Genomic DNA, 82,154 nt, shown 5'->3' on the forward strand with positions numbered 1-82,154 from the left:
CGGGCGACCGCGCCGGCCACGCTGCGGGCCGTGGTGGACGAGGAGTTGCCGCCGCCTCGCCGGGCCGGGCCGCTGGAGCCCGTACTGGAGGGGCTGCTGCGCAAGGACCCGGCCGAGCGGCTGTCCGCGACGGAGGCCACCCGGATGCTGCGGGTGGTGGGCGCGGGCGGGACCGTACGGGCCTCGGGCGGGCCGGTGTCCGGGCCGGACTCGCCGACGGCCGCCGCGCATCATCATCACCACCGGCAGGAGTCGCAGCGGTCGCCGTACGGGGAACCCACGCCGCCGGTACCGGGGCCTGCGTCGGAGCGGGTCCGGGAGCCGGGGCCCGGCGCGGCGCCCCGCCAGGGCCGGGCCGGGGCGGTGCTCACGGCCGGGATCGTGGTGCTGCTGCTGGCGCTGGTCGCGCTGGGGTGGCTGCTGCTGAAGGACCGTGAGGGCGACGACCGCGGAGGCGCCGACCCGGTCGGCCCGGCGACCACCGCCCAGGCCGTCACCACTGCCGCCTCCGCCGCCCCGTCCGCCTCGGCGTCGCCCTCGGCCCCGGCTTCGGCGTCGGCGTCCGCCTCCCCCGCCCAGCACGTGTCGGTGTACGTCGACACCGTGCGCGCCTCCTACAGCGGCGGCTGCCCGCCGCCCCCGGAGCGCGCGCCCTCCTTCACCGCCACCGTCGAGGTGGAGCGCACCCCCGTCGAGCTGGAGTACCGCTGGGCCACGCGGAGCGGGAAGACCTCCGGCCCCGGCTGGCGGTCCGTCACGTACGAGGAGGGCGGGCCGAGGAGCCGGCGGCTGGAGCACACCGAGCTCACGCACGTGCCGGACGCGGTGTTCGAGGACGCGGTCCGGCTGGAGGTGCGGGGGCCCGCGGAGGTGGCCACCCAGTGGGTGGGGACCTCCGTGACCTGCGAGAAGGAGACCCCGACGAGCGGGGCCCCCTCGCCTGGCGCGAGTACGTCGACGACCCCGTCGGCAGAGCTGCCGACGGAGCCTTCCGTCAGTTCGCCGGCCGCTCAGGCGGCGTTGGTGAAGACCGGCAGGTAGCCGCCGGACTGTCCGGCCGCGGTCGGGTGGTACGACTCGCCGATGTTGAGCCAGTTGACGCTGTGCAGCCACGCGTCGCCGGAGCAGATCTCGTGGCCCGTGAAGGCTCCCGCGACCGAGGCGAAGGTGAAGCCGTGGTCGGCGGCGCGCTTGGCGATGGCGGCGTTGAGGTAGTCGGCGGCCCCGTTGATGGCGGAGCGTTCGCCTTCGGTCAGGCCGGTGGCGCAGGTGCCGTTCAGCTTGTAGAAGCGGGGATAGCCGAGTACGACCACGTGCGCGTTCGGCGACCGGCTGTCGATGGCGTTGTAGACCTGGTCGAGCTGGCCGGGGAGGGTGGAGTCCACGTACGCCTTGGCCTGGTTGACGCGGTTGACACAGGTGGATTCGGACTGGAGCACACAGGTCGTCATGACGTCGGAGAATCCGGCGTCGTTGCCGCCGATGGTGATGCTGACCAGGTCGGTGCCGGAGTTCAGCGGGCCGAGCTGGCCGGAGAGGACGTCACCCGTACGGGCGCCCGAGCACGCGGCGAAGGAGAAGGTCTGCGGGGCATGAGCGGCGGCCCACAGGGCCGGATATGCACGGGTGGTGCGCTTGCAGGCGCCACTGGCGCCGTCGTAGTTGCCGGCGCCGACGCCGGAGGAGTACGAGTCGCCGAGGGCGACGTAGCCGAAGTCGGCCTGGGCTGCTGCGGCCGCCTGGCCTGCGCCGAACAGGGCGGCGCCCGCGGCGAGTAACAGGGATGAGGCGAGCGCGGCGAAGCGCGGGATTCTCATGCTCATGTGTGCGGCTCCTTGTGGGGGTTACTCCTGAGTCCGTGGTACAAGGAGCCGAGCGTGGCTGGAAGTGTCCATGCCAAGAATATTCGGGGCAGAGTTGCGGCCCGAATCTTCACTCCCGACGCGTTTGAAGAGGGAACTCGGCCACCCGATCCGGCGAAACACGGGTGCACGAGGCCAACTCGTGCCGGATCATGGGCGCCATGCCAGCCAACCCGCATGACGCGCTGCCGATCCGGCTCAACGTCGACGACAGCGACTCGCCGTCGGATGTCGTCGACGCGCTGTTCCTCGGCCGGTTCGCGTCAGGCGAGCAGCCGTTCTCGCACAGCGTGTCGATCGACCGGGTCCGGCCGGGAGCCACCCTGCTGCCGCCCGGGGCCAGCGTGTTGCGCTCGGCGCGCGACAGCGACCGCAGCGCCACCCTCGCCGAGGGCGAGGGCTGGACCATGCTCGTCTCCCGCTGGAGCCGGGGCGCGGACGTCACCGTGACGGCGGTCAGCGACGAACTCGCCGCCGATGTGCTCGGCGAGGCCACGGAAGGGGCACAGGACGACCCCGAACCGCAGCCGGAGAACGTCACGATGGGCTTCTGGTACGTCTCCCCGCGCCGCGGCCCGTACCGGACGACCCGCCAGATCGCCGCCGGGACCTGGGCCGAGGTGCGGCCCAACTACACCGCGCCGGTGGCCGGGGCGATGGACCGGCTGATGAAGGTGACCCCGGACGACATCGCGGGCCGGCTGCTCCTGCTGCACGGCCCGCCGGGCACGGGCAAGACCTCCGCGCTGCGCACGCTGGCCCGGTCCTGGCGGGACTGGTGCCAGGTGGACTGCGTCCTGGACCCCGAGCGGCTGTTCAACGACGTGGGCTACCTGATGGACATCGCGATCGGCGAGGAGGAGGGCACGGCGAAGGGCCGCTGGCGGCTGCTCCTGCTGGAGGACTGCGACGAGCTGATCCGCGGCGAGGCCCGGCACACCGCCGGGCAGGCACTGTCCCGTCTCCTCAACCTGACGGACGGTCTGCTGGGCCAGGGCCGCAACGTTCTGGTCGGCGTCACGACCAACGAGGACCTCGAACGCCTCCACCCGGCGGTGGTCCGCCCGGGGCGCTGCCTGGCCCGCATCGAGGTGGGCCGACTGACCCACCGGGAGGCGGTGGACTGGCTGGGCACGGACGAGGGCGTCTCCCGCGAGGGCGCCAGCCTGGCCGAACTCTTCGCGCTGCGCCGGGGCACGGGCCCGGCGGCCGTACTCCCGCCGCAGCCGCACTCGTCCGAGGCAGGGCTCTACCTGTAGGCGGACCCCGGCGGCAGCCCTTAGCGGGCGGCGAACCGGGCCCGGAGGGCGTCGGCGGCGGCGGACAGGGCCTCGGCCTCGGTCAGGCCCAGGCGGTGCGCCCGCTCCGCGAACGCCTGCGCGGCGGCCGCGGCCTCGCGGGAGGCTCCCTCCGCCGCCGCGACGAACGTCCCGTGCCGGCCGCGCGTCTCGATCACCCCGTCCGCTTCCAGCGCCCGGTACGCCTTCGCGACGGTGTTGGCGGCGAGCCCCAGCTCCTCCGCCAGCCCGCGCACCGTCGGCAGCTTGAAGCCGGCCGGCAGCTTCCCCGACCGGGCCCGGTCGGCGATCTGCGCGCGCAGCTGTTCGTACGGGGCGGCCGAGCCCGTCGAGCCGTCGATGGTGATCTTCAGGTTTGTCGAGGTCACGCGGCTGATTGTCTCCCATCGCCGGATAATTGGGAGGCGCCGGACCAAAGTCCGCCCGTAGCGTCGGCCGCATGACCGTCCTCATCCGCGATCTCCGCCCGGACGACTCCCCGGACGCGGAGTCCGTCGTACGGGTACGCCGCTCGGCCCTGCCCTTCATGATCACCACGGCCGAGGGCGTGGCCTTCGAGCTCTCCTCCGCCCACCCCGCCGCGCACCACCGCCTCCTCGTCGCCCAGAGCGACGAGGGACTCGTCATCGGCACCGCCCAGGTCGGCATCGCCTACGACAGCCCCGAGCCGGGCCGGTCGTACGTCAACGCGTACGTCGACCCCGCCCACCGCGGCCTCGGCGCCGGCCGCCTGCTGCTCGCCGCGGCGGAGGAGCACCTCGCGGCCCACGGCGCCGTGGACGCCTACGCCTGGGTCCTCGACGAGCCCGCCCACCGCGCCTTCGCCGAACGGCGCGGCTACCGCCGCGGCCGCTCCGCCCACTTCCTGCGCCTGGACCTGGCGGCGGCCACGCTGCCCCCGCTCCCGCAGACCCTCCCGGCCGGGGTCGAACTGCGCCCCGCCTCCGCCTTCGCCGCCGATCCGCGTCCGCTCTTCGAGGCCGACGCGGAGACGACCTCCGACGAGCCGGGCGACGTGGGCACCGAGTTGGACGACTACGAGGACTGGCTCGCGCAGACCTGGAACAGCCCGTCCCTCGACAAGGAGCTGACCGCCGTCGTCCTGGTCGACGGCGAGGTGGCCGCGTTCAGCGCCGCCCAGACCGACGGCGCCACCCGCTACGGCTCGGCGATGACCGGCACCCGGCGCGCCTTCCGCGGCCGGGGCCTGGCCAAGCTCGCCAAGACGGCGTCCCTGCACCGGGCCCGCGCATGCGGGTACACGGAGGCGTTCACCGGCAACGACGCGGAGAACGGCCCGATGCTCGCCATCAACACGTGGTTCGGATACGAGATCTGCGCGACCGAGACGCGCTACACGAAGGGGCTGTAGACCGAGTGACCGAGCAACTGACCGTCATCCTGACCAAGGCGGGCCGCGTCAAGATCCGCTACCCGGCGGCGCGGGTCGCCGACGACGGCGACCGCATCTCGGTGCGTGCCCCGTGGGCGGCCGAGGGCGTACGGGACTTCGGGTTCGTCCGCTTCGAGCCGGGCGACGTCTTCGTCGAGCACTTCTGGCGGACCCGCTGGTACGCGGTCAAGGAGGTGTGGACCGGCGACGGGGTCCTCAAGGGCTGGTACTGCGACGTCACCCGCCCGGCCTTGGTGCGCGGCGGGGAGATCCACGTGGAGGACCTGGACCTGGACCTGTGGGTCTCGGCGGACGGGTCCTCGGTGCTGCGCCTGGACGAGGACGAGTTCGCGCAGAGCGGTCTCACCACGAGCGACCCCGAGGCGGCCGCCCAGGCCGTACGGGCCCTCGACGCCCTGGACGACCAGGCCCGGACCCCGGATGGCCTGCCCGCGCTCCTCGCCTGACCGCGGACCGGCCGAGCCCGGCGACCCCTGTCTGTGGGCCACACCGGTCATCGTCCCGGGCCGTTCGGGGGACGTGCGGCCCGCTCCGGGACTCCCTCGCGCCCGAGGGGGGATCGGTTGTTCCGGCGTCGGCGCTCAGGTCGCCCGCGCCGGAAGCGGCAGCGGGGAACGCCGTCGGGCGTTCTGCGCTGCACGGAGACAGGAGAAGACTGATGCTCGAGCAAGCACGCCGGTGGGCGACGACGGCGACGGTGGCGGCAGCGGCGGGGGCGGTCAGCCTGGTCGGGGCCGTCCCGGCCGCGGCCGGCGGCACGGACATCGGCGACGGCCATCCCACCGTGGTGAACTGCTTCCACAACTCGCTGGCCCTGCAACCCGCCATCGACGGGGCCGCTCCGGGCGAGACGCTGCTGGTGAAGGGGACCTGCGTGGGCCCCTTCACCTTCTCCGTCGACAAGAACCTGACCGTGACCGGTGAGAAGCACGCGGCCCTCAACGGCAACCGGGCCGGCTCGACCGTCACGGTCGAGGCCGGCGTCCGGCTGCAGTTGTCCCACCTGACCGTCATCAACGGCACCGGTACCGCCACCGAACCCGATGCCGCCATTCCCGGTCCCCTCGGCGGCGGCATCCTCAACCGCGGCACGCTGACGGTGAAAGAGGCCACGGTGGCCGGCAACCACGCCAACAACGGCGGCGGCATCTTCAACGAAGCGGGCGCCACGCTGAACCTGATCCGCTCGGTGGTGCGCCACAACACCGCGGCGGACAGCGGCGGCGGCATCCGCAACCAGGGGACGCTGACGCTCTCCGGCTCCACGCTGAGCGACAACAGCGCCGACAACGGCGGCGGCCTCGCCAACTTCGGCTCGGCGACACTGTCCGGCTCCAAGGTGCGCGACAACTACGCCGACAACGGCGCCGGCATCCTCAACGCCAACGCGCTGACGCTGAACCACTCCACGGTGAGCCGCAACACGGCCTCCCTGCAGGGCGGCGGCATCCGCACCGACGGCGGCACCGTGAACCTGACCGATTCCGAGGTACGCCACAACACCGCGAACGGCGGCATCGGCAGCGGCGGCGGCATCTTCAACAACGGTTCCACGGTGACGCTGGACCGCTCCGCGGTGCGCGACAACCGCCCGGACAACTGCGCCCCGCTGGGCAGCGTCACCGGCTGCACGGGCTGACCTCCCCGCCCGCCTTTTCCTGAGCGGCTTCCCCCTGCCTCAGGTGGAGCGTAGGCAGGACCGGACTCCTGCACCTGTTCCGCTGCAGGTCAGGAACGGGGGTCCGGTCCTCACTTCGGCCGAGGGGAGCCAAGCGGGAAGCCACCGCAGGTGAGCTCAGTCTCCCAGGCATGAAGAAGACTCGCCCACGAGCTGGAGACCTGCGGGTTCATACACCTTTGCCCTGACGAACGGGCCTGGCGCGCGCATGGACACTACGGGCGGGACTTCCCCCGAGGTGATACAGGGTCAGGGAGCGCCCCATCCTTGACGAGATAATGACGAGGCTTCACGCCATCCCGAGGCCGTCCACCAACTCCGGTCTCCTTCCCCCTCCACGCCTACCGCTCGCGCTCTTCGCCGTCTACCCGCGCTTGGTCATAGACCTGGAGAGATTCGACAAGCCGCCGAATCTCATCCTCTGACATCCCGGAAGCCTCGATGTGAATATTTCCACTCTCACCCCTGATGGAAATCGAAACATTTCGGGGCTCATGGTTGCGCGACCTACGCATCACAATCAGGACCGACATAAATGCGGCCGCGAGCGTTACTCCACTCAACACCAATGCCAGGGTTTCAAGAATCACTGTTGCCTCAACTCTGCACGAATAATACTCAAGCCACTAGCAGTGAAGCTGACGAGAAACATGGTGGTTGACCAGGTCGAAATGAATCCCTTGTCAATTGCTGTCTTTTCGTCGGCCAAAGCGGTGATGTAGCCGAACCAGAGCGTTGTGAAGATTGCCAAAGCAGTATTGAGGCAAGCAAGAGCCGTAGTGAGCCATTCGCTACTCGCCCCCTTGGCCCAGAGATCCCCAGCTGCGGCGGCAGCCATGGCCGTAGTGATGATCAGTAGTTCACCGTCCCCGGCCAGGTCCGCGTATGCAACCTGCTCGCCCTTGGTGCTCTTGAAGAAGAAAGCTGCCACCAGCGGGAGAACCGAAAGAATAACCGAGAACGAGAACCAGAGCATGGTTCTGATTACGGCTTTCTCCCACGCAGGAGCCCCTCCGGGTTGGGATGCGGTGGTGGTGATCCGCACGGCCTCGCCCACATTCCCAGAATTTGGCGAAACGGGTTCCTGAGGTGCCGCAGCGGTAGAGTTGGATTCTACTTCTGCCATTTTCGTCCAAGGCTATGAGTGTTGGCGGTTCTGGCGTGGAGCTTGACAGTGCGACCATAGCCGCCAAGCGCTTCCCACGACCCGGGAACTCGGAACATCACCCGGCACGGACCAACAAGCCTTCGGACGCGCTCAGAGGGGAGCCGCCAGGAGCCAGGTCCGGATGCACCTGGCGGTCGTCGAGATGCCGGGGCGGTTGGCCAGACACAGTGCGTTGGCCGTGCCGGCGGATCAGGTCCGCGCGGAAGCCCGTGGCGCGGCGCAGGCGGGCAGCGTGCTCGTCCTCGATCACCCGGCGAATCGGTGTGGTGTGCGTGACCAGGTGACCGAACATGTCGTCGTGGCAGTCCGGATGTGCGTCGAAGTGGACCACTCCGACCTTGCCGGGCCCGTACACATCGGCCACGGCCGCGGCATCCGGCCACAGGATCGAGTGGTCCGCGGCGTCTCCGTAGTCGACCACCGTCAACTCGCCGAACGGCCGGATGCGGGTGCTGGGGTTGACCAGCCCCTGCGGAACGTTGGGCAGGATCCGTTCGTCGCCCCGAAGCGCACGTGGCCCGTAGGCCGCCCCCCGGTGCCCCAGGCCCATGTCCACCGGCGCTCCGAGGACCGCCACGTCGACGTCGCCGCCGCGCAGGTCGTCCTGGTTGAGGCACAGCGGCACCCCGAAGAACGTGGCGATGCCGGCATAGGCGGGGACGAAGGCGTACCGCTGCAGGTTGATCGGCCCGGGTTCGCGCTCGGGGTCGTGCGAGCGGTCGAGTTCCATCTTCCAGGCATCCAGAGGTACCCCTGCCACGGTCCGGTCCCTTCCGCGCCCTGCGTTGCCGGTCAGAGGACTGGCTCATGGACAGAGCCTCTGGTCCCGCATGCGCATACATCCAGGTGCGCGCCAACGAGGCCCCATGCCCGTTTTGCGCCCGTCCGGGCGGCGCCCAGGCCAAGCGGACCGTCGAGGCATACCGGCAGTCCGAACAGGGGCAGCTGCCCGCAGGCCCGGGAGCCGACTCCCTGACGGCCGCGTTCCGCGCCGTCGAAAGCGGGCTCGCCGAGCATGAACCAGGGCCCGGCGAGGGTAGTCACCGACCGGCGGATCGAACTGCTGTTGAAGATGAAGGCATCGGTGTTGCATCTGTCCTCGGCGAACTACTGCTGGTTCGAGGACCCGGCGAAGGCCTTGTGTCTCAAGCTCGTCGGCACCCGGTCCGCGGCAGCTCCGCTGACCGGGCTGTGTGACAGCTCCCGCTGCCCGCAGGCCACCCACCACCTCGTTCACCGCTCCGTCTGGCAGACCTCGGCTGACGACGGCGCCGTCCTGCTGGCCAGCCCTCGCGGCCCGGCCCAGGAGAAGGACCGTCTGCGGGCCGAGCACGAGCGGTCGATCCGGGTTCGCGAAGAGATCGACACGGCAGCCGGAAAGGCCGGATGACATGGCACTGAGCCATCAGCAGCGCGACCAGATCGAACGGCGTGTCCGCGCGGCCGTCGACCGGCTGCTCAGACAGCGTGCCCCACACACCCGCCGTATTACCCGAACCACAAAAAGAACATCACGGCCGAGAAGGCGCGCAGCGTCGCCCCGTCAGAACTGGTTCGCGCCCCGACCGGTCGGAGTCTGCCGCCTCTCCCGTTAGCAGGCCAGCAGGGTCAGCAGGGTTCCATTCCATGTGGCAGGTTCGTCTGCATAAAAGGTCGGGTTACTGGAACCATAGATCCTCAGCCCCCCGAGTTTGCCGTATTCCAAGAAACCAGAACGATCAGTGCACACGTTTCTGATCGTCGCGCCGGGATTGATCAGCTCGGGTGCATCTGGGAAGCCGAGCTGTTGACTGAGGATCGCAGTTTTCGCCGCACCGTTCCGGATGTCGAAGCAGACCGGGAACCCCGGAGCATCCCCCGGGCCGTTCCCCGCTGCGCTTCCGACGGTGATGGTGTTGCTCACGTTACCAACGGTGTGCCCCGTGCCCTCGAGGTAGATGTTCCCGTTTCCACCCTGGACATTCCCCACAGTCCCGTGGCCACCATTGAAGGTATGGCCGGTGGACTTCGGCGCGGGCGGCGGGGTCGGCGTAGCAGACGCCGGCCCACTAACCAAAGCACCGACCAAACACACACCCGGAATTGCTACAGCCAGCTTGACGAAAGGCTTCACCAGCACTCCTCGCAGCGCTCCGACAGGGCAAGCCATACAGGACCGCCCTCGTTCAATCCAGAACGTCTCACGGTCACCTCTGCAACACCGGACGAACACTCCCACGCTCACTCCTCCAGCCCCTGGAGTTCCCGCCTCTGACGGGCAGGTTTGAGCTTGTCCCGCTTTGACGGACGGACACCGATGCCGGGGCAGCCCGTGAATCCGAAGCCCGTCGAAGGCGGATCATTTTGCATTGTTCAGAGAGAACTATCCGCTTGCCTGTTCTCCGAGAGTCGGAGAGTTGCAGAAAAGGGCGATCCGATAGTTCGGTATGCGTCTACGCATCGACCCCCAGGTGGCCCTGACGGTCGTTCGGGAGCGTGTCCGGTTTGTGGATCACGAGCCCTACGCCCCGGCCGACAGCTACTTCCCGGAAGAGCTGGTGCGTGGCACTCCACTCATGAAGCCGGAGGATGTCTCGGCGCCGGGTGGGGTGCTGGCAGCCAGTGGCCTCTTCCGGTGCGATACGTGGACGAGATCACTGTTCGCATGCCCACTGGTGTTGAGTCGGAGAGGCTGGACCTGCCGGCGGGGACCCCCTTCGCTGTTCATACGAGGACGGGCCACGACAAGGACGATCGCCCGCTGCGTGTCATGGTGACAACGCTGCCGGGTGACCGCCACGTGATCCGCTACGACCTATCGGCGGACTGATGACCACTCATGCTCACAGTGAAGGCGCCTCGCGCACGATGAACGCGGTACACACGGTAGAAGCGGCTCGTATCGACGGAGCTGAGCCTGAGCTGATCTGGTACACGTCCTACGGCTCGAACATGCACCTGGACCGCTTGGCCTCCTACATCGCCGGCGGCGCCCCTCCCGGCGCCGCTCGCCGCTATCCCGGATGCCGCGATCGCCGTCCGCCGGTGCGCTCGGTCCCGGTTGAGCTCCAAGGCCGCCTGTACTTCGCCACGGAGTCTCCGGTGTGGACCGGCGGCAGGGGCTTCTACGACCCGGCGGCTTCAGGCCGAACGCGAGCGCGCGCCCACCTGGTGACAGCACAACAGTTCTCTGACATCGCTGCTCAGGAGATGTATCGAGAGCCCGGGAGCGATTTCGACCTCGCGGAGGTGCTGCGTTCAGGGCGGGACGAGTTGGGGCCCGGCCGGTACGAGACGCTGATCTGCTCCGGCGTGTTGGAACGCATCCCTGTGCTGACCTTCACCGCTCCCTGGGGCGTACGTGAAGTGGAGTGGGTGAAGCCTTCCGCTGCTTACGTGAAGTACCTGGCGGCAGGCATGTCGGAGTCCGGGGCATGGGACGAGCGATCCATCGCCGACTACCTCGCGGAGTGTCCCGGCGCGGCCGGTCACTGGAGTGCGGACCAGATCGTGGTTCTCCTAGCGTCCACCTGACCGCGCGAGCCGCGGTCGGGCGGTCAGGTGTTGTGGGCACCCGCCTGTCAGTGCCACTGGCCGTGCGCAAACTTTCCCAGCGTTCAGCACGGGGCGTCTGTGTGCCGCCAGAGGGTGGCCGATGGCCACCGAAGACGACCATTGATGGCCGCTCCGGCGCTGGATAGTGCCGGGCTGGAGGATGACCCACCTGGTGGGGCACCAGGATCCCTCGGGGCGAAGGGCTCGGCAGCCCGTTTCCTGAGCGGCTTCTTACCCCTGCCTTAACTGGAGCGTAAGGATCACTTCCAGGGGCCCGAACCCGGCGGAACCCGTGGTTCGGGGGGCTAGCTTGGCCGGGCCAGGACAGGAAGGGCCGGATGTGGCGCCGCCGGGGGGCGGCGCCACGGGGCCCGATTCCGATTCCGCTGGCGCGCCCCTGCCTTGTGCCCGAAGGAGACCCACCCATGTCCGCACGCCGCATCGCCACCCGTATCGCCGCAGTCGGCCTCGCCCCGCTCGCGGTGGCCGCGTACGCCGCCGCTCCCGCGGCCGCCCACGGCTCGATGACGGACCCGGTCAGCCGGGTGGCGGCCTGCTACGCGGAGGGCCCGGAGTCCCCGCGCTCCGCCGCGTGCAAGGCGGCGGTCGCGGCGAGCGGGACGCAGGCGTTCTACGACTGGAACGCGGTGAACATCGCCAACGCCGCCGGGAAGAGCAAGTCGCTGATCCCGGACGGCCAGCTGTGCTCGGCGGGCAACACCAAGTACAAGGGACTGGACCTGGCGCGCGCCGACTGGCCGGCGAGCCCGATGACGGCGGGCGCGCACACCTTCCACTACAAGGGGACCGCGCCCCACAAGGGTTCCTTCGAGCTGTACGTGACGAAGGACGGGTACGACCCGGCGAAGCCGCTGAAGTGGTCCGACCTGGAGCCCGCGCCGTTCGCGAAGGCGACCGATCCCGGTATGCAGAACGGCGACTACGTGTTCTCCGGCACCGTTCCCCACAAGTCCGGCCGCCACCTGATCTACAGCATCTGGCAGCGCTCGGACAGCCCGGAGGCCTTCTACACCTGCTCGGACGTGGTCTTCGGCAAGGACAGCGGCGGCGGTTCGGACTCCAAGCCGAGCACCGCACCCAGCACCGCGCCGAGCACCGCGCCGACCGCCGCCACCCGCACCGGCACCGGCACCGGCACCGGCACCGGCACCGGGCCCGGCTCGAAGCCCGGTACGGGTACCGCCCCCTCGGCCCCGACGGACCAGCAGATCGCGGCAGGTGCGGACAAGTCCACGGTGGAGCACGGCGGCCACGGCGACAACGACCCGAAGACGAACGGGCAGGCCGCGGCCACCCCGGTGGCGTCGCAGTCCGCGCAGAGCGGCAACCTCGCCGAGACCGGCGGCAACGGCGCCACCCCGACGATCGCGATCGCGGGCGCCGCCACCCTGGCCCTGGGCGCGGCCGTGCTGTTCGCAGTGGCCCGCCGCCGCGCGGCCGGGGGAGCCTCCCGCCGGTAGCCGGGAGGCTCCCCCACGGCCGCCGGTCCGGGCCGCGGACCACGGACCTCGGGCCGCCTGTGCGCCGGTCAGTCGAAGACCGACGCGCAGGTGGTCCGTTCGGCGTGTGCCGGGTCGAGGGCGTTCAGCGCCTCGTGCCAGGCGATGCGGTCCGTGAGACCGATGGCGACGTGCTCCGAGAGGTCCAGGACGCACAGGTCCTGGAGTACGACGTTCTTCACGTTCGGCCCGTCCAGGAACGCGCTCCGGTACGGCGTGACCACCTCGTCGTACTTGGTCGCGATCACCGTGTACGTCACCCCGGGCACGGTGTCCCCGCCCTCGTTCAGCTTGGTCTGGAAGGCGGATCCCGCGATCTGGTCGGCGAGGCCCGGGGTCGCGCTGCTGATCAGGTCCTCGGCCCCGGGGAAGTACGGGAGCAGTTGGGTGAGGCCGAGCAGGGTGGTGCCGTGGTTGTCGGGGGCGAGCCCGACGAGCGCGTTGACCTTGGGGGCGCCGCCGAGGTACTTCAGGTAGTAGCGCGGCATCATGCCGCCCTGCGAGTGCCCGATGATGTCGGTCTTGGCGGAGCCGGTCGCGGCGAGCACCTTGTCGACGAAGACGGCGAGCTGGCCGGCGGACTTGTCGATGGGTCCGAGCCCGTTGAAGAAGGGCACGCCGGGCAGTTGCCCGTAGTCGAGCGAGTAGACGCAGTACCCGCGGTGCACGAGGTACGGCGCGAGGCCGAGCCAGTTGTCGACGGAGTTGCCGAAGGTGCCGTGCACGAGCACGACGGGGCGCGGATGCGCGGCGGACGGCTTGCAGGACCAGTTGTTCCAGCCGCTGCTGGGGGCGGACGCGGCCTGCGCGGTGCCGGTGGGGGCGACGAGCGCGGCGGCGGTGAGGGCGAGGACGGCCAGCGGGCGGAGCAGGCGTCTCCAGGGCAGCATCGTGTGATCTCCTTGCGGATCGACTCAAGGGGATGGAGCGTGGGGGTTCGTCCCGTGATCCGGATCACAAGGGGGAGCTGCTGACGCTAAATTACGGGTGAGTAGCAACACTGGGAAGTTACGCGTCGGTAAAAACTCGCGTGTCGGGCGATCCTCTGGTGGTACGCGGTCACGCCGCGAGCGTGCCGCGGGCGATGGCCTGCGGTCCGAAGCGGGCGCGGACGCGGTCCGTGACGGCTTCCAGGCGGCGGGCCTTCTCGTCCTCGGGGTCCAGACTGAGCTGCCGCGTGGCCCGTTCGGCCGGGGTCAGGTCCTCGGCCCGCAGGGACAGCGCCCGGACCCGGGCCCGCTGCAGGCCCAGCCCGGCGTACAGGGCGTAGGCCGTGGCGGTCAAGGCGGCGGAGTGCGCGGTGGGTTCGGCCAGGGTGCGGGTCCGCGTGAGCGTGGTGCGGTCGGCGCAGCGGACGGTGAGCGAGAGGGTGCGGCAGACCTGCCCCGGGCCCTGTCCTTGTGTACGAAGGGTACGGAGCTTCGCGCCCAGCTCTTCCGTCAGCGAGAGCAGGGCCCGCCGGTGCCGTACGGGATCCAGCTCGTCCCGTTCGAAGGCCCGCTCGGCGGCGACGGCGCGGGCGGCCGCGCCCGGCCGGACGGGGGTCCGGTCGATCCCGAGGGCGCGCTCCTGCACCTCGCGGCCGAGCCGGGCGCCGAGGATCCGCCGCAGGGCGGCGGGCGGGGCGGCGGCGACCCTGCCGACGGAGTCGAGGCCGTAGGAGCACAGGGTGCGGGCGGCCTTGGGGCCGACGCCGTCGAGGGCGGTGACCGGCTTGCCGGCCAGGAACCCGGCCGCGGCGGCGGGCTCGTCGGGGATCACCAGGGTCGCCCCGGGCCGGGCCTCGCGGGCCGCCGCCCGGGCCAGCATGGGGTTGCCGGCCACGCCGACGGAGGCGTCCACGCCGTACAGGGCGAGGGCCCGGACCCGGATCACGGAGGCCAGCCCGGCGGCGTCGCAGCCGAAGTACCGCAGCGCGGCCCGGACATCGGCGAGGGCCGCGTCGGGCGGCAGGGCCTGCACGGCCGGGGTGATCCCGCCGAGCAGCGCGAGCACCCCGGCGTACGCGTCCGCCCCGAGCGGACCGCCGTCGGCGGGGTGCAGCCGCAGGCACATCACGGTACTCATCCCGCGCTCCCCGGGCTGGAGTGCCACAGCTTGCGTCCGGTCGCGGGGCCGGAGCCCGGCGGCTGGAGGTCGGCCCAGGGGTTCATCTCGTACCCCGTGGACAGCCGGATGCGGCGGCCCGGGCCGGCGGGCCCGGGCGTGGCGGGCAGCTGCTCCGCGAGCCGGGCCGCGACCGCGTCCAGCCCGCCGGCCGCCCGCAGTTCCACCAGCTCGGCCAGGTTCCAGGCCGCCGCCCCGACCACGCTCAGGCTCTGCGGGCCCCGCCGCTGCACGACGCCCCGCACCAGCAGCAGGAAGGAGTGGAAGACGGTGTGTGCGCAGGCCTCGTGGCTGTCGTCGAAGAAGGCCAGGTCGACCAGGCCCGTCCCGTCGTCCAGCGTGGTGAAGATGACCCGCTTCCCGGACCGGATCGGCGGGGTCTGGGTGGCCGCCTTGGCCCCCGCGACCAGGACCGTCTGCCCGTGCCCGGCATCCCGCAGCCGCCGTGCCGGGATCACCCCGAGCTCGGCCAGGAAGGCGTGGTGGTCCGCCATCAGGTGCCGCGAGGCGTCCATGCCGAGGACGCCCAGCTCCGCGCTGAGCCGCTCCGCGTCGGTCAGGTCGGGCAGCCCGACGGAGGCCGTGGACCGGCCGCCCTCCAAGGGGAGTTGAGGACCACGTACGCCGGCCGCCCGCTGCGCCCCGTGCAGTTCGGTCAAGTGCAGCAGCAGGTCGCGCCGGTTGGCGCCGAAAGCGTCCAACGCCCCGACCTGCGCGAGGCGTTCGGCCACCGGGCGGCCCGGGTGCGCCCGGTCCCAGAAGTCGCGCAGGGAGGCGTACGGCCGTCCGGCCTCGATCCGGCCCGCCTCGGCCTCGCTGATGCCGTGGACGTCGGACAGCCCGAGCCGCAATCCCCACACCCGAGGCGCATCGGACACCAGTTCGATACGATGGGCGGCCGCCGACCGGTTCACGTCCAGCGGCAGCACGGGCACGCCCCGCCGCCGTGCGTCCGCCAGCAGCAGCCGCTTCGGGTACATGCCCGGATCGTGGGTGAGCAGCCCGGCGTAGAAGGCCGCCGGGTGGTGCGCCTTCAGCCACGCGGACTGGTAGGTGGGCACCGCGAAGGCCACCGCGTGCGCCTTGCAGAATCCGTAGCTGCCGAAGGCCTCCACGATCTCCCAGGCCCGGCCGACCACTTCCACCGGATAGCCGCGCTCGCCCGCCTTCGCCGCGAACCAGACCTTGATCCGCCCCTGCGACTGCGGGTCGGACAGCCCGCGCCGCACCCGGTCCGCCTCGTCCCGCCCGCAGCCGGTCATGATGTTCACGATCTCGATGATCTGCTCGTGGAAGACCACCACCCCGTACGTCTCGCGCAGCGCGTCCGCCAGGTCCGGGTGCGGGAAGCGCACCGGCGCCCGCCCGTGCCGGGCCTCGATGAAGGGCCGCACCATGTCGGCCGCCACCGGCCCCGGCCGGAAGAGGGAGATGTCGACCACCAGGTCGTGGAAGGTCGACGGCTGGAGCCGTCCCACCAGGTCCCGCTGACCGGGGGACTCGATCTGGAAGCAGCCCAGCGTCTCGGCCGAGCGGATCAGCTCGTACGTGGCCCGGTCGCCCGGCGGTACCTGCGCCGGGTCGTCCAGGTCCAGCTCCTCCCCCGTGCCGCGCCGGATCTCCGCGACGGCGTGCGCCATCGCGGACTGCATCCGTACGCCCAGCACGTCGAGTTTGAGCAGCCCGAGGTCCTCCACGTCGTCCTTGTCGAACTGGGACATGGGGAAGCCCTCGCCGCTGGTGGGCACCACGGGGGTACGGGCGAGCAGGGAGGCGTCGGAGAGCAGCACCCCGCACGGGTGCATGGCGATCCCGCGCGGCAGCGCGTCGAGCGATTCGACGAGCTCCCACAGCCGCCCGTACGACTCCCCGCGCACGTCGCGCAGTTCGGGGAGCTCCTCCAGCGCGGCGCGGGCGTCGCGGGCCCGGATGTGCGGGAAGGCCTTGGCGAGCCGGTCGACGGCGGCCGGGTCCATGGACAGGGCGGCGCCGACGTCGCGGATGGCGTGCCGGACCCGGTAGGTCTCAGGCATGGAGACGGTGGCGACGCGCTCGGTGCCGAACCGCTCCATGATCCGCCGGTAGACCTCCAGCCGGCGGGCGGACTCCACGTCGATGTCGATGTCGGGCAGGACGCGCCGGCGCTTGGACAGGAAGCGCTCCATCAGCAGGCCGTGCTCGACGGGGTCGGCGTGCGCGATGCCCAGCAGGTGGTTGACGAGGGAGCCGGCGCCGGAGCCGCGGGCGGCCACACGGATGCCCATCACCCGTACGTCGTCGACCACTTGGGCGACCGTCAGGAAGTACGAGGCGAAGCCGTGGTAGGCGATGATGTCGAGCTCGTGGTGCATCCGCTCCCAGTACGCGGGGTCGTCCGCGTATCCGCGCAGCACCATGCCGGCCGAGGCGCGGGAGGCGAGGACCCGCTGGGCGCTGCGGTGGGCCGCGCCGACGAGGCGGGCCTCGGGGAAGTGCACGGATCCCATCCCGAGGTCGTCCTCGGGGTCCACGGAGCAGGCCTCGGCGGTGTGCCGGGTCTCCGCGAGGAGGCGCCGCGCGTCGGCGGGGCGCAGGCCGGCGGCCCGGGCGATGCGGTCGGCGGCCTCGGCCATGGCGCCGGGGTCCTTGAGCCAGCGTTCGCCGCTGTCGAGGGAGGCGCGGGGGTCGATGGGGACCAGGCGGCGGGCCGCGTCGAGGATGTCGGCGACCGGGCCCTGGCCGGGGTCGGCGTAGCGGACGGCGTTGGTCAGCACGGCCGGGACGCCCTGCTCGGCGGCGAAGCCGACGGTACGGGCGGCCAGCCGGAGCGATCCGGGTCCGGTGCCGGTGCGGCCGTGGTGGACGGCTTCCAGGCGCAGGGAGTCGCCGAAGACCTCCCGCCAGGGCGCGAGCAGCCGGGCGGCCCGGTCGGGGCGGCCCGCGGCGAGCGCCCGCCCCGTCTCGGAGCCGGGCCCGAGCAGGACGAAGACGCCCTCGCCGCGCAGGGCGCTCCAGGGCAGCACCGGCTGCCGTCCCGCGTCCCCGGCCCCGACCCCCGCGTGGGCGGCAGTGACCATCCGGCACAGCTCGGCCCATCCGGTGGCCCCGTCGCGGGCGAGGAACACCGCGCGCGGAGCCGATTCGTCGATGAAGGCCCCGCCCTTGACGGGGTTGCGCCGCCGGTACGAGGCCTCGGCGGAACCGGCCGGCCCAGTCGTTCCCGACCCGGCCGGGCCCCCCGACCCGGCCGAGCCCGCGGCGGGCGGTCCGGCGGGCGACGCGGCAGGCGACACGGCCAGGTCCACACCGAACAGGGGCCGGATGCCGGCCTTCGCGGACGCCTTGGCGAACCGGACCGCGCCCGCCAGGGTGTCGCGGTCGGTCAGGGCGAGGGCGTCCATGCCCCGCTCGGCGGCACGCTCCGCCAGTCGTTCCGGGTGCGAGCCTCCGTAGCGCATGGAGAACCCCGAAACGGTGTGCAGATGCGTAAAACCGGGCACCCGCGGCCTCCTGCTTCGCTCGATGAACCTCCCCCCGTCATCCACCATAGAGCAATTCGAATATCCGTGCGAAACACTTGTTCGATCATCCTGGGCGCCGGTGCGGAACCTCCGTGCGGGACGTGCGGGGCGCCAGTGCGGGGCGTCGGTGCAGGGCATCGTGCGGGGCATCCGTCCAGGTCATCCATTCGGCCCGCCCCTGCTGCGTGCCGCCCCCGGTACGCCGAGCGTGTGAGACATGACCCAGCCCACCCAGAACACCGACGCAGGCCGGTCCGGCGGCTTCCTCGCCGAGATCAAGGACGCCGTGACCATCCGGGCGGCGTTGCTGGTCCTGGGGGTGCTGGCGCTCCAGCTCGCCTTCATCACCTCGTACATCGGCGCGTTCCACCACCCGAAGCCCAGCGAGATCCCGATCGCCGTGACCGCCCCCCTCGCCCAGGTCGCCGAACGGTCCGCGCAGCAGCTCGCCGACCTGCCCGGCAAGCCGCTCGACCCCCGTACGGCCAAGGACGAGGCCGCCGCGGTCGGCCTGATCGAGAACCGGGACGTGGACGGCGCGCTGATCATCGACCCGGCCGGCCGGACCGACAGGCTGCTGGTCGCCTCCGGCGCCGGAGCCGCTCTCTCGCAGGCCCTCGAGGGGGTGGTCGGCGCGGTCGAGCGGGCCCAGGGCCGGACGGTCCAGGTCATCGACGTGGCCCCGGCCTACAAGGGCGACAGCCGCGGCCTGAGCTCCTTCTACCTGGTCATCGGCTGGTGCGTGGGCGGCTACCTGTGCGCCGCGATCCTCGCGATCAGCGCGGGCGCCCGGCCCGCGAACCCCACCCGCGCCGTCATCCGGCTCGGCGCGCTGCTCGTGTACGCGATCGCCGCCGGACTGCTCGGCGCGGTCATCGCCGGCCCGGTCCTGGACGCACTGCCCGGCTCCCTGATGGGCCTGTGGGGGCTGGGGACCCTGGTCGTCTTCGCGGTCGGCTCGATCACGCTGGCCCTCCAGGGGCTGGCGGGCGTGGTCGGCATCGGTCTGGCGATCCTGCTGGTCGTGGTGCTCGGCAACCCGAGCGCCGGCGGCGCCTACCCGTACCCGCTACTGCCGCCGTTCTGGAGCACCATCGGCCCGGCCCTGCCCCCGGGCGCCGGTACGTACGCCGCGCGCTCCATCACGTACTTCAAGGGCAACGACCTGGCCGGGCCGATGCTGGTGCTGGCCGGCTGGGCGGTGCTCGGCTCCGCGGTCACGCTGGCCTGCGCGGCGTTCCGCAGGGGCCGGCCGGGGGCGGCCGTGGGCAGCGGGCTGCCGGACGACGCCACGGGCTGAGCCCCGGGTGGCGCTGGGCCGGCGCGGACCGCGGTGGTCACTCCTCCCCGGCGGCGGCGTCCTTCGCCGCAACGCCCCCGGCCCCCGCCTCGAACTCCCCGCGCAGTTCGCCCACGACCGCTTTGCCGCTCACCGTCAGCTCCGCCGCGCCGGACAGCCGGTCCAGGGCGCGCTTGATCGCATCCCCGTCGCCCTCTCCCTCGCCGTCACCGTCCCCGCCGCCGAGGCCCTCCGACCGCCGGTACTCCTCGGCCGCCACCCGCGCGTACGCATCGGCCAGCAGCTCCGACACCGGCACCGGCCGCTCCCGCCAAGGGGATTCGTGCAGCCACTCCCCGTCCAGCGCGTACAGGTCGGTCACCTCGGTCAGCTCGCGCAGCCGGGCCCGCCGCCGCCCGGTGAGGAGCGCCAGGGCGGTCCCGCGTACGCCCGCCGAGCAGGGCACGCCCAGCGCGCCGGGCCCGCACCGCCCCGCGCGCCCCCGGCCGGCGCCCGCTCCGCCCACGAGTGGTGTGAGCGTGCCCAGGCCGGCCGCGGTCTCCCGCGCCAGGACCGGCACCGTGCGGTGCAGCAGCGCCCAGGCCGCGCCGAGCCGCCGCTGCCAGCCCTCGGCTGCGGCTCCGTCCAGCCTCGGCGAGGGCGGCCGGGAGAAACAGTCGCGGTAGGGGTCGACGTCCTCCAGAGCCATCGGCCGCACCCACGCTCCGGTTCCCGGAAGGACCCGTACGGGCTGCCAGCGCGGACCCTCCTCGGACAGCCCGAAGCGGGTTTCGGTGCCGCCTTCCCGTACGGAGAACCCCGCGTCGGCGGCCCTGATCCCGGCCCGGCCCTCCTCGGCGGACGCGCCGGTGCGCAGCAGGCCGAGCGTGGGCAGGTACAGCGCGCCGCCCGGGTGGACCACGGGCACGGTCATGTCCAGCCGCCCTCGCACCACGGCCGCCGCGGCCAGCGCGGACAACTGCCGGACCGGTTCCGTTCCCGGGGGCCGCCCCCGGCGTACCGGATCCAGGGCGGCGAGCACCCACGCGCGGGTGTACGGATGGTCCAGTACGGCGTCCAGCGCGTCCGGCGCCGCGGCCTCCACGGCCGCGAGCAGCTCCCAGGAGCGCTGCCAGTCCTCGCCCCGCTCGCCCCCCGCCTCCGCCATGTCACTGTGCAGCCGGGCCAGCAGTACCCGGGTCAGCTCCTGCTGGGAGGCCAGGAGTGCGGCGGGCCCGGCGACCTCGGGCGCGATGACGACGGGGGCGGTGCGCGCTTCGACCCCGTCCACCAGTTCCCGCAGGTCGGCGCAGTAGACCGAGGGGTTGTCGAACCCGTTCGCGGCCCGGTAGCGGTGCGCGTAGAGGCCTCCGCCGCACGAACGCACCACGGGGCACCGGCGGCACTCGGCGCTGACGCCCGCGAGGCCCGACTGGCGGGCCCGGATGCCGGGGTGGGCGGCCACCTCGTCGAAGCTGTGACGGAAGACGTCGAATCCGGTGGCGGCGGCACCCTCGTGAGCGGTCTTGAGCGAGTCGGCCTGCTCCAGCGTGCCGTCGGTCTCGACGACGACCAGGTCCGTGGGTGCCAGGCCGAGCGACTCCGTCAGGCTCGGCCCGCCCCGCAGGGTGCTCAGGAGCGAGTCGAACAGCCGGACGGGCACCGGCCTGCCCCGCGCCTCCCAGTGGTCGAAGGCCCGCAGGAGCCACCGGGCGTAGGCCACGGGCAGCCCGTCGGGCCGGGCCGGGGGCGTCTCCCACGTGGCGTGCGGCAGCAGGAAGTCGATGCGCGGCGGTTCGAGCGAGGTGAGCGCGTCGAGCACCGCGCGGGGGTCGTTCTCGACGTCCACCGTGCAGAGCAGGCCCTGGTACAGGTGCCGGTAGCGCTCCTGCCTGAGCAGTTCGAGCGCCTTGAGGACCAGGGGGTGGCTGGAGCGGCCGTCCGCGAAGCGGCGGTGCCGGTCGTTGGCCGTGCGGTCGCCGTCGAGGGACACCCCGACCTTGACCCCGTACTCGGCGAAGAGGTCGAGGAAGGAGACGCCCAGCCGGAGCCCGTTGGTATGGATGCGCAGATCGAGTCCGGCCACCCCGTGGAGGGCGCTGGTGAGCACCTCGCACAGCGTCCGCAGCCGGTCGGGGCCGGCCAGCAGGGGCTCGCCGCCGTGCAGGATGACGGTCACCGAGGGCAGGCCGTGGGTGGCCGCGTGCTCGGCGAGTCGCGCCGCCACCCGCTGCGCCACCGGTTCGGAGAGTGCCTTGGGCTGTTGCCGCCAGCTCTGGTCCGCGTGCTCGTAGACGTAGCAGTGGTCGCACGCGAGATCGCATCTGCTGTGCACCTTGACCACGAACTCGCGGAAGGGGACGAGCCGCACGCCGCCGTCCCCGGTGACCTCCATCGCGACGGGTGTGCCGCGCTCGGAGCGAGGGGTGGTTGGCACGGTTCCCCCCTCAGGGTCGTGGTCGTGTTTCCATCGGTGGAGCTGTCGTCATGAGACTAGAGACATCCGTAGGACGCCGACAGACCACGGAGGTGCAGTGCGCGTCGAGGTCAGGGCGGGAGACGGCCGCCGGATCGTGGCCGAGGACTGGGGTGCGCCGCACGGGGTGCCCGTACTGCTACACCACGGCACCCCGGGCAGCCGGCTCGGAACCGCCCTGCCCGGCATCACGGACCGCTACCCGGACATCCGGTTCTTCGCCTACGACCGACCCGGGTACGGGGATTCCGAGCGGTGCCCGGGGCGGACGGTGGCCGACGCCGCTGCGGACTCCGCCGCGGTCGCGGACGCCCTGGGCGTGGACACCTTCGCCGTCGTCGGCCGCTCCGGCGGCGGCCCGCACGCCCTCGCCTGCGCGGCGCTGCTCCCGGAGCGGGTGACGGGGACGGCCGCCCTGGTCAGCCTCGCACCGTGGGATGGAGCCGGACTCGACTGGTTCGCCGGCATGACCGCCCACAACGCGGAGCACTACGCGCTCGCCGTCCGCGATCCGGCGGCCCTGGAACGGCGGCTCACCCCTCGGGCCGCGGCGATCAGCAGCGATCCGGCCCTGTTGCTGGACGAGCTGCGGGCCGATCTCTCCGACGCCGACCTGCCGGTCCTCTCGGACCACGGGGTGTATCAGACGCTGCTGGACAACTACCGGGAAGCGCTGCGCACTTCCGGGTACGGCTGGCTGGACGACAGCCTGGCCTTCTGCCGGCCCTGGGGCTTCGATCCCGGCTCGATCCCCGGCCGGGTCCTGCTGTGGCGCGGTGCCGAGGACACCTTCTCCCCCCTGGGCCATTTCCGCTGGCTGGCCGGGCACATCGAGCACAGCACCACGGTCATGGAGCCCGGGGCCGGCCATTTCGGCGCTCAGTGCGCGCAGCCGGAGGCCCTGGACTGGCTTCTGTGACGGCTGACTGCTGACCGCTGCCTGCTCCCCCAAAGGCGAGCCCCTGCCCACGAGCTGGGCAGGGGCTCACGGTCGTGCCGCAGGCCGGGCGGGTCTCCTACCCGGCCCCGGGGATCAGTACACGCTGACCCCGTAGGCGTTGAGGGCCTCGACCACGGGCTGGAAGTAGGTGGTCCCGCCCGAGGAGCAGTTGCCGCTGCCGCCGGAGGTGAGGCCGACCGCGCGGGTGCCCGAGTAGAGGGGGCCGCCGCTGTCGCCGGGTTCGGCGCAGACGTTGGTCTTGATCATGCCGTAAACGATGTCGCCGCCGCCGTAGTTGACGGTGGCGTTGAGGCCGGTCACCGTGCCGCTGTGGGTTCCGGTGGTGGAGCCGCGCCGGGTCACGGACATGCCGTTCGTGGCGTTGACGGCGCTGGTGATGTCCTGGCTGCCGACGGTGCCGGGGTGGGCGAGCGAGGTGTTGTCGTAACGGATGAGGCCGTAGTCGTTGGTGGGGAAGCTGGAGCCCACGGTCGCGCCGATGGTGGTGGTGTGGGAGGAGTTGGTCCACCAGGTGCCCGCGCCGTCGGTGCAGTGCCCGGCGGTCAGGATGTAGTAGGTGCTTCCGCTGCGCACGTTGAAGCCGAGCGAGCAGCGCCAGCCCGACGCGTAGATCGCGTCGCCGCCGGAGATCAGCTTGGTCAGCTTGCCCGGGGTGCGCTCGATGCGCAGGGCCCCGGCTTCGGCGCCGGCCTCGCGCTTGATTCTCGCGATGTCGGCGGCGGAGACGGTGGAGTCGGCGGCGACCACGAGGGTCCCGGTGGCGGGGTCGGTGTGCCAGGCGGTGCCGGCGACATTGGCACGCAGGACGGATGCGCCGGCCGAGGCCAGCTGGGCGGAGCTGAACGCCGCGTCCTTGCCGTCCCGGCTCGCGTCCGCGTTCGCCACGGTGGGGGCGGCGAGCGCTGCGACGGCGGCCAGGCCGGTGGCCACCGCGAGCAGCCTGGTACGGGTGATGCTCTTGATCCTCACTTCTCGTCCTCCGAGAGGGTCGGGGGCCCGGCGGTCGTGGGGGTGCCGGAGCCCGTGAGGCGCAGCCGGGGCACGGGTAGTGCACGCTTTTGCGCCGTGTCCCTGACAAGCACTGTCGGGAGTGTGGGGGCGTCAGTTACCGGTCGCAAGGGCGTCTTTCAGCCGCCCCTCGCTCGCCGCCGCACCGAAGAGCAGCGTGTTCCGGGGCGGCACCCCCGACCCTCCCCCGGAACGGCCGGAATTCGACCTTCCGGGTAATCGGCCGGCCCGGAAGTCCCCCCGGACGGGGTCCGGGAGGGGTGCCGGTCCCGCGGGGCACGGCGGCCACCCGGCGGCCGCGCCGTTCCCGCCGGTCGACGGGCGGATCGTCTGCGTCATCGCTCATCCCGCACCCCTTCCACACCGGTCCGGACGGGAACCGCGGGGTAGCCCGTCCGGACCTGCGGAATCTGAAAGGGGTTCAGCAGCCGCAGTCGCAGCCGCAGTCACACCCGTCGCAGCAGCCACCGTCGCCGCAGCAGTTGCAGCAATCGCAATTGCAGTTGCTGCAGTCACAGTCGTCGCACCAGGCGTCGCGCTTCTTCCGCGACCACGGACCCTCGTGGTCCGTGCAGCACAGCTGGCAGGTGCAGAACAGCCCGAGGGCCACCGCGCAGCCGGCGAGCAGCCCGCGGCGCGGCTTCTGGGGGGGCAGGCCGCCGCCACCACCGCCGCCACCGCCACCGCCGGGCCCCATGGGCGGCGGCATGCCCGGCCCGCCCGGAGCGTGGCCGGGAGCACCCGGCGCGTAGGGGTTGCCACCCCCGTACGGAGCGCTGCCGTACGGGCCGGGTCCGCCCGGCGCATAGCCCTGCGGCGCGTAGCCCTGCGGCGGCGGCCCGTAGCCGCCCTGCCCCTGCCCGGCGGCGTTCGTCCCGACGTGCCCGCAGCTGCTGGTCCCGAAGGCCCGGTCCACCGATGTGCGCAGCTCGTGCACGAGCAGCCGGTGGGCGAGTCCCGCGTCGGCGAACTCGACCTCGCGCAGCGCCAGCCTGATGCCGTGCAGGGCGTCGTCGCACAGCCGTCGGGCCTCGGTGAGCGAGGTCCCGGTGGCGGTGAGCGGGTTCCAGGCGCCCGCCGCGGCGTCGGCGCTCCGGTCCTCCACCGCGTCCAGCAGGTGCGCGAGCCGCCCGAAGTACCGGCCCGCCTCGGCGAGCGCGGGGGCGTTGCCTGGCCGTCCGGCCAGCTGCGCGGTATGGGCGAAGGCCGCGGCCGTCGCGGTCTCCGTCGGTTCGGTCACGACGAGTACGGGCGTGCCGAGGCCGGCCAGCGTCTCGATGCCCGCCTGCCGGTCCACGGCGTCGACGAGGACCGCCGTGTCGAAGCCGAGCGAGGCCCCGGTGCGGGCACCGGCCCGGTCCCAGCCGCGGGCCACCTTGCGGGCGGCCGCGGCTATGGGGGCGCGGGCCAACAGCCCGTCGCGGTCCGCCACGTGGTCCCGTACCTTCGCGGAGGCCAGGACGAGCGAGACGGCGGCGGCGAGCCGGGCTCCCTCGCCGTTGGCGACCGGGGCCGTACGCATCCCGCGCAGGGGGCAGGGGCCCGCGGTGCGGCGGGCACCGGGCGCCGGACCGGACTGAGCCTCCGTCAGAACGGAGACGAGCAGCCCGTCGTAGTTGGTGACGATCCGGGCGAACTGGCCGTGGTCACCGCGAAGTGCCAGGCAGAGCCCGCACAGATGAGCCATCCACTCCGCTTTGAACCGCTCCCCCAGCCGGTGCGTGCAAGGTCTGACGATGCCGAACAACTGCTTCCCCCGTGTGTCGTACGCGTGCCTGCCCGGCATGGTATCGAGCCGGATTCTTCACCCGTACGTCCCCGTCGCTCACCCGTACGGACGTGGCAGTCGTATTTTCACTCAGTCAGCAGTGTTAGCCGTCTGGATCCTTGATCGTGCAACGCATGTTCTGCACCAGTACCGTCACGAAACCCGTGCGCGGCGACTATCCACTTGGCGCGTTGTCAGCATCATGGACGACCATAGGGGCAGCGGAGAGAAGACAGACTGACCGCGGTGAAAGGAGGCGTCCATGGGTTCGGTGCGCAAGGCGAGTGCCTGGCTGGGTCTCGTGGAGGACAGCGACGACGAGCGTTACTACGACGACGACTACGCGGAGGCCGCCCAGGGTGGCTCGGTGTCCGGGCCCGGCGACCAGTGGGTCACCGACCCCCGGGTCAGGGTGGCGTCGGAGTCGGCCGTCGAGCAGGGCCGTCGGATCGCGACGGTCACCCCGGACGGCTTCCGTGACGCGCGGGGGATCGGCGAGCTGTTCCGCGAGGGCGTCCCGGTGATCGTCAACCTGTCGTCGATGGACCCGGGCGACGCGAAGCGCGTCGTCGACTTCGCGGCCGGACTGACCTTCGGGCTGCGCGGTTCGATCGAGCGGGTGGCGACCAGGGTCTTCTTGCTGACCCCGGCCGACACCCAGATCGTGAGCGGCGAGCCCGGCGGCCGCTCGCGCGAGTTCTTCAACCAGAGCTAGGCAGGGCCCTCACCGGAAGGCGTCGAGCCCGGTGAGCGCCTTGCCCAGCACCAGTTGGTGCATCTCGACGGTGCCCTCGTAGGTGAGGACCGATTCGAGGTTGGTGGCGTGCCGCATGACGGGGTATTCGAGTGAGATCCCGTTGGCACCCAGGATGGTCCGCGCGGTGCGACAGATCTCGATGGCCTCGCGGACGTTGTTGAGCTTGCCGAAGCTGATCTGCTCCGGCCGCAGGGTGCCCGCGTCCATCCGCCGGCCCAGATGGTGGGCGAGCAGGATGCCCTTGTGGAGTTCGAGGGCCATGTCCGCGAGTTTGGCCTGGGTGAGCTGGAAGCCGCCGATCGGCCTGCCGAACTGCTCCCGCGTCTTCGCGTAGCCGAGCGCGGACTCGAAGCTGGAGCGCGCCGCGCCCATCGACCCCCAGATGATCCCGTACCGCGCGTGGCTGAGGCAGCCGAGCGGCCCCTTGAGCCCGGTGACCTCCGGCAGCACCGCGTCGGCCGGCAGCCGTACGTCGTCCATCACGAGCTCGCTGGTGACGCTGGCCCGCAGCGACCACTTGTGCTTGATCTCCGGCGCGGAGAACCCGGGGGTGTCGGTGGGCACCGCGAACCCGCGGATCCCCTCGTCGGTCTGCGCCCACACCACGGCGACCGCCGCGACGGAACCATTGGTGATCCACATCTTGCGGCCGTTCAGCACCCAGTCGGTGCCGTCGCGCTTCGCGTACGTGCGCATGGCGGCGGGGTCGGAGCCGACGTCGGGCTCGGTCAGCCCGAAGCAGCCGATCAGCTCGCCGGCCGCCATGCCTGGCAGCCAGCGCTGCTTCTGCTCCTCCGAGCCGTACTTCCAGATCGCGTACATGGCGAGCGAGCCCTGGACGGAGACCAGCGAGCGGATGCCGGAGTCGGCGGCCTCCAGTTCGAGGCAGGCGAGACCGTACTGAACGGCGCTGGCGCCGGCGCACCCGTACCCGGTGAGGGACATGCCGAGCGCCCCGATGGACCCGAGCTCCCGGGCCAGCTCCCGGATCCCGGGCAGCTCGCCGCTCTCGTACCACTGCGCGATGTGCGGCAGCACACGGTCGGCGGCCCAGCCGCGGACGGTGTCGCGGATCGCGAGGTCCTCGGGCCCGAGGAGCTCGTCGAGCCCGAGCGGATCAAGGGGCAGGAACGCGGACACGGGGCCTCCCGAAGGCCTGAGTACAGAACCTAGCAGCGCGAGTTTTACGCTCCGCCGACGCTATGCGTCCGCGCCGGGCAAATCCAGCCCCACCCGCGTCCGGTCAGCCCGCCTGCTCCACCGGAGACGGACACGGCTCGCCGCTGACCTGCGCCGGCAGCCGCACGACCGCGGACTCCGCGGGGGACTCGGTGCGGGCCTTCGCGGGGGTTTGCGCGTCGGTCTCGCGGTCAGCCGCCCCGCACTCCATCACCCGCGGCAGCCTCAGCGCCATCACGGCCCCCGCCAGCAGGAGCCCCGCACTCACCAGGAGCGTCACGTGCAGCCCGTGCACGAACGAGTTGCGGGCGGCGGCGTACAGCGCCGCCCCCGCCGGCCCTCCGAGGTGCACGGCGATCTGGTAGGCCTCGCCCAGGGAGTGCGCGGCGCTCGCCGAGTCCGCGGGCGAGACCCCCGGCACCCGCGCGATCCCCGGCGCGTACGCGGCGTTCATCACGCTGCCCAGCAGCGCGATGCCCATGCCCGCGCCCAGCTGGTACGAGGTCTCGCCGATCGAGGCCGCGCCGCCCGCGGTGTCCGCGGGGGCCTCGCTCAGCATGGACTCGTACGCGGCGAACAGCGTGGTCTGGAGCCCGAAGCCGAGCAGGATGAAGCCGGCGGTGAGCAGCACGGGCCGGTCGTGCTGGCCCATGAAGGTCAGCAGCAGCACGGCGAAGGCGGTGAGCAGGAAGCCCAGCGAGACCATCGTCCGCGGCCCGATCCGGGCCAGCGTGTACGAGCCGGTGGCGCCCGCGGCCATGGCGGCGAAGGTGAGCGGCAGCAGTCGCAGGCCGGTCGCCAGCGGGCTGAGGTGCAGCACCAGCTGGAGGTACTGGACGGCGATCAGCTCCAGGCCGACCAGGGCCAGCATGGCGAGCACGATGCAGCCGACGGAGGTCGAGAAGGCGGCGCGGGAGAACATCCGCATGTCGATCAGCGGGTGCGTGCGCCGCTTCTGCCTGCGTACGAAGAGGACGAGCAGCGCCACCCCGAGCACCAGCGGCACCAGCGCCTGCGCGTCGAGGAGCTGCCGCTCGGCGCCCAGCCGCTTGATGCCGAGCACCGAGCCGAGCACGCCGGCGGCGGCCATCAGCGCGCCGGTCACGTCCCACGGTCCGTCGCAGGAGCCCTTCGACTCGGGCAGCAGCCAACGCCCCAGCGGCAGGATCAGCGCCATCAGCGGGATGTTGATGAGGAAGACGGAACCCCACCAGTAGTGCTGGACGAGGAAGCCGCCGAGCACGGGTCCGCTGGCGGCGCCGATCGCGGCCACGGCGGTCCAGATGCCGATGGCCAGGGCCCGCTCGCGCCGGTCCGGGAAGACCTGGCGCAGGATCGACAGGGTGGCGGGCATGATCATCGCACCGCCGATGCCGAGCAGGGCGCGCGCGGCGATGAGGACCTGGGCGTTGTCGGCGAGGGCGGCGATGGCGGAGGCCACGCCGAAGAGCCCGTAGCCGAGGAGGAGGACGCGGCGGCGGCCGACCCGGTCTCCGAGGGTGCCGAAGAGGATCAGCAGCGAGGCGCAGACCAGCGGGTAGGCGTCGACTATCCAGAGGAGCTCGATCGAGCCGGGGCGCAGGTCCTCGGTGATGGAGGGGACGGCGACGTGCAGGATCGTCGCGTCGAGCGCGACGAGGACGAGGCTGACGCACAGCACCGCCAGGACGACCCATCGGTTGGCCCCGCCGGAGGCTGCGCGGAGCCGCTGCCAGGGCGAAGGGGTCCTGGCCCCGGCCGCGTTCGTCCCCGACATGCATGTACCTCCCAGGTGATCCCTCGCGCTCGGCGGACCAGCGTCTTGCGGAGCCACGGGGGGTGGTGCGCTGTGCGGCGTCCAACGGGGTCCGGCATCGACACGCGAGTGAACGGTCAGCGTACGCGAGTTCGCCTGCCCGATACGTGGTCAAGCTCTCATACCGGCGGCGGCCGTTCTGTGGTGTACGCCACTCCCCACACCTCGCCCTTCCCCCGCGTACACGCGCGCTCACGGCCCGTGGTTCTCGGGGCCGTCGGCGTCGCCACCGATAATCATGCCCGTGAAAGATCTTGGATTCCGCCGGGCCGCGCCCGCGCTCGCCGTCTTCGCGGCGGTCCGCCTGCTCGGGCTGGCCGTGCTCGCGGTGTGGAGCGCGGCGGCCGGCAGCAGCCCGCACACCTTGCTGTCGGCGCGCTGGGACTCGCTCTGGTACGCCCGCATCGCCGCCGAGGGGTACGGGTACGAGGTGCTCCTCCCGAACGGGGACGTCCACTCGAACCTCGCCTTCTTCCCGCTGCTGCCCTGGCTGGAGCGGCTGGTGTCGGCGGCGACCGGGCTCTCGTACGGCTCCGCGGGTCTGGTGGTCTCGACGGCGGCGGGGCTCGCCGCGGCCTGGGGGATCTTCGCGGTGGCGGACCTGCTCCACGGCCGCCGGGCCGGGGTCGTCGCCGTCGCCCTGTGGGCGGCGCTGCCCGTCGGGATCGTGCAGTCGATGGCCTACAGCGAGTCGCTGTTCACCGCGCTGGCCGCCTGGGCGCTGTACGGGGCCCTGCGCGGCCGGTGGCTGACGGCGGGCCTGCTCGCGGCCGGGGCGGGGCTGACCCGCCCGGTCGGAGCCGCGGTGGTCGCCGCGGTGTGGGTGGCCGTCGCACTGGCATGGCGGCGCGGGGAGCGGTCGTGGCGGATGACCGCGGGGGCGGCGCTGGCTCCGCTGGGTGCGGCGGCGTACGTGCTGTGGGTCGGCGCGCACACCGGGCGCGGCCTGTTCGGGTACCTGGACGTGCAGGGCGGCTGGGGCAACGGCTTCGACGGGGGCTGGGCCTTCGCCCGGTTCATCGGGGCGAAGTTGGCCTCCTCCGCCTTCGCGGCCGGACTCGGGCTGATCGCGGGGGTCGTGCTCGTGCTCTGGCTGTACGGGCGGTGCGTGCGGCAACGGCAGCCGGCGCCGCTCCTCGTGTACTGCGGGATCGTCGTGGCGCTGGCGCTCTGCGCGTCGGGGTACTTCGGCTCCAAGCCCCGGCTGCTGCTGCCCGCCTTCCCGCTGCTGCTGCCGGTGGCGGTGGCGTTGGCCCGGTGGCGGACCCGCCGGGCGGCCCTGGTGCTGGGCGCGGCGGCGCTGGCCTCGGCGGTCTACGGGGCACTGTGGCTGAACGGTTCGGGCCCTCCGTAACGGAATGGATCATTCCGATCCATCATTCGGCAAAGGAAAGGAGCTGCGGCGATAAAGTGTCACTAAGTATGCGAAATAATTGCCAGGGCAGTGGATCAAGGCCGCTCCAACCATTGCCGAAATACGGGGAATTAAGTCCCGCGTGAGACCAACTCCACATCACATGGTCATCACAAAGCCGGTGATTCGCCCGGGCTGACCATCGGCGCGCGGTAACGTCGATTGAGTGCGTACCGACCAAATCCTGACCCGTCTGGAGCGGGTGTTCGCCCGGCTGGACCGGGAACCAGAGCGACCGGCTCATCTGCAAACCCCGCAGATGAGCCGGCACCGCGTCGTTCTCCTGGGATCGACCCTCGCCTTCTACCTCGCGATCGTGGTGGCCGTACTGACCACGTCCTGGCTCGTCCGCCTGGACTGGCAGATCATGTTCTTCCGGCCCTACGAGCAGTGGCCGCAGGTGCACGCCTTCCTCGACTACCTCGTCGTGCTCGGCCAGCGCGGGCCCACCGCGGTCATGGTCGCCGCCTGGCTCGGCTGGCGCTCCTGGCGGCAGCACACCCTCCGCCCGCTGATCGCCCTCGGCGTGGCACTGCTGCTGCTCAACATCACCGTCGGGTCCGTCAAGCTCGGCCTCGGCCGACTCGGCCCGCACTACGCCACGGAGATCGGATCGGCCGAACTCTTCGCGGGCGGCGATATATTCCCTTCCGGCCACACCGCGAACGCCGTCGTGACCTGGGGCATCCTCGCGTACCTGGCCTCCACCGTGGTCACCCGGCGGGTGTTGTCCGTGGTGTCCGCGGTCGTCTCGCTGAGCGTCGGCGCCACCACCGTCTACCTCGGCACCCACTGGGTCAGCGACGTCCTGCTCGGCTGGTCCGCGGGGCTGCTGATCCTGCTGGCGCTGCCCTGGTTCGAGCCGCTCATCGCCCGGTCCGAGGCCTACGTCTTCGAGCTGCGCGAACTGCTGCGCCGCCGCGCGGAGACCGGCCGGATGTCCGCGCCGGTCGCGTCCGCGCTCACCCCGCTGCTCTCCGCGGGCGGAAAGTGGCAGCTGGTCCGCGTCACCGACCCCGCCGAGGAGCCGGCTCCCGCGGCCGCCGCGGCGCTCGCACAGGCCGCCGTACCCGTCGGGCACACCCCGGCGCCGCGGCCCGCGGCCGTGCTCTCCGCCCGGCCGCACGTCATCCGGTCCGAGCGGACCCCGGTCACCCCCGTCGGCAGCCGCCGCCCGGCGCACACCGAACGGGCCACCGCCCGGGGGGCGGCGCCCCGCCCGGTCGCCGGCGGCTGAACCGACGCCGCGGGACGGTACGCACACCTCACCGCAGACCGCGAAGGCGGGCCGGGTCACTGACCCGGCCCGCCTTCGTCGTTCGCCGTCCGTCAGCAGCGCGCCCTGACGTTCGTCCGTCCCGGGTCACGCTTGTGTCACAGAATATCGACAGTCGCCAATTGTTTTTCGGCCCGCGACACGCCCGTCGCACAACCCGTTTGGAATTTCCGCCGAAGCCAATCCACGCAACCGGGGAATTTCTGCCGGAGATTGCCACGGACCCGTTGGACCGGACCAGCTGAATCCCCCTCACTTCCCCTACATTTCCTTCACCGCCGCCGACTCCACGGCCCGCCCCAGCAGATCCCTGGCGGCCCTGATCCGGTCGCTCAGCTCGGGCGGCTCGACCACTTCGAACTCACAGCCGAGCAGCATGATGTGAATCACCAGGACGTCCAGGCTCACCGCCCCGGTGCGCAGCAGGCAGCTCTGCCCGTCGACGGGTTCCAGGGCGCCCTCGCTCGGCCCGACGATCCGCGCCGCCTCCTGCGCCGAAACCTTCAGCCGTACCACCGCGCGGGCCGCGTACGCGCGCTGCGCCACGCCCTCGGAGACGTATGCGGCGAGGTCCTCGGCGGGCGGCCGGCGCGGCGTGAACCGCGGCCCGTGCGGCGGCCTGGGCTCGATCCGGTCGGCCCGGAAGGTGCGCCAGTCCTCCCGGTCCAGGTCCCAGGCGACCAGGTACCAGCGCCGCTCGGTGCACACCAGCCGGTGCGGCTCCACCGCGCGGCGGGTCACGTTGCCCTCGTGGTCCCGGTAGCCGAAGCGCAGCCGCTCGGCGTCCCGGCACACGGCGGCGAGCTCGGTCAGCACCGAGGGATCCACGGTGGAGCGCTGCGGCCCGCGCAGCATCGGCACGGTGAACTCGTTGAGCGCGGAGACCCGGCGCCGCAGCCTCGACGGCAGTACCTGCTCCAGCTTGGCGAGGGCCCGTACGGAGGCTTCCCCGATCCCCTCGACCCCGTTCCCGGCGGCGGTCCGCAGCCCGACGGCCACGGCCACGGCCTCGTCGTCGTCCAGCAGCAGCGGCGGCAGCTCGGCCCCCGCCCCCAGCTGGTACCCGCCGCCGGTCCCGGGACTGGCGTTCACCGGATAGCCCAGCTCCCGCAGCCGGTCCACGTCCCGCCGGACGGTCCGCGCGGTCACCCCGAGCCGTTCGGCGAGATCGGCCCCGGTCCATTCGCGGTGAGCCTGCAACAGGGACAACAGACGCAGCAGTCGCGCGGAGGTATCGAGCATGGCCGAAGTCTGCCAGCGGCGAACTGCGCCGGGGCACGCCCGCGTTCAGCGGCGAGGCGTCCCGGTGGGCGACGACGGGGCCACGGCCGGAGCGGGCGACGGACGGGGAGCCGGGGCAGGCGTCGCCTCCCCCGGGACCGCCGGAACCACCGGGACCGCCGGAGGGGCGGTCGCCCGCTCCGGAATGGCCAGCAGCATGCCCACCTCGATCGCCTCGGGCCGGGCCCCGATCAGCTCCCGGTTCGCCTCGTACAGCGCCCGCCAGCCGCCCGGCACCGTGTGCTTGCGCGCGATCGTCACCAGCGTGTCCCCGTCCCGCACCACGTGCATCCGCCCGGCCAGCCCGTACCGCTTCGAGCACGCGGGCCAGGCGTCCCAGCCCTGTCGGCCGATCACGTCCTCCGCGACCCGGATCTGCTGCCCCCGGCTCGCCAGGTCCGCCCGCGGCGCGAACGCGGGCCCCCCGTACTCCACCCACGTCGGGTGCCAGAACTGCAGCCCGCCGTAGAAGCCGTTGCCGGTGTTGATCGCCCAGCGCCCGCTGCTCTCGCAGTCGGCGACGCAGTCCCAGGGCCACTGCCCGCCCGGCCCGCAGTCCCCCGGCCCGCTTCCGATCAGGCCCGGCGAACCGGGGTGCGACGCCCCCGCCGGCCCGGGCGCGGGCGGCGGCGGTGCCGCGCCGGCCGCCGCCGTACCGGAGGGGAGTACGAGGACCAGTACGGCGGCGACGGCAGCGGCACCGGCGGCGCGCCGGATCCGGAGGTGGGGCACCGGGTCACGCTACGCAGGCCGCACCGCCGTCCCGGCCCGGCGCACCGGGCGCGCCCCGCGCCCCACCCGGTCGGCCGACCGGCCACCCCTTCCCCAAACGGCCATCCTCGGCCACCAACTGCGCACAAGAAGAAAACAGTTGGCACGAAAGGGAAGCTCCGGTCGGACGGTTCACTCCTCCGGGGGCCCGGTTCGATTCCGTTCCCTCCAATGGCGTGACCCCGGCCGCCGCTCCCCCGTTGATCCCGGTGAGCCGGGAACCGCCCGGCCCCCGCACCTATGCCGAGGAGCCACCCCGTGCCGCGCATGCTCGACGTCAGTGATGAGGTACGTGCCGAGATCGGTGACGAAGAAGCCGACAGGCTGCTCGTCGGCGAGGACGCGCCGCGCAGTTACGACTGCACCTCCTGTCGCACCCCGGGCGACCCCGAGAACGACCGCACCAGCACGGTGCTGTTCGTCGGCGAGGAGACCGCCGTCCTCGCCTTCGCCCACGCCACCTGCATCCCCTCGCAGGTCGTCTCCGTGTCCGAGGAGCAGCTCCAGGGCGCCGTGGCGAGCATCACCGGCGACAGCCCGGCCCCCGGCGCGCCCGCGGCCGCCGGTGCCCCGCAGAACGTGCCCGGCGGCCAGGCCGTCCTCGGCATCACCAGCGGTCTGATCCTGATCGGCGGCGAGCTCCACCCCGCCCTCGTCGTCGAGCCGACCGCGCCGATCGCCCGCCCCGGCAGCGACGGCCCCGGCGACGACTTCCTCCCGCTCCTCATCGAGCAGGGCTTCATCCCCGTCACGGACACGGCCGAACTCCCCACCCCGCTGAACGGCTGGTCGGTCCTGCTCGCCGGCGGCCAGCTGCACGCCGTCCTCCAGCCGGGCACCGAGGGCAGCCGCCCGGTCGCCTGGTGGCAGGCGCACCAGGCGCTGTCGGTCACCGACGGCTGGCGGGCCGCCGTCAACAAGAACCAGCGCGTGCTCATCTACGCCGCCCCGGTCGGCTCCATCGGCCAGCAGCCCCGTGAGGACCTGCTGCGCGACGCGCTGGACAAGGCGGCCGCCGCGGGCAAGCTCGTGGCCGCCTCGATGCCCCTGGCGGGCACTCCGGGCGCCTGATCCGGGAGGCTCCACAGCCGGTACCGGAACGGCCGCCCGGCCCCCCGCCGCAGGGGGGCCGGGCGGCGTGCGCCGGGGGTGCGGTCCGTCCCGCGCACCCCCGGCGATCTGCGTTTTTCCGGGCCGTCACCCCGCATCCGCAAGGCGCTCGTTTCGTTGGCTGATACGTGCATCCATACGACTCCTCCCGCGCCCCGTCCCGTACGAGCACCGTCTCGCACACCCCGATCTACGACACCCTGTACTCGGAGTACCTGCGGTCCTTCCGCGCGCTGCCGGGCGACCGAACGGGCGAGGAGGACCTCGGGTTCACGGCCTTCTCGTACGGGTACACCGGCACGGTCAGCCCGTACGGGACGGGCCCGTACGGGACGGGCCCGTACGGCACCGGCTCGTACGGCGGCTGGAACGGTTCGTCGTGGCAGGAGACCGACAGCCGGCAGCCCGCGTACCTCCCGCAGCCGCAGCCCCAGCCCCTCTACTCGTACGCGGGCGGCTCCGGATACGCCGACGGGCGGCAGCGCCAGACCGGGATGACACACGTCCCGGCGGCCCTGCCGCCCGCTCCGCGCCGGGGCTACTGAGCCCGCGGCGGCGTACTGCGCCTGCTACTTCTTCTTCTTGTACTGGGCGCCGCGCTTCTCGCGCACCCGCACCGAGATGTGGATCGGGGTGCCCTCGAAGCCGAACTCCTCGCGCAGCCGGCGCTCGATGAAGCGCCGGTAGCCGTGCTCCAGGAAGCCCGAGGCGAAGAGGACGAACCGCGGCGGCTTGCTGCCCGCCTGGGTACCGAACAGGATGCGGGGCTGCTTGCCGCCGCGGATCGGGTGCGGGTGGGCGGCGACGACCTCGCCGAGGAAGGCGTTCAGGCGGCCGGTCGGGACGCGCGTCTCCCAGCCCGCGAGGGCGGTCTCGATCGCCGGGACCAGCTTCTCCATGTGGCGGCCGGTGAGCGCCGAGACGTTCACCCGGGGCGCCCAGGCGACCTGCTGCATCTCGGTCTCGATCTCGCGCTCGAGGTAGTAGCGGCGCTCCTCGTCGAGCTCGTCCCACTTGTTGTAGGCGATCACGATCGCGCGGCCGGACTCGACGGCCATGGTGATGATGCGCTGGTCCTGGACGCTGATCGTCTCGGTGGTGTCGATCAGGATGACCGCGACCTCCGCCTTCTCCACGGCCGCGGCCGTGCGCAGGGAGGCGTAGTAGTCGGCGCCCTGCTGAAGGTGGACCTTCTTGCGGATGCCGGCGGTGTCGACGAACTTCCAGGTGACGCCGCCGAGCTCGATCAGCTCGTCGACCGGGTCGCGGGTGGTGCCGGCCAGCTCGTTGACGACGACACGGTCCTCCTTCGCGACCTTGTTGAGCAGCGAGGACTTGCCCACGTTCGGGCGGCCGATCAGCGCGATGCGGCGCGGACCGCCGATGGCGGCGCCGCCGAAGGTCTGCTCGGGGGCCTCGGGCAGGGCTTCGAGGACGGCGTCCAGCATGTCGCCGGTGCCGCGGCCGTGCAGCGAGGAGACCGGGTGCGGCATGCCGAGGCCCAGGGACCACAGGGAGGCCGCGTCGGACTCGCCGCTCTGGCCGTCCACCTTGTTGGCGCACAGCACGACGGGCTTCTTGGACTTGCGCAGCAGGCGTACGACCGCCTCGTCGGTGTCGGTGGCGCCGACCTTGGCGTCGACGACGAAGACCACGGCGTCGGCGGCCTCGATGGCGTACTCGGCCTGGGCGGCGACGGAGGCGTCGATGCCGAGGACGTCCTGCTCCCAGCCGCCGGTGTCGACGACCGTGAAGCGGCGGCCCGCCCACTCGGCCTCGTACATGACGCGGTCGCGGGTGACGCCGGGCTTGTCCTCGACGACCGCCTCGCGGCGGCCGATGATGCGGTTCACCAGGGTCGACTTGCCGACATTGGGCCGGCCTACGACGGCGAGGACGGGGAGGGGGCCGGCAGCGGCCTCCTCAAGGGCACCTTCGACGTCCTCGATGTCGAAGCCCTCTTCCGCGGCGAGCTCCATGAACTCCGCGTACTCGGCATCGCCAAGTGCTCCGTGGTCGTGCTGGTCGTTCATGAAGTCCGTTCCTCGTCGATCGTGGTGGTCGGTGGTACCCGCGCAGCGCAGTTCCACTACTAGGTCAAGTCTCGCTCAGCGCCCGGTGAGGCGCTTGGCATCGGCCAGGTGGGCGGTCAGCCGGTCCTGGATGCGTACGGTGGCCTCGTCCAGCGCCGTACGGGTACGGCGGCCGGTGCCGTCCCCGGCGTCGAAGGCCGACCCGAAGACGACGTCGACCCGGCTCTTGAGAGCGGGCAGGCCCTTGACGAGCCGTCCGCGGGTGTCGCCGCTGCCGAGCACGGCCACCGGCACTATGGGCGCGCCGCTGCGGACCGCGAAGTACGCGAGGCCCGCGCGCAGCGAGGCGAAGTCGCCCTCGCCCCGGGTTCCCTCGGGGAAGATCCCCAGGGCCCCTCCGTTGTCGAGCACGCCGAGGGCGCGGCTTATCGCCGTCCGGTCGGCTCCGCCGCGGTCGACCTTGACCTGCCCGATCCCTTCGAGGAAGGGGCCGAGCGGGCCGACGTACGCTTCCTTCTTGATCAGGAAGTGCAGGGGCCGCGGCGCGGTCCCCATCACCATCGGGCCGTCGATGTTGTGCGAGTGGTTCACGGCAAGGATGACAGGGCCGGAGGCGGGCACCTTCCAGGCGCCGAGCACGCGGGGCTTCCACAGCCCGTACATGAGCCCGATGCCGATGCGCCTGCCGACCGCCGCACCCTTGAGGGAGGGCGCTTCGCTCACTTGCCGCCCGCCCGCTTCTGGCTGCCTTCGGTCGCGCTCCGCCGCTCCTCGACGAGCGTGACGACACACTCGATCACCTGGTCGAGGGTGAGCTCGGTGGTGTCCACCTCCACGGCGTCACCGGCCTTGGCCAGCGGGGAGGTCTTGCGGCCGGAGTCGGCCGCGTCGCGCTTGATGAGCGCCTCCTTGGTGGCCGCGAGGTCGACGGCCTCCTTGCCGCGGAGCTCACCGCTGCGCCGGGCGGCGCGGGCCTCGGCGGAGGCGGTCAGGAAGATCTTGAGGTCGGCGTCGGGCAGGACGGTGGTGCCGATGTCCCGGCCCTCGACGACGATGCCCTCGGCCTCCTCGGCCGCCTCGGCGGCGATGGAGCGCTGGAGCTCGGTGATGAGGGTGCGCACCTCGGGGACGGCGCTGACGGCGCTGACCTTGGAGGTGACCTCCTGGGTGCGGATGGGGCCGGCGGCGTCCAGGCCGTCCACCGTGATGGTGGGGGCGGCCGGGTCGGTGCCGGAGACGATGGCGGGCTTGCCCGCGGCGACCGCGATGGCCTGCGGGTCGTCGGTGTCGACACCGTTGGTGATCATCCACCAGGTGATGGCCCGGTACTGCGCCCCGGTGTCCAGGTAGCGCAGGCCGAGCTTTGCCGCCACGGCCTTGGACGTGCTGGACTTGCCCGTGCCGGAGGGACCGTCGATGGCGACGATCACGGCTGCCGGAGCTGCGGTTTCCACGGTGCGGGCACCTTCCTGGTTGCGCGTACGTGTCCGGGCGCGCCAAAGCGCCCCTCCCCAAGGTTACCGGCCCCGGGAACCCCCCGGCCCCGCGCGCTCGATCCCCGGAGCCGCACCCCCGCCGCGCCCGGCGCCGTAGCGGCCCGCATCCGGCTCGGCGCCCCGCCAGCAAGCGGCCCGCGGCCTACTGCTGGCGCAGCGCCCAGCCCCGCTCGCGCAGCTCGGCGGTCAGGCCGGCCGCCGCCCGCGGCTCCACCATCAGCTGGACCAGGCCGGCCTGCTGACCCGTCGCGTGCTCGATCCGCACGTCCTCGATGTTGACCCCGGCCCGCCCGGCGTCGGCGAAGATCCGGGCCAGCTCGCCCGGCTGGTCGCTGATGAGGACGGCCACCGTCTCGTAGACCGTGGGCGCCGCGCCGTGCTTGCCCGGCACCCGGACCCGGCCCGCGTTCCCGCGCCGCAGTACGTCCTCGATGCCCGCGGCGCCGCCGCGCCGCTTCTCCACGTCGGCCGACTGGAGCCCGCGCAGCGCGTCCACGGTCTCCTCCAGGTCGGCCGCGATGCCGGCCAGGACGTCGGCCACGGGGCCCGGGTTCGCCGACAGGATCTCCACCCACATCCGCGGGTCGGAGGCCGCGATGCGGGTGACGTCGCGGATGCCCTGCCCGCACAGCCGGACCGCCGTCTCGTCGGCCTCCTCCAGCCGCGCGGCGACCATGCTCGACACCAGCTGCGGGGTGTGCGAGACGAGCGCCACGGCCCGGTCGTGCGCGTCCGCGTCCATCACGACGGGCACGGCCCGGCACAGGGACACCAGCTCCAGCGCGAGGTTCAGCACCTCGTGGTCCGTGTCCCGGGTGGGGGTCAGCACCCACGGACGGCCCTCGAAGAGGTCCGCGGTGGCGGCCAGGGGCCCGGACTTCTCCTTGCCCGCCATCGGGTGCGTGCCGATGTACGCGGTGACGTCCACGCCGAGCGCCGCCAGCTCCCGGCGGGGTCCGCCCTTGACGCTGGCCACGTCCACGTACGCCCGCGCCGCTCCGCGGCCGATCGCGTCGGCCAGCGTCGCGGCCACGTGGGCCGGGGGCACGGCGACGATCGCGAGGTCGACCGCGCCGTCCACGGGCTCGTCCGTACCGGCGCCGAGCGCGGCCGCCGTATGGGCCTGGGCCGGGTCGTGGTCGACGAGGTGCACGGTGATGCCGCGGGCGGTCAGGGCGAGCGCCGCGGAGGTGCCGATCAGTCCGGTTCCGATGACGACGGCGGTTCTCACGGGGACTCCAGGGTTTGCTGCGGCACGGTGACGGGACTGCCCGGCCAGAGTAGCCAGCCGGGACGGGCGAAGGGCCCGGCGGCCCGTCCCGTGGAACGGCGGCCGGGCCCTGGGAGCCGCCGTGTCCGCGCGGCAGCGGCGTACCCGGCGCCGAGACACGGACAATGTCACCCATGACGGACACTGCTGCCACTTGGTGCACGCGCCGCTCCCGGTCACTGCGGTAGAACGATCGGCATGATCTTCCACCTCGTCCCGCTCGCCGACTGGACCGCGGCGCCCGAACTGCCGTACGCCCCGCCCTCGCTCGGCTCGGAGGGTTTCGTGCACTGTTCGGCGGACCGCCCCACGGCGCTCGCGATCGCCGACACGCACTACCGCGAGGTGGCGGGGACGCTGCTCGCGGTGGAACTCGACGAGGACGCACTGACCGCCGAGGTCCGCCGCGAAGGTGAATCCGGCGGCCTGTACCCACACGTCCACGGCCCGTTGAACCGGAGCGCCGTGATCCGCGTGTGGGAGGTGGTACGCACACCCGGCAGTCCCGCCACACTGGCCCCATGGCCGCCGGGCCACTGAAACGGCGCGGCAGGCTTCACCTGGAGCCCGTCGCAGGCCAGGATGCTGCTCGCCCATCCGGCCACGAAGCGAGGAGAGACACGCATGAGCGATCCCACGAACACGGCCCGGCGCACGGTACTCACGGCCGGCGCGGCCGCCCTGGCAGGGGGCGCGCTCACCGCCTGCGGCAGTGACGGCGAGAAGACGCCCGCGAGCGGGTCGGCGACCGCGCCCGACGTGTCCGCCCCTTCGGCCCAGCCGGACACCTCCCAGCCGGGCTCGTCCCAGCCCGCGGGGGGCGGCAAGGCCATCGCCAAGGCGGCGGACGTGCCGGTCGGCGGCGGCACGGTGCTGAAGGAGGAGAAGCTGGTCGTCACCCAGCCCACCGCCGGGTCCTACCGCTGCTTCAGCGCCGTCTGCACCCACCAGGGCTGCCTGGTGAACAAGGTGGCGGACGGCACCATCGACTGCCCCTGCCACGGCAGCAAGTTCGCGGTGGCGGACGGGGCCGTGACCAAGGGACCGGCCACCCGTCCGCTCCCGGAGAAGAAGATCACGGTCGCGTCGGACGGCAGTATCTCGCTCGCATAGCGGCAGGCCAGGAGCCTAGGCTCCACGGATGGACGAACTGACGCTGGTACGGGACCACACGGTCTACCAGTGCGTGATGGGCTCCCGGGCCTTCGGGCTGGCGACGGAGGCGAGCGACACCGACCGACGCGGTGTCTACCTCGCCCCGACGCCGCTGTTCTGGCGGTTCGGGAAGCCCCCCACGCACGTGGAGGGCCCTCGGGAGGAGGAGTTCTCCTGGGAGCTGGAACGCTTCTGCGAACTGGCCCTGCGCGCCAACCCGAACATCCTGGAGTGTCTGCACTCCCCCCTGGTGGAACAGCTGACGCCGGTCGGCGAGGAGTTGCTCTCGCTGCGCGAGGCCTTCCTCTCCCGCCGGTCCCACACCAGTTTCAGCCGGTACGCGGCCTCCCAGCGCGGCAAACTCCTCGCGGACGTCCGCAACCACGGCGCCCCGCGCTGGAAGCACGCCATGCACCTGATGCGCCTGCTCCTGTCCTGCCGCGACCTCCTGCGCACGGGCCGCCTGACCATCGACGCGGGCCCGTACCGCGACCGCCTCCTCGCGGTCCGGCGCGGCGAGCTCACCTGGGACGAGGCCGACGCCTGGATGTCGCGCCTCGTGGCGGAGACCGAAGCGGCCCTGATCGCCACCCCGCTCCCCGCGGAGCCCGACCACGCCCGCGTCGAGGACTTCCTCGTCCGCACCCGCCGCGCGTCAGCCCTCGCCGTCCGCTAGGGCGCGCCGCCGTACGACGAACTCGTCGAGCGCGTCGTACGCGGTCCCTGCTCCGGCAGGGCGGAGGCCGCCTGCGCCTCGTCCAGCACCCGGTGCAGCGCCTCGAACTCCTCCCGTACGGCGGCGACGGGCGGCCCCTCGTACGCCCCGTGCTCGGCGGCCGCCTTGGCCTCGATGAGCCCGGCCAGCCGGCCGGGTGCCTCCGGGACCTCCGCCAGCAGGGTCGGCAGGTGCGCCTGCACCTCGGCCGAGCGCATCAGGTGGATGCCGGTGAGCAGGGCCCGGAAGGCGTAGAGCAGCGGTTTGAGTTCGGCGGCCTTCTCGAAGAGCCGCCACTGGGTGTTGGCGAAGCCCCGGTAGTGGTGGGCGTGGTGGGAGGTCAGCACGCCCGGGGCCAGCGCCACGAGTTCGGCGTGGGCGGGCGTCGTGTGGACCACCAGCGGGGACAGCAGCTGTTCCAGGACGTAGCCGTTGCGGCGCAGCAGCAGCGTCACGAACTTGCGCAGGTCGTGCGTGACCAGGTCCATCTCCACGCCGTCGCGGTCCCACATGCGGCTGCGGGTCTCCTCAGGGGCGCGCAGGCCCAGCAGCGCCGCCGCCGGCAGGACGTGGACACCGCGCAGGTCGATGTCCGAGTCCTGTGAGGGGAAGCCGTAGAGGTGGGCGCCCGACACCGTGGCGAAGAGCAGCGGGTCGGGCTGCTCGGCCACGACCGGGGTCAGGTCGGGACTCAGTGCGTCCAGCATGGTTCACGCGTCCCAGAGGGTGCCGAAGGCCAGGAGTTCGTCGCGGTACTCGATGCCGCCCTCCCAGTCGCGGGGCCAGATGTCCGCGCCGAGGTGGGCGCCCGCGAAGGCGCCCGCGAGGCAGGCGATGGAGTCGGAGTCGCCCCTCGTGCAGGCCGCGCGGCGCAGGGCCAGGAGGGGTTCCTCCGGGAAGAGCAGGAAGCACTGCAGGGCCGTGGCGAGGGCCTCCTCCGCGATCCAGCCGTCGCCCGTGGTCAGGCAGGGGTCCGTCTCGGGGGACGGGGTCCGCAGGGCGGCCGCCAGCCGGTCGAGGGCCGTCAGGCAGTCGTCCCAGCCCCGCGCGATGAAGGACTCCGCGGAGGCGTCGGATGCCGTCCGCACCCACAGGTCCCCGAGCCAGCGCTCGTGGTAGCGGGTCCGGTTCTCCAGGGCGTACGAGCGCAGCTGTCCGACCAGGCCCGTCACCTCGGTGCCGGCGGCCAGCAGGTACACGGCCCGCGCCGTCAGGTCGGAGGCGGCGAGCGCCGTCGGGTGGCCGTGGGTGAGGGCCGACTGGAGCTGGGCGGCGCCGGCCCGCTCCTCCTCGGTCCAGCCGGGGACGAGCCCCACCGGGACCACCCGCATGTTCGCGCCGCAGCCCTTGGAGCCGATCTGGCTGGCGTCGCGCCAGTCCCGCTCCGGGTCCGCGAGGAGCCGGCAGGCGGTCATGCAGGTGCGGCCCGGCGCCCGGTTGTTCTCCGGGGAGTGGTACCAGTCGACGTACTCCTCGCGGACCGGCCGGGCGAGGCGCAGCGGGCCCACCCGGCCCCGCTCGACGGCCGTGCGTATGCCGCGCGCCAGGGCGAGGGTCATCTGGGTGTCGTCCGTGACGATCGCCGGGCGGGGCAGCTTCATCTCCCGCCAGGGGCCGGTCTTGGCCAGGATCGACGGGACGTCGTTGAACTCGGTCGGGAAGCCGAGGGCATCGCCCAGGGCCAGCCCGAGCAGGGCGCCGGTCGCGGCTCGTTTCGTCATCGAGTGGGTCCTTCCGGTCGGAGCAGCGGGGGGTGGAGGGCGGTCGCGGGGCCGGCCCGGTACAGCGCGGCCGGTTTGCCTCGTCCGCCGGTCAGCCGGGCGGCGCCGGGCACGGCTTCGACGAACCCGGGCGTGGCGAGGACCTTGCGGCGGAAGTTGGGTCGGTCCAAGGCCGTGTCCCAGACGGTCTCGTAGACGCTCTGGAGCTCCCCGAGGGTGAATTCGGGCGGGCAGAAGGCGGTGGCCAGGCAGGTGTACTCCAGCTTCGAGCCGATCCGCTCCCGGGCGTCCGCCAGGATCACCGCGTGGTCGAAGGCCAGCCCGGGGACCTCCCCCACCGGCGTCCAGCGGGCTTGGGCCGCGTCGCCGCCGCCCTGCGCGAGCGGCTCCGGCATGTCCGGGACCAGCGCCGTGAAGGCCACGGAGACCACCCGCATCCGGGGATCACGGTCCGGCTCGCTGTACGTGCGCAGCTGCTCCAGGTGCAGGCCGGCCACCAGGGCCGCCGACAGGCCGGTCTCCTCGGCCAGCTCGCGGCGGGCGGCCGCCTCGGCGGACTCCCGGGGCAGGAGGAAGCCGCCGGGGAGCGCCCAGGCCCCCGCGTACGGCTCCTGGCCTCGCCGGATCAGCAGCACGTGCAGCCGGCCGCCCCGTACGGTGAACACCGCGAGGTCGACGGTCACCGCGAACGGTTCGAAGGCGTGCGGGTCGTAGCCCGCGGGCAGCGCCCCGCTCACCGGGTCTCCGGCAGGGGATCGGCGAAGTGCCAGCCCTCGGTGAGCAGTTCGTCGACGGCCGCCACGGCCGCCGCCAGCCGCTCCTCGCGGTCGCCCCGTACGAGGAGGAAACGCCTGCCGGTGCGCTCCAGTTCCTCGCGGAACCGCCCGGTCATCCAGGGCCGCAGGTGCGGGCCGTCCCGCAGCCCGTCGTCCTCGAAGGGCACGTCGGCGTCGTCCGTCAGCAGGTACAGGTCGCGCCGGGTGAGGGAGGCGGTCTTCTCGACCTCCTCGTTGCGTCCGCCGACGTAGCGCTCGTGCCAGATGCCGGTTGCGAAGGAATCGGTGTCGCAGAACAGCACCGGGGAGCCCAGCCGGGCCGCCCGCTCCTCGTCCGCGTCCTGGCGCCGCGCGATGACGGGGAACTCCTCGGAGGTGAAGGTGATGTCCTCCCAGGCGGCCGCGGGGTCGGCGGCGCGGGCCGCCGCCAGCTTCTCCTCGCTGTACGAGCGCCCGTACTCGGCGACCCAGCCCGTCCCGGCCCACACCCCGCCGCGCCGCCGGTAGTGCGCGGCCAGTGCCCGAGACAGCGTCGTCGTCCCCGTGGACTCGGCGCCGAGCACGACGACCCGCCGCGTCAGGAAGGCCCGTACCGCCGGGCCCAGGAAGTCCCAGCAGCCGACGGGATCCGCCCGCACCGCCGTCCCGGAGACCGGGAACAGCGTCCGCGCCGGGTCCACGCAGACCTCGTCGGCACCGAACCGCCTCGCGAGCTCGGTCCCGTACTCCTCCGAGGTGAAGACGGCGTCCACCGGCCCGGCCACCGCGGCCCGGAAGATCGCCATGTGCGCCTCCCAGACGGCCGGGTCGTACAGGTCGACCGGGACGTCGTCGACCGCGCCGACGACCTCCGCGCCCGGGTGCGCCTCGCGCATCCAGGCGACGCGGTCGGCGAGCGGGACGGACTCCACGGAGGCCGCGCAGACCAGCACGGTCAGCCGCTCGCACTGGTCCTGGGCGGTGCGCACCAGGTGGTGGTGGCCGGCGTGCGGCGGATAGAACTTGCCGAGGACCAGGCCGTGCCCGTAGCGCCTCACGCCCGCGCCTCCATGGCCGTACGGGCCCCCCGGGCCGGGAGCGTGCGCCGCCAGCCGATCAGGCCGACCACGCACAGCGCGAGGAAGGCGACGTAGAGGACGGAGGTGAGGTAGAGCTCCTTGTAGGCGTAGAGCGGGATGTAGACGAGGTCGGCGGCGATCCACAGCCACCACGACTCGACGAGCTTGCGGCACTGGCCGTAGGTGGCCGCGAGCGAGAGCCCTGTCGTCAGGGCGTCCCAGAACGGGACCGTGGAGTCGGTGACCTCGCCCAGCAGCAGGGTCAGGCCGAGCACCCCCACCGCCCCCGCCGCGGCCAGCCAGACCCATTCGGTGCGCGTGGTGCGGCGCACCGGCAGGGCCTCGGCGGTTCCTGGTCCACCCCCGTGGGTCCAGGACCACCAGCCGTACGCGGCGAGGGCGATGAAGACGATCTGCAGCCCGGCGTCGGCGTAGAGGCCGGCCTGGGTGAAGAGCACGATGAAGAAGATGTTGTTAGCGATGCCGATCGGCCAGTTGGCGACGTGCTGCCGGGCCACGAGCCAGACGCACAGGGCACCAGTGGCGAATCCGAGTACCTCGGTCCAGCTCATGACGGCCCCTCCTTTAATAGTCACGTTGACTATAAACAGAGGGACGGGTCCCGGACAAGGGAAAAGCCCGCAGCGCCGTAAGGCACTGCGGGCTTTCCTCGGGCCTGGCGGTCAGGCGATCAGGCGGTCCTACAGACCGACCTCGCGCATCAGCATGCCGACCTCGGTGTTGGTCAGGCGGCGCAGCCAGCCGGACTTCTGGTCGCCCAGCTCGATCGGGCCGAAGGAGGTCCGGACGAGCTTGTCGACGGGGAAGCCCGCCTCGGCCAGCATGCGGCGGACGATGTGCTTGCGGCCCTCGTGGAGGGTGACCTCGACCAGGTAGTTCTTGCCGACCTGGTCGACGACGCGGAAGTTGTCGGCGCGGGCGTACCCGTCCTCCAGCTCGATGCCGTCCTTGAGCCGCTTGCCGATGTCGCGCGGCAGCGAGCCGGTGATCGCGGCCACGTAGGTCTTCTGCACGCCGTACTTCGGGTGCGTGAGGCGGTGGGCCAGCTCACCGTGGTTGGTGAGCAGGATGATGCCCTCGGTCTCGGTGTCGAGCCGGCCGACGTGGAAGAGGCGCGTCTCACGGTTGGTGACGTAGTCGCCCAGGCACTGGCGGCCGTCCGGGTCCTCCATGGTGGAGACGACACCGGCGGGCTTGTTCAGCGCGAAGAAGAGGTACGACTGGGTGGCGACGGTCAGGCCGTCCACCTTGATCTCGTCCTTCGGCTGGACGCGCTTGCCCTGCTCCAGCACGATCTCGCCGTTGACCTCGACGCGGGCCTGTTCGATGAGCTCCTCGCAGGCGCGGCGCGAGCCCATGCCGGCGCGGGCGAGCACCTTCTGCAGGCGCTCCCCCTCCTCCTCGGCACCCGGGAAGGTCTTGGGCGTCTTGATCACGGGCTTGTCGGCGTACCGGTCGCGCACGCGCTCCTCGATCCGCGCGTCCAGTTCACGCGGGCGGGACTGGCCGCTGCGGCTGCCCGGGCCGCGGCGCGGGCCGCCGGCCCCGCCGATGCCGGGGGTCTTGGAGGTCTTGGGGCCGCCCTTGGCGCCACCGCGCGCGGCTCCGCCACGCGCACCGCCGCCGCCTGCCTTGGGGCCCGAGCGGCCGCTGCGCTCGCCCTCGGGGCCCACGTCGTAGCGGCGCTCCTCGGGGCGCGGGTTGCGGGGACGCTGGGGCGCCTGGTCGCGGTCACGGTCGCCACCGGAGGAGGAGCCGCCCCGGTAGCCGCCGCCGGAGGAGGAGCCGCCGCCGGAGCCGCCACCGCGGTAGCCGCCGCCACCGGAGGAGGAGCCGCCGCGGGAGCCACCACCGCCGGAGGAGGAGCCGCCACCGCGGTAGCCACCGCCACCGCCGCCGGAGCCGCCACGGGCGCTACCACGCCCGCCGCCGCCACCGCCGCTGCTGTTCCTGTTGCCGCCGCCGTTGCCGTTGCCGCTGCTTCGCATCAAAGTTCCGTCGTCTTGTCGTCGTCTTCATCGGTATCCGGTGAGTCCGGATCGAACGACGGAACACCTTCCTGCGTCTCGGCTTCGATCGCGTCCGCCTCGGGGAGGAAGGGCGCGAGCTCCGGGAGCTCGTCCAGGCCTCGTAGGCCCATCCGCTCCAAAAAGTGGTTCGTCGTCCTGTACAGGATCGCACCTGTTTCGGGTTCCGTCCCCGCCTCCTCCACCAGACCCCGCTGGAGGAGGGTCCGCATGACCCCGTCGCAGTTGACTCCGCGGACCGCCGAGACCCGCGACCGGCTCACCGGCTGGCGGTACGCGACGACCGCCAGGGTCTCAAGGGCCGCCTGGGTGAGACGGGCCTGCTGGCCGTCCAGTACGAAGCCTTCGACCGCCGGGGCGTACTCGGCCCGGGTGTAGAACCGCCAGCCGCCGGCGACCGGGCGCAGCTCGAAGCCGCGGCCCTGGAGGGTGTACTCGTCGGCGAGCTCGCGCAGCGCGTCCGCCACTTCGCGCGGGGTGCGCTCCAGCACCTTGGCGAGGTGCGCCTCGGTCGCGGGCTCGTCCACGACCATGAGGACGGCCTCCAGGGCCGGCTTCAGCTCCAGCGCGGCCACCGCGCTCGCGTCGCTGCTCAATCCTTCGCCTCCACGATCTGGTCGAACTCGTCGGTCACGGTCGGCATGCCGTCGCCGTCCCCGCCGCTCCAGCGCACGGTCAGGGTCTGCAGGGCCTCCTCCTGGTCCAGGGCCACCGCCTTCTCGCGGTAGAGCTCCAGGAGCGCCAGGAAGCGGGCGACGACGGTGAGGGTGTCCTCGGTGTCCTCGGTGAGCTCCTGGAAGGTGGCCTCGCCGCGGGCCTTCAGCATCCGTACGACGAGCCCGGCCTGCTCGCGCACGCTGACGAGCGGCGCGTGGATGTGGTCCACGTAGACCTGGGGCTTGGCCTTGGGCTGCATGGCTTTGACGGCGAGGCGTGCGAACCCCTCCGGGCCGATGGTGATGACGACCTCGGGCAGCAGGTCGGCGTGGTGCGGCTCCAGCCCCACGGTCCGCGGGTACCGCTTGCCCTCCGCCTCCGCCCGCCGCTCGAAGATCTCGGCGATCTGCTTGTACGCCCGGTATTGCAGCAGGCGCGCGAAGAGCAGGTCGCGCGCCTCCAGCAGGGCGAGGTCGGCCTCGTCCTCGACCTCGGCGGCCGGCAGCAGCCGGGCGGCCTTCAGGTCCAGCAGGGTGGCGGCGACGACGAGGAACTCGGTCGTCTGGTCGAGGTCCCAGTCGGGCCCCATGGCCCGGATGTGCGCCATGAACTCGTCGGTGACCTTCGACAGCGCGACCTCGGTGACGTCGAGCTTGTGCCGCGAGATCAGCTGGAGCAGCAGGTCGAAGGGCCCCTCGAAGTTGGCGAGCCGCAGTGTGAACCGCCCGTCGCCCCCGCCCGGGACCGGAGGCTCGGCCGGGGTCCGGGGCTCGGCCGGGCTCGGGGGCTGGGCCGGTCTCGGGGGCTCCGCCTGGCTCGGTACCGGGGGCTCGGCCGGGGCCGGGGGCTCGTCGCGGCCTTCAGGGGCCCCGCCAGCGGGCCCGTGGACCTCCGGGGGCTCCGTCCCGCCGTCGGGCCGCCCCCGCCGCGCAGCGGGCGGCTCAGGGCCGTCCTGCGGCGTACCGGGCCCGCGGCCCAGGAGTCGCCGGGTCGGTCGGCCGGGTTCGGCGGGGAAGGGCATCGCGGTCCAGGTGGTGCGCAGCGGGCGGCAGGCGAGGGGCCCGGGGAGTCGCCCGCGGCCACGAGCAGCCTAAGGGCTGACCTGCCCATCCGGCCGGATGGGCCCGCGGGGCCGGGCCGGGCGGACCCGACCCGGTCCGCAGGGGCGCGGGCGCGGCCGGTCAGCGGCCGCGGAGGCGCCGTACGAGGATGCTCGCGTCCCCGCGGGATTCGAGATCGGCGAGGACGACCGCCACCGCCTCGCGGACGATGCGGCCGCGGTCGACCGCCAGGCCGTGCTCCCCGCGCAGCACCAGCCGCGCGTGCTCCAGGTCCATGAGCTCCTCGGCGGAGACGTAGACCGTGATCTTCTCGTCGTGCCGCTCCCGCCCGCTGGGCCGCCGGTTGGCGCCCCGGCCCTGCCCCTTGCCCCGCCGGTCCGGCTGGGCCGGCCCGTTGGCGGAGCTGACAGAACCTTCCTGCGGCCGCCGGGGTGCGCCCACCACCGGATCCGGGCCGGCCTCGGCCTCCCGGCTGCGGCCCTCCCCCGCCGTGCCCTCGGCCGAGGAGGCCGAGTGCTCGGCGGCAGGCGCCTCGTCGGCGCCCCGCCTCGGCGAGGAGGACTGCAGGGCCATCCCGCCGGTCGTACGGAACAGTTCGTCGGCTCCGGGCAGACTCACTCGGCGTGACACCGGGCGAGCACCTCCCTGGCCAGCTGGCGATAGGCGGCGGCACCGACGGAGTTGGACGCGTACGTCGTGATCGGCTCACCGGCGACCGTGGTCTCCGGGAAGCGCACCGTCCGGCCGATGACCGTGTGGTAGACGTGATCGTCGAAGGCCTCGACGACGCGCGCCAGCACCTCGCGGCTGTGCACCGTACGGGAGTCGTACATCGTGGCGAGGATGCCGTCGAGCTCCAGCTCGGGGTTGAGCCGCTCCTGCACCTTCTCGATGGTCTCGGTCAGCAGCGCCACGCCGCGGAGCGCGAAGAACTCGCATTCCAGCGGGACGATGACCTTGTGAGCCGCCGTCAGGGCGTTCACGGTCAGCAGACCGAGCGAGGGCTGACAGTCGATCACGATGTAGTCGTAGTCGGCCATCAGGGGCTTCAGGGCCCGCTGCAGGGTGGACTCGCGCGCGACCTCGCTGACCAACTGCACTTCGGCAGCGGACAGGTCGATGTTGCTCGGCAGCAGGTCCATGTTGGGGACCGCCGTCTTGAGCAGCACCTCGTCGGCCGACATGCCCCGCTCCATGAGCAGGTTGTAGACCGTCAGGTCGAGTTCCATCGGGTTCACGCCGAGGCCCACGGACAGCGCGCCCTGCGGGTCGAAGTCGACGAGCAGCACGCGGCGCCCGTACTCGGCGAGAGCGGCACCCAGGTTGATGGTCGACGTGGTCTTGCCCACGCCGCCCTTCTGGTTGCACATCGCGATGATCTTCGCGGGACCGTGGTCGGTCAGCGGACCCGGGATCGGGAAGTACGGGAGCGGGCGTCCGGTCGGGCCGATCCGCTCACGGCGCTGGCGGGCAGCGTCGGGGGCGAGGGTGGCCGCGTACTCGGGGTCCGGTTCGTACTCCGCGTCGGGGTCGTAGAAGTGCCCTTCGGGCACATTGTCGTAGTCGGCGAATCCAGTGGGCTTTTCGCCGCTCCGGTCGCCGGCCCTGGAGTTCACGTCTAGGCCGTCCATGCTCTTTTGGGGCGTCGTCATGTGCTGGTGGTTTGCGAAGGTGCGGACTGCGACGGAGCCGACAGCCTCGAGCCCGGCGGGGTTCTGGCCCCGCTCCGGCGTCCCTGCTCGACCACCCCCAGGAGCAAATGTCGACTCATTCACAAGTCGTCTTACCTCCTCGGACGTGACCAGGACACTTATCGATAGGTCAGCGTGGCACCATGCCGACGGTTGGCGACTCTATGGCGTGTCACCACTCAGCGGCAACACAATCCGCCGGACCCGGCACGATGTGTCGGCAACCGAACACCGCTCTGTCAAGGGCGCACGCGCCGTCGCCACGAAGTTTCGCGGGTGCGCGAAAGGGTTAAAGGGTTACGTTCGAGGCGAGTTGAGGGGCTCCGCGGTGACCCCGGCAAACGCGTCCGGCCGGACCTTGCGGGCAAGGTCCGGCCGGATACGTGAGATTGACGTCAGTCGTTGACGTTTCAGCCGAGCAGCGTGCTCAGCTCAAGGGTCTGCAGGCCGTGGGCCTCGGCGACCGGACCGTAAACGACCTGGCCGTCATGGGTGTTGAGGCCCAGGCCGAGCGCGGGGTCACGACGCAGCGCCTCGACCCAGCCGAGGTTCGCGAGCTGCACGATGTAGGGCAGCGTGGCGTTCGTCAGGGCGTAGGTGGAGGTGTTCGGCACCGCGCCCGGCATGTTGGCGACGCAGTAGAAGACCGAGTTGTGGACCTGGAAGGTCGGCTCGGCGTGGGTGGTCGGACGGGAGTCCTCGAAGCAGCCGCCCTGGTCGATCGCAATGTCGACAAGGACACTTCCGGGCTTCATCTTGGCGACGAGCTCGTTGGTGACCAGCTTCGGGGCCTTCGCACCCGGGATCAGCACCGCGCCGATGACGAGGTCGGCCTCGATGACGGCCTTCTCCAGCTCGTAGGCGTTGGAGACGATCGTCTTGATCTTCGTGCCGAAGATCTTGTCGGCCTCGCGGAGCTTGTTGATGTCGCGGTCCAGCAGGGTCACGTGGAAGCCCATGCCGATGGCGATCTGCGCGGCGTTCCAGCCGGAGACGCCGCCGCCGATGACCACGCACTCGCCGGCGTGGGTGCCGGGCACGCCGCCCGGGAGCACGCCGCGGCCGCCGGCCGAGCGCATCAGGTGGTAGGCGCCGACCTGCGGGGCCAGGCGGCCCGCGACCTCGGACATCGGGGCGAGCAGCGGCAGCGCGCGGTTGGCGAGCTCGACCGTCTCGTACGCGATGGCGGTGGTGCCGGACTCCAGCAGGGCGTCCGTGCACTCACGGGAGGCCGCGAGGTGCAGGTAGGTGAAGAGGGTCTGGTCCTTGCGGAGGCGGTGGTACTCCTCCGCGATGGGCTCCTTGACCTTCAGCAGCAGGTCCGCGGTCTCCCAGACCTCGTCGGCGGTGCCGAGGATCTCGGCTCCGGCGGCGACGTACTCGGCGTCCGTGATCGAGGAGCCGACACCGGCGTTCTGCTCGATGAAGACCTGGTGGCCGTTGCGGACCAGCTCATGCACGCCGGCGGGCGTGATGGCGACCCGGAACTCGTTGTTCTTGACCTCGCGGGGGATGCCGACCTTCATCGTCGATCACGGTCCTTGGCTCAGGGGATATTACGGGGCACTTCCATACATACCCGCCCACAAGTACGCGCAACGGGATGCACCACGGGATGACGTGGTGAAGCCAGTTTAATGAAGGATGAACTCGTGTCTAGCCTTGCAAACAAATAATCTCAGTCGGAATCACTACGGATTTCGCAGGCTGCGGGGTCGTCTCCCAGCAATCTGTCGGCTGCGGAGCGGTGCAGCCGGGCGGCCGCGGGGTCGCCCAGCCGGTCGAGCGTGTCGGCCAACCGGACCTGCAGCGCGGCCTGCAGCCGCTGGTCCCCGGCGCGCCGCGCGAGCTCCACCGCCTCCCGGCAGGTGTGCAGCGACTCCTCGGGGCGGCCGGCGTACTCCTGGACCCGGGCCATCTCGCTCAACGCCTTCGCCTGACCCGGGACATCGGCCAGCCGGCGGTAGCCCGCGGCGGCGGCCCGCCAGCTGCGCAGCGCGTCCCCGTACCGGCCCGCGTACGTGTGTACGTTTCCGAGCCGCCCGTACAGCCGGGCCTCGTCCGGGCGCTCCCCCCGCGCGAGGGCATGGGCCAGCGCCCGGCCGAACCAGTCGGAGGCCCGGTGCCAGTCCTCCAGCTCCTGGTAGGCGCCGCCTACGGATTCCATCGCGCGGCCCGTCGCATACGGGTCGTTCGCGGCCCGTCCGGCATGCAGCGCGGCCCGGTAGCGGTCGAGGGCCTCCTGGGTCCGCCCGGTCGCGGCGTCCAGGTCGGCCAGGTTGAGCAGCGCGGCGGCCTGCTCCCGGTGCAGCCCGCGCCGCTCCGCCACGTCCAGGACCAGCCGGTGCAGCCCGTACAGCTCGGGCGCGGCCTCGGCGGTGCCGCGGTGCTCCGCGAGGGCCCGTACGAGGGCGGCCACCAGCCTGCGGGCCAGGGTGTCCAGCTCGCCGTCGGCGACGGCGAGGGTGGCCGCGGCCGTCAGCGCGGGCAGCCGGGTGTCGAGCCAGGTGGCGGCGGCCCGCCGGTCGGGGAAGCGCAGGGCCCGCGGCAGCCCCTCCAGCTTCTCCCGTACGTCCAGGCCGTCGTCCTCGCCCTCGGCCATGGCCCGGCAGGAGTGCAGGAGCCGTACGGTGCGCTCCAGCATCCGGGCCCGCGCGAGCTGGACCTCGGCGGGGCGCTCCTTGGTCTCCAGCAGGGCCTGGAGCTGGGGCACGAGGCAGCCGGGCAGCAGGAACAGGCCCTCGGGGGCGTGCCGCAGCAGGCCGAGCCCGGCGAAGTCGTCGAGCGTGGACTGGGCCGCGGCCACGGAGCAGCCCGCCAGGGCGGAGGCGGTGTGCGAGTCGACGATGCCGGCTGGGGCCAGCGGCAGCAGCCGCAGGGTCCGCTGGGCGGGCTGCGGCAGGGACTCGTAGACGAGGCGGAAGCCCCGGACGAGCGGGCCGCCGGTGCCGACGGGCATGTCGTGCAGCTGCTTGGCCACGTCGGAGACGGAGGCCTTGGGGTGGGCGGCGAGCCAGCCGCCGACGAGGGCCAGCGCGGCGGGCTGGCCGCCGCACTCCTCGGTGAGCGCCTCGGCGGCGCGGGGGTCGGCGGTGACGCGGGTGTCGCCGATGCGCTGCACGAGCATCTCCACGGCGGAGGGGGTGTCCAGCCCGCCGAGGGTGCACGGGCGGACATCCGGAATCCCGGTGAGCGGCCCCTCCGCGGTGACCACGACGAGGCACTCGGGTGTGTCCGGGAGCAGGGCGTCGACCTGGTGCGGGTCGGCGGCGTCGTCGACGAGGACGACCACCCGGCGCCCGTCGAGCGCGGTGCGCAGGGCGGAGCTGAGCTCGTCCTCGCCGGCCCCGGGCGGGGTGGGCTGCCCCAGCCCCTCCAGCAGGCCCCTGACGGCCCGCTCGGTTTCCACGGTCTGCCCGCCGGGTGCGGTGAGGCGGGTCCGGAGCACCCCGTCGGGGTACTGCCCGGCGACCTCGCGCACGAACGCCTCGGCCAGAGCGGTCCGTCCGGACCCCGGCCGCCCGGCGATCAGGAGCACGCGGGCGCGGGGTGCCTTGGCCTTTCGGCCCGAGAGGGTGTCGAGCCCGGTCCGTGCGATGTCCTCGCGCAGCTCCTTGAGCTCACGCCGCCGCCCGACGAAATCCGTCACGGATCCGCTCCTCTCCCTGCCTCCGGATTGCGAGCGTAGTTCACGCAGAGCGACGACCCGGGTGGAGCGCGGCGGACAAATCCCCCAATCGGATCAGCCGATGGTCACACCACTGAGCCGCACGGCCCCGCCGCCCGGTCGGCTACGCCTCGTACGGGCGGGCCGGCCACGGGGACAGGGCCGGGCGGAGGGCGTCGACGCCGCCCGGGGCGGCCAGGGCCGCGGACAGCGCCAGGACCCCCGTCACCAGGCCCGGATTGCCGATCCGGCCCGCGAGGACGGCCCGGACCAGGTCGTTGAGCGGAATGCGGGCGGTTTCCATGTCCGCTTCCTCTTCCGACATCTTGTACCGCGCCCCCTCCGCCTCCGAGAGGCCCCGCGCGAGGAAGATCCGGATCGCCTCGTCCGAGCCGCCGGGGGACGCGAAGAAGTCGGCGAGCACCCGCCAGTCCTCCGCCTTGACGTGCGCCTCCTCGTACAGCTCCCGCTGGGCCGCGTGCAGCGGGTTCTCACCGGGTACGTCGAGCAGCCCGGCCGGGAGCTCCCACAGCCTGTGCCGTACCGGGTGCCGGTACTGGCCCAGCACGAGCACGCCGCCGTCCTCGTCCAGCGCCAGCACGCACACCGATCCCGGGTGCACCTGGTAGTCCCGGCGCACCACCGCGTCGTCCGGCATGCGTACCTGCTCGGACCGGACCGCCGTCTTCGCGCCCTCGAACGGCGTCCGGGAGGCGACGACCTCCCACGACTCGGCGGTGTCTGCAATGTCCATGGTCATGCCGGGTACCTTTCCGAAAACGCGACAGCCGGGGCAAGATCCTTGCCCCGGCTGCCTACGTTATGCGGTCAGAACCTCACTTGGCCGACTGCTGGCGCTCCACCGCCGCCTTGACCAGGCCCGCGAAGAGCGGGTGCGGGCGGGTCGGGCGCGAGCGCAGCTCCGGGTGGGCCTGGGTGGCCACCAGGTAGGGGTGCACCTCGCGCGGGTACTCGACGTACTCGACGAGCTTGTTGTCCGGGGAGGTGCCGGAGAAGACGATGCCCGCCTTCTTCTCCAGCTCGCCGCGGTAGGCGTTGTTGACCTCGTAGCGGTGCCGGTGGCGCTCGTCGACGTAGGCGTCGCCGTAGACCTCGCGCACGATGGACCCCTCGGCCAGCTTGGCCGTGTACATGCCCAGGCGCATGGTGCCGCCCAGGTCGCCCGCGCCCTCGACGAAGGCCAGCTGCTCCTCCATGGTCGAGATGACCGGGTGGGGGGTGGAGGCGTCGAACTCGGTGGAGTTCGCGTCATCGATGCCCGCCAGGTTGCGCGCGGCCTCGATGACCACGCACTGCAGACCCAGGCACAGGCCGAGCAGCGGGATCTTGTTCTCGCGGGCGTAGGTGATCGCGCCGACCTTGCCGTTGACGCCGCGGTCGCCGAAGCCGCCGGGCACGCAGATCGCGTCCACGTCGCCGAGCTGCGCCGCGGCGCCGGCCGGGGTCTTGCAGTCGTCGGAGGTGACCCACTTGATCTGGACGCGGGCACGGTTGGCGAAACCGCCGGCGCGCAGCGCCTCGGTCACCGACAGGTACGCGTCGGGCAGGTCGATGTACTTGCCGACGAGCGCGACCTTGACCTCGTGGTCGGGGTTGTGGACCCGGTCCAGCAGGTCCTCCCAGACGGTCCAGTTGACGTCGCGGAAGGGCAGGTCGAGCTTGCGCACCACGTACGCGTCCAGGCCCTCGGTGTGCAGGACCTTCGGGATGTCGTAGATCGACTTGGCGTCGATGGCCGCGACCACGGCCGCCTCGTCCACGTCGCACATCAGCGAGATCTTGCGCTTGATGGAGGTGGGGACGTCGCGGTCGGCGCGCAGCACGATCGCGTCGGGCTGGATACCGATGTTGCGCAGGGCCGCGACCGAGTGCTGGGTCGGCTTGGTCTTCAGCTCGCCGGAGGGGCCGATGTAGGGCAGCAGCGAGATGTGCACGACGAAGACGTTGTCGCGGCCGACCTCGTGACGGACCTGGCGGACGGTCTCCAGGAACGGCAGCGACTCGATGTCGCCGACCGTGCCGCCGACCTCGGTGATGACGACGTCGACGTCCTCGGTCGCCATGCGCCGGATGCGGTGCTTGATCTCGTTGGTGATGTGCGGGATGACCTGCACGGTGTCACCGAGGTACTCGCCGCGCCGCTCCTTGGCGATGACCTGCGAGTAGACCTGGCCGGTGGTGACGTTGGCCGAGCCGTCGAGGTCGACGTCGAGGAAGCGCTCGTAGTGGCCGATGTCCAGGTCGGTCTCGGCGCCGTCGTTGGTGACGAACACCTCGCCGTGCTGGAACGGGTTCATCGTGCCCGGGTCGACGTTCAGGTACGGGTCGAGCTTCTGCATCGTGACCCGCAGGCCGCGCGCCTTCAGCAGCGCACCCAGGCTGGAGGCCGTCAGGCCCTTGCCGAGGGACGAAGCGACACCTCCGGTGACGAAGATGTGCTTGGTCGTCATGGATTTGGGCGGCATCGCCAAGAGGGGGCTCCCGTGGTCGCGAGGTGAGGTGCGTCCGGCGCCGGCCACCGTCGATCCGGAAGGGTCTCAGGGGGCGCCGAAGCTGCGGTTTCGGGGCTCCTGATTCGCACAGGCAGACCACCGGTCCACGGGGTACCAGCCTATCAGCGCCCGGACCCGTCTGCCTCCGGCCACGCTGCGCGCGGGTTCCGTACCAGGGCACCGAGGGGCCGTCCGGGCGACATCGCCGCTGCTCACCCGATTGGGGGAGCAGCATTCTTCCGGCGCTTAAGGGGATCACTAGGGTGCCGTCATATCCTGCTCGGATATTGCACACATCGGCGCCGGGCAGTCCGTCACACGGCCTACCCGAGCCGACATACGGAATCATGGGCTCGGCGCGGGGATCCCTGCACACAGGAGACCGCGCAACCAGCGCAATGCAAGCGCCCTTCGGGGTGGACGTGACCGTTCGACTGGAGATGCAACGTGTCCGGGCGCATCGAGGATTACGCACTGATCGGGGACATGCAGACCGCCGCGTTGGTCTGCCGGGACGGGGCGGTGGACTGGTTGTGTCTGCCTCGTTTCGACTCCCATGCCGTGTTCGCGAGCATTCTCGGCACCGAGGATCACGGGTTCTGGCGGATCGGCCCGGCGTTCGCGGCCGGTTCCGAGGCCCCGCGCGCCAGCCGCCGCCGCTACCGCGGCGACTCACTGGTGCTCGAATCGGAGTGGGACACCCCGCGCGGGACGGTCCGCGTGATCGACTTCATGCCGCCCCGCGAGGACCACGCGCCGCAGCTCATCCGCATCGTCGAGGGCGTCAGCGGGCGCGTGAAGATGCGCTCCGCGCTGCGCATGCGGTTCAGCTACGGGCGGGTCGTGCCCTGGGTGCACAAGGTCGACGGGCGCACCGTCGCCGTCGCCGGCCCCGACTCCGTGTGGCTGGACACCGACGCGCAGACGTACGGCAAGGACCTGACCACGTACTCCGACTTCACCGTCGGACCGGGCGACCGGATGGCCTTCAGCATCAGCTGGGAGCGCTCGCACCGCGGCGCGCCGGAAGCCCCCGACGCCGAGGCGGCCCTCGACTCGACCACCGAGTTCTGGCGCGAGTGGGTCGAGCAGTGCACGTACCACGGGCCCTACCGGGAGGCCGTGGTCCGCTCCCTGATCACCCTCAAGGCCCTCACGTACGGCCCCACCGGCGGGATCGTCGCCGCGCCGACCACCTCCCTGCCGGAGGAGATCGGCGGCGTCCGCAACTGGGACTACCGCTACACGTGGCTGCGCGACGCCGCCATCACCCTGTCGTCGCTGCTGCGCACCGGCTACCGCGAGGAGGCCCGCGCCTGGCGCGAGTGGCTGCTGCGCGCGGTGGCCGGCGACCCCGAGAACCTGCAGATCATGTACGGGATCGCGGGCGAACGGGAGCTCGGCGAGACCGAGCTGGACTGGCTGCCGGGTTACGAGAACTCCCGCCCGGTCCGCGTCGGCAACGGCGCCGCCGGACAGCTCCAGCTCGACGTGTACGGCGAGGTCACCGAGGCCCTGCACCTGGGCCACATGACCGGCCTGGCCCGCAGCGACTACGCCTCGCTGCTCCAGCTCAAGCTGATCCGCTACCTGGAGACCCACTGGGACCAGCCCGACGAGGGCATCTGGGAGGTGCGCGGCCCGCGCCGCCACTTCGTGCACTCGAAGGTGATGGCCTGGGTGGCCGTGGACCGCACCATCAAGCTGATCGAGAGCGGGGACGCGGACGGCCCGCTGGACCGCTGGCGCGAGCTGCGCGACGAGATCCACCAGGACGTGTGCGAGAAGGGCTACGACAAGGAGCGCAACACCTTCACCCAGTCGTACGGGTCGCAGGAGCTGGACGCCTCCCTGCTGCTGATTCCGCAGATGGGCTTCCTGCCGCCGGACGACAAGCGGGTCATCGGCACCATCGAGGCGATCCAGCGCGAGCTGTCCACGCCCGACGGCTTCATCCTGCGCTACCCGACGGCGGGCGAGGAGGCCGGCGTGGACGGCCTGGAGGGCGACGAGGGCGCCTTCCTCGCCTGCTCGTTCTGGATGGCGGACGACCTGGCGATGATCGGGCGGGTGGACGAGGCGCGGCGGCTCTTCGAGCGGCTGCTGTCGCTCCGCAACGACCTCGGGCTGCTGGCCGAGGAGTGGGACCCGCGGCTCCAGCGCCAGGTCGGGAACTTCCCGCAGGCCTTCAGCCACGTCCCGCTGATCGACACCGCGCTGCGGCTCACCGCTAGCGGGGCGTACGGGGGCTAGGACCGCACCGGGGCACGGGCACGGATCTCCTCCGCCGCGCCCCGGTGATCGTCTCCGCCTACGCTGGAAGGGTTTCCCATGCCCTTCTCGGAAGGGGGAGACCATGACGCCCCTCTCGAAGGCGGGCACGGCGCTCGCCGCGCTCCGCGAGGACCTGGCCGGTGACGTCTTCGCCCCGGACGATCCGGGGTACGACGAGGCCCGGACGCTCTTCAACGCGATGATCGACCGCAGGCCGGCCGTCATCGCCCAGTGCGAGAGCACGGCCGACGTGGTCACCGCCGTACGCTTCGCGAGGGACCTGGACCTGAAGATCGCGGTGCGCGGCGGCGGGCACAGCGTCGCGGGGATGTCCCTTAACGACGGCGGCCTGGTCGTGGACCTGCGGCGGATGCACGAGGTGACGGTCCACCCCGCGGCCATGGCGGCCCACATCGGGGGCGGGGCCACGATGAGCCACCTGGACCGGGCCTGCGAGCCGTACGCGCTCGCGACCACCGGCGGCCGGGCCTCGACGACGGGCGTCGGCGGCTTCGTCCTGGGCGGCGGTACCGGATGGCTGGACCGGAAGTTCGGCCTGGCGGTGGACAATCTGCTGGGCGTGGAACTGGTCACGGCGGAGGGCGAGCTGCTCCAGGTGACCGCGGAGGACCACCCCGACCTGTTCTGGGGACTGCACGGCGGCGGCGGGAACTTCGGCATCGCCACCTCGCTGACCCTGCGGCTGCACGAACTGCCCGCCATGTCGATCGCGTTCCTGCTGTACCTGCCGGAACGCGGGCCCGAGGTGGTGCGTACCTACCGGGACGTCATCGAGGCGGGACCGCCCGAGGCGGGCGGCGGCGCCATCTACCTGACCGGTCCGCCGGAGGAGTTCGTCCCGCCGCACCTGGTCGGCCGGCTGCTGGCCTCGGCGCTGCTGACGTACGCGGGGCCCGAGGACGAGATGCGCCGGCTCGCCGCGCCACTGCTGGCGATCCCGCACGAGGCCGAGATCGTCACGGCCATCCCGTACGCCGACCTGCAGTGCATGATCGACGACCCGCCGGGCATGCGGAACTACTGGTCGGCGGAGTACCTCACGGGTGTCCCGGACGATTTCGTGACCGCCTTCTGCGCCCGCGCCGACACCATGCCGGTGCCGACCGGCACCCAGCACCTGATCTTCCCGCAGGGCGGCGCCATCGCCTCCGGCCCGGCCGACTACCCGGTGCCGTACCGCGACGCGCCGTGGGCGGTGCACCCGTTCGGGATCTGGGAGGACCCCGAGGACGACGAGCGGGTGCGGCAGTGGGTCAAGGACGTCCGCGCCGATGTCCGGCCGTGGAGCACCGGCGCGGTCTACCTCAACTTCACCGGGGACGAGGGCCACGACCGGGTGGTCGCGGGCCTCGGCACCGAGAACATGCGGCGGCTGGGCGAGCTGAAGCGGCGGTACGACCCGGACAACGTCTTCCGCTTCAACCACAACATCCGGCCGACGTGACCTGACCGGGTCGGACCGGGGTCAGCCCGGGGTCAGACCAGGGCCGCGATCACCTCGCGCGCCGCGCGCTCCCCCTCGGTGGCGCCGCCCTCCATGAAGCCCTGGAAGTCGTAGCTGCAGTGCTCGCCGCCGATGTGGATGTTGCCCTGCGCGGTGCCCTCGTACTTGGCGTAGCGGTGCAGATAGCCGGTGGGCCAGTACGAGTAGGCCCCCAGGGAGTACGGGTTGCGGTGCCACGCGGAGAGCTGGGCCCGCCCGTTCCAGACCGCCTTGGTGCCCGGGAAGAAGGAGTCGACGCCGGTCAGCACGCGGCTCGCGAGGTCGCGTACGTACGGATCGCTCTCGGTGGCGAAGGGGGTCGCGGGGGTGAGCGCCCCGGCCAGGGTGCCGCCGCCGTACTGGAGCAGGATCCCGCCGGTGCCGGGCTGCACCTTGGTGGTGTCCCAGGTCTGCTGGACGGCGGAGTCCGTGAAGCAGTCGCCCGCGGAGACGCCCGGCCAGGGTCCCGTGCCGCGCCAGGGGCGGGCGGTGAACTGCATGTTGAGCTTGGTGCAGTAGCCCATCCTGGCGTCCCTGAGCAGGTTGCGCATGAGCGGGTCGAAGCCGGCCGCGGAGGTGTCGATGCGCTGGAGGACCGGCAGCGGCAGGCACAGGACCGTGTGGTCGGCGACGACGGTCCGCGTCGCACCGGAGTCGTTGAAGGTGAGGGTCTGGGTGCCGTCGGCGCCGGCGCGTACGGCGACCAGCTCGCGGCCCATCACCAGGGTGCCGGCGGGCAGCGCGGCGGCGATGGCGTTCGGCAGCCGGTCGTTGCCGCCGGTGATGTGGTAGCGCTCATTGGACAGGCCCCAGACGTTGAAGTTGCCGGGGTTGGGCTGATAGCCCATCAGGAGGACCAGGGCGAGGGCGGACTGCTGAGCGGTGTCGGCGCCGTACTCGACGGTGTAGGCCACGTCGATGAAGCGGCCGAGCTGCGAGGCGTGGCCGCCGGGTATCCGGGTCTCGATCCACTCGTACAGGGTCGTGTTGTCGAGGGCGGTGCCGGTGGGGGTGGTGGTGTTCCAGGAGACCTCCCCGGCGTCCTGGAGGTCGCGGCGCAGCGCCTGGTAGACGGCCTTGAAGTCCTCGTCGGCCTGGGTGCGGGAGTAGTACTCCCCGTTGAACCGGAGTACCTCCTCGGCCCCGTTCGGGCCTCCGCCGAGGAAGTCCTCGGTGGGCAGGCCGAAACGGCGGCAGAGTTCCAGGATCTTCTTGTGGCTGGTGTCGATCAGCTCGCCGCCGATCTCGGAGGTCTGCCCGTACGCCCAGTGGTCGCGCTGGGACCACATGCGGCCGCCGACGCGGCCGGGGTCGGCCTCGTACAGGGTGCAGGGGACCCCGGCGTCCTTCAGGGTGAGGGCGGCGGTCAGTCCGGAGATGCCCGCGCCGACCACGGCGACGCGGGCCGGGCCCACGGGCTTCTTGGCGGGTACGGACTCGGCGGCGTACGCGGCCGGGGAGGAGGCGAGGGCGGTACCGAGGCCGAGGGCGGCGGCGCGGCCGAGGAGTTCGCGGCGGGTGGAGCCGCGGACCTCGGCGGCGGGCAGGCGGAGGCGCCGGGCGGCGGCGTGCTCGGCGGCGAGCTGCCGCAGGGCGTGCATCACGGGCGTACGGGCCATGGCGGTGCTCCTCAGACGTTCGCGGCGGCGGTGGACGGGGACGGGGCGCCCTGGCGCTCGGCGGCGTCCTCCAGGACGATCCGGCCGATGATCTCGTAGCGGGCGGGGGCCTTGGCCTTGAGCCAGAGGCCGAGGCCGAGGCCGCCGAGGAAGACGGCGCCGACGATCCACGGGATGAGCTTGAAGAACAGCGAGCCGGCCGCGGCGCCCGCGGCGGTCTCCATGTTGAGCACCAGCAGCACGACGACGGCGGTCATGCCGACACCGCCGAGCAGCGGCGCGGTCATGGTCTTGAACCAGTGCCGGTCCTCCGGGTGGTTCTTGCGGAAGTACCCGATGACGGCGAAGGAGCAGAGCGTCTGGACGATCAGGATCGCCATGGTGCCGAGGATCGCGAGCAGTGTGTACAGGTGCAGGTACGGGTCCTGCCCGGTGAGCCAGAATCCGGCGACGAGGGCGGTGGCGATGGCCGTCTGCACGACGGAGGCGATGTAGGGCGAGCCGTGCCCGGGGTGGGTGCGGCCGAGCTTCGGGGAGAGGAAGCCCTCGCGGCCGATGGCGTAGAGGTAGCGGGCGGCGCACTGGTGGAAGGCCATGCCGCAGGCGAACGAGCCGGTGAGCAGCAGCCATTGGAAGGCGTCGACCGCCCAGGCGCCGATGAAGGTCTGGGTGGGGGCGAAGAACAGGTCGAGCGGGCTGGTGGAGGCGGACAGCTCCACGGACTTGGCCAGGCCGTTGCCCGCGATGGTCATCCAGGACACGTAGATGTAGAAGAGGCCGACGCCGACCACGGAGATGAGGGTGGCCTTGGGGATGACCCGCTTGGGGTCGCGGGACTCCTCCCCGTACATGGCGGTGGACTCGAAGCCGACCCAGGACCAGAAGGCGAAGAAGAGCCCGAGTCCGGCGGAGGTGCCGGTGAAGGCGTTCTTCGGGTTGACGGGCTCGACCGGGATCCCGTCCGGACCGCCGCCGGCGACCAGGACCGCGGTGGCGACGGCGAACAGCACGGCGATCTCGGCGACCAGCATGACGCCGAGGGCCTTGGCGGTGAGGTTGATGTCGAAGTGGGCGAGGGCGGCGGTGACGGCGAGCATCCCGGCCGCGTACAGCACCCACGGCAGGTCGACGCCGAGCTGGTCTTCGACGGTGGTCTTGGCGAAGTACGAGAAGACGCCGACGATCGAGGCTTCGAAGACGATGTAGGCGAGGACGGCGAGCATCCCGGACGCCATGCCGGCGATGCGGCCGAGGCCGTGCGAGATGTACCCGTAGAAGGCGCCGGCGGCCGTGATCCGCTTGGCCATCGCCACGTAGCCGACCGCGAAGACCGTGAGCACGACCGTCGCGAAGAGGTATCCGGCCGGGGCTCCGACGCCGTTTCCGAACCCGATGGCGATGGGCAGGTTGCCGGTCATGGCGGTGATCGGTGCGGCGGTGGCGACGGCCATGAACACGACGCCGACCAGCCCGACCGAATTGGCTTTCAGACGCTGGACCTGCGGGGGTGCGGGGGTCTGCGGCGAACCGCCGGTGATGTCTGCGCTCATGGCGTCCTCTTCCGTGTGGAGGGCGCCCACTCTCGCCCCGCGTGACGCACGCCACAATCGGCACGTGGTCCGATAATCTCCTTGCCGGGGCGACGAGTTGTCGGGCCGGATGGGGGCATATGGCCGTCCGTAACCGGGAGGTGATGTGCTCGGAACAGGCCTGCCGGTAGCGTCCCGCGATATGGACGACCAGGGCGGGATCACGGTTCAGCGGGCACTGGAGCTGCCGGGGCTGCGCAGCGGACTGCCGGAGGTGGTGGCCTGCGCCGACCGCCTGGGCCGGACCGTCCGCTGGGTGCACGCGGGCGAGGTACCGAACATCGCCTCGCTGCTCAAGGGCGGCGAGTTGCTGCTGACCACGGGGCTGGGCCTCGGCACTCGCCCCGCCGAGCAGCGTGCCTTCGTACGCCGCCTCGCGGACCGGGGCATCGCCGCGCTGGTGGTCGAGCTGGGCCCGCGCTTCACCCGGCTGCCGGCGACGATCGTGGAGACCGCGCGCACGGCGGGCCTGCCGCTGGTCCAGCTCCACCGGGAGGTCCCCTTCGTCACCGTCACGGAGGAGGTCCACACCGAGATCGTCAACCACCACTACGCGCTGCTCCAGCGGGCGGAGGAGGTCCACCGCAGGTGTACGGAGGCCCTGTTGGGCGGCGGCGGCATCCCGCAGGTGCTCCGGATCCTGGCCGACTTCACGGGCAATCCGGTCTTCCTGGAGACCCCCGACGGGCAGTTGCTGTACGCGGCCGGAAGCTCGGGCGGCGACGCGGGCGCCGACCCGCTCCAGGTGTGGGAGGGCCTGCGGGGCCAGCGCGAGGCCGAGCCGTCGGCGAACACCGTGGTGGTCGACGTACCGGGCGGGGGCCACGGCACGGGCTCGGTCCGGGCCCGGGTGGTCCTGGTCGGGGTCTCGGGCCCGCTGCTCCCGGTGCACCGGATGGCGGCCGAACGCACGGCGGGCGTGCTGGCCGTCGTCCTGATGCAGGCGCGGCAGGAGGAGGAGCTGGCGGCGCGTGGCCGCGGCGACTTCCTCACGGACCTCGCCGAGGGCCGCATCCCGGCGGAGGACGCCCCGGCGCAGGCCCGGGTACTGGGCTTCAAGCCGGGCGCGGGCCCGCTGCTGCCGGTCGTCATGCGGCTGTCCTCGGAACTGAGCCCGTCGGGCAACTGGGCGGTCCTGGCCCGCGCGGTGCTGGAGGAGCTGTCGTCCGTCGGGGTGCCGGTCCTGCTGGGCGTCCGCCCGGTGGAGGGCCGCGTCCCCCTCCTGGTGTCCCTGCGCGCCGAATCGGAGCGTACGGCGGTGGCGGACCGGGTCTCGGCCGCGCTGCGGGCAGGTGTGGAGCGGGCCGGGCTGGACCGCGCCTCCGCCCCGCCGGCCGTGGTCGTCGGGGTCGCGGGCGGCTGGGCGGCGGCCTCCGCGGGTCTGCGGCACGCGGCGGAAACCGCCACGGCGGCCCACGGCCTGCCGGCCCGCCCCTGGTACGACGCCCGCCGCCTGGACATCGACCTGCTGTTGTGGCGGCTGCGCGAACACCCCGACCTGGCCGCGTTCGTGGACCGCGCGATCGGCCCGCTGCGCACCCACGACACCACGTCCCGCCCGCCTCTCCTGCCCACCCTGGAGACGTACCTGGCCCACGCGGGCCGCAAGGCGGAGACGGCCCGTGAACTCCACCTGAACCGCCAGACCCTGTACAACCGCCTGGCGCGCATCTCGGAACTCCTGGGCACGGACCTGGACGACCCGGAAACGGTCCTCTCCCTGAGCCTGGCCCTCCGCGCCCGCCGCCACGTTCCTTCCTGACGCGCCGACGGGGCTATCGGCGGCGCTCCATCAGCTCGTCGTAGACGGACAGCACCTGCGCCACCGTGTCGTCCTCCGACGGCCACGTCGCGGCCTGGGCCCGGCCGGCGGCGGCCAGCTCCGCCCGCCGCTCCGGGTCCGCCAGCAGCCCGCGCACGGCCTCCGCCAGCGCCCCGGCGTCCCCGTCGGGAACCAGCACCGCGCCCTCCCCCACCAGCTCCGGCACGACCCCCACCGCCGTGGCGACCAGCGGGACCCCCACCCGCAGCGCCTCCTGCGCCAGCAGGGCCCGCTCCTCCCACCGGCTCGGCAGCACCGCCACGTCCGCCGCCGCCAGCAGCTGCGCCGCGTCCCGGCGCCGCCCCAGTAGCCGTACCGGGAGCCGCTCGGCCTCGATCCGCCGGGACAGCTCGGCCCGCAGCGGCCCCTCTCCCGCGATCACCAGCAACGGCAGGGGCTCCAGCGTCCGCCACTCCCGCGCCGCGTCGAGCAGTACGGAGTACCCGCGGTGCGGCACCAGGCTCCCGACCGCGATCAGCAACGGCCGTTCCACCGCCCCGATTTCGGCCTGTACCTTGCCGGGGTCGTCTCCCGGCCCGGCCGCCGGTACGGCCACCGGCGCCAGCCGCGCGTCCCGGGCGCCGCGCAGCCGCGCGAGGTCCACCTGGCCCGAGGAGGCCCCGAGCACCACCGCCGCGGCCCGCGCCACGCGCCGTTCCAGGATCCGGCTCAGCCGCCCGAGCGCACCGGCGGCGGCCGGGCCGTCGCCGTGCCAGCTCACCACCAGCGGTACCCGGCGCCCCCGCAGGGCCAGGGCGGCCCGCATGCCCGCCCGTACCCCGTGCGCGTGCACGACGTCGGCTCCGGCGCAGGCGGCCCGCAGCGCGCTCGCCGCGTCGGGCGCGAACTGCGCGCCCGCGCCCGTGAAGTCGTACTCCCCCTCCGCCTCGACGGACGCGCACACCGTGACCCGTACGCCGCGGGCGGCGAGCCCGGTCGTGAGCGACCGCACGTGCGCGCTGCTGCCCGCCCCCGCACCGCCGCCGAGCACTTGGACGGTACGCAGGGGCGGCCGCCCGTACGGCTGTGCCGGGACGGACGCGGAGACCGGGGAGCTGCTCACGGGCCGAAGCTCCAGGGTGAGGGGAAGTCAGAGACGTCGCCCAGGATGCCAGTCCGCACGCGCGTTCCGGGCCCATACGGGTACGGATCCCGTGAGAGATACCGCAGGACGCCCCCAAGCCTCACCCACACGGGTTATCGGGGCGTCACGTCGACGCGTCCGCGTGCGCCGCCGCGAGGAGTTCCTCTGCGTGCGCCCGCGCCGAGGCCGAGTCCTCGTGACCCGCCAGCATGCGCGACAGTTCACGGATGCGGTCCTCGCCCTCCAGGACGGTGACCCCGCTGCGCGTCACGGAGCCGTCGTTGGTCTTCTCGACGAGCAGCTGCCGGTCCGCGAAGGCGGCCACCTGCGGCAGGTGCGTGACGACGACGACCTGCGCCGACTTGGCGAGTTTGGCGAGCCGCCGGCCCACTTCCACGGCCGCCTTGCCGCCGACGCCCGCGTCGACCTCGTCGAAGAGGTACGTGGGCACCGGGTCGGAGCCCGCGAAGACGACCTCCACGGCCAGCATCACCCGGGACAGCTCACCGCCCGAGGCACCCTTGGCGATCGGCCGCGGCTGGGCTCCGGGGTGCGGGGCGAGCAGCAGTTCGACCTCGTCCGCGCCCGAGGGGCCGTAGGCGACCGCGCGGCCGTCCACATCCACCCCGTCGGGGTCCTCGGTCTGCCGGATGTCGATGGTCACCCGTGCGTGCGGCATCGCCAGCGAGGCCAGCTCCTGCGTCACGGCCGAGGCGAACCGGGTCGCCGCCTCCACCCGCGCGTCCGTCAGGGCCTGGGCCAGCGCCGAGAGCTCGGAGCGCAGTCCGTCCCGCTCGGCGGTCAACTCGGTGATCCGCTCGTCGTCACCGTCCAGTTCCAGCAGCCGCGCCGCGCTCCGCTCGGCCCACTGCAGCACCGCGTCCACGGTGCTTTCGGTGCCGTACTTGCGCGTCAGCTGGGTCAGGGCCGCCCGGCGTTCCTCCACCGCCGCCAGCCGCAGCGGGTCGGCGTCGAGGTCGTCGGCGTAACCCGCGAGCTCCCCGGCCACGTCACCCAGCAGGATGCCCAGCTCGCCGATCCGCTCGGCGAGCGCGCCGAGCACCGGGTCGTGCGAGCGTACGGACTCCAGGGCCCGGTGGGCGCCCGCGACGAGGGTGTTGGCGTCGATGCCCTCCGGGTCCTCGGGGTGGCCGGCGAGCGCGGCGTGTGCCACCTGGGCCGCCGAGGCCAGCGACTCGGCGTGTCCGAGCCGCTCCGCCTCCGCCGCCAGCTCGGTGTCCTCGCCGGCCACCGGTTCCACGGCCGCGATCTCGTCCAGCCCGAAGCGCAGCAGGTCGGCCTCCTGGGCCCGTTCCCGGGCCCGGGTGGTGATCTCGTCCAGCTCGACGGCGACCGCGCGGAGCCTGCGGTAGGCCGAGCCGTACTTCTCCAGCGGGACGGCCACGGCGTCGCCGGCGTACCGGTCGAGGGCCTGGCGCTGCCGGGCGGGCCGCAGCAGTCCCTGCTGGTCGGTCTGCCCGTGTACGGCGACCAGGTCGTCCGCGAGCTCGCCGAGCAGGCCGACGGGCACGGAGCGGCCGCCGACGTGGGCACGCGAGCGGCCCTCGGCGGACACGGTCCGGCTGATCAGCAGGGCGCCGTCGTCGAGCTCGGCTCCCGCCTCCTCGGCGCGTACGGCCGCGGGGGCGTCGGGGCGCATGACGATGCGGCCCTCGACGACCGCGGCCTTGGCCCCGATCCGTACCAGGGCCGGGTCGGCGCGCCCGCCGAGCAGCAGCCCGAGGCTGGTGACGACCATCGTCTTACCCGCGCCGGTCTCGCCGGTCACCGCGGTGAAACCGGGCGACAGCTCGACCACCGCGTCGTCGATGACCCCGAGCGACCGTATCCGCATCTCCTCAAGCACGGGACGACGATACCGAGGTTTCAGCGGTGCCATGTGACGTCACCCGTCCAGAGTTTCTCGAACGGATGTGCTATTTAGGCACAGGGAGGACATCTCTCAGTGCGGCGCCCCGCGCCATCCGGACACCGGCAGCGCGAACTTCGCGACGAGCCGGTCCGTGAAGGACGCGTGGTGCAGCCGGGCGAGCCGCACGGGCACCGCCCCGCGCCGGACCTCCACCCGGGCCCCGGCGGGCAGCTCCAGCATCCGCCGGCCGTCGCACCACAGCACCCCGTGCGGGGTCCCGGTCTGCACCTCCACCGCCAGCACCGAGTCCGGCGAGGTCACCAGCGGCTTCGCGAACAGCGCGTGCGCGCTGATCGGCACCATCAGCAGCGCCTCCACCTCCGGCCAGACCACCGGCCCGCCCGCGGAGAAGGCGTACGCCGTCGAGCCCGTCGGGGTCGCGCAGACGATCCCGTCACAGCCGAAGCCGGACACCGGGCGCCCGTCGATCTCCAGGACCACCTCCAACATCCGCTCCGGGGACACCTTCTGGACCGCGGCCTCGTTCAGCGCCCAGTCCTGGTGGACCACGTCGCCGTTCGTGCGCACGATCACATCGAGGGTCATCCGCTCCTCGACCTCGTACTCGCGCGTCACCACCCGGTCCACGACCTTGTCCAGGTCGTCGCGCTCGGCCTCGGCGAGGAACCCCACCCGCCCGAGGTTGACGCCCAGCATCGGCACACCCGAGGCACGCGCGAACTCCGCTCCGCGCAGCAGGGTCCCGTCCCCGCCCAGCACGATCAGCAGCTCACAGCCGTCGAGCACCCCCGGGGTGGACTCGGTGACGAGCTCCACCTCGGGCGGCAGCGGCAGGTCGGCGGCCTCGTGCGCGAAGACCCGTACGCCCAGCCCGCACCGCAGCAGGCCCTTCACGACCAGCTCGGCACTGCGGATGGCCGCCGGCCGCCCGGTGTGCGCGAGGAGGAACACGGTCCGCCCCACCGCCGGACCCGTCGAACCCGCCGGCCCCCCCGAGCGCGCCGAACCTTCCGAACCCTGTGAACGCTCTGAACCCGATGTAGCTGATGAATCTGTCACTGCGGCCCCTCCGCCACTGCACGGTCAACATCCGCCGGGTCGAGTGCCGGTGCCCCCGCCCGCAGCCACAGAAAGTACTCGACGTTTCCCGACGGCCCCGGCAGCGGACTCGCGGTCACACCGAGAACGCCTAGACCCAGCTTCGCCGCCTGCGCCGCGACCTCGCGCACCGCCTCCGCCCGCAGCTCCGGGCTGCGCACCACACCGCCGCTCCCCAGCCGGTCCTTGCCGACCTCGAACTGCGGCTTGACCATCAGCACCAGGTCCGCGTCCGGCGCCGTGCACCGCACCAGTGCCGGCAGCACCAGGCCGATCGAGATGAAGGACAGGTCGCCGACGACGAGGTCGGCCGCGATGCCGTCGATCTGCTCGACCGTCAGCTCGCGGACGTTCGTACGGTCCTTCACGGTGACCCGGTCATCGCTCTGCAGCGACCAGGCGAGCTGCCCGTAGCCGACGTCGACGGCCACGACGTGGGCGACGCCCGCGCGCAGCAGCACGTCGGTGAACCCGCCGGTCGAGGCTCCCGCGTCCAGCGCCCGACGGCCCTCGACGACCAGCCCCTGCGGCCGGAACGCGGCGAGCGCCCCGGCCAGCTTGTGGCCGCCCCGCGAGACGTAGTCGGGATCACTGTCGTCCTTGAGGACCACCAGCGCCGCACTGGTCTCCACCTGGGTGGCGGCCTTGGTCGCGGTGGTGCCGCCCACGGTCACCCGGCCCGCGGCGATCAGCTGCGCGGCGTGCTCGCGCGAGCGGGCCATGCTGCGGCGTACCAGTTCGGCGTCCAGGCGGCGGCGTGCCACTCCTGCCACGTTCGGTTCAGCTCCTGTTTTCGTACGGACCGGGGACGGGCGGTGCGTCCAGCGCCGTCAGCGCCTCGCGCAGCCCCCTGTGGACATCCTCGTACACCGCGAGGTGTCCGTCCGCCGTGAGGTCGTCGGCGTCCGCCAGCCGCGTCAGGTGCGCGTCCACGCCGTCGTGACCGGTGGGCGTGCGTACGACGCCCAGCGCCGCGGGCCCGGCCGGCCCGGCGGCGGCTTCGCCCAGGACTTCGGCAGCTTCGTCGCTCATGCCCCGACGCTACCCCGAAGCGCCCTTCGACCACGCATGGCTCTGCGGTACGGTCGTGATCACGATGGCTACGATCGAAGAGTGCCGCGAAGCACTCGACCAACTCTCCGGCAACCTGGCGCGGGCCGAAGGCGGCGTGCGCGGCGCGGCCGCGCTCGACCGCTCCCTGAGCTGCCACATCACCGACCTGGACCGGACGTTCACCGGCCGCCTGGAAGACGGCAGGATCCGGGTGGACGCCCTCGTCGCCGGCCCGCCCGCCGAGAAGGCCGAGATCCGGCTCGCGATGACCGGCGACGACCTGGTCGCCCTGGTCGCGGGCGACCTGAAGTTCGCGAAGGCCTGGGCCTCGGGCCGCGTCAGACTGGAGGCCGGCTTCCGCGACCTCCTCCGCCTGAAGAGCCTGCTCTAGGCGACCCCGAAGGCCCTTCGGTCAGCCCCGGGAAGCGGACCCGCGCCCGCTACACGGCGGCGGCCCGAGCCCCGGTACGGGACCTGCGCGCCGCCGGAATCACCAGCGGCGTCCCCGTCTCCGGGTCGGAGATCACCTGACACCGCAGCCCGAACACCTCCTCCACCAGCTCCGCGGTGACCACCGCCTCCGGCGGCCCTTCCGCGACGACCTTCCCGGCCCGCATCGCGATCAGATGTGTCGCGTACCGGGCCGCGTGGTTCAGGTCGTGCAGCACCGCGACCAGCGTCCGCCCCTGCTCCTCGTGGAGCTCTGCGCACAGGTCCAGCACGTCGATCTGGTGCTGGATGTCCAGATAGGTCGTCGGCTCGTCGAGCAGCAGCAGCGGGGTCTGCTGCGCCAGCGCCATCGCGATCCACACGCGCTGCCGCTGCCCGCCCGACAGCTCGTCCACCGCCCGGTCGGCGAGTTCCGCGACCCCGGTCGAGGCCATCGACTCCCCGACGATCCGCTCGTCCTCCGCGGACCACTGCCGCAGCAGCCCCTGGTGCGGGTACCGGCCGCGCGAGACCAGGTCGGCCACCGTGATGCCGTCCGGCGCGATCGAGGACTGCGGGAGCAGACCCAGGGTCTTGGCGACCTTCTTCGCCGGCATCGACCCGATGGCGTGCCCGTCCAGCAGCACCCGCCCGGTGGACGGCTTCAGCATCCGCGACAGGGCACGCAGCAGCGTGGACTTGCCGCAGGCGTTGGGGCCGACGATCACGGTGAAGGAGTTGTCGGGGATCTCCACCGACAGGTTCTCGGCGATGACCCGCTGGTCGTAGCCGAGGGTCACGTTCTGCGCGGTGAGCCGCTGCACTTGGTCACTCCTGAGGTTCATATACGTCCTGCCTTGCGCTCGGTGACGAGCAGCCAGAGCAGATAGACACCGCCGACGAGCCCGGTCACCACACCCACCGGCAGCTGGTCGGCACCGAAGACCCGCTGCGAGGCCCAGTCGGACACCAGCAGCAGCACCGAGCCCATGAGGGCGGCCGTCAGCAGGCTCCCCCCGGGCGAGCGCGTCAGCCGCCGGGCCAGCTGCGGAGCGGCCAGCGCGACGAAGCTGATCGGCCCCGCCGCGGCGCTCGCCGCGGTGGTGAGCACGATGGCCGCGAGCATCAGCAGCAGCCGCGTGCGCTCCACCCGCACCCCGAGGGCGTACGCGGCGTCGTCACCCATCTCCATCATCCGCAGGGCCCGGCCCTGCCCGAGGACCAACGGGAAGACCACCGCGCACAGCGCGAGCAGCGGCCACACCTGCGCCCAGTCCCGGCCCGCCAGCGAACCGGTCAGCCAGACCATCGCGCGGGTGGCCTCGACCATCTGGGCCTTCGTGATCAGGCACTGGATCACCGCGATGAGCATGGCGGAGGCGCCGATGCCGACCAGCACCAGCCGGTAGCCCTGGATCCCCCGCTTGTACGCCAGCAGGTAGACGGCGAGGCCGGCCAGCACGCCGCCGACCAGTGCGCCGACGGCCACCTCGGTGGCGTCGCCCTTGAACAGGATGATGACGACGAGCGCGCCCACCGCCGAGCCGTAGCCGAAGCCGAGCAGGTCCGGGGAGCCCAGCGGATTGCGGGAGACGGACTGGAAGACGGCCCCGGACATCCCGAGGGCCGCACCGACCAGCAGGGCGACCAGCACCCGCGGCAGCCGCAGGTCGTTGACGATGAAGTCATTGGCGGGGGTGCCGTTGCCCAGCAGGGTCTGTACGACGTCCCACGGCGCGATCGGGAAGTCCCCGGTGCCGATGAGCAGGACGGCCAGCGCGAGCGCCACGACGGCGAGCAGCGCCCCGACGGCCAGGGCGCGCCGCTCGACCCGCAGCGAGATCCCGCCGGGAAGGTTCAGCCGACGGGCTTTGGCGGTCACGGTCACAGCTGGGCCATCCTCTTGCGCCGAACGAGGTAGATGAAGACGGGGCCGCCGATGAGCGCGGTGACGATGCCGACCTGGAGCTCGGCGGGCCGGGTCACGACCCGCCCGACGACGTCGGCGCCGAGCAGCAGTACCGGCGACAGGACGGCGGAGTACGCGAGCACCCAGCGCACGTCCGGCCCGGTGAACGCCCGTACGAGGTGCGGGATCATCAGCCCGATGAAGACGATGGGCCCGCAGGCGGCGGTCGCCGCACCGCACAGCAGGGTGATGGCGACCATCGCGGCGATCCGGGTCCGCGTCAGGTTGGCGCCGAGCGCCCGCGCGGTGTCGTCGCCCATGGCCATCGCGTTCAGCGGGCGGCCCAGCAGCAGCGCGAGCACCGCGCCGGCCAGCAAGAAGGGGGCGACCTGCCGGACGGTGTCCATGTTCGCCGACGCCAGCGAACCCACCGTCCAGAAGCGCAGCTTGTCCAGCGCCTTGCTGTCCATCAGCTGTACGGCGTTGATGTAGCCGACCAGGGCCGCGCTGGCCGCGGTGCCCGCGAGCGCGAGGCGTACCGGCGTGGCGCTGCGGCTGCCGCCGAGGACGTAGACGACGACCGAGACGACGGCGGCGCCGAGGAAGGCCCACCACACGAACTCGCTCAGGGAGCTCGCGCCGAAGAAGCTGATCGCGGAGACGACGGCGGCCGCGGCCCCGGCGTTGACGCCGAGGATGCCGGGCTCGGCCAGCGGGTTGCGGGTCAGCGCCTGCATGACCGCACCGGACAGGCCGAGGCCGAGCCCGACCAACAGCCCGAGGAGCGTGCGCGGCACCCGCAGGTCCCGTACCACCACGTCGGAGGGCGTCCCCGAGTACTCGAACAGGCCGTGCCAGACCTCGTCGAGTGGCATCTGCTTGGCGCCCACGGCGATGCTCAGCACGGCGATCAGCGCCAGCACCGCCAGGGCGCCCAGCAAGCCGGCGGCGCGCACGCCGTGGCGCGGACGGACGGCGGCGACCGGCGCCGCGCTCTGTTCGGGGGGACTCTCGACCAACACGGAGGTTAGGTTAGCCTACCCTCCACCCGCATAGATCATCCGAACGTGCCCGGCCGCCGCCCGGCCGCACCCTTACAAGCCGAGCCTGGCCAGCGCCTTCTCCGCGTCGAGCGTGCAGACCCCGTCCCCGGCCGCCGTCCAGGCCGCCGCGCACAGCGCCCGCAGCCCGTCGATCGGGTCACCGCCCTCCCCGCGCAGCTCCAGCACGCCGGCGTTCAGCGCGACCGCGGTCCATCCGCCGCAGCTGAATCCGCCGTCGGCCGGCTCCACCTCGGGCTGGCCGGTCAACAGCCCCCGCAGGTCCCGGTCCACGTACGTCGGCCGGTGCCTGGGCTCGGCCCGCACCAGCTGCTTCGCGTCCGTCACCCCGGTCAGCACGAGCAGCGAGTCGACCTCTCCGTTGAAGGCGCCCTCGATGTCGGTGTCCAGCCGGTCCCCCACCACCAGCGGGCGCTCCGCCCCGGTCCGCAGCACCGTCTCCCGGTGCATCGGGGGCAACGGCTTGCCCGCCACCTGCGGTTCCGCGCCCGTCGCGATCCGTACGACCTCCACCGCGGCCCCGTTGCCCGGCGCGATCCCGCGCGCCCCCGGGATCGTCAGGTCGGTGTTGGAGGCGTACCACGGCACCCCGCGGTTGATCGCGTACGAGGCTTCCGCGAACCGCCCCCACGCCAGGTCCGGACCCCCGTAGCCCTGCACGACGGCCGCGAGCCCCTCCTCGTCGGCCGAGTCCACCGGCACCAGCCCGCGCTCGCGCAACGCGACCCGCAGCCCTTCCCCGCCGATCACCAGCACCTTCGAAGCAGGCTCCACCTGCTCCGCGATCAGCCGGGCCACCGCCTGCGCCGAGGTGATCACCTCGGCCGCCTCGGTCGGAATGCCCAGCTCGCCCAGGTGCTCCGCGACGGCGTCCGGGGTCCGCAGCGCGTTGTTCGTGACGTACGCGAGGTGCATCCCGTCGGCGCGGGCCGTGACGAGCGAGTCCACGGCGTGCGCGATGGCGTGCCCGCCCGCGTACACGACACCGTCGAGATCCAGCAGGGCGGTGTCGTACGCCTGGTGCAGACTCTGCTCACTGGCCGCGGGACTGGTCCTGGTCTGCCGGGTCATCGTGGTCGCTCCTCCTGGGCCCCTCCCAGCGGTAGCTGGGGGAGATCGATCATGTCCGATTCCGTACTCCCCCGATCATCCTGCATGGCGAGACGGGTCTTACCATGCACCAATGACCACATCTGGCACCGCGGACCACGGACTGCGCCTGATCCCGTTCCATGGCCTGCGCTATGTCCCGGAGCGTGTCGGCAGCCTCGCCGCCGTCACCTCGCCGCCGTACGACGTGGTCGTCCGCCCGGACGGAGTCGACCACCTCGAATCCGCCGACCCGCACAACATCGTCCGCCTGATCCTTCCGCAGGCCGGCACCGCCGCCGCGCGCAACGAGCAGGCGGCGCGCACCCTGCACGACTGGCTGGCCGAGGGCATCCTCAGCGCCGACCCGGAGCCCTCGCTCTACGTGTACGAGCAGCACCGGCCGGGCCTGCTCCAGCGCGGCATCATCGGCGCGCTGGCCCTGTCCACCGCCGACGCCGGCATCGTCCTGCCCCACGAGGACGTCATGCCGGACGTGGTCACCGACCGGGCCGGTCTGATGCGGGCCACCTCCGCCAATCTCGAACCCCTCCTCCTCACCTACCGCGGCGACGACCCCGGCGCGGGCGCGGCGGCCGTCGTCGAGCGGACGGCCCAGCGCGCGCCCCTCCTGTCGACGACCACCGAGGACGGCTTCCAGCACCGCCTCTGGGCCATCACGGACCCGGCCGAACTCGCGACCGTGACGGCTGATCTCAGCCATCGCCAGGCCCTCATCGCCGACGGCCACCACCGCTGGGCGACGTACCTGCGCCTCCAGGAGGAGCACGGCTCCCCCACGGAGTGGGACTTCGGCCTGGTCCTCCTCGTGGACACCGCCCGCTACCCGCTCCAGGTCCGCGCCATCCACCGGATGCTGCGCCGCCTCCCGGTGGCGGACGCGCTCGCCGCCCTGGAGGGCCGGTTCCGGGTCCGCGAGGTCGAGGGGCCGCTCCCGCTGGCTCTGGAGGTCCTCGCGGACGCCGCGGAGCGGGGCAACGCCTTCCTCCTCACCGGCGACGGCACCTTCCGCCTGGTCACCGACCCGGATCTGGCGCTCCTGGAGAGCACGGTCCGCCGCGACCGCCCCGAGGCCTGGCGCCGGCTGGACGCCACGGTCCTGCACGCCACCCTGCTCGACGCCCTGTGGCACGTCCCGGACGCCCCCGACCAGATCACGTACATCCACGACGCCGCCGCCACCGTGGAGATGGCCGAGCGCCACGGGGGCACCGCGGTCCTGCTGCATCCCGTACGGGAGGAAGTCGTACGGGACCTGGCCCGCCAGGGCGTCACGATGCCCCGCAAGTCCACGTCCTTCGGCCCGAAGCCGGCCACCGGCCTGGTGCTGCGCGGCCTGGCCTGACACGCCCCGGACATGAGGAAGGGCGGTACCCCGACCGGGGTACCGCCCTTCCTCACTTCACCACGCCTCAGGCGTTGTCGCGGCCCGCGGCGGGCTCGTCGTCGACGTCCTCGTCCTCGTCCTCGACGATGACGATCTCGTCGGCGACGTCGAGGTCGCCCTCGGACTGCTCCAGCGGCTCGTACTCCTCGTCGTCCTCGTCGTAGTACTCGGCGACGTCGGAGGCACGCTCGGCCGCGGCGACCTCGGCCGAGTCCTCGTCGTCCTCGTCGTCCACGTCGTCGGCGATGTCGGCGATGTCGACGGAGGCGTCGACGAACTCGACACCGTCGAGCTCGGCGAGGCGGTCGGAGGCGTCGGTGGCCCCGTCCTTGTCCGCTTCGAGGGTCTTGCCGAACCACTCGCGCGCCTCGTCCTCACGACCGGCCGCCAGCAGGGCGTCGGCGTAGGCGTACCGCAGGCGCGCGGTCCAGGGCTGGACGGAGCTGGAGGCCAGCTCCGGGCTCTGCAGGGTCACGATGGCGGCTTCGAGCTGCCCCTGGTCCCGCCGGGCACCGGCCGCGACCAGCCGCATCTCGACCTGGCCGGCCTTGTCCAGCTTCTGCACCTCGGGCTCGCCGGCCATCGCCAGCGCCCGCTCCGGACGGCCGAGGCCGCGCTCGCAGTCGGCCATGACGGGCCACAGCTCGACGGAGCCGGTCATGCGCTTGGCGGCACGGAACTCCGCGAGCGCCTCGCTGTACTTCTGCGTGGCGTACGCGGCGAAGCCGGCGGCCTCACGGACGGCGGCGACGCGGGAGGCCAGCCGCAGGGCGATGCGCGAGTACGCGTACGCCTGCTCGGGGTCCTCGTCGATCAGCCGCGCGACCATGACCAGGTTCTTCGAGACTTCCTCGGCCAGGCCCTTGGGCAGGCTCAGCAGCTCCTGGCGCACATCGGCGTCGATCTCGAGGCCGGTGACGTCCTCGTCGATCGGAAGCCGCTTGACCGGGTCCCGGTCGCGGTCCGCGCGGAAGTCGCGGTCGCCGCCGCGGTCATCGCGGCCACGGTAGCCACCACGGTCGCCACCGCGATCGTCACGGCCACCACGGAACCCGCCACGGTCGCCACCCCGGTCGTCGCGACGGGGGTAGGACGGACGGTCGCCACCACGGTCATCGCGACGGAAACCGCCGCCACCACCCGTGGGACGGTCGCCACGGTCGTCACGACGCGGGTAGGACGGACGATCGCCACCACGGTCGTCACGACGGAAACCGCCGCCACCACCCGTGGGACGGTCGCCACGGTCGTCACGACGCGGGTAGGACGGGCGGTCGCCGCCACGGTCGTCACGACGGAAACCGCCGCCACCACCCGTGGGACGGTCGCCACGGTCGTCACGACGCGGGTACGAGGGACGGTCCCCGCCACGGTCATCGCGGCCGCCGCGGAATCCGCCACGGTCGTCATCACGACGCGGGTACGACGGACGCTCACCACGGTCATCGCGACGCGGGTAGGACGGACGGTCCCCGCCACGGTCATCGCGGCCGCCGCGGAATCCGCCGCGGTCGTCATCACGACGCGGGTACGACGGACGCTCACCACGGTCGTCACGACGCGGGTAGGACGGGCGGTCCCCACCACGGTCGTCACGACGGAAACCGCCACCGCCACCGCCGCCGAAGGGACGGTCGCCACCGCGGTCGTCACGACGCGGGTACGAGGGACGCTCGCCGCCACGGTCGTCGCGACGGAACGCGGGACGGTCGCCACCACGGTCGTCACGACGGAAACCGCCGCCACCACCCGTGGGACGGTCGCCGCGGTCGTCACGACGCGGGGGGTACGAGGGACGCTCGCCGCCACGGTCGTCGCGACGGAACGCGGGACGGTCGCCACCACGGTCGTCACGGCCGCCACGGTCGTCGTCACGACGCGGGTAGGACGGACGGTCGCCACCACGGTCATCGCGACGGAAACCGCCGCCACCACCCGTGGGACGGTCGCCACGGTCGTCACGACGCGGGTACGACGGGCGGTCCCCACCACGGTCATCGCGACGGAAACCGCCGCCACCACCCGTGGGACGGTCGCCACGGTCGTCACGACGCGGGTACGACGGGCGGTCCCCACCACGGTCATCGCGACGGAAACCGCCGCCACCACCCGTGGGACGGTCGCCACGGTCGTCACGACGCGGGTACGACGGGCGGTCCCCACCACGGTCGTCACGACGGAAACCGCCGCCACCACCCGTGGGACGGTCGCCACGGTCGTCACGACGCGGGTACGACGGGCGGTCCCCACCACGGTCGTCACGACGGAAACCGCCGCCACCACCGGAGGGACGGTCGCCACGGTCATCGCGACGGAAGCTGCCACCGCCACCGCCGGCCGGTCGACCACCACGGTCGTCGCGACGGAACGCGGGACGGTCGCCGCCACGGTCGTCACGGCCCCCGCGGTAGCCGCCCCTGTCACCACCGTCGTTGCGCCGAGGCTCGCGCTCCGGACGATCGTCGGGAGAGTTGGACATGGGTGTGACTCCTGTCTTCGGGGTACCGCTAGTCATTCTCGCGCAACCAACCCATGGCCGCGCTTCGGCGTAAAGATGTACAAAAACAAAAAGGACCCTTGGTCCAGCGTTGAACGCTGGACCAAGGGTCCTTTGAAAGATTGTTCGGCGGTGTCCTACTCTCCCACAGGGTCCCCCCTGCAGTACCATCGGCGCTGAAAGGCTTAGCTTCCGGGTTCGGAATGTAACCGGGCGTTTCCCTAACGCTATGACCACCGAAACCCTATCGGTTTCGAGCGAACAAGCACACTTTGTAGTTATGTTCTAGCTCTAGAAACCAGCAACTGTTCGTTGCTTCAGAACTAACACAGTGGACGCGAGCAACTGAGGACAAGCCCTCGGCCTATTAGTACCAGTCAGCTTCACCCGTTACCGGGCTTCCACATCTGGCCTATCAACCCAGTCGTCTACTGGGAGCCTTACCCTCTCAAGGAGGTGGGAATACTCATCTTGAAGCAGGCTTCCCGCTTAGATGCTTTCAGCGGTTATCCCTCCCGAACGTAGCCAACCAGCCATGCCCTTGGCAGGACAACTGGCACACCAGAGGTTCGTCCGTCCCGGTCCTCTCGTACTAGGGACAGCCCTTCTCAATATTCCTACGCGCACAGCGGATAGGGACCGAACTGTCTCACGACGTTCTAAACCCAGCTCGCGTACCGCTTTAATGGGCGAACAGCCCAACCCTTGGGACCGACTCCAGCCCCAGGATGCGACGAGCCGACATCGAGGTGCCAAACCATCCCGTCGATATGGACTCTTGGGGAAGATCAGCCTGTTATCCCCGGGGTACCTTTTATCCGTTGAGCGACGGCGCTTCCACAAGCCACCGCCGGATCACTAGTCCCGACTTTCGTCCCTGCTCGACCCGTCGGTCTCACAGTCAAGCTCCCTTGTGCACTTACACTCAACACCTGATTGCCAACCAGGCTGAGGGAACCTTTGGGCGCCTCCGTTACCCTTTGGGAGGCAACCGCCCCAGTTAAACTACCCATCAGACACTGTCCCTGATCCGGATCACGGACCGAGGTTAGACATCCAGCACGACCAGAGTGGTATTTCAACGGCGACTCCACAACCACTGGCGTGGCTGCTTCAAAGTCTCCCACCTATCCTACACAAGCCGAACCGAACACCAATATCAAACTGTAGTAAAGGTCCCGGGGTCTTTCCGTCCTGCTGCGCGAAACGAGCATCTTTACTCGTAGTGCAATTTCACCGGGCCTATGGTTGAGACAGTCGAGAAGTCGTTACGCCATTCGTGCAGGTCGGAACTTACCCGACAAGGAATTTCGCTACCTTAGGATGGTTATAGTTACCACCGCCGTTTACTGGCGCTTAAGTTCTCAGCTTCGCACACCCGAAAGTGCACTAACCGGTCCCCTTAACGTTCCAGCACCGGGCAGGCGTCAGTCCGTATACATCGCCTTACGGCTTCGCACGGACCTGTGTTTTTAGTAAACAGTCGCTTCTCGCTGGTCTCTGCGGCCACCCCCAGCTCACGGAGCAAGTCCGATCACCAGTGATGGCCCCCCTTCTCCCGAAGTTACGGGGGCATTTTGCCGAGTTCCTTAACCATAGTTCACCCGAACGCCTCGGTATTCTCTACCTGACCACCTGAGTCGGTTTAGGGTACGGGCCGCCATGAAACTCGCTAGAGGCTTTTCTCGACAGCATAGGATCATCCACTTCACCACAATCGGCTCGGCATCAGGTCTCAGCCTTAATGAGGGACGGATTTGCCTACCCCTCGGCCTACACCCTTACCCCGGGACAACCACCGCCCGGGCTGGACTACCTTCCTGCGTCACCCCATCGCTTACCTACTACAAGTCTGGTTCGTCGGCTCCACCACTTTCCTTTCCCCGAAGGGTCCGGAACGGCTTCACGGACTTAGCATCGCCTGATTCGATATTGGGCGTTTCAAAGCGGGTACCGGAATATCAACCGGTTGTCCATCGACTACGCCTGTCGGCCTCGCCTTAGGTCCCGACTTACCCTGGGCAGATCAGCTTGACCCAGGAACCCTTAGTCAATCGGCGCACACGTTTCTCACGTGTGTATCGCTACTCATGCCTGCATTCTCACTCGTGAACCGTCCACAACTAGCTTCCGCTGCTGCTTCACCCGGCACACGACGCTCCCCTACCCATCACAGCGGGCGTTGGCCCTATTGCTGCAATGACACGACTTCGGCGGTACGCTTGAGCCCCGCTACATTGTCGGCGCGGAATCACTTGACCAGTGAGCTATTACGCACTCTTTCAAGGGTGGCTGCTTCTAAGCCAACCTCCTGGTTGTCTCTGCGACTCCACATCCTTTCCCACTTAGCGTACGCTTAGGGGCCTTAGTCGATGCTCTGGGCTGTTTCCCTCTCGACCATGGAGCTTATCCCCCACAGTCTCACTGCCGTGCTCTCACTTACCGGCATTCGGAGTTTGGCTAAGGTCAGTAACCCGGTAGGGCCCATCGCCTATCCAGTGCTCTACCTCCGGCAAGAAACACACGACGCTGCACCTAAATGCATTTCGGGGAGAACCAGCTATCACGGAGTTTGATTGGCCTTTCACCCCTAACCACAGGTCATCCCCCAGGTTTTCAACCCTGGTGGGTTCGGTCCTCCACGAAGTCTTACCTCCGCTTCAACCTGCCCATGGCTAGATCACTCCGCTTCGGGTCTAGAGCGTGCAACTCAATCGCCCTATTCGGACTCGCTTTCGCTACGGCTTCCCCACACGGGTTAACCTCGCTACACACCGCTAACTCGCAGGCTCATTCTTCAAAAGGCAC

Annotated in this window: 69 protein-coding genes, 2 rRNA genes and 2 pseudogenes (2 of these 73 only partly in view); 24 read left to right on the forward strand and 49 right to left on the reverse strand. The window is 72.0% G+C overall.

Annotated elements, in window-relative coordinates:
* Window positions 1-1,041, forward strand: partial view of a serine/threonine-protein kinase gene (locus tag OG737_RS04995; protein WP_405680168.1) — the 3' portion only. It extends 657 nt beyond the left edge of the window; only the last 1,041 of its 1,698 coding nucleotides appear in the window; its start codon lies off the left edge, out of view; its stop codon occupies window positions 1,039-1,041.
* Here the strand turns inward: OG737_RS04995 and OG737_RS05000 are convergent.
* The gene (locus OG737_RS05000; RefSeq protein WP_328930214.1) at window positions 1,011-1,817 is read right to left on the reverse strand and encodes an SGNH/GDSL hydrolase family protein; all 807 of its coding nucleotides are present in this window, start codon (window positions 1,815-1,817) and stop codon (window positions 1,011-1,013) included. The two genes, OG737_RS04995 and OG737_RS05000, sit on opposite strands and share 31 nt — an antisense overlap.
* A 206-nt stretch (window positions 1,818-2,023) precedes the next feature.
* Between OG737_RS05000 and OG737_RS05005 the strand changes: the two genes are divergently transcribed.
* The gene (locus OG737_RS05005; protein WP_405680167.1) at window positions 2,024-3,121 is read left to right on the forward strand and encodes a DUF5925 domain-containing protein; all 1,098 of its coding nucleotides are present in this window, start codon (window positions 2,024-2,026) and stop codon (window positions 3,119-3,121) included.
* 20 nt (window positions 3,122-3,141) lie between these two features.
* Here OG737_RS05005 and OG737_RS05010 read toward each other — a convergent pair whose 3' ends face one another.
* The gene (locus tag OG737_RS05010; RefSeq protein WP_328924914.1) at window positions 3,142-3,528 is read right to left on the reverse strand and encodes a GntR family transcriptional regulator; all 387 of its coding nucleotides are present in this window, start codon (window positions 3,526-3,528) and stop codon (window positions 3,142-3,144) included.
* 71 nt (window positions 3,529-3,599) lie between these two features.
* Here OG737_RS05010 and OG737_RS05015 point away from each other — a divergent pair, with 71 nt between their 5' ends.
* The 3 genes from OG737_RS05015 (at window position 3,600) to OG737_RS05025 (ending at window position 6,213) form a co-directional block, all read left to right on the forward strand.
* The gene (locus OG737_RS05015; protein ID WP_405921227.1) at window positions 3,600-4,532 is read left to right on the forward strand and encodes a GNAT family N-acetyltransferase; all 933 of its coding nucleotides are present in this window, start codon (window positions 3,600-3,602) and stop codon (window positions 4,530-4,532) included.
* Window positions 4,533-4,537: 5 nt separating this feature from the next.
* Window positions 4,538-5,020, forward strand: coding sequence for a DUF402 domain-containing protein (locus OG737_RS05020; RefSeq protein WP_328924916.1), 483 nt, complete (start codon window positions 4,538-4,540; stop codon window positions 5,018-5,020).
* A gap of 212 nt (window positions 5,021-5,232) precedes the next feature.
* On the forward strand, window positions 5,233-6,213 hold the full coding sequence (locus tag OG737_RS05025; protein ID WP_328924917.1) for a hypothetical protein: 981 nt from the start codon (window positions 5,233-5,235) through the stop codon (window positions 6,211-6,213).
* 380 nt (window positions 6,214-6,593) lie between these two features.
* On the opposite strand, the gene OG737_RS05030 is transcribed toward OG737_RS05025, so the two are convergent.
* The 3 genes from OG737_RS05030 to OG737_RS05040 form a co-directional block, all read right to left on the reverse strand.
* Window positions 6,594-6,842, reverse strand: a complete 249-nt coding sequence (locus OG737_RS05030; RefSeq protein ID WP_405680164.1) for a hypothetical protein — start codon at window positions 6,840-6,842, stop codon at window positions 6,594-6,596.
* The gene (locus tag OG737_RS05035) at window positions 6,839-7,378 is read right to left on the reverse strand and encodes a hypothetical protein (RefSeq protein WP_328924918.1); all 540 of its coding nucleotides are present in this window, start codon (window positions 7,376-7,378) and stop codon (window positions 6,839-6,841) included. The genes OG737_RS05030 and OG737_RS05035 overlap by 4 nt, the downstream gene beginning before the upstream one ends.
* Before the next feature lie 97 nt (window positions 7,379-7,475).
* Window positions 7,476-8,180, reverse strand: coding sequence for an arginase family protein (locus tag OG737_RS05040; RefSeq protein WP_405921228.1), 705 nt, complete (start codon window positions 8,178-8,180; stop codon window positions 7,476-7,478).
* 255 nt (window positions 8,181-8,435) lie between these two features.
* Between OG737_RS05040 and OG737_RS05045 the strand changes: the two genes are divergently transcribed.
* Window positions 8,436-8,810 (forward strand): hypothetical protein, encoded by a 375-nt coding sequence (locus OG737_RS05045; RefSeq protein WP_405921229.1) that lies wholly within the window; start codon window positions 8,436-8,438, stop codon window positions 8,808-8,810.
* 201 nt (window positions 8,811-9,011) lie between these two features.
* Here OG737_RS05045 and OG737_RS05050 read toward each other — a convergent pair whose 3' ends face one another.
* Complete coding sequence (locus tag OG737_RS05050) at window positions 9,012-9,323, reverse strand: hypothetical protein (RefSeq protein WP_328924921.1); 312 nt, start codon at window positions 9,321-9,323, stop codon at window positions 9,012-9,014.
* Between the two features lie 720 nt (window positions 9,324-10,043).
* On the opposite strand from OG737_RS05050, the gene OG737_RS05055 reads away from it, so the two are divergent.
* The 3 genes from OG737_RS05055 to OG737_RS05065 all read left to right on the forward strand — a co-directional run bounded on the left by OG737_RS05055 (window position 10,044) and on the right by OG737_RS05065 (window position 12,435).
* On the forward strand, window positions 10,044-10,229 hold the full coding sequence (locus tag OG737_RS05055; RefSeq protein ID WP_405921230.1) for a UTRA domain-containing protein: 186 nt from the start codon (window positions 10,044-10,046) through the stop codon (window positions 10,227-10,229).
* Entirely contained in the window at window positions 10,229-10,933 is a 705-nt protein-coding gene (locus OG737_RS05060; RefSeq protein ID WP_405921231.1) for a histone deacetylase, read from the forward strand. Before OG737_RS05055 ends, OG737_RS05060 begins: the two co-directional genes overlap by 1 nt.
* A 446-nt stretch (window positions 10,934-11,379) precedes the next feature.
* Window positions 11,380-12,435, forward strand: coding sequence for a lytic polysaccharide monooxygenase (locus OG737_RS05065; RefSeq protein WP_405921232.1), 1,056 nt, complete (start codon window positions 11,380-11,382; stop codon window positions 12,433-12,435).
* 68 nt (window positions 12,436-12,503) lie between these two features.
* Here the strand turns inward: OG737_RS05065 and OG737_RS05070 are convergent, their stop codons facing one another.
* The 3 genes from OG737_RS05070 to OG737_RS05080 form a co-directional block, all read right to left on the reverse strand.
* Window positions 12,504-13,364 carry an alpha/beta fold hydrolase gene (locus OG737_RS05070; protein WP_328924925.1) on the reverse strand — a complete coding sequence of 287 codons (861 nt, stop codon included), beginning with the start codon at window positions 13,362-13,364 and terminating at the stop codon, window positions 12,504-12,506.
* Between the two features lie 169 nt (window positions 13,365-13,533).
* A complete protein-coding gene (locus tag OG737_RS05075; protein WP_328924926.1) occupies window positions 13,534-14,541 on the reverse strand; it encodes a hypothetical protein in 1,008 nt (335 codons plus the stop codon).
* Entirely contained in the window at window positions 14,538-18,059 is a 3,522-nt protein-coding gene (locus tag OG737_RS05080; RefSeq protein ID WP_328924927.1) for a DNA polymerase III subunit alpha, read from the reverse strand. The genes OG737_RS05075 and OG737_RS05080 overlap by 4 nt, the downstream gene beginning before the upstream one ends.
* Window positions 18,060-18,297: 238 nt before the next feature.
* On the opposite strand from OG737_RS05080, the gene OG737_RS05085 reads away from it, so the two are divergent.
* Entirely contained in the window at window positions 18,298-19,380 is a 1,083-nt protein-coding gene (locus OG737_RS05085) for a DUF3533 domain-containing protein (RefSeq protein ID WP_328924928.1), read from the forward strand.
* 37 nt (window positions 19,381-19,417) lie between these two features.
* On the opposite strand, the gene fxsBH is transcribed toward OG737_RS05085, so the two are convergent.
* The gene (gene fxsBH, locus OG737_RS05090; protein WP_405922398.1) at window positions 19,418-21,754 is read right to left on the reverse strand and encodes a radical SAM/SPASM protein FxsBH, inactivated beta-hydroxylase extension form; all 2,337 of its coding nucleotides are present in this window, start codon (window positions 21,752-21,754) and stop codon (window positions 19,418-19,420) included.
* Window positions 21,755-21,893: 139 nt separating this feature from the next.
* Between fxsBH and OG737_RS05095 the strand changes: the two genes are divergently transcribed.
* Window positions 21,894-22,754, forward strand: a complete 861-nt coding sequence (locus OG737_RS05095; protein ID WP_328924930.1) for an alpha/beta hydrolase — start codon at window positions 21,894-21,896, stop codon at window positions 22,752-22,754.
* 114 nt (window positions 22,755-22,868) lie between these two features.
* On the opposite strand, the gene OG737_RS05100 is transcribed toward OG737_RS05095, so the two are convergent.
* Both OG737_RS05100 and OG737_RS05105 read right to left on the reverse strand, forming a co-directional pair.
* Window positions 22,869-23,765 (reverse strand): S1 family peptidase, encoded by an 897-nt coding sequence (locus OG737_RS05100; RefSeq protein WP_328924931.1) that lies wholly within the window; start codon window positions 23,763-23,765, stop codon window positions 22,869-22,871.
* Between the two features lie 460 nt (window positions 23,766-24,225).
* Window positions 24,226-25,551 carry a DUF5685 family protein gene (locus tag OG737_RS05105; RefSeq protein ID WP_405922399.1) on the reverse strand — a complete coding sequence of 442 codons (1,326 nt, stop codon included), beginning with the start codon at window positions 25,549-25,551 and terminating at the stop codon, window positions 24,226-24,228.
* A gap of 283 nt (window positions 25,552-25,834) precedes the next feature.
* On the opposite strand from OG737_RS05105, the gene OG737_RS05110 reads away from it, so the two are divergent.
* Window positions 25,835-26,287 (forward strand): cell division protein SepF, encoded by a 453-nt coding sequence (locus tag OG737_RS05110; RefSeq protein WP_328924932.1) that lies wholly within the window; start codon window positions 25,835-25,837, stop codon window positions 26,285-26,287.
* 9 nt (window positions 26,288-26,296) lie between these two features.
* Here OG737_RS05110 and OG737_RS05115 read toward each other — a convergent pair whose 3' ends face one another.
* Both OG737_RS05115 and OG737_RS05120 read right to left on the reverse strand, forming a co-directional pair.
* Window positions 26,297-27,469, reverse strand: a complete 1,173-nt coding sequence (locus tag OG737_RS05115) for an acyl-CoA dehydrogenase family protein (RefSeq protein WP_328924933.1) — start codon at window positions 27,467-27,469, stop codon at window positions 26,297-26,299.
* 103 nt (window positions 27,470-27,572) lie between these two features.
* Window positions 27,573-29,264, reverse strand: a complete 1,692-nt coding sequence (locus OG737_RS05120) for an MFS transporter (RefSeq protein ID WP_328924934.1) — start codon at window positions 29,262-29,264, stop codon at window positions 27,573-27,575.
* A 277-nt stretch (window positions 29,265-29,541) separates the two neighbouring features.
* Here OG737_RS05120 and OG737_RS05125 point away from each other — a divergent pair, with 277 nt between their 5' ends.
* Both OG737_RS05125 and OG737_RS05130 read left to right on the forward strand, forming a co-directional pair.
* Window positions 29,542-30,657: a hypothetical protein gene (locus OG737_RS05125; RefSeq protein ID WP_405680159.1), complete on the forward strand. Its 1,116-nt coding sequence runs from the start codon at window positions 29,542-29,544 to the stop codon at window positions 30,655-30,657.
* A 226-nt stretch (window positions 30,658-30,883) separates the two neighbouring features.
* On the forward strand, window positions 30,884-31,954 hold the full coding sequence (locus OG737_RS05130) for a phosphatase PAP2 family protein (protein WP_328924936.1): 1,071 nt from the start codon (window positions 30,884-30,886) through the stop codon (window positions 31,952-31,954).
* Window positions 31,955-32,254: 300 nt separating this feature from the next.
* On the opposite strand, the gene OG737_RS05135 is transcribed toward OG737_RS05130, so the two are convergent.
* Complete coding sequence (locus tag OG737_RS05135; protein ID WP_328924937.1) at window positions 32,255-33,235, reverse strand: YafY family protein; 981 nt, start codon at window positions 33,233-33,235, stop codon at window positions 32,255-32,257.
* Between the two features lie 45 nt (window positions 33,236-33,280).
* Complete coding sequence (locus tag OG737_RS05140; RefSeq protein ID WP_405921233.1) at window positions 33,281-34,006, reverse strand: transglycosylase family protein; 726 nt, start codon at window positions 34,004-34,006, stop codon at window positions 33,281-33,283.
* Window positions 34,007-34,303: 297 nt separating this feature from the next.
* Between OG737_RS05140 and OG737_RS05145 the strand changes: the two genes are divergently transcribed.
* Together OG737_RS05145 and OG737_RS05150 are read left to right on the forward strand one after the other, a co-directional pair.
* Window positions 34,304-35,116: a hypothetical protein gene (locus OG737_RS05145; RefSeq protein WP_328924939.1), complete on the forward strand. Its 813-nt coding sequence runs from the start codon at window positions 34,304-34,306 to the stop codon at window positions 35,114-35,116.
* Between the two features lie 167 nt (window positions 35,117-35,283).
* The gene (locus tag OG737_RS05150) at window positions 35,284-35,700 is read left to right on the forward strand and encodes a hypothetical protein (protein ID WP_328924940.1); all 417 of its coding nucleotides are present in this window, start codon (window positions 35,284-35,286) and stop codon (window positions 35,698-35,700) included.
* Window positions 35,701-35,724: 24 nt separating this feature from the next.
* Here OG737_RS05150 and der read toward each other — a convergent pair whose 3' ends face one another.
* The 4 genes from der to OG737_RS05170 form a co-directional block, all read right to left on the reverse strand.
* Complete coding sequence (gene der / locus OG737_RS05155) at window positions 35,725-37,188, reverse strand: ribosome biogenesis GTPase Der (protein WP_328924941.1); 1,464 nt, start codon at window positions 37,186-37,188, stop codon at window positions 35,725-35,727.
* A gap of 75 nt (window positions 37,189-37,263) precedes the next feature.
* On the reverse strand, window positions 37,264-37,851 hold the full coding sequence (locus tag OG737_RS05160; protein WP_328930216.1) for a lysophospholipid acyltransferase family protein: 588 nt from the start codon (window positions 37,849-37,851) through the stop codon (window positions 37,264-37,266).
* A 56-nt stretch (window positions 37,852-37,907) separates the two neighbouring features.
* A complete protein-coding gene (gene cmk, locus OG737_RS05165) occupies window positions 37,908-38,642 on the reverse strand; it encodes a (d)CMP kinase (RefSeq protein WP_328924942.1) in 735 nt (244 codons plus the stop codon).
* A 184-nt stretch (window positions 38,643-38,826) separates the two neighbouring features.
* Window positions 38,827-39,915 carry a prephenate dehydrogenase gene (locus OG737_RS05170; RefSeq protein ID WP_328924943.1) on the reverse strand — a complete coding sequence of 363 codons (1,089 nt, stop codon included), beginning with the start codon at window positions 39,913-39,915 and terminating at the stop codon, window positions 38,827-38,829.
* Between the two features lie 237 nt (window positions 39,916-40,152).
* Here OG737_RS05170 and OG737_RS05175 point away from each other — a divergent pair, with 237 nt between their 5' ends.
* The 3 genes from OG737_RS05175 (at window position 40,153) to OG737_RS05185 (ending at window position 41,785) form a co-directional block, all read left to right on the forward strand.
* The gene (locus OG737_RS05175; protein ID WP_405921234.1) at window positions 40,153-40,494 is read left to right on the forward strand and encodes a DUF952 domain-containing protein; all 342 of its coding nucleotides are present in this window, start codon (window positions 40,153-40,155) and stop codon (window positions 40,492-40,494) included.
* A gap of 84 nt (window positions 40,495-40,578) precedes the next feature.
* Window positions 40,579-41,067: a Rieske (2Fe-2S) protein gene (locus OG737_RS05180; RefSeq protein WP_328924945.1), complete on the forward strand. Its 489-nt coding sequence runs from the start codon at window positions 40,579-40,581 to the stop codon at window positions 41,065-41,067.
* A gap of 28 nt (window positions 41,068-41,095) precedes the next feature.
* Window positions 41,096-41,785: a DNA polymerase beta superfamily protein gene (locus tag OG737_RS05185; RefSeq protein ID WP_328924946.1), complete on the forward strand. Its 690-nt coding sequence runs from the start codon at window positions 41,096-41,098 to the stop codon at window positions 41,783-41,785.
* Here the strand turns inward: OG737_RS05185 and OG737_RS05190 are convergent.
* From OG737_RS05190 to OG737_RS05255, 14 genes and pseudogenes are all read right to left on the reverse strand, one after another.
* Window positions 41,765-42,531, reverse strand: a pseudogene (locus OG737_RS05190) (DNA polymerase beta superfamily protein). The gene OG737_RS05185 and the pseudogene OG737_RS05190 overlap by 21 nt on opposite strands.
* Window positions 42,532-42,534: 3 nt before the next feature.
* Window positions 42,535-43,545: an ADP-ribosylglycohydrolase family protein gene (locus tag OG737_RS05195; protein ID WP_405921235.1), complete on the reverse strand. Its 1,011-nt coding sequence runs from the start codon at window positions 43,543-43,545 to the stop codon at window positions 42,535-42,537.
* Window positions 43,542-44,282 carry an NUDIX domain-containing protein gene (locus tag OG737_RS05200; protein ID WP_328924948.1) on the reverse strand — a complete coding sequence of 247 codons (741 nt, stop codon included), beginning with the start codon at window positions 44,280-44,282 and terminating at the stop codon, window positions 43,542-43,544. Before OG737_RS05200 ends, OG737_RS05195 begins: the two co-directional genes overlap by 4 nt.
* The gene (locus tag OG737_RS05205; protein ID WP_328924949.1) at window positions 44,279-45,358 is read right to left on the reverse strand and encodes an AAA family ATPase; all 1,080 of its coding nucleotides are present in this window, start codon (window positions 45,356-45,358) and stop codon (window positions 44,279-44,281) included. Before OG737_RS05205 ends, OG737_RS05200 begins: the two co-directional genes overlap by 4 nt.
* Window positions 45,355-45,951, reverse strand: coding sequence for a nicotinamide riboside transporter PnuC (gene pnuC / locus OG737_RS05210; protein WP_328924950.1), 597 nt, complete (start codon window positions 45,949-45,951; stop codon window positions 45,355-45,357). Before pnuC ends, OG737_RS05205 begins: the two co-directional genes overlap by 4 nt.
* A 129-nt stretch (window positions 45,952-46,080) precedes the next feature.
* Window positions 46,081-47,388, reverse strand: a complete 1,308-nt coding sequence (locus OG737_RS05215) for a pseudouridine synthase (RefSeq protein ID WP_405921236.1) — start codon at window positions 47,386-47,388, stop codon at window positions 46,081-46,083.
* Window positions 47,388-48,023: an SMC-Scp complex subunit ScpB gene (gene scpB / locus OG737_RS05220; RefSeq protein ID WP_328924952.1), complete on the reverse strand. Its 636-nt coding sequence runs from the start codon at window positions 48,021-48,023 to the stop codon at window positions 47,388-47,390. Before scpB ends, OG737_RS05215 begins: the two co-directional genes overlap by 1 nt.
* Complete coding sequence (locus tag OG737_RS05225; RefSeq protein ID WP_328924953.1) at window positions 48,020-49,105, reverse strand: segregation/condensation protein A; 1,086 nt, start codon at window positions 49,103-49,105, stop codon at window positions 48,020-48,022. The genes scpB and OG737_RS05225 overlap by 4 nt, the downstream gene beginning before the upstream one ends.
* Before the next feature lie 160 nt (window positions 49,106-49,265).
* Entirely contained in the window at window positions 49,266-49,775 is a 510-nt protein-coding gene (locus tag OG737_RS05230) for a hypothetical protein (protein WP_328924954.1), read from the reverse strand.
* Window positions 49,760-50,920, reverse strand: a complete 1,161-nt coding sequence (locus OG737_RS05235) for a ParA family protein (RefSeq protein ID WP_405680154.1) — start codon at window positions 50,918-50,920, stop codon at window positions 49,760-49,762. The genes OG737_RS05230 and OG737_RS05235 overlap by 16 nt, the downstream gene beginning before the upstream one ends.
* Before the next feature lie 326 nt (window positions 50,921-51,246).
* Window positions 51,247-52,362, reverse strand: coding sequence for an alanine dehydrogenase (gene ald, locus OG737_RS05240; RefSeq protein WP_328924956.1), 1,116 nt, complete (start codon window positions 52,360-52,362; stop codon window positions 51,247-51,249).
* 152 nt (window positions 52,363-52,514) lie between these two features.
* Window positions 52,515-54,485, reverse strand: coding sequence for a tetratricopeptide repeat protein (locus OG737_RS05245; protein ID WP_328924957.1), 1,971 nt, complete (start codon window positions 54,483-54,485; stop codon window positions 52,515-52,517).
* Between the two features lie 142 nt (window positions 54,486-54,627).
* A complete protein-coding gene (locus tag OG737_RS05250) occupies window positions 54,628-55,257 on the reverse strand; it encodes an NUDIX hydrolase (RefSeq protein WP_328930217.1) in 630 nt (209 codons plus the stop codon).
* A gap of 82 nt (window positions 55,258-55,339) precedes the next feature.
* Window positions 55,340-56,989, reverse strand: a complete 1,650-nt coding sequence (locus OG737_RS05255; protein WP_328924958.1) for a CTP synthase — start codon at window positions 56,987-56,989, stop codon at window positions 55,340-55,342.
* Between the two features lie 474 nt (window positions 56,990-57,463).
* Between OG737_RS05255 and OG737_RS05260 the strand changes: the two genes are divergently transcribed.
* Both OG737_RS05260 and OG737_RS05265 read left to right on the forward strand, forming a co-directional pair.
* The gene (locus OG737_RS05260) at window positions 57,464-59,269 is read left to right on the forward strand and encodes a glycoside hydrolase family 15 protein (protein ID WP_328924959.1); all 1,806 of its coding nucleotides are present in this window, start codon (window positions 57,464-57,466) and stop codon (window positions 59,267-59,269) included.
* Between the two features lie 103 nt (window positions 59,270-59,372).
* Window positions 59,373-60,755 (forward strand): FAD-binding oxidoreductase, encoded by a 1,383-nt coding sequence (locus tag OG737_RS05265; RefSeq protein ID WP_328924960.1) that lies wholly within the window; start codon window positions 59,373-59,375, stop codon window positions 60,753-60,755.
* Window positions 60,756-60,787: 32 nt separating this feature from the next.
* Here the strand turns inward: OG737_RS05265 and OG737_RS05270 are convergent, their stop codons facing one another.
* Entirely contained in the window at window positions 60,788-62,413 is a 1,626-nt protein-coding gene (locus tag OG737_RS05270) for an NAD(P)/FAD-dependent oxidoreductase (RefSeq protein WP_328924961.1), read from the reverse strand.
* 11 nt (window positions 62,414-62,424) lie between these two features.
* Window positions 62,425-63,963 carry an APC family permease gene (locus tag OG737_RS05275; RefSeq protein WP_405680144.1) on the reverse strand — a complete coding sequence of 513 codons (1,539 nt, stop codon included), beginning with the start codon at window positions 63,961-63,963 and terminating at the stop codon, window positions 62,425-62,427.
* Window positions 63,964-64,144: 181 nt separating this feature from the next.
* Between OG737_RS05275 and OG737_RS05280 the strand changes: the two genes are divergently transcribed.
* Window positions 64,145-65,764 carry a PucR family transcriptional regulator gene (locus OG737_RS05280; RefSeq protein WP_328924963.1) on the forward strand — a complete coding sequence of 540 codons (1,620 nt, stop codon included), beginning with the start codon at window positions 64,145-64,147 and terminating at the stop codon, window positions 65,762-65,764.
* A gap of 13 nt (window positions 65,765-65,777) precedes the next feature.
* On the opposite strand, the gene OG737_RS05285 is transcribed toward OG737_RS05280, so the two are convergent.
* From OG737_RS05285 to OG737_RS05305, 5 genes are all read right to left on the reverse strand, one after another.
* Window positions 65,778-66,887: a glycosyltransferase family 4 protein gene (locus OG737_RS05285; RefSeq protein WP_328924964.1), complete on the reverse strand. Its 1,110-nt coding sequence runs from the start codon at window positions 66,885-66,887 to the stop codon at window positions 65,778-65,780.
* A 145-nt stretch (window positions 66,888-67,032) separates the two neighbouring features.
* The gene (recN, locus tag OG737_RS05290; protein ID WP_405922400.1) at window positions 67,033-68,763 is read right to left on the reverse strand and encodes a DNA repair protein RecN; all 1,731 of its coding nucleotides are present in this window, start codon (window positions 68,761-68,763) and stop codon (window positions 67,033-67,035) included.
* A gap of 108 nt (window positions 68,764-68,871) precedes the next feature.
* On the reverse strand, window positions 68,872-69,765 hold the full coding sequence (locus OG737_RS05295; RefSeq protein WP_328924965.1) for an NAD kinase: 894 nt from the start codon (window positions 69,763-69,765) through the stop codon (window positions 68,872-68,874).
* Between the two features lie 92 nt (window positions 69,766-69,857).
* Window positions 69,858-70,673 (reverse strand): TlyA family RNA methyltransferase, encoded by an 816-nt coding sequence (locus tag OG737_RS05300; RefSeq protein WP_328924966.1) that lies wholly within the window; start codon window positions 70,671-70,673, stop codon window positions 69,858-69,860.
* A gap of 7 nt (window positions 70,674-70,680) precedes the next feature.
* Complete coding sequence (locus OG737_RS05305; RefSeq protein ID WP_405680138.1) at window positions 70,681-70,932, reverse strand: hypothetical protein; 252 nt, start codon at window positions 70,930-70,932, stop codon at window positions 70,681-70,683.
* 64 nt (window positions 70,933-70,996) lie between these two features.
* Here OG737_RS05305 and OG737_RS05310 point away from each other — a divergent pair, with 64 nt between their 5' ends.
* Window positions 70,997-71,344: an SCP2 sterol-binding domain-containing protein gene (locus OG737_RS05310; RefSeq protein ID WP_328924968.1), complete on the forward strand. Its 348-nt coding sequence runs from the start codon at window positions 70,997-70,999 to the stop codon at window positions 71,342-71,344.
* 49 nt (window positions 71,345-71,393) lie between these two features.
* On the opposite strand, the gene OG737_RS05315 is transcribed toward OG737_RS05310, so the two are convergent.
* The 4 genes from OG737_RS05315 to OG737_RS05330 form a co-directional block, all read right to left on the reverse strand.
* The gene (locus OG737_RS05315; RefSeq protein ID WP_405680135.1) at window positions 71,394-72,206 is read right to left on the reverse strand and encodes an ABC transporter ATP-binding protein; all 813 of its coding nucleotides are present in this window, start codon (window positions 72,204-72,206) and stop codon (window positions 71,394-71,396) included.
* Between the two features lie 17 nt (window positions 72,207-72,223).
* Complete coding sequence (locus OG737_RS05320) at window positions 72,224-73,270, reverse strand: FecCD family ABC transporter permease (protein WP_405921237.1); 1,047 nt, start codon at window positions 73,268-73,270, stop codon at window positions 72,224-72,226.
* A complete protein-coding gene (locus OG737_RS05325) occupies window positions 73,267-74,313 on the reverse strand; it encodes an iron chelate uptake ABC transporter family permease subunit (protein WP_328924971.1) in 1,047 nt (348 codons plus the stop codon). Before OG737_RS05325 ends, OG737_RS05320 begins: the two co-directional genes overlap by 4 nt.
* 72 nt (window positions 74,314-74,385) lie before the next feature.
* On the reverse strand, window positions 74,386-75,423 hold the full coding sequence (locus OG737_RS05330) for an HAD hydrolase-like protein (RefSeq protein ID WP_405680133.1): 1,038 nt from the start codon (window positions 75,421-75,423) through the stop codon (window positions 74,386-74,388).
* Between the two features lie 112 nt (window positions 75,424-75,535).
* Here OG737_RS05330 and OG737_RS05335 point away from each other — a divergent pair, with 112 nt between their 5' ends.
* Window positions 75,536-76,807, forward strand: coding sequence for a DUF1015 family protein (locus tag OG737_RS05335; RefSeq protein ID WP_405680131.1), 1,272 nt, complete (start codon window positions 75,536-75,538; stop codon window positions 76,805-76,807).
* A 67-nt stretch (window positions 76,808-76,874) separates the two neighbouring features.
* On the opposite strand, the gene OG737_RS05340 is transcribed toward OG737_RS05335, so the two are convergent.
* The 4 genes and pseudogenes from OG737_RS05340 to OG737_RS05355 form a co-directional block, all read right to left on the reverse strand.
* On the reverse strand, window positions 76,875-77,741 hold the full coding sequence (locus tag OG737_RS05340; protein WP_405681434.1) for a hypothetical protein: 867 nt from the start codon (window positions 77,739-77,741) through the stop codon (window positions 76,875-76,877).
* 183 nt (window positions 77,742-77,924) lie between these two features.
* Window positions 77,925-79,163 (reverse strand): annotated as a pseudogene (locus OG737_RS05345) (hypothetical protein); the annotation flags it as partial.
* A 307-nt stretch (window positions 79,164-79,470) separates the two neighbouring features.
* Window positions 79,471-79,587 (reverse strand): 5S ribosomal RNA (gene rrf, locus OG737_RS05350).
* Window positions 79,588-79,693: 106 nt separating this feature from the next.
* A 23S ribosomal RNA gene (locus tag OG737_RS05355) occupies window positions 79,694-82,154 on the reverse strand (it continues 662 nt past the right edge of the window).

Source organism: Streptomyces sp. NBC_00122 (assembly GCF_045160845.1).
In the GTDB taxonomy this organism is placed as follows: domain Bacteria; phylum Actinomycetota; class Actinomycetes; order Streptomycetales; family Streptomycetaceae; genus Streptomyces.

What these genes read in the sequence shown, in the direction of transcription:
- ald (WP_328924956.1), bottom strand. Translation starts at nt 52,362, where the DNA reads ATGAAGGTCGGCATCCCCCGCGAGGTCAAGAACAACGAGTTCCGGGTC.
- OG737_RS05120 (WP_328924934.1), bottom strand. Translation starts at nt 29,264, where the DNA reads ATGTCGGGGACGAACGCGGCCGGGGCCAGGACCCCTTCGCCCTGGCAG.
- OG737_RS05180 (WP_328924945.1), top strand. Translation starts at nt 40,579, where the DNA reads ATGAGCGATCCCACGAACACGGCCCGGCGCACGGTACTCACGGCCGGC.
- OG737_RS05215 (WP_405921236.1), bottom strand. Translation starts at nt 47,388, where the DNA reads ATGCGAAGCAGCGGCAACGGCAACGGCGGCGGCAACAGGAACAGCAGC.
- der (WP_328924941.1), bottom strand. Translation starts at nt 37,188, where the DNA reads ATGAACGACCAGCACGACCACGGAGCACTTGGCGATGCCGAGTACGCG.
- OG737_RS05135 (WP_328924937.1), bottom strand. Translation starts at nt 33,235, where the DNA reads ATGCTCGATACCTCCGCGCGACTGCTGCGTCTGTTGTCCCTGTTGCAG.
- OG737_RS05085 (WP_328924928.1), top strand. Translation starts at nt 18,298, where the DNA reads ATGACCCAGCCCACCCAGAACACCGACGCAGGCCGGTCCGGCGGCTTC.
- OG737_RS05275 (WP_405680144.1), bottom strand. Translation starts at nt 63,963, where the DNA reads ATGAGCGCAGACATCACCGGCGGTTCGCCGCAGACCCCCGCACCCCCG.
- OG737_RS05250 (WP_328930217.1), bottom strand. Translation starts at nt 55,257, where the DNA reads ATGGACATTGCAGACACCGCCGAGTCGTGGGAGGTCGTCGCCTCCCGG.
- OG737_RS05075 (WP_328924926.1), bottom strand. Translation starts at nt 14,541, where the DNA reads ATGAGTACCGTGATGTGCCTGCGGCTGCACCCCGCCGACGGCGGTCCG.
- OG737_RS05065 (WP_405921232.1), top strand. Translation starts at nt 11,380, where the DNA reads ATGTCCGCACGCCGCATCGCCACCCGTATCGCCGCAGTCGGCCTCGCC.
- OG737_RS05035 (WP_328924918.1), bottom strand. Translation starts at nt 7,378, where the DNA reads ATGGCAGAAGTAGAATCCAACTCTACCGCTGCGGCACCTCAGGAACCC.
- OG737_RS05330 (WP_405680133.1), bottom strand. Translation starts at nt 75,423, where the DNA reads ATGACCCGGCAGACCAGGACCAGTCCCGCGGCCAGTGAGCAGAGTCTG.
- OG737_RS05195 (WP_405921235.1), bottom strand. Translation starts at nt 43,545, where the DNA reads ATGACGAAACGAGCCGCGACCGGCGCCCTGCTCGGGCTGGCCCTGGGC.
- OG737_RS05175 (WP_405921234.1), top strand. Translation starts at nt 40,153, where the DNA reads ATGATCTTCCACCTCGTCCCGCTCGCCGACTGGACCGCGGCGCCCGAA.
- OG737_RS05110 (WP_328924932.1), top strand. Translation starts at nt 25,835, where the DNA reads ATGGGTTCGGTGCGCAAGGCGAGTGCCTGGCTGGGTCTCGTGGAGGAC.
- OG737_RS05270 (WP_328924961.1), bottom strand. Translation starts at nt 62,413, where the DNA reads ATGGCCCGTACGCCCGTGATGCACGCCCTGCGGCAGCTCGCCGCCGAG.
- OG737_RS05265 (WP_328924960.1), top strand. Translation starts at nt 59,373, where the DNA reads ATGACGCCCCTCTCGAAGGCGGGCACGGCGCTCGCCGCGCTCCGCGAG.
- OG737_RS05000 (WP_328930214.1), bottom strand. Translation starts at nt 1,817, where the DNA reads ATGAGAATCCCGCGCTTCGCCGCGCTCGCCTCATCCCTGTTACTCGCC.
- OG737_RS05070 (WP_328924925.1), bottom strand. Translation starts at nt 13,364, where the DNA reads ATGCTGCCCTGGAGACGCCTGCTCCGCCCGCTGGCCGTCCTCGCCCTC.
- OG737_RS05335 (WP_405680131.1), top strand. Translation starts at nt 75,536, where the DNA reads ATGACCACATCTGGCACCGCGGACCACGGACTGCGCCTGATCCCGTTC.
- recN (WP_405922400.1), bottom strand. Translation starts at nt 68,763, where the DNA reads ATGCGGATACGGTCGCTCGGGGTCATCGACGACGCGGTGGTCGAGCTG.
- OG737_RS05255 (WP_328924958.1), bottom strand. Translation starts at nt 56,989, where the DNA reads ATGCCGCCCAAATCCATGACGACCAAGCACATCTTCGTCACCGGAGGT.
- OG737_RS05015 (WP_405921227.1), top strand. Translation starts at nt 3,600, where the DNA reads ATGACCGTCCTCATCCGCGATCTCCGCCCGGACGACTCCCCGGACGCG.
- OG737_RS05310 (WP_328924968.1), top strand. Translation starts at nt 70,997, where the DNA reads ATGGCTACGATCGAAGAGTGCCGCGAAGCACTCGACCAACTCTCCGGC.
- OG737_RS05060 (WP_405921231.1), top strand. Translation starts at nt 10,229, where the DNA reads ATGACCACTCATGCTCACAGTGAAGGCGCCTCGCGCACGATGAACGCG.
- OG737_RS05125 (WP_405680159.1), top strand. Translation starts at nt 29,542, where the DNA reads ATGCCCGTGAAAGATCTTGGATTCCGCCGGGCCGCGCCCGCGCTCGCC.
- OG737_RS05025 (WP_328924917.1), top strand. Translation starts at nt 5,233, where the DNA reads ATGCTCGAGCAAGCACGCCGGTGGGCGACGACGGCGACGGTGGCGGCA.
- OG737_RS05160 (WP_328930216.1), bottom strand. Translation starts at nt 37,851, where the DNA reads ATGTACGGGCTGTGGAAGCCCCGCGTGCTCGGCGCCTGGAAGGTGCCC.
- OG737_RS05005 (WP_405680167.1), top strand. Translation starts at nt 2,024, where the DNA reads ATGCCAGCCAACCCGCATGACGCGCTGCCGATCCGGCTCAACGTCGAC.
- OG737_RS05280 (WP_328924963.1), top strand. Translation starts at nt 64,145, where the DNA reads ATGGACGACCAGGGCGGGATCACGGTTCAGCGGGCACTGGAGCTGCCG.
- OG737_RS05185 (WP_328924946.1), top strand. Translation starts at nt 41,096, where the DNA reads ATGGACGAACTGACGCTGGTACGGGACCACACGGTCTACCAGTGCGTG.
- OG737_RS05045 (WP_405921229.1), top strand. Translation starts at nt 8,436, where the DNA reads ATGAACCAGGGCCCGGCGAGGGTAGTCACCGACCGGCGGATCGAACTG.
- OG737_RS05225 (WP_328924953.1), bottom strand. Translation starts at nt 49,105, where the DNA reads ATGCCCTTCCCCGCCGAACCCGGCCGACCGACCCGGCGACTCCTGGGC.
- fxsBH (WP_405922398.1), bottom strand. Translation starts at nt 21,754, where the DNA reads ATGGAGGTCACCGGGGACGGCGGCGTGCGGCTCGTCCCCTTCCGCGAG.
- OG737_RS05305 (WP_405680138.1), bottom strand. Translation starts at nt 70,932, where the DNA reads ATGAGCGACGAAGCTGCCGAAGTCCTGGGCGAAGCCGCCGCCGGGCCG.
- pnuC (WP_328924950.1), bottom strand. Translation starts at nt 45,951, where the DNA reads ATGAGCTGGACCGAGGTACTCGGATTCGCCACTGGTGCCCTGTGCGTC.